A 115,343-nucleotide genomic window follows, 5' to 3' on the forward strand; every position below is an offset into this window, starting at 1 on the left:
CCGGCGGGTGAGGAACAAACTCTGCGCGATGTCCGGCGTCGACCGACCCGCCGCGACAAGCATGGCGACCCTGCGCTCGGTGGGGGTCAGCGCGTCCCAGCCGTGTCCGGCCCGTCTGCTGCGGGCACCCCGCACCCCACGCCGAACTCCTCGACTGCGCAGCCTGGCCTCGGCCCGGCGGATGTCCCAGGTAGCGCCGAACCCGCCGTACAGGTCGACCGCCTCGTTCAGGGCGGTCCGCGCCTGCGCCGTGTCGCCCCTCTCGGCCAGGACGACGGCGAGATCCTCGAGCGTCCCGGCGAGTTCCACCGGCACCCCGCCCGCCCGGTAGTGGGCCACGGCCAAACGAAGTGTCCCCGGGTCGCCGCCGTGCAGGCCGCGACACCTGTCGGCGGACGCGGCGGCTCGGGCCGGCACCTGTTCCGCCGCCGCCTCGGCCAGGCAGGCCCGCACCCCGGCCTCCGCCGCCGACCGGTCGCCGACCGCCAGAGCGAGTCGGACGAACCGGGGCAGCCACTGGTGGGTCAGGGTCATCTCGCCCGGCCGCCGGTCGAGAAGACCGCCCAGATGGTCCAGCGCCACCCGCAGGTCGCCGTCCTGCTCGGCGGCGAGGGACCGCGCCACGAGCAGGAAGTCGATGTTCTCCCGGTCGGCGACGGTCACCACCGGGCGGTCGAATCCCGCTCGAAGGTGGGCGGCGGCCCGGGCCCGCTCGCCCCGGTGGCCGGCGATGAGCGCGGACACCCCGTACCAGAGCCGCCCCGGGCTGCCTTCGCGTAGCCCACGGTACGTCGACGCGGAGGTGTCCTGCGCGACCGCGTCGAGTTCGGCCACGGCGTCGTCCCACCGGCCCAGCCAGAACAGCAACACGGCGGCGGTCACCCCGGCGGTCGTGTCGTCCGTGCGGTTGGCCGTCCGCAGAAAGTCCCGGGCATCCCGCAGCGCCGCCTCCGCGTCCGACCAGCGGCTGAGGTTCTGCAACGAGAAGATCCGCCCGTGCAGGACGAACGCCCTCAGGTCGACGTGGTCGGCGACCGGGCCCAGCGCCTCGATCGCCCGCTCGATGCTGTCCAGGGCCAGCCGGTGCTGCCGCCGCACCGAGTGACCGGCCCAGAGACCGGTCAGCGCGTACGCCGTCGCGAAGGCGTCTCCGGTCGCGGCCGCCGTCCGCAGCGCGTCCCGAGCGGTGGCGTCAGCCCCCGCCAGGTCCCCGGATCCTGCCCGCTGAAACATCGCCAGCGAGGCGAGCAGCCGGGCCCGCCAAGCGTCGGGTAGATCGACGTCGGCGAGGGCCCGGTGCAGGTCGGCCAGTGCCGCGTCGTTGTGCCCGCCACTGAACAGCGCACGGGCGAGCATCCAGTGCAGGTGTCCGCGGTCGTCCGGGTCGACGACCAGTCCCAGGGTCTGCCGTACCCGGTGCGCGGCCTCCTCGTGGTCGCCGCTGGCGATGAGGGCTCGTGCCAGGTTCATGCCGAGCGCCACTCCGTCGGCCTCGTCACCCGGGTCGTGGTCCACCTCCCGACGGAGCACCTCGGCCGCGAGGTGCGGCGCCCCACCCGCAAGTGCCGCTCCGGCCTCGGCCAGCCACCGCCGCGCCCAGCGGTCCCCGACGACGCCCGAGGTGAGGAGGTGCTGGGCCACGCGCTGCGGCTCGACGCTCGCGGCGTCCAGCGCCCGTGCCACGTCCAGGTGCAGTGCGGAGCGCAGCGCGGCCGGCATCCCGTCGTAGAGGGCCTGCCGGAGCAACGGGTGCCGGAACCGCATCCGGGGACCGGCCTCGACCAGGATGCCTGCCGTCATCGCCTCCTGGAGGTCGGCGGTGAAGTCGATCGCCGGGCGGCCGAGCAGCGCGGCGAGGTCGGTGACCGCGAACTCACCGCCGAGCAGCGCCGCCGCCCGCATCAGCTCGATGGTGTCGGCCGGAACGGAACTCAGTCTGCCCTCCAGGGTCGCGGCCAACGACCTCGGCAGCACACCGTCAGCCGATCGACGCACGTCGGCCTGTGTGCCGATGTCGACCAGGTCCTCACGCACCAGTGACTCGACAAGTTCCCGCAGGATGAGCGGATTGCCGGCCGCCTCAGCGGCGAGTCGGACGAGCCCCGCCCCGGGTGGCGCGTCCACAAGTGCGGCGAGCAGGTCGCGGACGGCTTCCGGGCCGAGGGGACCGAGCGGGATGCGGACCACGTCCGGCCGGCGTGCGACGTCGCGCAGCCGCCGCACGGCCGACCGGTGCACGCCGGGGCGGTACGCGAGGACAAGCAGTAACGGCAGGTGTGCGGCGACCGAAGCCAGCCGGCGGCACACGTCGAGGGACGCGTCGTCGGCCCACTGCACGTCGTCGACGACGAGCATCATCGGGCCGGCGGTGCACAACTCGTCGACAAGGGCGACGACCATCTCCGCGGCCGCCGCCGCGTGGGCGGCGTCGGCGAGGTCGAGGGCGGACCGTCTGTCGCGCAGAAACGCCGCTATCCGCGCCCGGCGCGGATCGCTCGACCGCGGCCCGATCCCCAGGCAGTCCAGGAGTACGCCGAGCAGGGGCGGGTGAGCGAGCTGGTCGGCGAGGCCCTCCGCGGTCTGGCAACCCTCCTGCGCGGCGAGGTGCAGGCCCGCCGCGACCACCGACGATTTGCCGATCCCCGGCTCACCCTCGACCCAGACCACGGTGCCGGTACCGTCTCGCAGCCGGTGCACGGCGTCCCGCAGCACCGCGATCTCGGACGCCCGTCCGACGAGCAGGCTCGCGGAACCGGCCGGCCTTTCGATCATCGACGGCCGGCCACATCGGCCGCGAAGGCCGCCACCCAGGTCAACGCGGAGTTCCAGTTGATGGTGATCTCGTTGACCGACCAGGCCTCGAGATTGTCCACGTAGCAGAGCTGCGGGGCGCACCCGTGCAACCAACTCGCCGAGAGCGGGTCCTGGAGGCTGGAGTTGGGCCCACCCGCGACCGACCCCACCGGCGGGTTCGGCAACCGGGCGTCGAACGATCTCGCGTACCACCGGCTGTGCTGGTTCTCCGCGTCGTTGCTGCCGTAGCCGGTGACGTACGACTGCCCGAGGGCGTTGCGGCCCAGCAGGTAGTCGAGGCCCTCGAAGACGGCGTCGGCGTACCTGGCGTTGCCGGTGAGGTCGTAGGCGGTCGCCAGGACGACCTGGTTGTTCAGCATGGACGCGTTCGAGCCCCAGTCGTAGCGACCCGTGGTGGGGGAGTACGTCTGCCCGAAACGCTCGGCCTTCTGAAACGACATCAACCGGTCCGCGGCGGCGACCACCCACCCCTTGATTTGCTCGCGGTCGCTCAGGTCGGTGCCGAAGCGCGCCAGGTCGAGTTGAGCCAACGCGGCCACCGAGCCCCAGTAGAAGCCGTTCTGGCTGAAGGCCGCACCGGCGGTGTGGAACCGGCTGACCCGGACGGCGGTCAGGTAGGTGCCGTCCCGGGTGGTCAGGTACAGCTCGGCCGCGGCCCAGTAGAACTCGTCGGAGACGTCCCCGTCGTTGTAGGGCCCCCCGCCGCTGCGGTCCTCGTACGGTGCGAAGAGCGCCGGGTTGGCCCGGGCCGCAGCGTACGCGCGTTCGGCCGCCACGCGCAGCCGGGCGGCGAAGCCGGCGTCGTACGGCTGGTAGATCCTCGCCGCCTGGGCCGCGACGGCGGCCAGGTTCAGGGTGGCCGCGGTCGACGGCCGGTGCAGTTCCCGTGGTTTCTTGTCCTGGTGCGGCAGCATCGGCGGTCCGGTCCAGGTCTCGTCGTGCACCTTGTGGTGGACCATGCCGGCCAGCGGCAGACCGTCCGGCACCTGCATCTTCAGCATGAAGTCGAGGTTCCAGCGGGCCTCGTCGAGGATGTCCGGAACGCCGTTGCCGCGTTCCGGCACGGCCAGGGTGCCGTCGCCGAGCGCTGCCGGCCGGTTGCGTTCCCACGTCGACAGGAGCTGGTACGTGGCGATGCCACCGTTGACGACGTACTTGCCGTGGTCACCGGCATCGTACCAACCGCCGGTGACGTCGAGCCGGTAGGAGCAGGTCCAGTTGTTCAGGAACGACTTTGGCCGCTGGCAGGGCACCTGGGTGTCGCCGCCGTTCGGCGAGTCCGCGACGTGCCCGGCCGGGCGGGCGTACGCCGTCCCGGCGATGCCCCCGTCGATCGCGATCCCACTGCGGTTGGTGTAGAAGAACCGCGTCGCGTCGGCGCGCAGCCGGTCGTACAGGTCCGCGCGGATGTCGAACGGGTGACTGGGCCGGTCGACCCAGCCGTCGTACACCAGCTCGAACCGGCCAGTCGTCGTGACGTGGCTGAAGTCGATGACGTGGGTGTTGGCGCTTGCCGACGCGTCGAAGCCAGTCGGGGTGGTCCGACCCGTCGCCACCGTCGCGCCGCCGCCGGCCCGGCGCAGCGTCCACGGCACGGCGTAGGACGCGCCGTACAGCAACGTCGCCCGTTTGGGCCCGTTGGGCAGGTAGCCGTGCTGGTTCACCTTGAGGTCCGGCCCGGCGTCGGCCCGGTACGCGTACTCGGCGCCGGTGAGCGTCACGTCGTCCATGCAGAACTCGTACGGTGTGCTCGACTTGCCGAGCCGGAACTGGAGCTGGGCCAACCGGTACGGCTCCGGGTAGGTCGTGGTGATGCTGTACTCGTAGTCCTTCCAGGCGGTGCCGGTGGTGAAGCCCCTGTTCAGGTACGTGACGTTCGTCGGGTTGTCGAAGGGCGCGAGGTAGATCAGCGGGTTCGCCAGCGTGTTGGTGCGGGCGCGGAACCGCAGCGTGTACGTGGCGCCGCCGGGCAGGTAGATGCTGTTGTGCCCGACCAGGACGTCCCACGGGTTGGTGGACGCGGGCGCGGTCACGCAGAAGGTCCCGACCTCCACTTTCGGCGTCATCCCCGCGTTGGTCCACCACGGCTTGTCCGTGCCGGTGAACGTGCTGTTCTGCAACAGCCGACCGTCGAGCTGCGGTCGCGGTGGCCCACCCCCGTACGCCGGCAGCGTTCCCGCCGGCAGGTCCTGCCCGCCGCCCTGGCCGGGCTGTCCCGGGCCGGGATCCGCGCTGCCGTACCGGGGCAGCAGCCAACCGTCGAGGCCGCCGGAGGCGGCGCTGACCAGGACGAAGTCGCCGATCAGGTCGGCGTTGAGGTCGGCGAACAGGCCGGTGGTGCCGGCGAACGGGCCATCGTCACGGATCGGGCCCAGTGACCGCCAGCCGGTCGTCGCGCTCCACGGTGCGCCGGTGTTCTCCCAGGCCTGCACTTTGCCGCTGGGGTAGTCGACGCGCAGCACGTCGGCCCGGCGGTCACCTGTGACATCCGTGAACGACGTCTGGTAATAGCCGTCGGCGGGGGTCGCGAAGCCGCTGACCGAGTGCCAGTCTCCCGGCACCGGCGTCCGGCCCTGGGACCGGTTCTCCCAGAGGCTGGCGTGACTCAGCCGATCCGAGTTGATCAGGTCGTCGTCTCCGTCGCCGTCGATGTCGACGAAGCGCGGGTCCTCGTAGCGCAGGTCGTTGGCCACGGTGGTGGGGGCGCCCCATCGTTTCTGCGCGCCGTCGGACTCGTTGCGGGACATCCAGATGGCCCGGGTTCCGGTGGGCGACTCGTCAGCGGTCAGCAACCGGAGGTAGTCGTCCCGGTCGTCGCCGTCGAGGTCGCCGAAGTGCACCGTGCTGGGCAGACCCCGGTCCGGCGGGCTGATGTCACCGAGGGCGGTCCAGGTGGATCGGGGGCCGTTGTTGCGCCACGCCGGTATCCGACCGTCGGGCTGAACGATGACGTGGTCGGCGTCGCCGTCGCCGTCGAGGTCGGGGAAGTGGGTCTCCGAGCCGGCCGGGGCAGCGTCCCGGAACTCCCCGATCGGGTCCCAGCGCGGGCCGATGCCGTTGCGGGGCTCCGGTCGCCACTGGTAGAAGTCCTGCGCGACCACCAGCCGCGATCCGAGAGCGTTTGCGGAGGGTTGCAGGGAGCCGCCGAGCCCGGGCGTGAAGATCTGCCCGTCCTTGAACTGCCACCGGGACACCTCTGCCTGCTCCGAGCAGAGGGTGCTGCCGGTACTCCGGGAGTTCGCGTCCCAGGACAGGCACCGCTCGGTCGCCGGGTCGGCCTGCGGCCAGGCGAGCTGGTACTGGCCTCCAGCCGTGCTGAAGCGCACCTGAAGGGCCTCGTCGAGGCTGCCGCGCGGCGTCCTGACGTGTGGTCCGATGTCGTCGCCGTCGTTCGTCTTCGACGCGATCACCGCGTTCTCCAGATGACGGGCGAAGAAGCGGTACGTGTCACCGGGGACCGGGGCGTAGCAGTCCCGCTCGGCGGTCGTCCGGGGCGCGAGGCCACCGCTGGAGCCGCAGCCGGCGTTCACGACGTAACGGACGTACCAGTGGTCAGAGGTTTGGCCGTGACGCTCGGCGTTGATGGTGTTGTTGTTCCCGTTGCTGGCATAGGCGAAGTCCAGCTCGCTGCCGCCCTCGTGGGTGGGCTGGCCCGACGCGACCATGTGGCTCTGCAACGCGGCCGGCATCCGTGCCGGGTCCTGGTTGAAGTCGGCGAGCACCATCCATTCGCCGGTGGGGCGACCGGCCATGAACTGCCGAGCCGTCTCGATGATGTCGGGGGCGTCGTTGGCACTGTTCGGACCGTTGGACTGCGCGTGGGCGGTGAAGTACCAGTCGGTGCCGATCTGGACGCCCATCATCGGCCGCGAGTCGAACCGCGAATGCACCGGCAGGATCACGGCGTCGGTCACCGTCTCCCGGGTGACGATGGCCAGGCCGTTGCGTTGCTGACCGGTGTCGGCCCAGTAGATCTGCAGCAGGTCCGGGCGGCTTTCCGAGCCGATGTTGTACAGATGCTCGGTGATGCCGGCATCGGCGAATCGCCGATCGGTCCACACCGCCCGGTCGGGCGGTCTGCTGCCCGCCTCCTGGAGCGCGGCGACCTGCACCCCTTCCTCGAGGAACATCCGCTGTATACCGGTCAACCACCGCGACGCCGACGGCCCTTCCCCCCCTTGGTGCTGGCCATGCATGTTCCAGGACGCGGTGACCCGGTCCTGCGGGGCCGCCACCGCCGGTGTCTTCGGTTCGATTGCGGACAACAGTGTCGCCGCCGCCGTCGCCGCGATGATCGTGGCCAACCGTTTGCGTGCAAAGCCCACGTCAGATCCTCCAGAACTCGGACACAGAGACCATGCGGTAGCGGGGCCCGACATCGCATCGGTAAGAATTGCCTATCCCTTGGTGCGCGGTGAACCGACCGGGGCCGGATCTCGTTGCAGATGGGTGGCGTCGTCGTCAGGAGGACCGAACGTGCGGGTTGCTGGGCTGAGCCGACGTGGTCGTGGCTGGGTTGCCGGCCTGGCCGCGGTCGGTGTCGCCGCTGCCGTGGGCGTCGGCATGATCGCCTACGCCGGTCAGGACGAGCTGGTCGGGCAACCACTCTCCGACGAGCAGATGTCGGCCGTGCTGGCGGCGGGGCACGCCTGCCCGATGCTCTCCTCGGCCCGGATCGCCGGGCAGTTGATGGCCGAGTCCAATCTGGATGTGAACGCGACCCGCACAGTGTCCGGTGGCAGCGGCCTCGCCGGACTGAACGACCGGCAGTGGCAGCGGTGGGCGCCGTGGCAGGGCGCCGAGCGGACGGACCCGGTGGCCACGGTTGCCGCGCTGTCGCACCTGATGTGCCAACTCGGCGCGGAGATCCGGCAGGCCGGCGTCAAGGGCGACCCGTGGCGGCTGGCGCTGGCCGGCTTCCAGGCCGGCGTGCCCGCGGTGACCAGGGCTGGCGGGGCACCCGACACAGCGTCGGAGTACGTGCGGCGGGCCGCCGGCTACGCGACCTACTACCAGGGTCTTCCCCACTTCGCCGCAGCCGGTGTGGCCGCGCTCGGGGTCCGAACGATTGCCGACGCCGTCCCACTTCCCGACGCGCTCGTCGCCCCGATCGCCCGTGCCGGCCGGCGTTGCCCGCAGCTCCCCGCCGCCGCGCTCGCCGGGCAGCTGATGGCGGTGTCCGGCCTGCGCACCGACGGTTCGGGGGGCATCGCTGCGGTACCCCCGAAGCTCTGGCAGAAGTACGCGCCCGCGAACGCGTCACAGGCCGACACCGAGGACGCGATCGGCGTGCTCGGTGCGGTCATGTGCCAACTGACCCGGGAGCTGGACGGACTTCCGGGTGACCCGTACCTGCTCGCGCTCGCCGCCTGGCAATCCAGCGAGGACACCGTCCGCCGGGCCGGCGGCATCCCGGACGCGATGACCCAGTCGTTCGTGGAACGGGTCCGCCGCTACACCGACTACTACCGGCTCGACACCCGCCTCGGCGCGGTTCCCGGCACCCCGTCACCGACGCCGTCGGTGTCCCGTACCCCGTCGGTTTCTCCGTCGGTCTCCCCGGCGCGGCCGACGGCTGCGCCGCCCAGTCCGTCGCGGAAGCCGTCGACACCCACGCCGACGCCGAGCCGGAAACCCTCCGGGACGATGTTCGCGCACGAACGGTCGAGGCAGTGCCTGGACGCGGGAGCGGCCACCAACCTGCTCGCCTCCCGGGTCGAGCCGTGCGACCCGGACAAGGTGTCGCAGCGGTGGAACGTGCGGTCGGACTCCACGATCCGGTCCGCTCGCAGCGGGCTCTGCCTCGACGTGAACGACAGCGGCGTCACCGACGGCACCATCGTGCAGACCGCCACCTGCAACGGCGCCGCCACCCAGCGCTGGACGGTCCGCGACAACGCCGTGATCAGCGTGGTGAACGGCGGCATGTGCCTGGACATCGGCTGGGATCTGGCGACCACGGCCATCTGGACCTGCGTCTACGACGACGACCAGACGTGGCGGCCGATCACCTGATCGACCGCCCTCCGGCGAGGTGAGGGAAATCCCCGCAGAACGGCCCGCGAGCCTTCCGGGCGGTCCCGCGCCCGCCCGCCGACTGGTTGTCTACCGGTGCCAACGATCACCGGCGCACAGGAGGCAGTCAGCATGGCGATCACCGACATCACCCCGGCCGACGTCGAGATGGCGGCCGACAACCACCAGGCCGCGGAACAGGACCTGGACGGGCAACGCAAGGGTCTCGACACCACTGTCAACGACCTCTACGCGGCCAACGCCGGCGAACTCATGGAGAAGCTGAACACCCTCCAGGACGCGTGGAGCCTGGACATGCGCGGAATCCTCGATCTGCTCGTCGACTGCGAGGTGTTCCTGCGCGACTGCAAGAAGGAGCTGGAGCGGCTCAACCAGGAGCAGGGCAGCGCCCTCGTCTGATCGTCGTCGTCCCCCGCAGACCCCGAGAAGGAGCTTCCCCCATGTCGGATTACATCAAGTACGACTACGACTCCATGGACGTCGCCTACGACGAGATGAAGCGCATCAGCGACGCCGTGATCGCCCAGTTGGACGTCCTTCAGCAGGAGGCGCAGAGGGTCCTCGCCTTCAACGGTGACTACGTCATCAACTACGACCAGAAGGCACAGAAGGTCCGCGACGGAATCACCGAGCTGAACGACGTCACGCTCAAGCGGAGCAACGATCTGGCCGAGCGGTTCGCCGACTACCAGGCGACCGACAAGAAGCTCGGCGCCCGGTAGACCGCGGGGGCGGCGGGGAGTTCCTCCGCCGCCGCCCGCACCGCGCGACGCACCCACCGGCCCGGAAAGGAGCAGTGAGCATGGCCAGCTCGGACAGCACCGAGATCGACCTCGCGGCGTTGCGCGACGCGGCGAGACAGATCGAGGATCTGATGACCGACAGCAGCATGACGATCTTCGAGACGGCGGCGGACACCAGCGCCCTGGAGGCCGGCAAGCTCGACGCCGCCCAGTGGCTCGAGGCCATGGTCGCCGACCGGGGGGCCGGCCTGCGCCAGCACGCCCTCGACCTACAGGCGTCCTTCGAGGCGCTCGGCACACGGCTGCGCACCATCGCCGACATCTTCGAGCAGCAGGACCAGGCGAACGCCGACTCGCTGCAGGGCAAGGCCGTCGACGAGATCGCAGCGTGGACCGGCTCGGTCGGCGGCCTCACCATCCCGCCCGCCGACGGCGAGGAGACCTACGACACCGGCGACAACGTCAACCGCGACGGCGCGCGCCTCGGCTTCGAGGTCGACCCGATGACCGGCGAGGCGAGGAAGGCCGACGACGGCACCATCGCGGTCACCCTGCCGGCACCCGAGGACCTGAACGTCAGCGTCTTCCCGGACACCTCCATCACCCCGGAGGTGCTCTTCACCGACACCGATGTGCTCGACTTCGACTACGAGGGCGGGTTCTTCACCGACGGCGCGAACAACCAGGCGGTGCCGCAGAGCACCAGCTTCACCACGAACGTCGCGCCCGAGGACGACGAGAAGTAGGCCATGCCCGAGGATTCGGTCGGCTCACTCCAGACGCCCGCCCCCCGTGGGCAGACGTTCGCCTCGCTGCACGTGTGGACGGACCTGCAGCCGTACGTCAGCGAACTGGTGGACAACACGGCGGAGACCGGCAACGCCTGGCACGACGCGGGTGCCGCCTTCGACAAGGCCGCCGCCGAACTCGCCCGCATCAACGACGAGTTCGACCGGATCAAGACGGCACTGGACCCGGGCTTCGTCGGCAAGGCCGGCGACGCCTTCCAGGAACGCACCACGGAACTGCTCAACCACAGCCGGGCCGTCCACGACCGGCTGGAGGGGTACGGGCAGCTGGTCGGCGACGTCGGACACGACATCAAGGTGTTCGCCACCGCCTTCTGGGAGGCGGTGGAGACGTTCCACCAGCTCACCGACCAGCAGGAGGAGCTGTTCGAGCAGGCGGTGTACAACGCGTACAACGCGGTCGAGATGTCGCCACCGGCGGACATGTTGCAGAAGGCACGCGACGCGGCGTACCAGATGGTCGAGCAGAACATCATGATGCCGCACATGCGGCAGCTGCTGATGACGCTCAGCGACAAGTACGTCATCAAGGGCGAGGCGTTGGACCCGTTGGAGATCACCCCGCCGAACGTGTTCACCAGCGCGGCGGCGGACGACTCGTCCTCGGCGAACGATGACGATTCCTCGTCGAACAACGATGACGACTCCTCGGTGTCGGACGACGATGACGATTCCTCGTCGAACGACGACGACTCCTCCTCGTCGAACGACGACTCCTCGTCGAACGACGACGACGACTCCTCGTCGAACGACGACTCCTCGTCGGACAGCGACGACGAGCGGGACACGGCCGAGTCGGTGGCGAACGACGCGATCGACGATCTGGAGGACGCCGCGCGGGACAGCGGCCTCGACGGGTCGACGGGTGGCTCGTCCGGCGGTGGCCTCGGCGACGGCGTGTTGAACAGCGACGGCTCAGGGGCGGGTGGCGGCGACGGTGCCGCCGAGCGGCAGGCTGACCTGCAGAACGCACAGAAGGCGGCGAACGACGCCATCGACAGCCTGTCGAACCCCGCCGGCGGCACGTCCGGCAGCGGTGGGGCACCGAGCGGGGAGACCTCCGGCGCCGGCGCGGGCGGCGGTATGCCAGGAATGGGCAGCGGCGGCAGCCCCGGGTCCGGCAGCTCGGGTGGCGGCAAGGGCAGCGGCAGCGGGCCCGGCAGCGGCAGCAGTCCGGGCAGCGGCGGTGGCAGTCCCGGCGGCGGCATGCCGGGCGGCGGGTCGGGCAGCCCCGGGGGCGGCAAGAGCAGCGGCGGCGGTGCCGACCAGGCCCGCCAGAAGGCGTTGGACGACGCGCAGAAGGCGGCCAACGACGCGATCGAGGGTTTGCAGTCGGCCGGCGGTGGCATGCCGGGTGGCGGCTCCCCGGGCGGCGGCCTGCCGACCGAATCCTCCGGCCCGTCGAGCGGCGGCAGCGGGCCCGGCACGGGCGGCGGGCAGCCGTCCGAGGCAGCCCGGCAGCAGGCCCTGAACGACGCGAAGAAGGCCGCCGACGACGCGATCGCCGACCTGTCGGGTAAGCCCGGCGCCGGTGCAGAGCGTCAGCAGGCGCTCGACGACGCCCGGGAAGCCGCGGACAAGGCCATCGAGGACCTGCTGGGTGAGGGCGGCGCGAGCACCCCCGGAGAGGCGGTGCGGGACGCCAGGGACGCGGCCGTTGACGCCATCGACGACCTGTTGGAGGAGAACGAGGCCAGTGACGCGGATCCGGAGTCCAAGGAACAGCGCCGCGAGGCGTTGGAGGACGCCCGGGACGCGCTCGACGACAGTCTGGAGGAGATGGCCCGCTCGGCGAGCACCGTCGACCCGGAGGACGCCCGGCACGACGACGCCGTCCGCGCGGCCCGGGAGGCGGTCGACGCCGCGATCGACGACCTGATCGAGGACGCCGAGGCGCAACCGGGCGAGAGCGCCGAGGAGAAGGCCCGGATCGAGGCGCTGGAGGATGCCCGGGACAGCGCGGGCGAGGCCCTCGACGACCTGATCGCGGAGAACGGCGTCCACACCGGGGACGGTCGGTCGACAAGCCTCGCCGACTTCCTCAGCGGGGCACGCTCCGGTGGCGGCGGCGGCTCGGGCACGTCGGGCGGGCTGGGCTCGGCCGGCGGCGGGGGCCCGTCGGGCGGGTCCGGCGGTGTGGGCACCGCCGGGAGTCCGTTCACCGACCTCCGCCCGGCGGTTCCGGCGACGGCGGTGGCCGGACCGAACGGCCCGACCGTCGACCCGTCCGCCGGGCAGGGCATGCCGATGATGCCGCCGATGGGCCAGGGCCACGGCCAACAGCCGACCCGCGACCGGGAGCGCAGCATCTGGTTGGAGGGCGACGACGAAGCCTGGCAGGAGAACGGCGACGGGGCGTCCGCCGAGGCGATCGGTCGGCCGTCGTGACCGTCATCGTGCTGGAGGAGGCGGTCGCGCGGCTGAGCCGTACCCCGCCCGCGGTGCTCTACGCCGCCGCGGACCGCTTCGAGGACCGGCGCCAGACCTTCGCGGAACTCGCCGACCGGTTCCGTCGTGCCGTGCGAGACGCCGAGGACGCCTGCCGGATGACCGGATCCTCGTCCGCCGGGGCGGTATCACCTGCGCACGTCACGGCGGTGCTCGACCAGCTCGCCGCGACGGACTTCGCGAGCGCACTGCGCCGGGCCGGTGACTCGGTGGCCGACGCCCGCGACCGGCTTGGCGAACTGGTCGCCCGCCAGGCCGCGGACCCACAGGCGCGACCCGACACGTACGACGTACAGGGTCAGGTCGTCCTCTCGTCCGCCGGGGCGGCGCTGCTGCGGGCCGGGCAGGACCTCCCGCCGCCACCTCCGGTCACCGCGACCGGGCGGGAGCTGACCGGGCCGCCGGCATCCCGCGGCGTCGAGTTGTTCGCCAGCGACCTGGACCCGGACCGGGACGCCCCGCCCGGCCCGCCCGGTGGCGGTTCTCCGGGCGCGGGAGCGCCCATGATGCCGATGATGCCGATGCACGGGATGGGCATGGGCATGGGCGCGGTCGGCACCCAACAGCGCGAACGGCGCGTGGTCGTCCCCGCGCCGGTCGACCCCGGCCCCTGGGCCGAACCGTCGGATGGCTGGGGAACCCCCGGACGCGCTCGGCCTTCGACACCCGTACGCCCCGAGAGGAGCCCGTGATGACCGACAGCCGGCAGCTTGGCGACGCGACAGCCGGCTTCGAGGCCGCCTTGCAGACGCTCGCCGAGGAACGGGAACGGCTCGGGCGCATGCACGAGCGGATGGCACAGGGTACGACGACCACGTCGAAGGACCGGACACTCTCGGTCGTCACGAACGGCCGCGGCGAGATCCTCAAGCTGACCTTCAACAACACCCGGTACCGGCAGATGGCGCCGGCCGAGCTGGCCTCGCTCGTCACCGAGACGATCGCGGCGGCCCGCACCGAGTCGCTGGCCCAGCTCGCCGACGTCGGTGACGAGGTGCTGCCCGGCATCTCGTTGAGGGATCTGGCCGGCGGTGAGGTCGACCTGGAACGAATGGTGAGCAGCTTCCTCGGTGCCTCACTGGACGTCCTGCCGCCGGGCGCGGTGTCCGCGGCCGACCAGGCGCGGCTGCGAGGGGAGAGCTGATGTCCGAGATCACCTCCGCGGACGTACCGGGCGTGCGCGGCATGGCCGACCGACTCGGGACGAGCGGCCAGCGGCTTGGTGAGGCGCTCACGGCGTTGCAGCGCGACCTCGATGCCGTGTACGGATGCTGGGGCGACGACGCGTCCGGCAAGGCCTTCGCGAACAACTACGTCGGGCCCGCCGACCAGCAGCTCGCCGACATCTCCTCCACTGTCGAGACCCTCGGCGCGGTCGCCGACAACCTGCGTTTCATCGCCGACGCGTTCCAGCAGCTCGACGCCCAGGGCGGCGGCGTGTTGGAGCTGCGGAGCGAGTAGCAGAAGGCGCGGAGGACCAGATGGCGGAGGAATCCGGGCCCGGGGTCGTCGACCTGCCCCCCGACCTGCAGCGGTTGCTGAAGGTCGTGGTCGGCATGGAGTGGCCCGAGGGCAACGAGGCGATGCTGCGGAGCATGCACGCGCTGTGGAGCGACCACGGTGAGGTCCTGCGCGCGCTGCGCGACGACATGCCCGGACTGGCCCGTTCCCTCGGCGACTCGATGACCGGGTCAGCCGCCACGACGTACACCGATCTGGTCCGCACCGACCTGCCCGCCGTCCTCGAAGCCCTGGCCAGCGTGACCGACGAACTCGCCAAGACCTCGATGAACGCCGCCGCGGACATCCAGAAGACCAAGGTGACGATCATCGTGCAGCTGGTCGTGCTGGCGGCGTCCATCGCCTGGCTGCTGGCCACCCTCTTCGGCGCCCTCTTCATCCCGATCGTGGTCGCCACCGCGCGCGGCATCCTGTACGCGATCCTCCGTACCCTGATCACGGAGCTGGCCGCCGAGGTGGTCATCGGCTTCGGCGTGGACCTCGCCACCCAGCTCGCCCAGATCGCCCGCGGCCTGCGCATCGGCGGTCTGGACACGCAGTCGTTGCTGGTCTCCGGTGTCGGAAGCGTGATCGGTGGCGTTGCGGCCGGCGCCGGTCGCCTGGTCGCCGGCGAGGCGGCCCGGCACCTGGCCAACGCGTGGACCAGCACCACCAGCAGCGTCACCAAGGACGGGATGCGCCAGATCACCGACATCCGGTTCAAGGGCGCGTACGGCGCGATATCCGCGACCGCGCAGGGCGCCGGTGGTGCCATCGCGGACGCGGGCACCGGCGCGATCTTCGGACAGGGATTCAACTGGGGTTCGGTGACCGCGGCGACGATCGGCGGCGCGTCCGAGGGTGGGCCGTCCACCGGCGGTCGCAGCGGTGGTGTGGGCGACGTGGTGGTGCCGGGCGTGGACGGCCTCCCCAGCTACGCCGAGGCGGTCGGGGACGTCGACGCGAGGCCCGGCGACCAGGGCGGGGAGGAGTCCGACGCGGGCGCTCCGGGAAAGTCGGGCGAGAGCGGTCCGGACAAGACCACTGACACCGCCGCTACCCGGTCCACCTCGGAGTCGGGGCCATCTGCGGATGCGTCAGCAGTGTCGGCCTCCGGCGCCGGACCGGCGGCGGTGAGCACATCCGGCACCCGGACGGCCGCCGCGCCGACCACCGCCGCACGCGCGGGCGGGGAATCGTCGAGCACTGCCGGTCCGGCGGCGGCATCCACCGGACCGACGTCGGCCTCTTCGCCGTCGGCGGCCTCGCCTTCCTCCGCGTCGACGGCTTCGGCGGCCTCGCCGTCGGCGGCGTCGACGCCGTCCGCTGGCGTCGCCAACGGTTCCGGCCCGTCGGCTTACGCTGCCTCAGCTTCCGGCCCGGCGGCTTCCGCTGCCTCAGCTTCCGCCCCTGCGTCGGCCTCGGTGACGGGAGGCTCTGCCGGATCGGTTTCCGGTGCCGGGGTTTCGGCGGCGCCCTCGGCCGGAACCGCTCAGGTGGCCACCGCCTTGGGCGGGGGAGCGGTGACGGCTACCGCACCTGGCACGACCGTCGGCAGCGCGCCTGTCGCGACGGTTGGTGGGGCGTCGGCGGGGCAGACCGGCGGCGGTGCCACGTCCACCGGTTCGGCCTCGACGCCCAGTTCGTCGTCGCCCGGTGGTACGCCTGCCGTGTCGGGCCAGTCGACGGGTGCGGCCGGGCCCACCGCCGCAGCGCCCACCGCTGCCGCCGCCGGCAGTCCGGCGGCGACTTCGACGGCACCTGGAACGGCTGCCGCCTCGTCCGCCGCAACTGCGAACCCGACCTCGGCCTCGTCGACCACCTCGCCGTCCACGGCGACCGCACCGACTTCAGCGTCGGCGGCACCGACTTCACCGTCGGCGGCACCGACTTCGCCGTCGGCGACGGTCGCGTCCGGCGCACCGGTAGCTGCCTCCGCGGCGACGGCAAGTCCCGCCTCGGCAACGACGGCTGCCGCGCCGCAGTCGACAGCGACCACCGCACCGTCGTCAACACCAGCAACCACGTCAACCGCACCGGCAGCGCCAGCCCCGGCCCCGTCGACCACCAGTTCTGCGTCGGCGACCGCAGCACCGACATCGGCGACAAGTCCGTCTCCGGCGACCGCGCCGCCCGCCGCCGCGATGTCGAACCCGACGCCGACCGCGCCCCCCACAGCAACGCCGCCCACGAGCTCCACCCCGGCCACGACCGCGACTCCGCCGACGACCCCGACTCCGACTGCAACGCCGACCGCGCCGACGACCCCGACTCCGACTTCGACCCCTACCCCTACCCCCACGCCGGCTCCGACCGCCACGGCGTCCCCGGCGGTCACACCGCCGAATGCGGTAGCGGACACCACGTCGGGGAAGCCGGTGCCGGTCGTCTCGACAGGGGACCCCGCGACGGGTTCCCGGCAGCACGCCCAGACCACCACCACCGGCCTGAGCCCGAACCCCCAGGTAAGCGGGCCGGTCCCGGCGGCACCCACGCGAGACAGCGGCGGTGACGTGGGTGGCGTCGTGTTCGGGTACGCGCCGTCGCGTCCGGCCGTTCGCCCGCGCTCCGACGTGGAACCGACCCCGACCCATACCCCGGCGTCGTCAGCCGAGCCGGACCAGTCGAGCGGCGCCGCACCGAGCGCCGCCGACGTCGCGGGTGCCGTGCCCGTCGATCGCAGCGGCTGGGTTGCGCTTGGTGACCGGATCACCGTGGAGCAGATGCGGGGGGACTACCCGTACCTGGACCGGGTGAACCCGGATCGGTCGCTGCTCAACTCCGTGTTCGCGGCGATCGTCACCGATCTGCTGGTGCTCTCCGACGGGCGCTACCGGTTCGAGGCTCCCGCGTCGGTCGTCAGCGAGGTGGGGGTGCTCGGCTTCTACGCGGGACGGCCCGTCCAGGAGGCCGACGGCTACCCGGCTGTGGTCGACGCGATGCGCGACGCACCGGTGGGGTCGCGCGGCGTCATGGTCGTGAACGGTGCGGCGGATTCGATGCCGCACGCCGTCAACGTGGTGCGTGGCGAGCACGGGGTGTTCTTCCTGGACGGCGAGGCCAACACACCGGCCATCGTGCCGCCCGGACCGTCGCGGGTTCGTTTCGTCGCCACCACGACCGCGCCCGCCGCACTGCCGTCGGCGCGGCGTCTCCCCGGCAAACCCGGAGCGATCGTCGGCCCCGACGTCGCCGGTAAGACCCCGTTGACGGCCGGCGAGATCGTCGGGCGGGCGCTGCCCGCTCTGGGTCGAGCCGGTGGCCGTGACCCCGGGCGGCTGCGACAGTGGGTCGCCGAGGTCGAGCCGGACCGGCCCGGCGACGAGGTGACGCTGAGCGAGACCGACTGCGTCGTCCGGGCGTACGCGGCCTTCGTCGCCCTGCACGGCCGTAGCGCGAACGCCGTCGACAACCGGGCCGCCGCCACACCGGAGTCGATGACCGTCCGGGACCTCCAGGAACTGCTGGGTGGGTCGCTGACCCCGTTGTCGGACTGGCGGGCCCTGGTCGACGGGCTGCGCACCACACCCGGCGCGCTGGCGCTCGTTCACCTGCCCGCAGACGACCTGGTGCTCGCCCCGGACGCCGGGCCGGCCCGCGGGCACGTCTTCTGGCTGTGGTCCGAGGTTCGGTCCGGCACACCGGCGCTACGGGTGATCGACACGCAGCGCGCCGGCCTGCTCGCCGATGAGGCGTTCACCGGGGTACCGAGTTCCCGGTGGGAGCGGGCGCTGACCGGGCACGGCGTCCGCGCCCTGCTGCTCGACGCGGACGGCCGTCCCCGCGCGCAGCCGACGCCGGACCGGTCCGTGGTGGACGCGGTGACGCTGGCCTCGCGCTCGCCCGCCGAGCCGGGTGTGCTGGGCCTGCCGGGTACGCGCCGCGGGACCGGCTCGGACGCGGTGGCCGCCGCGCTGACCTTGCCCGGTCGGAACACCGGCCGGAGCCCGGACCGGTTACGGGACTGGGTGCGTACGGTCGAGGCGCAGCGTCAGACGGCGTCGATCGAGCACGACGTGGCCCGCGCGTACGGCGTCTTCGTGGCGATGCACGGCCGGGCGGCGAACGTGGTGGACAGCAGCACGTCGGCGGACGCGGCCACGCTCACCCTGCCCCACCTCCAGCGGATCCTGGGCGGCACCGCACGGCCCCTGAACGACGTACCCGGCATGCTCACCGCCCTGCGCAACGCACCCGGCGCGATGGCGCTGGTGCACGTGCCCGACCGTGAGCGCGCGTTCTGGCTCTGGTCGGACGACACCGACGATGCCGGCGGCGCACCTGTCCTGCGGGTCGTCGACCCCGCGTACCCCGGGTTGCTGGACCGCCCCGCACCCGGCGCGTTGCCGGAGATGCTGCGGACGCCCGACGTCACGGTCCTCGCCCTGGACGAGGACGGCCAGCCCGCCGGCACCCCGCCGGCCGACACACTGCCGCCACCGGCCCCGGCGACTGAGGACACCACACTGCCCTGGTATCTCCAGGACGGCGCGCTCGGCCAGTTCACCGTGCTGGCCGCGGGGCGGCCGGCCACCACCCGCGCGGGCTCTCCCGCGCAGATCGCGCAGAGTCTCGTCGCCGGCCTGCCCGCCATCCCCGGCATCTCCGCCACGGACGCGACGGCGATCCGGGCCGGGGTGCGACGGGAGATCACCCGGGCGTTGACCGCACCGGAACACGGCAACGACCCGACCGACGTCGTCTACGAGCAGTACCTCGAACACTGGGACGAGCGGCTCACCAGGGGAATCCACCTGAGCGCCGGTGACCGCCTGGTGTGGATCCTGCCGGTGCCCCGGGCGGCCCGGCCCGCCCCGCCCACGCCCAAGAAGGACGCCCGGGTCTACAAGGTCAGCTTCGGCTCCACGTCCCGGGAGTGGACCAGAGACCGCGAGCGGTCGTCGGGCGGTGCCTTCAGCCCGGACACCGCGCTCTCCGACTTCAGCCGACACCTGGCCCGGATCATCTTCCAGCTGCCGGACATCAGCTTCGGTAGACACCGCGAGCAGGGCAGCTCGGAGGGGCGCAAGGTGGTCGCCGGCCGCCAGATGTTCGTGGACGCGTCCACCCCGTTCCAGGCGGGCCTGGCCTTCAAGGTGTACATCGACGGCCGGTTGTGGGCCACCACCGCGACCCGGCCCGCCTCCGACGACCTGTTGCTCATCCAGTTCCCCACGCCGTACACCCAACCCGGCAACGGGCGGCTGGACCCGGCCCGCGCCGACGTTCCGCTGGACATGCCCGCGCCGCGCACCTCGTACGCCGACCGGGTGATCAACGCCCTGTCCACCGAACAGTTGATCACCAGCTGGCACCAAGCTCTGCGCGAGAGCCTCGCCGCGGACGTGGCCGTCCCGTTCGCCGAGCAGGGGGTGGCGCAGCTGCTCAACGAGCGGACCGCGCTCAACCGCAACCGGCGCCTGCTGCACCACTCGGACCGGGTCACCGGCCTGCACCACGATGGTAGGAGCATGGCCCTGCACCTGACGCTCCGGCCGGTGAGCCTGCAACACCTCGGTGACGCGCCGGACGTGGCGGTCCGCGACGACCTCGGCGTCATCGCGGAGGAGGGCACCAGCGCCGACGGCGCCCACCACGTGGCGGTCGCCGGCGAGGTGGCCTCGTACGGCATCAGTCACCTTCCCCGACCCCGGGCAGCGCCCGGGGGCAAGGCGCCCAAGGACACGCGGTGGCAGGGCACGGTCGGTGCCGGGGTGAGCGGCAGCACGGGCCGTGACGCCGGCGTCCACCTGGGGGAGAGCGTGCTCAACCACACGGTGTTCAAGCGCAAGAGCACGCAGACGCGGTACCGCCAGCAGTTCGAGGCGATCCTGCTGACCCAGCTGAGTTCCGGCGAGGTCCGACCGGTGGTGCTGCTGGCGATGCCCGGGGAGGTCGGCGTCTGGCAGGACCAGCGCGGCGCCTACGAGCAGGCGCTGCTCGGCGCCCCCATGGACGGCCCGATCGTGGCCGTGCCCCCGACCGCCCGGCGGATCGGCCGGCTCGTCGACGAGGAGGAGGTGCGCAACCGTCTCGGGCCGCGCTCCGTCACCGTGCTCACCGGCGGCCAGGTCGTCGACCCGAAGACCCGACGACTGATGCCGACCGTCGAGACGCCGCAGATGCGCGGCCGCTACCCGGCGACGCCCGCGCCCGGCGAACCCCTGGCGCTGGCCGCCCGACGCGGCCTGGGCCCGACCGCACCGGTCTCCCTGCCGGGTGCCGAGATCGTGCTGGACACCGCCGTCGACGGGCTGCTCACGCTGTCACACCGCGACGAGTTGCCCGTCGACGTGCTCGCGGACCTGGAGATCCACATCGGGCGCGACGCCATGGAGGCGGATGTCAGCCGCTTCCAGCCTGGTGACCCGTTCCAGGTCACCATCGACGGCGTCCTGTACGACGTGCTCGTCACCGCGTACATGGAGGAACTGCGCGAGCAGACCACCTATCAGATGGACGTCAACCTGCGCGCGTTGCAGGGCAGCTCGGTCGAGGGTTCGATCGGCACCTCCAGCGGCGTGGGCGGCGGGGCCGGCGGCGGCGTGCTCGTCCCGCTGCCGCTGAGCGACTGGAAGTTCCAGCTCGGATCGGCGGAGATCCAGGGCGAGTGGGAGTGGTCCCGCTCCGACGCGTACGACGGCACGATCAAGCACTACCGGCGCACCGAGACGACGAACGGCGTCACCGAACTCGGCTACCGGATGATCTACGAGGTCGTGCTGCGCCGTGCGGTGACCCCGGACCACGCGGCAGGACCACGGGTCACCTACCTGATCGGCGACGAACCGACCAACCCGACCAACCCGGACGACACGGACGTCACCGCGCTGCGTACCGTGCTGCCCGACGAGCACCGGCTGGAGCCGCCGGTCACGCCGGGCGAGCAGGACCTGGCCGGCCGGGCGACCAACGTGACCTTCCGCGCGTGGGACCAGGCCGACCCCATCCCGTACGAGAAGGAGTCCGCCGCGGGGGTGTTCCCCTTCCTCAGCGGGCTGCCCGAGGTCGCCGCTCAGGCCGCATACATGTACGCGCAGCTCAACAACCTGGATCGCCGATGGTTCGACGAACCGCTGAACTGGCCGCGACCCCTGTGGAGCCTGGGCATCGCCAGCCAGGTCGCCGGTCATCTCGCCGAGCTGACCGACGGCTACGGCTGGCTGATCGCGTTGCCCGACGAGGGCGGGCACCACCAGGCCGTACGGGTGCAGCTGCGGGCGTTCAAGCCCGCGCAGACCCGGCCCCCCTCGAACGTCGAGATCGAGCACTACCAGCAGTTCAACGCCGGGCACAAGTGGTCACACGACGCCGGCCGCAGCGCCGATGTCAGCATGTCCGGTGGCCCGTCCATCCCCGTCGGCGGTTCGGGCAAGGGCGCCGACCGCGCCGGCCAGGACGGACCGGCCGGACCGGACCGCCCGCAGATCGGTGGCGGCGGTGGTGGACCGGTGCCGGGCGGCGACGAGGGCGGTCGTGGCCGCCTGTCCTTCGGGCCGTCGGTCGGGTACCGGCAGTCCCGCGAGGACGGCGTGTCCGACGAGTCCGGGTACATCGACATCACCCGGGCCACCTATGGCGGGCTCACTCAGCACCACCGCAGCAACCTCGTCTTCAAGATCAGCGCAGAGCGGTGGGACGGTGAGCAGGGCGAGGTCCGGCGGTTCGTCCGCTACCTCCGCATCAACCTCGGCAAGGACTTCCTCACACCGGACCGGCTCGCGGCGGCCCTCGGGCTGCCCGGCGCCACCACCGTCACGCCGGCCAGCCCGCCGACCCGTCGCCCGGTCGACCCGGAGCCGGTCCGGGCGTGGTCGCACCCGGAACGACTCACCGCCAGCACCGTGCTGCCCGCGGTGACCCATGCGCTGTCGGCCTGGGATCTGCTGCCGCGCCGCGCCAACCCGGCCGAGCTGCCGCCGAACCTCCTCGTCCGCGCCCTCACCGCCCGATTGCGGCCCGCCGCCCTCGACGGACAGTTCGCCACCCTGACCGGCTCGGGCATCCGGGTGTGGCAGCCGATCGTCGCCGACGGGAAGATCCGGTTCCTGCTCGTCCAGGTGACCGGCGACCTCCAACCGCCCACCGCCGACCTGCCCCGCGAGGACGTCAACCTGACCGAACGCAGCGAGGCGGTGACGGCGCACTCGACCGAGACCGGGCACACCGGCACGCTGCACGTGACCGGACGGGCGCGCGCCCGAGGTGACATCGGGCCCCGGGCCGACCTGGTCGGCGAGCTGCGGGCCGAGTGGCAACGCACCGCCGGCGCGGTCAGCGGCCTGACCGACGAGACCAAGGACATCATGCGGCTCGGCATGCGGCAGTCGCACGAGTTCACCCACCCCGTCACCTTCCGCGTCGACATCGGCCTCACCACCGAACTGCCGGAACTCCTGCGCTTCCTCACCACCGCCGGCACCAACCTGTACCGCGCCCTGGAAGGACTGGTGCGACGCGACGCCGGCTCGTGGAGCCGCTGGTCGGCCGACGCGCCGGTGGTGGGCCGGGCCGCATGGTGGGAGCGCACCACCACGATCACCGACATCACCGCCGACTGGCGGGTGCTCGTCCCGGCGTACCTGACGATCCCGGACAGCCCTCCCGCCGCGACCGGGCCGGCGAACGGTAGCTGGGCTCCGGCCGGCCCGTCCCGGGCGGCGGCGCGGCCCGCGATCCGGATCGAGAGGGGCCCGCACCCCGCGCGACCCGCCCTCAACGCGGCGGTGCTGGCCGACCCCACCTTCACCCCACAGTCGATGCGCGCGGTCGCGGAAGCCGCCCACGCCTGGGCGAAGCTCGTCACCGAACCGCTGCGGACCTGGCCGGATGTCTTCGACGAGGACCATCCGCCCCAGATCGCCCGCAAGGGTGACCTCAGCTCGCTGGAGCGCACGGTCGCCCACCACACCGGGGAGCGCCAGTTCAACCGGCGTTTCGACGAGCTGCTTGCGCACCGGTACCAGGTCGGGAACACCGGCATCCGGCTCGGCCTGGACGTCCGCGGCGCGGCGTTCAACGTGGACCTCGCTCCGGACGGCACCGTGCAGCCCCGCGGCTACCACCACAAGGGCCGCAGCTACCGGCAACGGGACACCAAGCCCAGTTACGAGGTGTCGGAGAGCACCAGCTCGTCGGTGGGCGTCGGGGCGGCGGTGAGCGGCACGATCGGCGACGCCCGTACCGGCCCCGGCGGCTCCGGGTTTCGTGGGTCCGGCAGCGGCCGGGGCAGCGAGGGCGAGACCAGCAACGTCGGTGAACGCAACAGCGAACGCCTGGCCAGATACCACCCCATGCGGTACGACGTGACCCTGGTGATCTATCCGCCCGGCAACCCGGACCACCGGCTGCTGATCGACCGGGACGGGGCGCTGTTCGCGGAGACGACCGTGCGGCCGGACACCACCTACCAGCCGCCGGCCCGGTTCGAGCCGACCGTCCTCGACCCTGTGCAGGGAATGGAACTGGGCCGTCGCATCGACACCACGGCGCCCGCCCGGCCTCCGCTGACGCCGGTGCGGGCCGCCCCGCCGGTCGCGCCGGTCGAGGCCGCCGCGCCGAACCGGCTGGACGAGCCGACCTTCCGCCGGACGGTCGACGAGGTGGCCGACGCCGGGCAGGTGGCGGCGGTGCGCGCCGGTCTGCTGTCCCTCGCCGAGTGTCTGGCGCTGGCCGAGCGGATGGTCACCCGGCTCTACCCGTCCGCCACGCCGGAGCTGCACGCCCTGCGCCCGAGCCGCACCCAGGAGGCTGACACCGCCCGATCCTGGCTGACCGGGCAGACCGACTGGACTCCGGTCACCGACTGGAACACCGTCGAGGCCGACCTGCGCGACCGGCCCGGCACGACGGCTGTGGTGCTGCTGCACCGACCCAACCAGACGGTGCACCACATGTTCCTCGCCCACACCCTCGCCAACGGCCGGGTGCTGTGGGCCGATCCCGGACGGGCACCCGGCGAGCGGGTGTTCGACCACCCGGGACGGTTCAGCGACGTCCGGCTCGAATCGGCGGTCGCCGCTCGTACTCTCGTCATCGGCCCGGATGCCACCGTCGCGCCCGGCAGTGCGGCCCCGGAATCCGCCTCGATCGCCCGTGCGGTGGTGGACGCGCCACTCGGCCACGACGTCCGCGGAAGCGTCCCCCACCGGGCCACCTGGCGTGCGGAGGCGCCGCCCACCAGCGCGGTGGTCGATCTCGCGGCGGTACGGGCCGCCCTCGACGACCGTGCGGCGGCCGGCGACGACCCGATCCCGTACCGGATGGGGGAGGTCCTGCCGGGCGCCGGCGCCCCCGGGCTCACGCTGACCCTGGGTACGGCCGGGGCGGTGGACCTGGCCGGGCTCTCCCCGCGGCTGGCCGACCCGGGCGCGGTGACCGCCGCGCCGGACGGTAACGGCGTGACCCTGCGGTTGTCCGACACCCGTGACGCCTGGGCGGACCTGCGGACGGTGGCCCGACACCTGCGGGCGTCCGGCGAACGGCACGTCTGGGCCACGGTCGAGGCGGCGCTCGGGCCGGGCGACCACGGGGCGCTCACCGGGCTGGTCTCCGCCTACCGGTCGGCGCTCGCCCGGATGGTCGGGATCACCGAGACGACCACCGACGCGTTGCGCGCCTCGCTGACCCGGACGAGCCTCAACCTCGGCGTCCTACAGGCCCGGATCCGGCTGGTGCACGCACTGCGCGGCGCCGGCGCGGCCGCCGCGCCGGCTTGGACGGGCAACCACCACTACTGGTGGTACGACGACGAACCGGCAGACGTGTCGGGGGAGGCACGTCAGCTCCTGGAGATCATCGCCGCGGTCCTGCCCGACCCCACCGATGTGGCCGCCCTCGCCCTGCTCGCCGAGGGCGTGAACCCGGGGGACACCGTCCTCGTTGGAGAGTCATGACCATCCGCATGATCTGGGCCGGCGGCCGTCAGGACGTGTCGGCCGAGCATCCGGCGGACCTGCTCGCCGAACTGATCCCCGGGTACACCGGGCTGTCGCCGCAGCGCCGCCGGGCGGCCCGGGTCCGGCACGCGGAGGGCTCACTCACCCGGATCCGGCAGCGGCTGGCAGCCGCGTTCGGACCGGACGGCGGAGCACCGACGGTCCTCGTCGACGCGCGGCACCCGGACGCGCCGGACGAGACCGCCTCGCCGGTGCTGTGGCTGCACACCGACGACGACGAGCGCTACCTTCGCTCGCTGGCCGTCGTCGGCGACATCTTCCTGACCCTTGACGACGGGACCCGCGGCGGCGCGACACCACAAGCGCCGGTTCCCGAACCCGTGGTGTCACGACCACCCACCACCAACCGCTGACATGGGACGGACCATGCAGGGACGGCATCCGGTCGTGGGCCGGCAGGTGGAACTCGACGCCCTGGCCACCGCCGGTCGGGACACCACGGGCAGCGGACGGTTCGCGCTGGTCCGTGGCGTCGCCGGCAGCGGGCGGACAGCGCTGTTGCGGGCCGCCGCCGATGCCTGGCGGGAGGAGGGCGTGGTGGTGCTCTGGCTGCCGCCGGCCGAGCCGGGAGAGAGCCCCGAGGGCGGCTTCGAGGCGCTGCTGCACACCGTCCGGCGACACTACGAACTGCTGGGCACGCCCGCCCTGGCCGCCCCGGTGGCCGCCCTCGGCGCGCTGTGCGCGTCGCCCGGAGACCTGTCGCCGGGCCGGACCGCCGCGCTGGTCCGCGAGGCCGCGACCCTCTTCCACCAGATCGGCCGCCACGGCCGGGCCGTCCTGGTCGCCGACGGGGCCGGCGCTGCGCCGGGACGCGCGCTCGCGCTCGACGCCGCCACCCGGCCCGGCGTCCTGGTCGTCGCCGCCACCGAACCGGACGCACCAGCCGCCGATCGCCTCGACGCGGTGGCCGAGGTGGTCGTCGATGTGCCGCCACTTCCCGCCCCGGCGGTACGGGACCTGCTCAGCCGCCGCCACGGCACACCCGTCGACGACACGCTCGTCACCGCGCTGGGGGAGGCGCTCGGCCCGCTGGCCGGGCACCCGGCGACGGTCGTGGCGACCGTCGAGGCGCTGCGTCAGGACGACCGGCTGACCGTGGCCGGTGGGCACCTGTGCCTGCGCGACCCGTACGAGGCGATTCCGTTGCCGCCCGGGCACCCGCTGACCGCCCGCCTGCACGCGTACGGCGCCGACGCCGTCCGCCTGGCCACGATGGCGTCGGTGGCCCGGTTCGGCCTGGCCGACCTGCCGCTGTTCGCGACCGCGACGCTCGGCGACCCGGACGGGTACGGCGCCATCCTGGACGAGTTGGTGTGCGCCGGGGTGCTTGTCGCCGACCGGCAGGGCGGCATCCGGCCGCAGAGCCAGGCGCTCGCCGCCCGCCTCGTCCGCGACGCCGGGCCGCAGGCGGTGGCCCGACTGCACCGGGCGTGTGCCGCCGCCCTGCTGCGCCGCACGGGCGCGGGCGAGGCCGGGGACCGGCTCCGGCTCGCCGACCACGTCACGTCGGCCGGTGCCGCGGTGCCGCCGGATCGGCGTACCGCTGTCACGTTGTTGTCCACCGCCGTGCGCGCGGCCGAGCGGGAGCCGGACCGCGCGGCACACTGGCTGAGCGCCGCGCTGCGCCACAGCGGCGGCGGGGACACGGCCGGCGACATCCAGGCACGGTTGCTGCGGCTGCTGGTCCGCACGGGTCAGTTCGCCAGGCTCGCCACCGAGGTGGACCGCATCGTCGCCCGTGGCGTTCCGGCGGCGGACCGCGCCGACCTGGCCGCCGCCGCCCTGCTCGCCGCCCTGCACACCGGCGACCCGCTGCCGCAGCGGGTGCGCACCGCGCTCGCCGGCCCGGACGCGATGGTGGCGTTCGGGGAAGCCTGGCCGGCCCGCGCTCCCCTCCCGACCGCCGAGCCGACCGCCTCGCTGCTCGGGGCGCAGGACGTCGCCGCCCTCCGGCAGACGCTCACCGGCGGCCCGGCGGCCGACCCGCTGCTGCGCGCCGGGGGCCTCGGCGACGTGGTCGAGGTGCTGCGCCTGGTGCTCGGCGACGCCCGGTACGGCCCACCGATCGACGGTGCGGCCGCCGCGTACCACCGGCTGCACGAGCACCGCTGTCGCGGTGACCTCACCGGCGTGCTGTCGGCCGCCCGGGAGGCGAATCTCGCCGCGCCGCCGGACCGGTTCGTACCGCGGCTGGCCCGGCTCTGGGCGGCGGAGGCGCTGGCGCTGCGCGGGCAGACCGAGGCCGCCGCCGAGTGGGTACGGTCGGTGCCGGCCGAGCCTCCGTACGCCGCCCTGCGCTGGTGGATCACGACGGGCCCCGGCTTCGAGCCCCGCGACGCGCCGGACGCGGCCACGCGGATCGCCGCCGGCTTGAGCGCCTACGACGACCACCGGGCGTACGGCAGCCCGATCGGGGTCGAGCAACTGCTGGTCCGGGTCGCCGACCTCGGGGCCCGGTTCGGTGTCGACACGGCCGGCGATCGACTGCGGGCCCTGCACGCGGTCGACGGCCCACAGCTCAGCACCGAGGCGACAGGCCTGATCCAGGCACTCACCGACGGGGACCCGACGGCCGCCGCGCAGAGCGTCGGCCACGTCCGGGTACGCGGTCACCGCCTCGACCTGTGGCACGCCACCCTGGCGCTGGGGCGTACCGCCGACGACGCCGGGACGTGGCTGCTGGAGGCGTACGCGGTGGCCCGGACGCTCGGCGCGTCCGCGGCCCGGTCGGCGGTCTCCACGGCCCTGCGCCAGCGGGGGATGGCGCCACCGCAGGCGCGCGGTGCCCGACCCGCCTTCAGCGAGGTCGAGGTGCAGATCATCGAGCTGCTGCGCGGCGGACGCACCAACCGGCAGATCGCCGCCCGGCTACGGCTGAGCGAGAAGACCATCGAGAACCACCTGACCCGACTGTTCGCCCGCACCGGCCTGCGTTCCCGGGTGGAGTTGGCCGCGGCGACCGTCGGCACGGACGTTCTCGGTGCGGTGTCCTGAGCGGCTGACGATGGAGGTACCACCCGGCGTGAACAGCAAGAGGATCCTCGTCTCCCGGACCGCCGCGGGGGCCTGCCGCAGCATCCGCGAGGCGTTGCAGCGGGCGGAGCCCGGCGCGCTCGTCATCGTGACGCCGGGGCACTACCCGGAGAACCTGGTGCTGGACAAGGTGGTGACCGTGACCGCCGAGGAGGGCCCGGGCACCGTCAAGATCACCGCCGCCAGTGGGCCGGCGGTCGTGCTGACCGCCGAGTCCGCGGCTCTCAACGCGTTGACCATCGAGGCACTCGACGCGGACAGCCCGGCCGTGGCCTTCGAGGCCGGTCAGCTCGCGGTGACCGAGTGCGAGCTGACCGCGGGCTCGTGGGCGGCCGTCTTCGTCCTCGGCCGCGCCGCCCTCACCATGCGGGGCAGCCGCGTCACCAACCAGACAGGTGCCGGGGTGGTGGTCACCGCCGCGACCGGCAGCGTTCTCGACGACTGCCGCCTCGTGCAACTCGGCACCTCGGGCGTGGTGGTCGGCGAGAGCGGCGTCCTGCGGATGCGGGCCAGCACCGTGCACGGCGCCGGTGGCAACGGCGTGTGCCTCAACGGGCGCGCCTCCATCGACCTGGAGGACTGCGAGATCATCGGCGCGGCCAAGCCGGCCCTCGCGGTGGAACAGCAGGCCGCCGCGGTGATCCGCCGGCTGACCGTGACCGGCGGCGACGGCATCGGAGCGTACCTGGCCACCAGCGGGGCGGTGTCCGTGGCGGACAGCACCATCGCCGGGAACGGGCACGACGGCGTGTTCGTCAGCAGTCGGTGCGCGCCCCGGCTGACCCGGGTGGCGGTGCGCTCACCGGGCCGGCACGGCCTGCGCTTCGTCGGGCAGGCAGCCGGTGTCGTCGAGCGGTGTGCGGTCGTCGGGGCGGGCGCCGCCGCGGTGAGCGTCGACGAACGCTCCACACCGGAGTTCAGTGAGCTGGAGGTGGACGGCGGCACGGACGTGGCGGTGCGGATCGAGGGCGGCGCAGACCCGTTCTTCCGCCGCCTCCAGGTGTCCGGCTGCGCCGGCACGGCGATCGTGGTCACCGGTGGCGCACGCGGCACGCTGGAGAACACCACGCTGGACCGACCGGGCGGCCACGGGCTCGCCGTCGACGACGCGGCCCGCGCCACCGTCACCGGGCTCAGCCTGCGCGGGGCCGCCGCCACCGGCCTCCAGGTCACGCACGCCCTCTTGACCTGCACCGACGTCGACATCGCCGGATCCGGCGGCCCCGGGGTCGAGGCGGGCGCCGGGTCCGAGCTGTCGCTCACCAACTGCCGGGTGCGCGAGAGCCGGGCCGACGGGTGCGTGGTGGCCCCCGGCGGCACCGGCGCGCTCGCGGATTCGGAGTTCGACGGCAACGCCGGCAACGGCGTCACCATCGCCACCGCCGAGCCGGTCCGCCTGACCGACTGCGCGGTACGCGACAACCGCGGGTCCGGGCTGCGTCAGCTGGTGCCCGGCGAGCTGACCGTCGACGCGCTGACAAGCGTCCGCAACGCCGCCCCGGACGCGTACGGGACGACCGCCGCCGGCACCGCGTACGCCCACGTCGACGCCCCGCCACCGGACCGCGCCGAGATCCGCCGTGCCGGTGACCCGCTCACCGAACTGCACGACCTGGTCGGGCTGGCCAGCGTCAAGCACGAGGTGTCGTCGCTGATCAACCTCAACAAGATGTCGCAGCGCCGTAAGGAGGCCGGCCTCAGCGCGCCGCCGATGGCCCGGCACCTCGTCTTCGCCGGCCCGCCCGGCACCGGCAAGACCACTGTCGCCCGGCTGTACGGCGCGATCCTCGCCGACCTGCGCGTGCTGCGGTCCGGGCACCTCGTCGAGGTGGCCCGTGCCGACCTCGTCGCGCAGATCATCGGCGGCACCGCGATCAAGACCACCGAGGCGTTCAACAGGGCCCTCGGCGGTGTGCTGTTCATCGACGAGGCGTACACCCTCAGCACCGGCCGGGGCGGCACCGGCCCCGACTTCGGCCGGGAGGCGATCGACACCCTGGTCAAGCTGATGGAGGACCACCGGGACGACATCGTGGTCATCGCCGCCGGCTACTCCGCCGAGATGCAGCGTTTCCTGGACACCAACCCGGGCCTCGAGTCGCGGTTCAGCCGGACCATCGAGTTCCTCAGCTACAGCGCCGCCGAGCTGGTGACGATCGTCGGGGAGCAGTGCCGCCGGCACGACTACCACCTGGACGAGGAGGCGACCGCGCTGCTGCTGGAGTACTTCGAGGTCATTCCCAAGACCGGCACGTTCGGCAACGGCCGTACCGCCCGCAAGGTCTTCGAGCGGATGGCCGACCGGCAGGCGTCCCGGCTCGCCGCGTCCGACCGACTGACAGACGCGGACATGCGCCTGCTCACCGCCGCCGACTTCAGCGCGGACGCATGACGGGTGCCGACCTGCTCGGCGGGCCGGGGCTCACAGTGGTCACCGGGGCGGCGGGTATCGGCCGCAGCCACGCGCTGCGGGCCGCCGCGGACGTCGCCGCCCGGCAGGGCACACCCGTGCTGGCGCTGCGGTTGGCGCCGGAGGATCGCGGCGAGCCGTGGTACCTGGCCGGGCGCGTCCTCGCCGCGCTCGGCCCGACCGGCGCGCCCGGCCGGGCCGTCGCGACACCGGCCGCAGCACTCGGCGGCCTGCTGCGCCGCCGGGCCGGGCTCCTGCTCGTCCTCGACGACGCCCAGTGGGCCGACACCGAGTCGGTCCAGGTGATCCAGGACGTCCTGGCCGACCCGGCGGGCTCGTCCATCCGCTGCCTGGTCGCCGTCCGGACCGGGGTCGGCCCACCGGTCCAGCGCCTGCGGCCCGGTCTCCGTGCCCGCGTCGTCCCGCTGCGTCCCCGGCGGGCCGACGACACCGACGCGTTCGTCGCCCGGCTGCTGCGCGCCACGCCGCACGAGGACCTGACCAGCGCGGTACGCCGGTACGCCGTCGGTGTTCCCGCCGCGATCGACGCGGTCGTCACCGGCTACCGGGCCGCCGGGCACCTCGTGGTCGCCGACGGTCGCGCCGGGCTGCGCGACCCGACCGCCGTCCCGGTCATCCCGTCGGGCCACCAACTCCTGCGGCCGGTGCACCGGCTCGACCGGCCGGCGCGCGCGGTGGCGCGAGCCCTCGCCGTGCTGCAACCGTTCGGCCCGGCTGCGCCCGCACTCATCGCGCGGGCCCTCGACCTGAGCGGCGAGCAGGTACGACGGCAGCTCGCCGTGGCGCGTACCGAAGGGGTGGTCCGCTCCCGGTCGAACTGCTGGGTCGTCACCTCGCCGGCCCTGGCACTCGGCCTCGCCGCCGGCCACGGCCCGTACGAACGGCGCCGGATCGCCCGGGTCGCGGTCGAGGCGCTGCGCGGTACCCCGTCCGCGGTGCCCGACCCGCACTACCTCCCCGAGCGTCTCGTCGAGGCCGGCGGGTCGGTCGACCCGGAGTTGGCGGTCACGCGGCTACGGGAGGCCGCGAGCGCTGAGGCGGGGCGTTCACCGGCCGACGCGGCCCGCTGGTGGGCCGCCGCGGCCGACCTCAGCGGTTCGGCGACCGACCACGTGGAGGCCGCCCTGTGCGAGGCAGCGGCCGCGCTGCGCCGAGGTCTCCGCGACGAGGTGACCCCGGTCCTGTACACCCTGCTGACCGCCCACGCCGACGACCTCACCCCGGCCCAGCACGCCGAGGTCGAGGCCCTGCGCACCGGAACCACACTGCGGAGGGACGCCGAGGTCCGCGACAGCGAGCGGAGGTGGGCGGCCCGGGCCCGCGTCCGGGACGAGGACCCGGCATCGGTACGGCTGCCCCTGCCCGACCGCTGCCACCTCGACTTCCGGGCCGGCCGGTGGACGGCGGCCCTCGACGGGGCCGTCCTCGCCGAGGCCGCCGGACAGGCCGGGACCGGCCCGCCGGTCGCCGGCGTCGCCGCCCAGGTGCTGCTGGCACAGGGCCGACCGAACCGCGCCCGAGCGGTGCTGGACGCCGCCGACCAACCGTGGCACGTGCTCGCGCCGGCCCGCGCCGACCTGCACCGCGCCCTCGGTGACCCCCGAGCGGCCGCCCGGACGGTGCACGCCGCGCTCGAGGTGTCCGCCCCCGCGGAGCTGTGGGTGCTCGCCGCCGAGCTGGCAGTCGAACAGGAGGACACCGCCACCGAGCGGGCCGCGCGTGCGGCGGTGCTGCCCGCGTTACCGGCCGCTGTCGTCCGCATGATCGTCGACCGGGACGTGGCCGCGGCCGCCGAGGCGGTGGAGCGGGCGCGGACCCTCGGCCAGCCGTACGAGCTGGCGCGCACCCTGGAACGCGCGGTGCGCTGGGCGGGGCAGGACCCGGTGGCGCTCGCCGAGGCGTACGCCATCCTCGACGGCCTCGGGGCGCTGTTGCACAGGTCACGGCTCCGGCAACTCGCCCGGGAACACGGTGCCCCGGTCGCCGGCCGAGCGGAGACCGTCGCCGAAGGCGACCGGCTGCTCGCCGTGCTCGTCGCCGACGGACTGTCCAACCGGGAGCTGGCCGCCGCGACGCAGAACAGCGAGAAGAGCGTGGAGGGTCGACTGAGCCGGCTGTTCGCCCGCAGCGGTTACCGGTCCCGGGTCGAGCTGGCCACCGCGGTGCTGGCCGGGACGTTCGACGCCGACGTCTCCGCCGTCAGCGCCGGTCCGGCGCGATGAGGCTGGACAGCGGCAACGCGATGCCCTTGGCCCGGTGCCGCCACCGGCCGTTCTCGGCGTGCAGTACCCGGTCCACGATCGTCCGGTCGTAGTAACGGCTGGGCAGCAGCATCGTCACCCCGTCCGCGACCAGCTCGGGCAACCGCGACCGCACCGACGTCAGCCCGGCCAGCACGGCCGCGCTGGCCGGCACGTCCACCGCGCGGTTCGCGGCGACCTGGAGCCGGACCAGCCGGTGACCGTCCCGGACGGCGGGTCGCCGGGCCAGCAGCACCAGCAGGTCGGCGGCCGGACCCGTGGTGTCCGGCCGGTCCGGCACCACCGCCCACAGCCGTCCGCCACGCGGCGCGAACACCACCTCGTTCGGCAGGCCGTCAGCGCCGTGCCGGGCGCCCTTGCAGCGCAGCGTCAGCGGGTGCGCGGGCAACTCGACCGGATCGCGCGGCTGCCCGGTCTCGTCCACCCGGTAGCCCACCTGGAGACGAGCCAGGTCCAGCCAGCCCGCCGGTAGCAGGAACGTGCCCTCGGTGGCCTGATGGCGCAGGTCCGCGGGCAGATCCGCGCCCACCCGGCCCAGGTCCACCGCGCCGCCCGCCTCCACCCGCAGGCACAGCAGGTGCCGCTGCGGCGCGTTGCGCGCCAACGGGCCGCCGGCGAGGTGGCCGACCAGATAGAGATTCGCCGACGGCACCCCCTCGACCGCGACCCGCTGCGCCGGCCACGGCGACGACAGCCACAGTCGTACCGGTGCCGCGTTGACCTCCGGCCGCTCGGTCAGCCACCGGACGCCGTGCGGTCGGCTGCCCCGGGCGGACACCGTCAGCGGCGGGCGCGGGCTTGGCGGCGGCAGCGGCCCGGTGGTCTCCGGGGCCATCGCCGCCGGCTCCGCCACCACGGCGGCGTCGAGCGACGGCCCGGTGGCCGGCTGCCGCAGCGGAACGAGCCAGCCGTCCTCGTTGCGCCAGCGGCTCCCCTCCGGGTCGGCGCCCGCCCCCGCCGCCCGCTGCCAGCGCGCCGGAAGCCGCTGCTCGTCCACCGCACGCGGCAGACCATCCTGGACGGACACCACGGCGCCGGGCGCGAGCGTCCACACCTGGACACCCAACTCGTCCTCGAGCACCCGCAGGTGCTCGTGCAGGCCGTCGACCCGCTCCGACGGCACCGGGGTGAGCAGTATCAGGTCACCACCGCGCCAGCCGGACATCTCCAGCAGCCTGCGCAGCTGTGCGGTGCCCGCGGCCAGCACACTGCCGTCGCCGTGCCGCAGCCCCAGCCGCCCGTCCTCAAGGATCGTCAGGTCGACGAGGGTGCTGCCCGGTTCGGCGGTCAGCTCCCGGTAGCGGTCCCGCATCGTCGCCTCGCGCCGCTGCGACACGCTCATCAGCGCGACCTCGCCGGCCGAGGCGATGGTGACACCGTCCGCCGGGGTGAGCCGCCCGTCCAGGTCGGTGTCGAAGACCGACGTACCGGACGCGTGCGGGGGACGGACCGGCCGCCACGGCACCGCCTGGCCCGACCGCTCCCGCGCGGCCAGGTCCTGGCAGCCGCGCAGCAGCACCGCCTCCGCGCCGACAGGTGGCGTCCACACCGTCGCGCCGGTCGCCTCGGCCAGCGCGCGCACCTGGGCGTCCAGCAACCGCTGCTCCGCCGGGTCCAGCGGCCAGCGCAGCCACAGCCGCAGGTCACCACCGTAGAGCGGAATCGAGGACAGCGCCGCGGCGACCTCGTCGGCGCCGTGCACGCCGCTGCGCCCCCGGTAGGTGGAGAGCACGAAGCCTCCACCACGGGTGGCGAGCGCCACGGTGACCAGATCCGGGTGCGCGGCGGCCAGCCGGGCCGCCGCCGCCCGCCGCACCACGTAGCCCTCGCGGTCGGCGAACTCCAGACCGTCGAGCAGCGGCAGGGTGACCAGGCCGCCGCGGTGCAGGACCAGGCCACCCGCCAGGTCGTACCAGCCCGGCAGCCCGGTACGCAGCGCCGCCGGCTGGACCAGCACCCAGTCGACCACCGCGCCGCTCGCCCGGTTCACCGGCACGGCCTCGGTTCGACCCCCGGCCGCCGGCGTCGGCTGCACCGTCGCCCCCGCCGGGGTCACCAGCACGTCGCGTCCCAGCGCGTCGGCGAGCCGGCCGAACAGCGCCTCCTGCCGGGCACCGTCGTCCATCAGCACCCGCAGGTCCTGCTCCCCGGCACCGGCGGCGCGGGCGAGATCGGCCAGGGCGTCGACGGTGAGCGCCGCACCCGGATCGTCCGGCCGGGCCAGCCCGCCCTCGTCGCAGCGGACCAGGACCAGGTCGGCGAGGCCGGGAACCGGCGAGGGACGGTCGTCCACGTCCCGGGTCAGCACGTCCGCCGGAGACTCCGGGGTACGGGGCTGTCGCATCAACTCGCCGGCCCTTCTGCCATCGCGCGTACCGACCATCGAGCCGGCGGCGCCTCGCCGACAAGCACCGGAACGGTGCGCTGCCCGGACGAGCCGAGCAGTCGGCGCTCCCGCCACAGAAGGCCCGCCGAGGCTCCCGGGCAGAAGACCACCCGCAACGCTGCCGGCTCCAGCCCCGCCAACTCTCCCACGGAACCCAGGCGACGGCACCGCTGCGGCAGCGACTGCGCGCCGAGGGCGTCGGCGACCACGACGACGTCCACCGTCGGGCCGAGCTGGTCGAGCAGCCGTACGCCCAGCCGTCGACAGGCATCCTCGTCACCGCCGAGGGCGAGGACGTCGGGGGCGGCGGCCAGGTCGACCCAGAGGCGCCGGCCGTCGTGCTCGCCGAGCACCACCGGGATGCTCGACGGTGGCGGACGCCAGCCCTCCTCCAGCCACCCGTACGCCGACCCCCAGCGCGCCGGCCGCGCGCCGACCAGCCGTACGGTCGTCGGCGTCGCGTCGGAGTCCAACTCGGTGACCAGGGGAGGGAACCAGCCCGGTGCCGTCGCCGCAAGCGAGCCGATGCCGGCGACGCGTTGCAGGTCGCCGGCGGGCAGCGCGATGGCCCGCCGCAGCCCGGTGACCACCGGCGCGGGCGTTCCCGCTGACGCGTCGGTGGGGTCCCGGTCATCGCCCGGCGCGGGTTCGGTGGGCGACTCCGGCGACTCGACCGGGACCAGCCGGGCGGTGGAGGGCGGGAGGTCGTCCGCCGCCGGCCGGGGCGCGGGAACCGGCGTGGGCCGGGCCGACGCGAGTGGCGCGGACACGAGTTTCGGCGCGGTGCTCGGCGCCAGCGGCGTGACGGGCAGCGGCGCGGCGGCAGGTGGTGGACCGACCGGTTGCGGGGAGGCGAGCGGCGTCGCGGAGTACGGCGGCGGCGCGGGTCGCGTCGGGGCGGGCTCGGGGCGTACACCGGATTGCGGTGCGGTGGGCTCGGGCCGCATGCCGGGTCGCGGCGCGGGCGGCTGCGGCGCGGCGGGTTGTGGCGCGGGCGACGGCGGCGTAGCCGGTGGCGGCGTGGCCGGTGGCGGCGTCGGCGGTGGCTGGAGGGCTGGCCCGGTCGGAGGCTGACGGACCGGCTTGGACGCGACGGGAGTCGAGGCCGGCGCAGCGACCCCTGGCCCACCGCTTGTGGCGTCGGCCTGAGTCGTGGCCGGCGGCCCGTCGCTGGTGTTGTTCGCCGGAGTGCCGGCCGGCGGCGTGCCGTTGGGCCGAGGGTCGGTGGACGTCGTGTCGATGGTGTCGACGGGCGGGGGAGCGGCGGGTGATCGCGGCGGAGGGTCGGGTGGGCCGGCCGAGGTGAGCCGGGCCGGGCTGGACGGTGGGGTGGCCGGACCCGCGAGGGACGGCGACGCGATGGTCGGGGAGGTGGAGCCCCGTGGCTTGGAGATGGGGGACGTGGAGGCCACCGGCGCGGCCGAGGGGCGGGTGGTGACCGACGGCTCGGGGTCCGGGTCAGGTCGGGGCAGCCCGCGCACGAGCGGCAGCTTGACGGTGCCGGTCGCGGTGGGTGGGGTGAGAGTGGCGGCGGTGTCCGTCCGGGTCTCGGGCTGGTGCGATGTCGGGACGGGATCGGGGGACGGATCGGCCGACGCCGGGACGCGCCGACTGCGGCGCAGCAGGAGCGGCACGGCCAACGCGGCCAGCAGCAGACCGGCCACCGTGGCGAGCAGACTCGGGGACACGCCACCCTCGTCGGCCTCCGGCTCGGCCTCGACGGGTGCGGCCGGGGTGGCAGCGGACGGGAGGCCGGTCGGCGGCGGCACGGACGGCAGCGGGCCGGTACGGACACCAGGGCCCCGCGCGTCGTCCGGTAGGAGCAGGATCCAGCCGGGTTCGACGACTGTCGGGTCGTTCATGACCTGACCGTCGGGCTGTGGACGGCCCCGGTTGAGGTCGAAGATCTCGCGGTAGCGCTTGCCGTCACCGAGGGTCTGGGCGGCGATGGCGAAGAGAAACTCGCGCTGGCCGTCGACAGGCGCACCGACCACGTAGAACTTGTCCGGGGCGGCCGAGGGCGCCGGCGCCGCGTACGCCTGGGAGCGGGAGGCCGGACCCAGGATCAGGAGCACCGCGACCACCACCCCGGCCAGGACCGCCGAAGTGTTCCCGCGATCCGTGGCTCGGATCGTGAACAGCCGAGCCCTGCCGTCCGTTTCCATGGTGAGCTCCTGATTGTGGAGGCATTATGAGCGGAATTACACCGTATTCGTCCGGCGAGGGCAATGTTGCCGACCGATGCCGTGCCGCCGTCGTGGAGATCGGTGAACAGGTCGACCGGCTGCGAGTCCAGCTTGGACGGCTCGACCCCGAGCGACTGCGGATGTCCCCCCTACGGTTCCAGGCGTTGCTCGTCGGATTCGACATCTACGCCCGGATGCTCGACGACGCGCTGAACGACATCATCGCCGATCTCCGCGCGTCCGCCACGGCGTCGACGCGCGACCTGGAGTCGGCTGCGGGTGAGCGACGATGACCGGCACACCCTACGAAGCCGATCCGGGCCCCGCCATCGGTGAGCTGGCGGCGGGTCTGGCCGACCAGTTGGCCACCCTGCGGCGGATGGTGGAGCCGCTCACCGCGGCCGCCCCGAGCACCGAGCAGGCCGCGCTGCGGCCCTCGCACGAGTGCGCCATCGCCGTGGACGGTCTGCTCGGCAGCGCCGGCATCCTCACCCTGATCGGCGGCGCGCTGCGGGTGAGCTGGCCGGTCGGTGGCGACGCCGGCTGGGACGCCGACGACGTGCCGGGCCGGGGTGACTGAGATGCACTGCGAGGACGCCATCATGCGGGCCAGGGTGGGTCTGCTGACCATTGGCCGGGTGAGCGACACCGAACGCTCGGAGGTGGCCCGCCACCTGGCCGACTGCCCGTCCTGCCGGTCCGAACGCGACGACATCGCCCAGGTCGTCGACCTGCTCGACGTGCTGCGGTCCGCGCCGGGCACCCTGCTGCGCGAGCTGCCCGCCCCCGCCTCGACCGCCGTCGCCCCACTCCTGCTCCGCCCGCCGGCACAGCAGTTCGGTGTGCCGGGCGCCGCGCCGCGGGTGTCGTCGTACCCGCTCGCCATCGCGGCGCTCCCGGCGGCGCAGACGGCGCGACCGGGCCAGCCACCCGCTCCGGCCCGGCCGGCGCTGTCCCCGGTCGTCCTCAGGTCGCGCCAGGCGTCGCTCACCCACCTGCCACCGCGCCCCGCCACCGGCCCGCTCTCCGTCGGTCCGCACTCGCACCGCCGCCCGCGCCGCTGGTCACCTGGGCTCACCGTCTCGTCGGCCCTGCTCGCCCTGGCGGTGGCCGCCGGTACCACAGCCCTCTACCGGGCATCCCAGGCGAACCCGCCGGGCCCGATCGTGGCGACCGCCGCATCCAGCGACGCGGCCGGGCTCGACCTGCGCGCGGTCGTTCGAGGCGAGAGGGGCGGCCTGGGCGTGGAGCTGACCGTCGGTGGCCTGGTCCAGGGTTCCTCCTACCAGGTCTACGCGACCACGGTGGACGACAGGCTCAGCCTGCTCGGCGAGCTGACCGGTGGTGTCGGTCAGGTCCGCTGGTCAGGGACGGCGGGTATGCCGGTGGATGACCTGGCCTACCTGAGCGTCTCGCAGGCGGGTGGCGGGACGGTGGCGACGGCGAGGGTCGTCCGCGACCCATCGGTGCCACTGTGACCTATGCCACATCCTGGTGTCGAGGAGGGTTTACGCAGGTCCCGGTCCCCAGTGGACCAGTCGTCCTTCAGTAGGGTGTCGCCGTCCGTGAACCCGGCATTCGGCGGCATCGTTATGGTTTCCGTGGATCAGGTCACCGCGCAGGCGGCGTCCGGCGAGTTGGCGCGCCCTCCGGCGAACGACGAGGCGCTCGGCGTCGCGTACCGGACTCATGGCCCGGTCGTGCTCAATTACCTGTCGCGCATGTTGCTGGGCAACCGGGCGCTGGCCGAGGACATCCTCCAGGAGACACTCGTCCGCGCGTGGAACCATCCGGAGGCGCGCACGGCCGACGGGCAGTGGAGCCGGGGCTGGTTGATGACCGTCGCCCGGCGCATCGCCATCGACCACATGCGGTCGGCGCAGGGGCGGACGACCGAGGTGCTCGACGAGCGCGTCGCCGACCGCGAGGTGGCCGAGGACGAGGTCGACAGGCTGCTGAACGCGCGGACCGTCCGGGAGGCTGTCGCGTCGCTGCCGGAGCGGCTACGCAGCGCTCTGATCGAGATCTACTTCCGGGAGAGTTCGGTCGCCGAGGCCGCCCGAAACCTGTCCGTTCCCGAGGGGACGGTGAAGTCCCGGACGTTCTACGCGCTCCGGGCGCTGCACGAGGAACTGGTGAAACGTGACTTCGCGCGCTAGGAGGCCGTGGTGACGGTCCGATCGACGCGCCGGTGGGCGGTGGCCGCCCTGGTGGTCGCGCTGCTCGCCGTGCTGGCACCGGCCGCCCCGGCCTCGGCCGCGGTCGACGAGTACGTGCTGTACGCCACGGTCACGGCGAGCAGCTCGGGCCAGGGGCAGACCCTCACCGACATCGCCGGGCGCTACCTGGGTGACGCCGGGCGGGCCGACGAGCTGTTCAACCTCAACAGTGGACGTCGACAGCCGGACGGCAAGGCGCTCACCGATGCGGACAAGCTGACTCCGGGGTGGTACGTCGTGCTGCCCTGGGACGCCGTGGGACCCGGCGTGCAGTACGGCGTGCTGCCGACCCGGCCAGGAGACCCGTCGGCTACCGCGGTGCCCCCGTCCACCCCCACCGGACCGGGAGCTCCACCCTCGGGGCCCGACCCGCTGCCGACGTCCCGGCCGGGCGGCGCATGCGTCGCCGCCACGGTCGCGAGCGACCGCTCCACCTGGGCCACCACCCGACTGGCCGCCGACCGGGTGTGGCCCCGGACCAGGGGCGCCGGGCAGTTGGTGGCAGTCGTCGACTCCGGAGTCGACGGGCGGCTGCCGCAGTTGGCCGGCCGGGTCGCGCAGGGCGCGGACATGGTCACCGGTGGCCGGCGCGGCGACACCGACTGCCTCGGCACCGGCACCGCGATGGCCGGCCTGATCGCCGCGAGCGCACCGACGGGTGGTGGCTTCGCCGGTGTCGCGCCCGACGCGGTCGTACTGCCCATCCGGATCGCCACCGACGGCAAGCCGGTGGGCCCGGCCGACCAGGCCGCCGCCATCGAGGTGGCCGCCTCCGCCGGCGCCACCGTGATCGCCCTGGGCGACCACGTCACGGTCACCGACGAGAACGTGCGACGGGCGATCGAGCAGGCGCTGTCCCGCGACATCGTGGTGATCGCGGGCGCCCCCGCCGGTGCCAGGAACGCCGGAGCGGCCGACCTGCTGCCGGAGTACCTGCTGCTTGTCGGCGGGGTGAGCGCGGACGGCAAGGCGGCCGAGGAGTACGCGACCGACACCGTGGACGTCGTCGCGCCCGGCGTCAACGTCTCCAGCCTCGGCATCACCGGCACCACCGGGTTCGTCGGCAGCGGCACCCGGTACGCGGTGGCGCTCGTCGCCGGAGAGGCGGCGCTGGTGCGGGCCGCGCATCCGCGGCTGTCGGCGGTCCAGGTCGCCCGTCGGATCGTGCTGACCGCTGACGAGATGGGTGGAGCGCCGCCCGGCAGTCCCTACGGGCACGGCATGATCGACCCGGAGGCCGCGGTCGTCGAGGACCTGCCGGACGAGACCGAGTCGGTGCCGCCGGAGTCGGCCGGCACCAGCGGCGGGGTGGCCGGCACCGGCACGGTGGCGCAGATCGCCGTCCTGCTCACCATGGTGGCCGCCCTGGTGGCCGGCGCGTTGCTGGTGATCCGGCTGCGCCGCTCCACCCGCCGCCGCCCCGACGGCCCCGGCGAGCAACCCGTCGCCGCCGAGCCCACCGCCGCGTCCGAGCCGGAAACCTCGGCACCGAGCGGTGGACGATGAAATCTTCCACTGCTGAACCGGCGCACCGTCGCACTCGTTCTCCAGGTGGCAGGGGGATGTGTGGACGGGGGGCGACCAGGGACATGAGGATTTGATGCCCAGTGGGCGACATCGGATGTGACGAGCCGGAGCTGCGCGGAAAGATCGCGCTCTACGTCGCCGGCCGGATCTCGGGCAGCGAGCAGTGGGAGGTGGAGGAGCACCTCGCCCACTGTGCCGACTGTCTGCAGGAGAGCCAGGTCCTCGGCGACGCCGTGCTCGCGCTCGCCGTCCTCGGGGAGGGGGACCGGCGGGAACTCGTCGCCGACTTCGGCGTGCCGATCGCCGCGACGGCCATGCGCGGGGGCGCGCGTCCGGTGACGGGGTCCGCCCCGCCGTCGCGTGCCGACGCGGAGCGACGCCCGGCGTCCCGGCCGTCCGGCCCGGCCCGTCCCGGGTCGCGCTCCGGCCGGCAGTTACGCCGCAAGCCACTGTTGGCCGCGGGCGGCCTGGTGCTTGTCGTCCTGCTGGCCATCGGCGGCGTGCTCGGCCAGTCCCTCCTGAATGAGTCGCCGCCGCCGGTCGCGCTGGTCGCGGACTCCGGAGGAAGCGCCAGCGGCGCCGTCCTGTCGGTGACGGTGTCGCCAAACGGTGGTGACGCTGCCGTGCGGGCCACCGTGTCCGGCCTGGAAGCGGGTCGCAACTACCGTTTCTACGTCACCGACGTCGCCGGCAACAGCTACGACATCGCCGGGCTGACCGGAACGGGGCAGACCCAGGACCTCACCGGCGCGTGCCCGGTGCCGATGGACCGGCTGGAGCGATTCAGCGTGACGGCTGCGGACGGCGCGCTCGTCGTCGCCGCGACGGTCCGCCGCACCACGACGCCGGCCCCGACCGATTAGCCATTCAACAAACTCTCAGTCGCCGATTCCCCACAAGAAACATCGAACGCTTACGATCGCGGGATGCCCTCCCCTCGCGGCGTGCGTCACGCCGGTTCGAGGTCGTCGTCTGCATGACGCCCGACCAGTCCCAGTTGACCAATCCACCGGCGGCCCACCCCTGATGGCACCTCCCGCAGCCACCCAACCCGGGCCGCGTCGACAATCCCCCGGTGCCCTGCGCTGGCTGGCCGACGGTGTGGCAGTGGTCGGCCCGGACCCGGGCGGCGTCGTCGCCGTCGCGGCCGCCCGGTTGCCCAGCGCACCCGGCGTGGTCACCGTCGTCGGCGAGGTCGCCGGTCCGGAGGACTGGGCGGCGATCACCGAGGCACTACCGGCGCTGGTCCAGCCCGGCACAGCGGTCCGGCTGGCCATCTCCGGCGCCGGTACCGCCCTCGGGCCGGGCGCCACGCCGGACCTCGACGCGTCCCCGGCCGCCGCCCTGTCCCGACAGGTGCAGGCCGACGTGTACGCCCCGGACGGGCCGGTGCTGCTCGTACCCGGTGGCTCCCTGTACGCGGACGCGGGCTGGCGGCGGTCCACCGGTTCCGGGCCGTCGACGCCGGCCGGTCTGCGCCACCCCCGCCCGCACTGGGAACCGGAGATCGACACGGTCGCTCGGCACACCGGGGGCGCTCTGCGGGCGCGGTCGGTTCCGGCCGGGCTGTGGGTGTACCGGCAGACCACGGACCGGACGCCGGTCTCCTCCGACGACCCGGTGTACGCCATCCCGGCGGACAGCGAGCGGGCCGTGATGGTGATCGGCCGTCCCGGCCTCGATCCGCCGGACCCGCGGGCGGTCCGTACCGTCGTGGACGCGCTCGACCCGTCGGTGCTGCTGACGCCGTACGGCGTACCGCTGTCGCTGGTGGTGGACCTCGCCAGCGATCTCGCCGGGCGGTGGGGGAGGCCGGTGGAGGTGGCGACGGGTCTGCCCACCCTGGACGACGAACAACGCCTGGTGTCCGCCGCGGTGGACCCCGACGGTGGGGGTTGGTGGACTCCTCCGGTGACCCGGCTGAGGTGCGTGCCGGGCCGGCCGCCAGCTCCGGTGACGCCGCCGGCGGTCGTCGCGGGGTTGCCCAGGGACGGCGATGCCTACCGGCTCGCCGACGGGTGGACAGTGGAGCCGACCGCATGGGGGCTGTGGGTCCGCCGACCGCACCTGCGCGCGGACCGGGACGACCCACGCCACCGCCCGACCGATGGCACCCGGCTCACCATCCAGGTCGGTCTGCCGGGTGAACCACCGCCACCCGAGGTCCGGTCGGTGCTGTCCGGTCTCGTCGCCCGGCTCACCCCGCAGCAGCGGGCGCGCACCACGATCACGCCGGACGAGGTCGACGTCCTGGTCCACGCTTCGGCCGGGGCGGGGCCGGCCGGGGCGGACGGTGGGCGCATCAGCGGCCCCAGGTCCGACCGGTGAGCGCGGCGTCCCGGTCGAGCGCCGGCCCACTGGGCAACATGGCGAGGAACTCCCGGGGCACGTCCGTGGGCGATACCCCGGCGTAGCCGAGCGAGTCGGTCGCCGTGTCGTCAGGTAGCGGAAACTTGACCCCGAACTCGGACACCAGGTAGACGCCGGTGGGCACCGCGCCGGGCGCTGGGCGGTCGCGCAGCAGCAACCCACTGCCGGTGCGCAGGACCACCTCGTCCGCCAGCCCGGCCGCCCTCGGGTCGGCGGGCACCGCGACGGCCCGGTCGAGCGCGGCGTCGGCGACCGCGAGCGTCTCGGACCGCACGCTGCCGGAGGCGACGCTGTGCCGTACGCAGGGCACGGCCCCGCCCAGGTCGTTGACGAGTGGCGGGGGCTCCGCGGGGAAGCCGGTGACGTACTCACCGCCGCCGAGCATGGGCGCGGCCTGCATCGCGTCGGCGTCCACCGGGATCGGGCGAGGGGCCGAACCGGGGTAGGAGCGCCGGCTGGCGGGGTCACCGAGCAGCAGCGCGCCGACCGTACGGCTGACCGGCGCGAACCCGTCCGTCCGGGCCAGGTACAGCTCACGCGTGGCGAGCGCCGGGTTCGCCACCTCGAAGATCTGCCCGACCACCGACGGGATGCCACCGACCACCGGCCCGGCCTGCCCGCGCCCGGTGATCACCGGTACGACCAGGTCACGCCCGGAGTCGATCGGGTTGAGCCACGCCTCGGTGACCCGTACCGGGGGCACGCCGCCGTAACCCAGCGCGACCCGGGTCTGGTCACCGGCGAGGCGATACCGACGGCTCTGCCACACCAGGTGCAGCCCGTTGTCCGGCGTGGAGACCAGGAGCGCGCCCGGGTCCCGGCCCGGCACGTCGTCGAGGACCAGGGTGGTGCGCTCCGCCCTGGTGCGGTCCAGGGGGCGCCGGGTGCACACCGTCCACGCGCCCCGGTAGAGCTGTTTGCCGGTCGGCACCGCGTCCGGCGCGTCCGGGATCCCCACCGGCGCACCGATCGGCACCCCGGTGAGCGAGTTGCGCGACACCGACTGCACCGGGGCGGCGCTCTGCAGGATCAGCGCCGCCGACGCGTAGTTGAGCACCGGCCGCAGCTCGCCGCCGAGCAGCAGGTACCGCGCCCCGGTCTCCTTCACGACGATGATCGAGCCGGGCTTGCGCCACTTGTCGCTGCCACCGGGGCGGAGCAGCCCGTAGATGCCGAAGCCGGCCGCGATGAGCACGGTGAGCAGCAGTCCCACGGCCGTCCCGATGGTGAACCGCCGGTGCGGCGGGTCGTCGCCCTCCGGGCGGCCCTTCATCAACGCACCGATCAGCCGCCCGGCCTCGAACAGGTACGCCTGGACCTGGTCCCTCCGCGAGCGCACCTCAGCCGGCCCAGGCCCGGATCGCGGCATAAACGCCGAGCACGGCGCCGAGCACCGGCAGGACCGCCAGGGCGACGACAAGTTCGAGGATGTCGGCGGCCCGCGCCCAGTACGGCCGGAGCCGCCGCCCGGGCAGGACCGTGCTCGCAGCGAGGAAAGCCAGGCCGATCGTGGCGAGCAGCGGCAGCGCCACCACACGCAGGTAGAACTGTTGCTCGCCGCCCCAGCCCAGCAGCACCAGGACGACGAGAGCCGTCGCCGGAGCCAGCACCGTCCAGCGCTGGACGGCGCTGGTCAGGTGGCGCGCGCGCAGCAGGAGCAGCGCGGCCGTGACCAGGCCGAGGACCCGTGGCCAGGTGCCGCCGGGCAGCACCAGGAGGGTGGCCAGCGGCAACTGCGCCGCCCCGACCCCGATCAGCAGCGCGGACTGGTGCCCGACGGCGGCGTTGCCGCGCTCCACCACCAACCGGTACGGGATGGGGTCGATGTCGTCGGAGAGCTGCTCCGGCCGGCGCGGCATCATCGGCAGCAGCAGCCCGCCGAGGCGGAACGCCAGCAGCGGCAGCGCCATCATCACGATCAGCGTGACGACAAGTGTGGTCCCGGCGACGCGCTGGGTGTCGTACCCGCCGGCGGCGGCGACCACGGCTGGGGTGCCGGTCAGCAGCAGGGCGGTGATCGCGCCGGTGAACAGCAGCGCGCCGTCGGCGACCGCGGCGAAGCCGGCGCAGGCCGCGGCGAGTGCGCAGAGACAGACCGCCGAGACGGTGACCGTCCAGGAGGTGCCGGGCGCCGCCCACTGGGTTGCCGTCCACCCGGCCGCTGCGGCGTACGCGGCGGCGCAGCCGGCCAGCAGGGTGCCCGCCACGGGGTCGGTCGCGGCCCGGCTGGCCAGGCCCGCCGCGCCGACGAGCAGCAGCGCCGCCGTCGCGGCGGCGAGCGCCCGGTACGCCGGCGGCCCGCCCAGCGCCAGCACCGGCAACCCGGTCAGGACGGCCAGCCCGCCGAACGCCAGCAGCATCGCCCTCAGCCGGCCCGGCGTCCAGGTGCCCTGGTGCCGTTCGACCTGCTCGGCGAGCCCGTCGATGAGGTCGTCGTAGCCGATCGGAGGGAGCGCGCCGGCCCGTGGCCGTACGTGCACGGTGTCGCCGTCGAGCAGGTCGAGGTCGGCAGGGGTGCGCTCCTCGTCGAGCGGCGCCTCGCCGAGCCGTTGCAGGACCCAGCCGTCGTGGCCGGCGCCGTGGTCGCCGGCCTGTGGGTCGAGGGTGGACAGGACCACGGGGAGGACGTCGATGAGCGGTGTCTCGACCGGCACCGCCATGTCAGCAACCGCATCTTTCAGGACAAAACGTAGCCTTACCGGCGCTGCCGTGCGATGCTGAACCAGTTCGTCCATCGTTCGAACCCGATTCCCTCCTGTCGCGGAACGCCGACCAGATCTCGCCAGATCAGGGCCGCCACGCTAGTGGCGGCGGCATACCACCGGTCCCGTCGACGCGGGGCCGGCCCCAGGTCGGGGGGAAACCTCCACGAACGACGGGAGTACGCGGGTGGGCACCACGCCTTTCGTCCGCCGCCCACGCACCGCCGGTCCGGTGGCGCCGCCGGGAGAGATCGAACTCCAGCCCCCACCACCGGTGCCGGAGCCGGCCGCGGGTGGGATGGGGCAGATCTGGCTCTACATACCGATGGGCCTCGGGTCGATGGCGATGATGCTCGTCTTCGTCCGGCGCGACGCCGGCGTGCTCGCGTACATCGGTATGGGTCTGATGGCGGTGTCGGTGGTCGCCGGTGTCGTCGTGCCGTTCTTCCGGTCGGCGAGCGAGCACAAGGAACGCATGCACGGTGACCGCCGCGACTACCACCGCTACCTCACCCAGATCCGCCGGCGGGCCCGCACCGCGCTGATCGACCAGTACCGTGCGGCACGCTGGCAGCACCCCGACCCCCGGGCGCTCTGGTCGCACGCGCTGAGCCGCCGACTGTGGGAACGCCGCACCGCGCACGAGGACTTCGGCGAGGTGCGCGTCGGAGTCGGCGTCCGGAAGTCGACGACAGCACTCGTCGCGCCGCAGAGCAAACCTGTCGAGGAGCTGGAGCCGATGGCCGCGCACGCGTTGCGCCGCTTCATCCGCGCCTACTCGACCCTGCGCGACGCGCCGGTCGCCGTCTACCTGCGGGGGTTCGCCCGCGTCCAACTCACCGGCGACCCGGTCGCCGCGCGCGGCCTCGCCCGCGCGGTGCTCGCCCAACTCGCCGTCGCGCACGCCCCCGGTGACCTGGTCGTCGTGTGCCTGGCCGCACCCGGCCAGCAGCGGGAGTGGGACTGGCTGAAGTGGCTGCCGCACGCGCAACACGACGACGAGCCCGACGGTGCCGGCGCCCGCCGCCTCGTCGCCGCGGACCTGCCCGGGCTCGACGCGCTGCTCGCCAGGCTCGGCGTCGCCGACCGCCCGGCGTTCGAGCCGGACACCCCGATCACCGCGTCCGAACCGTTCACCGTCATCGTGCTCGACGGGCCGACGATCCACGCCGAGCACCGGCTCGCGGTGGAGGGCTACCGCAACACGGTCGTCCTGGACACCGCCGGCGCCCTCGACGTGCAGGCCCGAGCGCAGACCCTGGTCGCCGAGGTGACCCCGGAGGACCTGCACCTGGTCACCTTCGACCACCTCGGCAAGCCGTCCCACGACCGGCTGTGCCGCCCGGACACCCTCGGCCTGCCGATGGTGGACGCCCTGGCCCGCAGCATCTCCCGCTACCGCATCGGCCAGGCCGTCGACACCGAGGAACCGCTGGCCACCGACTACGACCTGGCCGGCCTGCTCGGGATCACCGACCTGCACACCTTCGACCCGGACGCCTACCGGGCGAACCGACCGGCCGCGCAGCGGCTGCGCGTCCCGATCGGCATCTCCACCTCCGGCGCCCCGATCGAACTCGACCTCAAGGAGTCGGCCGAGAACGGCATGGGCCCGCACGGCGTGCTGATCGGCGCGACCGGCTCCGGCAAGAGCGAGCTGCTGCGGACGCTCGTGCTCGCGCTCGCCACCCGGCACACCTCGGCCGAGCTCAACCTCGTCCTCGTCGACTTCAAGGGCGGCGCCGCGTTCCTCGGCTTCGACCGGCTACCCCACACCGCGGCGGTGATCACCAACCTGGCCGACGAGCTGGAACTCGTCGACCGGATGCGCGACGCGCTCACCGGCGAACTGGTCCGCCGCCAGGAACACCTGAGGGCCACCGGCAACCACGCCTCCCGGCGCGACTACGAACGGGCACGCGCCGAGGGCGCCCCGCTGGAACCGATGCCGGCCCTGCTCATCGTGGTCGACGAGTTCAGCGAGATGTTGACGAGCAAGCCGCAGTTCATCGAGGTCTTCGCGATGATCGGCCGGCTCGGGCGTTCTCTCGGCGTGCACCTGCTGCTGGCCAGCCAACGGCTCGACGAGGGACGCATCCACCAGATCGAGTCGCACCTGTCGTACCGGATCGGGTTGCGCACCTTCTCCGCCATGGAGAGCCGCAGCGTGCTAGGCGTCGCCGACGCGTACGAGCTGCCTAACGTGCCGGGCAACGGATTCCTGCGCTCGGACATCCAGACCCTGACCCGGTTCAAGGCCGCCTACTCCTCCGGCCCGTACCGGCGGACTGGGCGGACCCGGCGGGGCGCCGCGCAGACCGGCCTGGTCCCCTTCGGCACCGGTCACGTCGAGCCGGTCGCGCCGCCCCCGGACGTCCCCGACGACGTGGACGGCGAGAAGCCGCCGATGCTCGCCGAGGTGCTGCTCCAGCGTCTGCAGGGTCTCGGCCCCGCCGCGCACCAGGTGTGGTTGCCGCCGCTGCGGGAACCGGCCACCCTGGACCGGCTGCTGCCACCCCTCACCGAGGACCCGGCTCGGGGCCTGTGCCCGATCGGTGGTTACCAACCGCTCACCGTCCCGGTCGGGCTGCTCGACCTGCCCGCCCAGCAACGTCGTGAGCTGCTCGTCGCCGACCTGTCCGGCGGGCGCGGCAACGTCGGTGTGGTGGGTGGGCCGCAGAGCGGCAAGAGCACCCTGCTGCGGACGCTGGTGTGCGCGCTCGCGCTCACCCACGGCCCGGACGACGTGCAGTTCTACTGCCTCGACTTCGGCGGCGGCAGCCTCGCCTCGCTCGCCGGTTTGCCGCACGTCGGCTCGGTGGCGAACCGGCTCGACCGGGACCGCGTCACCCGGACCGTGCTGGAGCTGTCGAACGTGCTTGCCGCCCGGGAGAACCTGTTCAGCAGGCACAACATCGACTCGATGGCGAGCTACCGCCGGATCCGCGCCGCCGGTGGCCTGCGCGACCAGGACCCGTACGGCGACGTGTTCCTCGTCGTGGACGGCTGGTTCTCCGTACGCCAGGACTTCGACGAGTTGGAGCCGCGGCTCACCGACATCGCCGCCCGCGGCCTGGGCTTCGGCGTGCACCTCGTCGTCGCCGCACGTCGCTGGGCGGAGATGCGGCCCTGGCTGCGTGACGTCCTCGGCACCCGGTTCGAGCTGCGCCTCGGTGACCCCGTCGACTCCGAGATCAACAGCAAGTTCGCGGCCACGGTGCCGGCCATCCCCGGACGCGGCATCGTGCCCGAGCGCCTGCACTTCCTCGGCGCGCTGCCCCGCGTCGACGGCGACAGCGGCACCGAGGACCTGGCCGACGGGGTCGCCGACCTGGTCGACGCGGTCGCCGCCGGCACACTGCCGCGCGCGCCGGAGGTCCGGCTCCTGCCGAACCGGCTGCCCGCCACCGCGCTGCCCGCACCGACCGCGGCCCGGCCGAGCGCCGACGTCCAACTCGCCCTCGGCCTCGACGACGTCAAGCTGGAACCGTTGTGGCACGACTTCGACACCAACCCGCACCTGTTGATCTTCGGCGACGCCGAGACCGGCAAGACGACGCTGCTGCGCCACCTGGCCCGCTCGATCGCCGCGCACCACCCCGCCGACCAGGCGCGGATCATCTTCGGTGACTTCGGCCGCGAGTTGTACGACGCGGTGCCGCAGGACCACCAGATCGGCTACTCAGTCAGCGGGGGCTCACTCTCCACGGCCCTTCAGGAGGCGGCCGGGCTGCTCAAGGACCGGGTGCCGGGCCCGGACATCATCCCGAGTCGGCTGCCGTCGCGGGACTGGTGGACCGGGGGACGGATCTTCGTCCTCGTCGACGACTTCGAGCTGGCCGAGGCCGAGAAACCCCTCCAGCATCTCCTACCGTTGCTTCCGCACGGCGCGGACATCGGGCTGCACCTGATCGTGGCACGACGGACGGCGGGCGCCTCCCGCGCCATGATGGACCAGGTCGTCCGGCGCACCTGGGAGCTGGGCAACGCGGCGGTCCTCTTCTCCTGCCCGCGCGAGGAGGGATCCTTCCTCGGTGGGGTGCGCCCCCGCACGCTGCCGGTCGGTCGGGCTCAGTACATCGACCGCAGGCGTACCCTACGTCTGGTGCAGACCCCCGTCCTCGAGTGACCCGGCGGAGCATCGCCCCGCCGGTCGCGGTCAGCGCACCGGCGGGGCAGGCTCCACGTCCGGCGCGGCAGAGCCCGGCGCGGCTGAGCCCGGCGCGGCAGGGTCCGGCAGGGCAGGGGCCGGCCGGTACGGGTGCACCGCCCGCGCCGGTCGCCAGCGGCGGCGGTGACCGACGGGACCGAGAACGGCCAGGACCGCACCACCAGCCGCGGCCAACAGCACAAGTGCCACCCCGGCGGCCAGGAACGGGCCCACCTCGGCGGACTTCTCCAGGTCCGGGGCTGCCGCGCGCCTCGCCGCACCCGACACCGTGCCCGCCCTGCCCTCCTCGGGCAGCACCGTCGCCACGGCGGCCATCGGGTTGACGACGCCCCAGCCGAACAGCGCGTCCGGCAGCTCCGCGGCGGGCAGGTCGGCGGTCGCCTGGAGGCGGTGCCGGATCTGCGCCGCGCTCAGCCCCGGCCGGTAGGCCCGGACCAGCGCTGCGGTCCCGGCGACGAACGGCGTGGCGTAGCTGGTGCCGCTTCCCTGCCAGTGGCCGGGGCCGCGCGGACCGATGCTGACCACGTCCTCACCCGGGGCGACCAGCGAGACAGGTGCGCTCTGCGCGGCGGCGTCGGAACGCCGCCCGCTGGTGCCCATCGCCCCGACGGCGAGGACGCCGGGGAACGCCGCCGGGTACGTGCGGACGCCGGTCCCCTCGGCGCGGTTGCCCACCGCGGCGACCACCACCACGTCGCGCTGCTCGGCGTAGCGGACCGCGCTCTCCATGGCCGAGCTCCGCACGGTGGTGCCGGCCGAGACGTTGATGACGTCCGCACCCCGGTCCACCGCGGTACGGATACCCGTGGCGATCGCCTCGGGTGCTCCCTCCGGCCGGTCGGTGATGCGGATCGGCAGGATCCGTACCTTCGGCGCGACGCCGACGAAACCGGTGCCCGCCGCGGGCGCCGCCGCGATGATGCCCGCCACGAACGTCCCGTGCCCCAGACAGTCGGAGTCGGCCCGTCCGCCGCCGGCACGCGTCAGGTCGACACCCGACAACACCCGTCGGGAGAGCTGCGGGCTGCGACCGTCCACCCCGGAGTCCAGGACGGCGACGATCACGCCCGCGCCCTCGGTGAGGGTCCACGCCCGCTCCGGCGTCAGGTGCCGCTGCGGCCACGGGATGTCCCGGTTCGAGCTGCTCGGCGCCGGCAGACACTGCCCGGTCCGCAGCGGGGGAGCGACGGGTGCCGCCCACACCGGGCCGGTGCCGAGGACCACGGCGCAGAGCCCGGCCGTGGCGGTGGAGACGAACCGTCGGAGGCGCATCCGAGGTCACCTTTCACGAGGTCAGTGAGGCGTTCGTGGTCAGCGTCTGGTCGACGAAACCCAACGGTGGCCCGGCCAGGCGCCCGGCGGTGCGGGCGTCGGTGACCAGCCGGGGGACGCTGGACCGCCGCCGGTCCAACGCCCGATCCAGCCGCCGGAGAGCTGCCCGGTCGTCGTCGAGAGCGCGATCGCTCTCGGTGTCGCTCGGCAGCAGCTCACGCAACAGGACCACGGTGGCGGGCAGCGCGGTCCGGTCGGCGTTCGGCTCGTCGCGAATCGCCAGCACCTTGAATCGGGAACCGGCGAGAAACACCGCCTCGTCCAGGTCGCTGTGCTCGGCGAACGCACCGAGTTGCCGGGCTGTGCGCGACCACACCAGGAAGTCCACATCCGCCTCCTCGGTCGCCACGTCGGTCCGGGCGCTGACGCTGCGGAACGCCGGTTCGACGAGCGTGGTGCCCTCCGCGTACAGCCGGCGGGCCGGTACGCCGAGCCGGCCCTGCCCGACCACCGCCCGGCGGCACGGCGGCAGCCGGCGCAGTCCGGAAACCAGGCAGGGCAGATAGCCGGGGGTGGTGGGCATCCGACCCGCTCGTACCGCGGCGTTGACCTCGTCGGCCGACGCGCCGCTCTGGCCGAGGAACGCCCGGACCGCGACCAGATCCGACTTCTCCGCCGCCGCGATGTCCTGCCGCAGAGCAGGCCAGGCGGCGAGGGCGGCGTTCACCGTGGTGATCGAGTCGTCGAAGGCGGCTCCCATCGCCGCGGCCAGCGCGGACTGCTCCTCCAGGGTGCTGGGCCGGTCGGGCACGGGCACGGCCGACGCCCGCACCCAGCGCTGCTCCTCGTCCACAACAGGCGCGTCGGCGACATCCGGGCCGGAAATGGTCCGCATGGCCGGGATCGGCCCGATGCCGGCCAGGCGCAGCGGTGGCGCGGGTTCGTCCAGCACGGGCTCAACGTTGCTGGCTTGCGTGCGGTTGGGCGGTGGCGCGGGTTCGTCCGACCGGGGCCGCTCGGGGTCGACCGGAGTGCGAGTGAGCGGCGGATCGGGTGCGAGCGGGTCGGCGGCCGGTGACCCGGCAGCGACCTGCGGGGCGTCCGGTTCGATGACCGGCGGGGCGACCGGACGCGGTGGCAGTGGAAGGGTCAGCGCGACCGAGCCCGCGCGTGCCCAGGTGGGACGCGCGGGCGGCGGCTCGGCCACCATCGGCTCGGCCACCATCGGCGCGACCGGCGGGTCGTCGGGGATCGCCCGCTCCGTCGAGCCGCCCGCCTGGCGGACCGCCGCAAGCATCGCCGGAGACGTCTCCGGCCGCCACACGAGTTGCCCCGCCACCGGGTCGACGAACGCCAGGTCCGGCGACCCGTACCCACCCTCGCGGCGCAGCAGCACCCCGGACGGCACCACTTCCGCGAGCAGCCCCGGCACCGTCTGATGTCGGTAGAGCCGGTCCCCGACGCGACACCAGCCGTCCCTGATCACCGGCACCGTCTCCCAGGCCGGCTCGATCGGTGTCGGTTCCGGCAGCCGGTCGCCGCCGAGCAGGGCGGCAAGCGCGTCGAACCACGCCGGCTCGGGCGTGACGTCCGACGGGTCCAGCAACGCCGTCTCCACCCGTACCGGAAAGTGTGCCGGCAGCCCGGCGAAGAGCGCCGCGACATCCGCCGGCGGAACCGGCGGCAGGCCGGCGTTGCGGAGCGCGAGCACCGGCCCGCGCGGGTCGACCGGGATACGGTACGCCGGGTCCCCCGCGGCGGCCGGTGCCGAGGTGGCCGCGCGCAGCAGCATGCCGGCCGGCACCGGGTCCGCGACCAGCCGCCCGAGCGTTGCCGGCCGGTCAGGGAGGGCTGGCTCCCACGCCGGGGTGGGGCAGCGGTTGGCGCTGACCGGGCAGCCGCCGTTGCCCCGGAATGATCGCCAGCCCCAGGCGCCGGTGCCGCCCGCGGCGTACCGGGTCCCGCCGGGAACCGCGACGACCGGGCCGTCCGGGGCGAGCAGTTCCAGTCCGGTACGTGCCGCGAGGTCGGTCAGCCACGGGGCGTACGCCTCGTCGGGCCGCCCCACCCGGTCGGCCGCCAACCACACCCGCCCGGTCCCGCCGATCCCCGCGGCCTCCTGCACGACGGCCCGCAGGAGCGTGGCGCAGCCCGGTTCGCGCAGCGCACGGTCCGACGGCACGACCAGGATGTCGGGGGGCGCCTCGGCGCGCAGCAACCGCCACAGGTCCAGCGGCTGATCAAGGGGGTGTGAGATGACGGCCGTCGCGCCGTGCCACTCACTGTGCAGTGGGGCGCCTCGTCGGCGGATCCTCAGCCCGATCGCAGTCACGTTCACTGAACGGGCGCGGTACCCCGCTCGGTTCACGCGCTTAGACGCCGGGCAAAATCCTCCCCGTCGATGTCTATTCGAATGAACGAGCGCGCTCCCGTCCACGTTGATAAGACGTGGCTGCTACCGGGAAAGGGTGGAACACGGTGCGGGGCTTCGGGCTACGGACGCTCATCGGGACCGACCGCGGCATGCGCGCCGGGGTGGCGGCACTGATCGTGCTGGTGCTGGTGGTCGGCCTCGGATGGGGCTTCGCCTACGCCGACAAGGACGCCGTGGTCGGCCGCGCGCTCTCCGGGGAACAGCTCACCGCGGTGTACCGGGCGGGTCACGCCTGTCCCGCCCTGACCTCCGCCCGCCTCGCCGGTCAGCTCATGAAAGAGTCCGATCTGAACCCTGCGGCGGCGCGGACCACCTCGGGTGGTCGAGGCATCGCCGGGCTCACCGACGAGCAGTGGAAGCAGTGGGCGCCGTGGCCCGGCGCTCAACGCGAGGACACCGGGGCGAGCGTTCTGGCGCTTGCGCACCTGATGTGCAACCTCGTCGGTCAGGTCCGCGCGAGCGGTGTCGACGGCGACTCGTGGCGACTGGCGCTCGCGGCGTTCCGGTCGGGTCTCGCCGAGGTGCGCCAGGCCGGCCGGGTGCCCGGCAAGGCCAACGACTACGTCGGCCAGACCGGGAAGTACGCGGCCTACTACGAGAGCCTGCCGCAGTTCGCCTCCCCTGGTTCGACCCAGTACACGGCGAACGGGCTGGCGCCGGAGGCGGTGCCGCTCCCCGACGAGCTGGTCGGCGCGGTCGTCGCGGCGGGGAGCCGGTGTCCTGAGGTGAGTCCGGCGGCGATCGCCGGTCAGCTGATGGCGCTGTCCGGCTTCAACGCCGAGCAGCGGGGCACGTCCGGGCAGTTGGGCATCGCCGGGTTCTCCGACGACCTGTGGCAGGAGAACGCCCCGAAGGGCGCCTCGGTGTGGAATCCGCAGGAGGCGGTGCCGGTGTTGGGAAACGCGATGTGCCGTCTGGTCCGTGAGCTCACCGCGCTGCCCGGAGATCCGTACCTCCTGGCCGCGGCCGCCTGGCAGGCGGGTGTCGACACGGTACGCCGTGCCGGGGGCGTGCCCGACGTGATGACGCGGGCCTACCTGGAGAACGCCGCCGCGTACACCGACTACTACCAACTCGACAGTCGACTGGCCGCGTCGTCAGTCCCGTCCGCTGCGTCGCCCTCGCCGTCGTCGGTCACCGCGTCGCCGTCCGTGCGGCCGTCAGCTCCGACGAAGGGCACGCCGGCAACCACCCGAGGCGCCACCACCAAGCCGGCCGCACCGCCGGCTACGACGGCGAAGGCACCCGCGACGACGCCGGCCCCGACGTCCGTGTCGACGGCACCGGGTGGCCCGCGAGGGCCGGGCGGTGGAGGCTACCCGTGCCGGCGTCGCTGCCGCTGGTGACCACCGCTCTGCATGCCGTTGGTCGAGCGACGAGCGGGAGCACCGCGTGCTGCGGTCTATGACGCAGCCCGCGCGGACATGCAATCGGCGGTGACCACCCTGGTGGTGGCCACCGCCGATTGCGTGGTCGAACCGGTCAGGCGGCGGGGCAGGCGGTGTCCAGCTCCTTGATTGCGGTTTCCAGGGCCTTCTTGCTGGGCTTGGCGTCGGCGGACTTGCTGTACGCGTCGCTCAGGCTCATCATCTCGTTCTGGATCTTCTCGGAGGCGGCGGTGACCGCCTCGTTGGCGCCCATCGCGTGCGCCAGGATCGCGACCGACCCGGCGGCCCACTGGGCACTGACCGCGAAGTGCCCGGCAGGCGGGCCGATCTTCTCGGCCTTGGTGATCTTGGCGGCGTTGTCCTTGATGTCCTTCTTGATGTCGGCGCAGGCCTTCACCGTCGCCGCGTCGTTGGCTGCGGCGCTGGGCGTGGTGGTGGCCGCACCGCCGGTCGGGGCGGCGCTCGAAGCCGCCGGGGACGGCGAGGTCGCGGTGGCCTCGGATTCGGGCTGCGGATCGCAGCCGGACATCGCGATCGCCGCCGCAACGGCGAGGCCGGTCAGGACGAGTCGAGAGCGGCTCATCGATGTTTCCCCCATGATCTTCATGGTCGGCGACGCTACCAGTCGCGCTCGAACGGGTGGGACCAGTTATCGGGCCGGGACCCAGCTCTGCAGCCGGATGCGAGGCAGCCTCCGGCCTGCGGTGAGTCAGCGCAGTGCTGCTGCGAGGTCGGCGGCGTTGTCGAACGCGGGTGCCGCCCGTTCGGCTTCGTCGTCGGTGAGCGTGACGGACCGGGCGCGGGCCAGCATCTCGGCCGCCGTCTGCGGATCACTGAGCACCATCGCGAGTTCGGCGCGGTAGACCAGGACCTCCACCTGCTCGACCGGGTCGTCGTCGTGGTGTGGACGGGCCAACGCGCTGTCGAGGATCCGAACTGCCTGTCCGACGCTCCCCCTGGAATCGGCCTGCACGACAGCATTCGCGAGGGCCTTGGCCAGCCGCCCGCCAGGCGCGGTGGCCGGCACGGGTGCGGTGGCGGCGTCCCGAAAGACGCGGATCCAGTTGCCGCCCGGGTCGATGACGCTGAATCCGCCCAACCCGTCGGCGTTCTTCCGAGCCCTCGGTCGGGTCATCCGTGGCGTTCCGGACACCAGTACCTTGCCGTACGCGGCGCGCATGCCGGCGACGAAGGCCCGGTGCAGCCCCTCGATGTCCGCGGTGAGCACGAGACACGAGCCGTAGGACTGCTCCGGGTCGAATCCTGCGATCTCGAAGAACTGCAGGTGCAGGTCTTCCCGCTGCACCCCCACACACGCGTAGGGCTTGCGTTGCTTGTACGTGGTGTGGAAACCGAGAACTCCGTAGAAGCTCTCGATGTCGTCGATGGATGGGCACGGCAGCAGGGGAACGGTCCGCTCGTTCGTCATGCCTCCTTCCTAAGCGTCGCGAGGCGTTCATCGCCCATGGAAATAGCCGATCATCGCCCTCGCCTACCGGAACGGCTGATGACCCAGAACGCGACGTCGCCCCTCAGCGCTCGGCACGATGACAGAAATGGGTAGCCGCGCCAGCCCGTCCCGTCCTACCGTGTCTTTTCGCGACTCACTCACGAGAGGACCGCACCCCGCGTGACACCGCCCGCTCTGTAGCCCTGACACCTTTCCGTGCATCGGTCGCCGACGTCACCGTCGGCTCTCTTTCCATGCCTTCCGTCAGGTCTTCAGAGGGATCATGTCTACGCGTCCTCATATCGTCTTGTCCTGGGCCCTGCGCACGCGCCTGCCGCTGCTCGCGTTCAGCTGCGCCCGCTGCCACTCCGGCCTCGCCAGCACCGGCGACGGCACGTTTCGCGGCAATGCCAACCGCCAACTCCTCGACATCCGGGTCCCGGCCGCCCGCGTTCCCCGCGACCGCACCAGCACGATCACGGTTCGCGGTCGCGTGAAGGTCCACTCAGGCAACTCCTCCCGCCGTGGGCCCGGGCTGGGGCGAGAGGCACGGTGGCCCTGCCCTGGGCTGCATCGCGCGGCGGTCCGCGCGCGGTCGCTCATGACCGGGCGCGAACGAAGCTCAGGGCCGGCCCGATACCGGCGACGACGGTGAACGGCCGGGGGTCAGCGGACACCGTCGCGGAGCCGTCCGTCCTGGCGACGCGGGATCACGAGTGGACCACGACGTCCCAGCGTCCACACGCTGAGCGCGAGACAGCAGAGTGCTGCTCCCATGATCGTGACCGCTGCCCAACCGCCCACGGACCAGAGCGTGGTCGCGGCGGCGGAGCCGATCGCGCCGCCGATGAAGTTGGCGGTGGCCAGCGCCGTGTTGAGCCGGCTGCGGGCTTCGTCGGAGAGGGCGAACAGTCGCGCCCGGTTGAGGAGAGCCTGCGTCTGGAGTGCGACATCGATCATGACGATCGCGATGATGATCAGTGCTACGGACCGGCCGGCGAAGGCCGCGACTGCGAAGGCACCGAGGGCCAGTACCCACGCCGCGCCGGTGGCCGGAAGCGACCAACCCCGGTCGTGCAGACGACCGCCGTGCAGGCCGGAGAGGACACCAGCGAGACCGGCCATACCGAACAACCCGATCACCGCTACCGGGTACCCGAACGGCGGGCTGCTGAGTAGGAACGTCAGCGCCGTCCAGAACAGCGAGAACGCGGCGAACCCGGTGGCGGCGAGGACGAGCGTCCACCGGGCCGCCCGCTCGCGCATGACCATTGCGCCGACCGAGACGATGAGCTGCGGGTACGACACGCGCGTCCGTGGTGGCAGCGGCGGAATCGCGCGGTAGAGCAGGGCCGCGAGCAGCACGGCGACGACCGAGGCCAGGACGTAGACCGTCCGCCAACCGGCGGCGCTGGCGACGAACCCGCTGATCGTGCGGGAGGCCAGGATGCCGGTGAGAGTGCCGGACCCGACAACGCCGACGACCCGACCGCGGTGGGTGTCGCCGGCCAGGTCCCCGGCGAGCGGCGTGAGGATCTGCCCGGAGATCGTCGTGACACCGAGCAGGCCCAGCGCGAGCAGGAGGACGCCGATCGTCGGAGCCAGCGCGCACAACAGCAGCGCAGCGGCCGAGGCCAGCAGCATCACCGGCACGAACCGGCTGCGGTCGAGGACATCGCCGAGCGGCACGAGCAGCAGTACGCCGACGGCGTAACCGACCTGCGTGGCGGTGACCAGCCATCCAGCCGTCGCGGGCGCAGCGTGTAGATCACCAGCGATGAAGCCGAGCAGAGGTTGCGCCCAGTACAGGTTGCCGATTGCCACTCCCGCCGACACCGCGAACAGGAACGTCAGCTGACCGCCCATCGTTGACGGCGCCATGCGGGGTGCTGCCATTCCGCCACGCTATGGCGCGGATTCAAGGCGCCGGGCCAAGCCCTAGGGGCCGGTCAGGGGTTGATCAGTCTCCATTCGCCTTCGGAGACGACGTCGACACTGCCATCGACCACCTTGATGGCGGTGCTGTCGTCGATGGCGTAGGTCGGGACCGGGATTCCGGACGCCCACTTCTGGATGTGGGACAGCTCGACGTCCTCCATGTCCGGATGATCGAGGTGGGGGTACAGCGTGAAGTCCACGAGCCCCAGCGCCCGGTCGGCGTCCTGCGCCCTGTCGCTGCCGTCGGGAACGAATCCGAGGTCGAATTCGGCGTCGCAGTTGTAGGGGGTGACCGCGATGCTCCCGGCGCTGACGCCCACATAGACCGTGTCACGCAGCGACGGCAGGAGGGCAGCCAGGCCCGACTTGCGCAGCCAGTAGGTCAGGTACAGCACGTCGCCTCCCCAGACGAGAAGAGCGTCGGCCTCCCGGACCGCCGGGACCCAGTTCTCCTCCCGGATGCTCGGCAGGGCGGTGAGCTCCAGCAACCCCAGGGATTTCCAACCCAACTGGCACAGCGGGATCGTGGCGTGCCCGTGAACCGCCTTCCACGCCCTCTCGGCTCCGCCGGGAAAGGGATAGACGCCGGTGGGGACGAACAGGGCCGTGGACTCGGCGATCGGCTTGCCCAGCAGGTCGACGAGCGCGTCGGTGATGCTCGGGTTAGAGATGCCCGACGACGTGAGAAGGAACTTCATGCAATCCGCTCTCCTGAAGCCACCGCATGGCGGCGATCATTCTTCCGCGTCGGTGTGATTCATCGGCGACTGAGTGCCCTGCTGTGGCATTGCAGATGCCGCGACACGTCCCCGAGCGGGGACGCCGACCCATACGGTAGCCATCGATGGAAACCACGCCATGGGAGCCCGCCACGCCCGCGCCTCGTGCCGCCTTGCCGCTGAAGGGCGCGCGAGGGTGGGATCATCGCGGCCTGATGCCTACGTCCCGATCCATCGCAACGACCACATCGTTGCCGCGACGCTGCGCGCGGATCGGCAGCGCATGCGGCAGACCGGCCGGTGGTTGGTGCGGCACAGCAACGGCCGCAACGCCGCCACGGTAGACCTCGCCATGCTCCAGCAGCCGGATCGGTGCAGCGCGGTCCAAACAGGCCTCGAACCGACAGCGAGTCTTCGCCTGGTTCGTCGACCACATTGCGGCGCGGGCTGCATCTTGGCGGGCTCAGCTCTGTCAGCCAGGGCCCGTTCGACGGCGGATCCGAGAGTGTCGACCACGGTGCTTCCGGTCGTCGGTCGGGCAGCATCCGCAGTTGGGACAGCGGAGCGACTGGCCCGGCCGCTAGCATCGCGCTGATTCCCAACCCCCATTACGGAGACCTTCATGCGCAAACTTGCCGCTGCCGCCCTCGTGGGTGTGCTCGTGGCCGTCCTTCCGGCAACGGCCGCCCTGGCCGCCGACCCGAAGCCGGATATCGCGGTGACCTCCGCCGCCGACAAGGCCAACTACGCCGAGGGCGAGACCTTCACCATCACGGTCACGGTGAAGAACAAGAGTTCCGTCGACGCCAAGCGCGTGCACTACACCGGCGGCGACAGCGAGGGCGTCGACGGTGTCACCTACGGCGAGCTGTCGACCGGCTTCGACCTCGCCGCCGGTGCCACCAAGACCGTTGAGCTCACCGGTAAGACCAACCATGTGGCGTGGCAGACCGGTCGCGGATATGTCGCCTTCGAACTCACTGCCGACAACGGTGAGGCCAACGACGCCGACAACACCACCATCGCACGGCTTCCGGTGGCGGGCGCCTTCGGCGATCTCGGCGGCTACGTCTACCAAGGTGAGTCTTTCGACGCCGAGTGGACGCCCCAGACGCCCGGCGTCCCGGGTGTCAAGGTCGTCGCCAGCAGTGCCGACGGCAAGACGACGTACGCCGACGCCGTCACGGACACCAAGGGCCTCTTCCGTCTCGCTCATCTCCCGGCCGGCGACGTTCTGCTGACGTTCAACGCCCCGGCGGGCTGGAAGATCATGGCCGGCGAGAACGGTGAGGACGACCACACTCCGTCGCAGGTCAGCGGCGACGACAGCGACGAGCCGCGCGTCTTCGTGCCGGCGAAGAAGGTCGCCGTGGGCTCGCCGTCGGCGTCCCCGTCATCGCCGTCCCCGTCCTCGCCGTCAGCGCCGTCGCCGTCGTCGAGCGCCGGTCCGGGCCTGCCGATCACCGGTGACAACACCATGCTTCTCGTCGGCGCGGCTGCGGCCGCCGTCGCGCTCGGCACCGTGCTGGTGCTCGCCGTACGGCGCCGCCGCGTACACCTGCAGGCCTGATCGACCGAGATTCACCCCATCGGCCGAACACCCGCAGGTCGTAGCGTTCCCCGCTATGCCGAGTAAGGCGAAGGGCGCCGAGGCCCAGCATCACGCTGGAGCCTCGGCGCCGCGAATACGCCCTCAACGCGGATCTCCGGCGCCCAGGCGACGATCAACCCGGTGAGCAGGACCAGTCATACTTCACGCATGCCGCAGGATGCTTCATCTACTGCCGCTGTTCGGCGGTACGCCGCTGAGCTGGGCGATATCCGCAGTCGGCTACTTGCCGACTTGCTGCCCATCACGGACATCGCGGATCTTCTGGCAGCGGTTCGCTCGCGCCGAGAACTGCCCCGGGAGGGCGTCACCCGCAGCGGGATCGAGTACACCGTCCACGGCGCGGGGTGCCGCATGGTCAGCTCTGACGGCAGGGCAGTCGACGTCGACCTGGTCACCGATCCTGTCCTCGGGCGCGCGGTCGAAGCATTCGACGCCTGGCGCATTCGCTGGTTCCTCGACGAGGCCGCCGATGATGGCTACGACCATGAGGAGATCGTCGAGGCGTGTATCCACCTTGCCCGGGAGGGTCACCTACGCGAGGTGGTCGAGGGCCGTTGGTTCGCGTTGCCTGATGCTCCAGGTGGTTCAGGCTGAGTCATGGCCGCTCTGGCAACGGCCTCGCTCCTGGTCACGCTCTGAACGCGTCGGATGACGTCGCCAGCAGCCCCCGATGATGCGCCCTCCAACGACGCCCGTGCCGGCTGGTGATGGTCGCACGGTGCAACAGCACCGAGGGCGTCCGAAGGAGCCACGTCACTGCATCGCGGTGGCCGGGGGGTGGTCGAATGATTCGGGGCAGCGGAAGACGTACAGCGAGTACCCGCGTCCAATCTGTACCCCAACAACGTCCGGGGACGCGCTCGGGTCCTCCTCGGACGGGCGCCAGCTGCAATGCACGCCGTTCCACTCGCCCGAATCCACAGCGAAGACCAGGACCATCGTGGTGCCGCAGGAAGCACAATCCATCGGGTACGGATCGGTCAGTGACCAGTTCGCGTACCCGCCGACCTTCCATCCCGGTGCGAGCGACAGGTCGGTCCGATAGTGGGGACGGCTCTCGTCCTGGTGGTCATCCCACTGGTCGAGCCGTGCGCGTAGGTCATCGGGGAGCAGCGCGGCGTACTGGTATTCGCGGACCTGCTCGGGGTGCACCACACAGGGAACCGGCAGGTACCTGTCGCTGATCACCGACGGTTCGGGAAGGGCTTCGAGCAACGGACCGACGGCGGAACTGTCGCGCCAGTGGAGGAAGGCGCGAGGGCTGTAGTGCCGGTCCGAGTGGTCCACCGGGCACCACAGCACCTGGAGCAGGTCGGTGCCGTCCGGGCCGGCGTAGTCCGGGATGTCCCGTCGGTACAGCTGCGCGACCGGGACCAACGGGATGGGATCGTCGATCAGGTCGTCCAGGTCCAGAGCATCGGCCGCATCGAGTTCGGCCCGCTCCTCCGCGGTCAAGAAATCCCCACCCGGCAACTGTTTCCGGGCTTCCGCGGTCGCGAGGATCTCCCGCCTGCGGCGCAGAGCGGCAGGTGTCGTCAGGTCCCACGGCTCGTGCGCCTCGGCGTCGCCGCAGACCGGCCATTCCTCGTCGGCCGGCCACAGCAGCGGTCCGCCGACCGAGCTGTCCGTGACGGTCGGCTCGCCCGGTCGGGGATGCAGGCGGGTAGCGGTGAGGGAGTGTTCCCGCAGCTCGGGGAAGAGTGCGGAGATGTCCAGGGGACGCGGAGGTGTGGTGCGGACCATGGACGCGGATCATATGGCCCGCGCTGGGCCGGATGTCCTCACCGTGCATCCGGTCGGCGACTCGCCTCGTACGCTTCGCTGGGTGCTGGCCCCCATGACGAGCGGTACCGTCCGGCATGGGCCGACTGCGCCGAGCGGTACCCGCGTGCGGCAGTCGACGACGTGGCGACCAGCTGCGGACGGGCGGGCAACCAGACGGTCTGAGTGCCGAGTTGCTCGTTCATCGCTGCGAGCTGGCACTCGTAGCGAAGGTCCGCAGCAGTGCGCACCCCACGGACGATGACCGTGGCACCCCGGCGCGAGCAGTAGTCAGTGGTCAATCCGGTCCACGTGTCCACCTCGACATTGCCCCAGGCCGCCGGCAGGGACTCGCGCACGCGAACGGCCCTGGCCGTGGCGTCGGCAGTGGGGTTCTTGTCGGCGTTCACCGCGAGCAAGACGATGACTTGGTCGAACATCACCCGAGCGCGGGCCACCAGATCGCGGTGCCCCGGCGTGAACGGATCGAACGTACCGGGGTAGACCGCCAACGATTCACGTACCGGCGACGTGGCCGTCACCGCGACTCCCTCCACATGGCCGCAATCATCCCAGCGGTACGGCTGACGACGCAGATCCCGTACCGATGAGGTTTCCGCGCCGCGCCCGTCTGTACCTGTGTCATCGACGTACAGGAGGCTGGCAGGATGCGGAAACTGACCTTTGGCATGAATGTGACCCTGGACGGCTACATCGCCGCGCCCGGCGACGACCTCGGCTGGAGTGGGGGTGACGGACCGGACGGGTCGTCGAGCGACGAGTTGTTCAGGTGGTGGTCCGACCGGGTGGGGGCGACCGACCTGGCGCTGTACGGGCGCAAGCTGTGGGAGACGATGAGTTCCCACTGGCCGACCGCCGACCAGCGGCCCGGCGCCACACCGGCGGAGATCGAGTTCGCCCGCCGCTGGCGGGACATGCCGAAGGTGGTGTTCTCCTCGACGACGCGCACTGTCGACTGGAACGCGCGCCTGGTCACCGGAGACGCGGTCACCGAGATCACCCGGCTCAGGGCCGAGGACGGCGGGCCGATGGACATCCTCGGCGCGACCCTTGCCGGAGCGGCCATGCGGGCCGGGCTGATCGACGAGTACGCCCTGGTCACCCACCCGGTCCTGGTGGGCGGCGGCACGCCGTTCTTCACCGCGCTCGACACCTGGGTGAACCTGAACCTCGTCGAGACGCGAGCCTTCCCCGGCGGCCAGGTGCTGACCCGATACGAGACGAGGCGATGACGCCGGCCCGTGCGCTGGGCTCGCCGACGGTGGGGACGTGTGCGATCACAGCGTCGCGGGCAGGCCCAGCCATGGTTTGTCGCTGGCGTCGAACCCGGTGAGTTCGGCGATCTTCCCGTCGACGACGTGCAGGACCGCCATGGTGAACAACCGGTACGTCGGGTCGTTGGGGCTGCGGAGGTACAGCGCGGCGGCGGGCATGCGGTTGACTGTCGTGGTGGTGCAGCGCCAGTCGTCGTAGCCGTGCTGGAAGAGCCCGTGGGAGACCCAGCCGTCGACCGCGTCCCTGGCCGTGACGATCGGGCTGGCCTGCCCGGGGAGCATCACGAAGCGCAGGTCGTCGCGGAGCAGGGCCCTCAGCCCGTCGAGGTCGTTGCGCTCATGGGCGTCGATGTACGACTTCACCACGGCGCGCTCGTCGGTCGACAGCTCGTGCGTTGCCGGGATCCGCCAGTCGAGGCGGCGGCCGGGCAGTTGCTCGCGCATCGTCACGCGCGCCCGCTGCAGGGCACTTGTCACCGATGCGACGGTCAGGTCGAGGGCGTCGGCGGCCGTCGACGCCGGCCAGCCGAGGACGTCGCGCAGGATGAACACCGCCCGCTGCCGTGGCGGCAGGTGCTGGACGGCGACGATGAACGCCAGCTCGATGGTCTCCCGCGCCACCACCGACTCCTGCGGGTCCTCCGGGAGCATCCGGTCCGGGTAGGGCTGGAGGTACTGCACTTCCACGCCCGCGCCCGGCAGTTCGGCGGTCACGAGTGTGCGGTCGGTGCGCTTCTTGAGGAAGTCGAGGCAGGCGTTCGTCGCGATCCGGTACAGCCAGGTCCGCAGGGCCGCGTTCCCCTTGAACGACTCTCGCTTGTGCCACGCCCGCAGGAACGTCTCCTGCGTCATGTCCTGCGCGTCCTCGTAGTTCGCGAGCATCCGGTAACAGTGCACCTGCAACTCACGCCGATGTCGTTCCGTGAATCGTGCGAACCGCGCCGCGTCGCCTGAGCGGGCCGCCGCGATGAACGTGGCCTCGTCGGTGCGCAGCGGTCCAGCATCGGTCATGGTCAGCGATCCTTCCATCGGTACGAGGGGAGCCACCAGAACTGACGACGTGGCGGAGCATTTCCAATCGGTGAAGGGTGGCTGCGAAAACCGCTGTCCGACCACCGGAGCGCGGTGGTAGACAACCGGCGTGGAAGCGAATCTTGAGTTCCCGGACCTGCTGCGACTGATTGACGAGCGGTCGACAGCCTTCCGCGCCGCAGTCGCCGCCGCGCCCAGTCTCGACGCACAGGTGCCGACCTGCCCCGAGTGGACGCTGTCCGACCTGATCAAGCACCTGGGCGGGGGAGACCGCTTCTGGGCCGCCATCGTCGGTGCGGGGCCTGCCGACGCTCCGCCGGCCGAGGCCGCCGCTGCGCGCGCCGCTCTGGAGGTGCCGCGGGAGCGGGCGGCCCTGCTGGCCTGGCTGGCCGCGTCGACGCAGCTCTTGCTGAGCGCCCTGCGCGAGGCAGGGCCGGGACGCGGTTGCTGGACGTGGTGGCCCGCGTCGCAGTCACCGCAGACCTCCGGCGGTGTGGCCCGGCACCGGGCCCAGGAGAGCGCGGTGCACACGTACGACGTCCAGCTCACCGGAGGCGCCCCGCAGCCGCTGCCGGCCGAGGTGGCACTCGACGGTGTGGAGGAGTTCCTGTTCACCGTCTGCGCCACGTCGAGTGCGTGGCCGCACCAGCCCACCGCCTTCGACCTCCACACCGCCGAGGGCCGCTCCTGGCGCCTCACCGTCGATGGTGACGGCGCACGCGCCACCCGCATTGGCGCCACCGAAGAGGGCCTGGACGCGGCCGGCGTCGCCGTCCGTGGCGCAGCCAGCGAGCTGGTCCTCTACCTGTACGACCGGATCCCGGCCGAGTCCCTGCACGTCGACGGGGACGCCGGGCTGCTGGACCTGCTCCGTGCCTGGGAGCCGGAGGCGTAACACGCGGGGGCGGCAGGCGTGGTGCGGTCGGCCGTAGGATCCGGGAGTGGCCGACGTGATTGACGCTGATCACCAGAGTCCGGCACCGGGGGGCCTGTGGACGGCGTTGCCCGTCAGCTACTGCCAGTACGAGGTGTCGGCCGTGCCGGGCGCGTCCGGCATGGGGATCTACGTCCTCGGTGACGACCTCATACACGTCGGCGGGCCCTATCAGTTCACGGGCTTCTGCGGCACACACACCGGCGTGGTCGACGCACGCGTCCGTGTCCTGCCCGGGCCACCGGAAGAGGTCGACAGCGGCTGGGACGCGATAAGTGAGGCACCCCTGTGGAGCCCCAGTGGCAGGCTGTCGGTCGTCGGCCTGATGGGTGGCGCCGCGGAAGCCCTCACCGACATCGCTGTCCCGCGCGGGCTGATCCGGGTGCGGGTGCACGCGCGCCACCGCCTGCACGAGAGCGTACGCACCGACGACGACCCGCCCGAGCAGCACGAGCTGCACATCTGGGCGGTCACCGAGGAGAGGCCGTGGCGCACGGTGCTGGCCGACCCGGCTGGCCGCGCCTTCGAGCAGAAGCCGACGAAGGCCGCCGAGTGGGCGATGCTGTCACTGGTACCGCGCCCGTCTGGTCGCCCGGCGACCCTGCCACCTGACCCGTACGAGGACGACACGGGCCTGTCCCGGGTGGCGGTGGTCCGTCACCGGCCCGCGCCTGTCGACGTCCCGGCGGGAGTGCTGCCCGCCGGCGACCTCGAGGTCCGGCTCGATCGGGTCGACGACGAGACCCTGCGGTGGTCGTGGTCCACCGCCGACGAACCGATCTTCCCGCACCCGCTGGCAACGCTGCTGGACGACGAGCAGACCACCGTACGGCTGACGTCCGGCCCCGACGGCTTCACCCTGCGGCACGAGGGAGTGCTGGGCCGGCACGCCTTCGCCCTCGGCCTGATCTGGGACCAGCTGCTCGACGGTGGCGGGTCGTACCCGTGGATGACGACGTTGCAGCGGCAGGCGGCCGAGGCGACCGCGTTGGCCGAGAGGTACCGCCGCCAGCAGGCCGAACGCGATGCCACGCGGTGGGGAGGTGCTCCACCGTCGGATCGTGTCCGCGCCCTCCTCGGCCAGGCGAAGTCCCTGGCCCGCATCGACCGTCGGCTGCTCGACCGCATCGACGCGCTGCCCGCCACCCGCCAGCGGGAGGCAGCCTGTTGGGCGGCCCGACGCGCGATGCGGGTGGCAGGGCTCGAGCACATCGGGTGGGTCGCCGACGCGCTCGCCGACGCCGAGGCCGACCGTCCGCTGCCCCGGTCCTTCACCGAGCAGGGCGGCGCCGCCGCGTTTCAGCGGCTCCTGTCCGATCCCGAGGTGCCCCGGACCACGGTGACGCTCAGCCCGGATCCACGAGTCTTCAGCACACTCGCCGCCTCCGAGATGCTCCAGCAGGCCGCCGCGTTCCCCGCCCTGCTCGCCCTGGCGAACGACGATCCGCTGGCCGCGGCGGTCGACGCTGTCTACAACGCGGCGATCGCCCACGGTGACGAGACCAACCGCTTCCTCACCGACGCCCACCTCGCCCTGCGCTGAGCCCTCGTGGTCCCGGCGCTGTCGACCGCGGGAGTCGTGGACCACCAGACGCACGGGAGGGGGCCGGGCCGCAGCGGCCCGGCCCCCTCCGGCTGCTCCGCCGGCCTTAGACGGCGGCGGGTCGCTCAGGTCACCCGCAGCGTTGACCGTTGAGGGTGAAGGCGGTCGGCGCCGGGTTGGTGTCACTCCACGTGCCGTTGAAGCCGATGCTCGTGGATGCGCCGGCGGCGAGTCTGCCGTTCCAGCTCATGCTGTCGGCGGTGACGCTCGTGCCGCTCTGCCTCCAGGTGGCCGACCAGCCCTGGCTGACCTTCTGGCCGGCCGTGGGGAAGTCGAAGCCGAGTTTCCAGCCGTCGATCACGGTGCTGCCGGTGTTCTTGACCGTCACGGTCGCGGTGAAGCCGCCCGGCCAACTGTTCGCCGCATAGGCGACCGTGCAGCGGCCGGTCGGGGCGGTGGGCGCGGTCCGCACGGCCAGGCCGGGCGAGGCCGCCGACACGTTGCCCGCCGCGTCGCGGGCGGTCACCACGAAGGTGTACGGGGTGTCCGGCGTCAACCCGGTCACGGTGTACGTGGTGCCGGTGGTGCTGCCCACCTTCACCGGGCCGGTGCTGTCGACCCGGTGCACGTCGTAGCCGGTGACGGCGGTGTCGTCGGTGGACGGCGTCCAGGCCAGCGCGACGCTGTCGCCGGTGATCGTGGCGGCGGTCGGCTGGCCCGGGGCGGTCGGCGCCTGGGTGTCACCGGGCGTGGTGTCGCGCGGCAGCACCAGATGGGTGATCGAGTTGGCCGGGAAGGTGGTCGTGAGACCGCCGGCGGTGACCGGCTGGTCGGCCTCCCGGACGACGCCGGTGAGGTCCGACCCGCTGTACCGGTAGACCTGGGCGGTGCGGGCGGATGCGCCGGTGAGGGCGACCTGGCTGGTCAGGTCGTCGCCGGTCTTGTTGACGACGACGACTGTGAGCGCCTTGTCGGCGCTGCGCTCGGCGGCGTACACGGCCAGCTTGCCCTGGTCGGCGCTCGTCGCCCGGACGGAGGTCTCGCCGAACGCGCCGCCCCTGCCGTCGTAGTTGCGGTAGACGCGGAAGGCGTTGGCCACCGGCTGGTCCGCCGTGGGTGCGGTCCAGAGGGTGGCCAGGTCGAGCCCTTCGCGGCCGAAGATGCCGAGGACGTCGGCCTGGGCGAGCGCGCCGTTCAGCGACCCGAAGCCACCCCAGTTGTACTCGGTCATCGCGACCTTCGTGCCCGGATAGTGCTGGTCGACCAGCTCGCGCAGGCGCGGGATGAACCGGACCGGGCTGTTGATCCAGCTCTCGTCCACGTAGGTCGGATCCCAGAGCTGGCGGGTGGAGCGCAACCGCAGCGCCTGGGTGGTGGCGTCGCCGGCCGCGTCGCCGAGCACGCCGGACTGCTGCGGGTAGAGGTGGACGTCGAAGTAGTCGAGGATGCGGGTGCCGTGCTGCTGTTCGTACTCGCGCATCCGGTCCAGGTACCACGGGCCGAGGTCCTGGCCCCCGTGCGCGGCCTTGTCCGGCGGGTTCGACCAGCAGCCGGTGCGCGAGCAGGTGTCCTGGTCGAGGCCCGAGAAGATGATCGAGTTGAGGCCCCAGCCGACCGGTCCGAGCGTCTTCGCGCCGGGGTCGGCAGCCTTGATCGCGGCGGCGTACTCGTAGGTGCGGTCGCGCAGCTCGTCGTAGCCCAGCCCGGTCGGGCGGACGTCGCGGTGGGTGGAGTGCCACAGGTCCGGCTCGTTGTCGAGGTTGTAGAACTGGACTCCGCCGTCGGCGGCGGCGCCGAACTGCCCCTTGAGGTGGTTGACGAAGTCGGTGGCGTACTCCGGTCCGACGGCGATGCTGGTGTCCGTGGGATCGTTGCCGGTGACAGGCGACCCGTCTGGCTTCTTGCCGTTGCCGCAGTCAGGTGCCCACTGGTCGGTGGACTCCTGCGGGCCGTACCTGGCGACGCTGAAGCCACACGCCCGTGACCGGTCCTTGGCGATCCAGCCGAGCATCGGCATCGTCATGACCGTGGCGGCGCCGATGGCCTTGTTCTGCTGTACGAAACGGTCGCTCTCCGAGCCGGCCGGGAGGTCGCCCGGGTTCGGGTTGTCGTTGGGGATGTTCTCGAAGAACCAGTCCGCCGCGCGGTTGGTGGTGTCGGCACGGAAGTTGTAGCGGGTGGTGGCGTTGCCGCCGTAGCGGTGCACGGGCAGCCGCAGGTCGCGGGCGAGCGCCTCGTCGGCGAAGTTCATGCCGTAGACGTACGGGCTGATCTGGTGTCGGGCGGCGGTGGTGTCCACGGCCAGCGCCGGGCCGGTCGCGGCCTGGGCGGGCTGCGGCAGGGCCAGGCCGCCGAGGGCCGTGGCGAGCACGACCGGGAGTAGAGCGGTGGTGGGTCGCACGAGCATTCCTTTCGGATAGAAGCTCGACGATGGGAGCGCTTCCACAGGATTGCGCTTTCCTGGCAACGAGTCAACGCCGGAGGCCCCCTCGCGGTTGTGGCAGGTATCCCCGAACGCCTGCCGTCCGGCGGCCCAGGGGGCCACAGACGGTCAGGCGGCTTGCCGGCGGCGGCCGAGCGACAGGAGCAGGCCGGCGGCGGCCAGGGCGATTCCGGCGGCGGCGGCGTATGCGGGGAGTTGGGCGGGAACGCCGAGGTGGACGGTGATGCCGAGGATGCGGGACAGGCCCCAGGGCAGCAACGCGAGCTGGTCGTTCCACACCGTCAGCGCGTTCCAGGCCCACCGCCGCGACCACTGCGGACAGCACGCCGAGGGGCACGCCCGCGGCGGTGAGGGTCAGCCCGACGGCGCTGCGCCGGCGCAGGCCGTACCGGTCCCGCAGGACCACGGCGACGGCCACGAACAGCCAGCCGAACGCCGCGAACGCGACGGTGACGTACGCCGCCCGCAGACCCGGCGCCGTCCAGAAGACGAACCAGTACCCGCCCGGTCCGCGTCCGGCGAGCGCCGCCAGCAACAGCACGCTGCGCAGCAGCGCGACCCCGCCGACCACGGCCCACAGGTGGAACGGGTCCCGGCGGCCGACGACGAGGCGTACGACGAGGGCGAACAGCGCCCACCCACCGAGGGTGACCAGCAGGTGCGCCGGTGCGGCGAACCAGGTCAACACGAGCCGGCTCGCCACCAGCGCCACGGCCGGGACCAGCCATACCAACACCCGGTCCGCCCGCGTCCTGGGCGTCGGCAGTGCGGCGACCCGCCACGGCCGCGACGCGCCGAGCAGCAACCCGCGCGCGGCAGCCGCCCCGAACCCGCGCCCGTACAGCCCGAGCAGCACCACCAGCAGGATCGCGCCGAGCATCGCGCGGGCCGCCCACGCCATCGCCGGGTCCCGGTCGGCGCGCTGTGCGCCGAGGTCGGCGGCGGTGAAGTTGTACGCGGGCAGATCCAGGTCGGCGCCGTAGCGCTGCAGGTGCGCGTCGCGCGCGTCCTGGTACGCCCTGGCGGCAAGCCGCCAGTCGTGACGGGCCGCCGGGGCACCCGTGTCCAACCACTGCGCGTGTCGCAGCACCATGGTCCGGTACGCGCTCAGCGCCTCGAACAGGTCGACCTGATAGTCCAGCGTCGCGGTGAGGCGTTCGCGCAGTTCGCTGTTCCGCCAGGTCGCCGGTTCGCTCGCGGCGACCACGTCGCGCATGCGCCGGGCCAGCACCACGGCCTGCGTACCCTCGTCGATAGCGTCGTCGACGCGCCCGCCGGTCACCGCGTAGATGCTGTTCAGCGCGGCGGAGTCACCGGTCGGGATGTCCCACTCGAAGATCCACATCATGGGCGGCGGTTCCAGCCCGAGCGCCCGCACCGACCGGTCGGCGTACGGGCCGATGTAGAGGCCCTTGGTGACCGCCTGCCGGGACAGCGCCATGGCCTGCCCGATCGCCGCGACGGTGGCCGGGTCACCGGAGAAGGTGCGGTACGCCCAGTCCGCCGTGACCTGCGCCGGGTCGGCGTCCGGGTCCCAGGCCAGACGGCCGACGGCGTACGTGTTCAGGTCGTAGAGCTGCCAGAAACCCGCGCGCAGGTACAGCGACATGGGCCCGGCGTGCAGGGGCCCACCGTCCTGGGTCCAGTTCCAGACACCCTCGACGTGCGGGTTGGCGGCGAGGACCGTGCGCAGCGCCTGGCGGTGCAGCGGGCCGAGGTCGTTGGGCAGCGAGCCGAACCCCTCGAACTCGCGCCGGGCCTGGAACTCCACGATGCGGCGGTGGCCGCCACCGAGCAGCGTGGTGTTCAGCGGTAGGTGGCTGTAGAAGTCGCCGAGGGCGTACTTGGTGGACACGATCAGGTGCGGGTCGTCGAGGCCGCCGAGCACCTGGGCGTACGACTCCGGGTTGGTGTGCAGGTCGCCGACCGCACCGACGCCCACGGTCCAGGTGCGGAAGATGATCTCTTTCCCGGCGGTGCCCGCGGTGTCCAGCAGCGCCCGCAGCATCGCCCGTACGGACGCTTCGGTGGTGACGGCGAGCTTCGACGAGTAGTCCCATCCGGTTGCGGCGTACACCTCGCCACCCTCACCGACGCGGACCATCAGACCGTCGACGAACGGCATGGTCTCGAACAGTTCGGCAAGCCCGGCCTGGTAGACCGCCCACAGTCGAGCGTCGGCGACGTCGAGGCCGCCGACGGTCCGGGTCAGGTACGCCTCCAACGGCGGCGACACCGCGAGCATGTCGGTCAGCAGGAAGACCCGCACCCCCATGTCCTCGGCGTACCGGAAGACGGGGCCGAACGCCGCGACCATAGCCCGTGCCCGGTCGACGTGCGGATCGCCCGGCGGGTAGACCGCGCGCCCGTCGCCGACCTTCGCGAAGGTGACGTACTCCAGGAAGCCGGGCACGACGACTCCGTTGAACCCCTGCGCCACGGAGTGGTCGACGAACTGCCGAAACTGGGTGTCGATGCGGGCCACCGCGTCGGTGTCCACCCACGGCGCGTCGGGCAGCACCGCCGACCTGACCACATCCGTGTTCAGACCGTAGTCGTCGCCGGCGCCGAAGACGGCCGGGTCAGGCTCCCGCCCCACCGAACCCGCGTCGGTCAACCGCAGGCCGAGCCGGGGAATGACCACCCGACCCGCATCCGCCGCGGGAAGCACGTCGACACCGGAGCGGATCCGGTCGGCCAGCCGGTACATCCCGGCCGCCACGCCCGCGACATCGACGCCCTGGACGGTCAACTCGGCGCCGCGCACGTCGAGCCGGTACGACTCGGGGGTTCCGCTGAGGGTGGTCAGCACGCTCGTTCGCAGCGTGGTCACCGCCGACAGGTTCCGAACCGCCCCGGTGCCCGACGCGGCCGTCGCGGACCCGGCCGGCTTCGGCGCGGCCGGGGCGAGCACCGGCCGGGGCAGACCGCGGGAGGCGACCGCGTCGGCGACGGCGGCGGCCGCCTTCCTGACGCGCGGTTCGTCGGGTACGACGAGGGACGCCAACGACGGGACCGGCGCGGGCGTCCGCGCTGGCGCGGCGACAGCCTCCTCGCGCGGCACCGCGGCGGGGGAGTGGCTCAGCCCCAGCGTGTCACCGACGCCCCAGGCCGTGGCGGCACCGAGCGCCACCAGGACCGCCACGGCGACGAGCAGCGGGTACGTTCTGCGAACCGGGGCAACGTGAGCCACGCTCGCATGGTAGTGGCCCCACCGGCCTCCGTCTCCGACGTGCGAAGGCGGGCGTGCTGGCTGTTCGTCGCTCGGGTTCGGTGGCGGCGTCGTGCGCTAGCGGGCGAGCTCGTCCTCGACGAACGCGGGCCTGGCAAGCGTGATCGCCGGGATGGTCGCCACGAGGGCGACAGCGAGCAGGAACAGCAGCGGGAGGCTCCACCCGCCGCTGACGTCGTGCAGCAGCCCGACGAGCAGCGGACCGAGCGCGCCGAGCGCGTACGCGACCCCCTGGGCGAAGCCACTCAGCGCGACGGTGCCGCCGGGGGATCGGGTGCGAACGTTGATGAGCACGAGGCAGACCGGGAACAGGATCGACCCCGAGCCGATGAGCAGCACCCAGAGCAGTGTGAGTGTCGCGGGCGCGAGCAGCAGGCCGAGGTAGCCGAACACGAAGCTCGCGACACCGGCGGCGATCAGCCAGCCGGCATTGCGCAGCCGCGCGACGAGGAGGGGCGCGATGAGTGCCCAGGGCACGCTGATGATGCCGGTGACGGCGAGCAGCACCCCGGCCTCGGTCGGCGTCGCGCCGGCGATGTCGCCGAGGATCTCGGGCAGCCACGCGAAGGCCGCGTAGGTGCAGATCGTGCTCGTCGAGAATACGACGGTGATCGACAGGGCCACGCGTGACCGCCACAGTCGCGTGACGGCGGCGGGAGGCGAGGACTCGACAGCAACGTCATCCGAGAGTCGCTGGCGGCGCTCCCGCGCGATGACGACGAGCCACGGAACGAGCGCGACCACCGAGGTCACCGACCAGATGCCGAGCGAGAACCGCCAGCCGATCTGCTCGGCGACCGGAGCGGCGACCGCAGCCGGCACGGCAGTGCTCACGCCCACGATGCAGACGTAGACGGCGGTCAACAGCGCTACCCGGTCGGGGAAGTAGCGCCGCACGACCGGCGGCAACAGCACATTGCCGATGCCCGTACCGGCGAGCGCGACGACACTGCCGACGAGCAGCACCGCGAAGCCCGGGGCGAACGCGCGCACGAGATGGCCGAGGGTCATGAGCAGCAGCGCGAGCATGATGCCGCCGTCCAGACCGAGGCCGCGAGCGACGCGCGGCGCGATGAACCCGGATGCCGCCAACAGGATCGGAGGCAACGTGCCGAGCAGCCCGACGCCGATGTCCGATATCGGGATGTCCACCCGGATGTCGTCGAGGATCGGCGATATCGCCGCAACAGCCTGGCGCAGGGTGAGTGCGACGAGCACGATGCCCAGCAGCGCGGCTGTGCGTCCCGCCCACAGCGGAAAGGGGCGGTGGTCGGACATCAGCCGAGCGTAGTACTCCAGCAGGGGATCGTGATCATGGCCTGGTGGCTGTTCATCGCTCGGGCTTAGTGGGGCGCCGGGACGGATCTGAGTAGCGCCGTACGCTGGGGTGGTGATCGACTTTCGTGCGGCGGTCGAAGCAGGCGACGCCGATGCTCTCGAGGCGACCCTGGCCGACAACGTGCTGTTTCGTAGTCCGGTGGCGTTCAAGCCCTATCCAGGCAAGGCAATCACCGCGGCGATCCTGCGGGGTGTGCTGCGGGTGTTCGAGGACTTCCGGTACGTCCGTGAGCTGAGCGGCGAGGGCGGTCGTGATCACGCGCTGGTCTTCGAGGCGCGGATCGGCGACGTCGCCGTCGAGGGTTGTGACTTCCTGCACCTGGATGAGAGCGGCTTGATCGACGAGTTCACGGTGATGGTTCGTCCGCTGTCCGCCGCGCAGGCCCTGGCCGCCGCGATGGCCGCACAGTTCGAGCAGATCCAGCGTGAGGCGACCGGCGGCTAGACCTCGGCGAGGAGACCTACGGACCCGTGATGGCGAGGAAGCCGGTGCCGGGTCGGTACATCAGGAGCCGGTCCGGGCGACCCGAGTGGTCCATGTCGTAGCTGATCATCTGGTCCGAGGTGCTCCCCAGGTCGAACCCTGCCACGCCCTGACGTGCCCGGAACACGGCCGCGAAGGTGTCGTCGGGTCGGTGCTGGACGACGAACAGGATGCCGGTGCCGGGTCGGTAGAGCGCCAGGTGGTCGGGGTTGCCGGTGTGCTGGTGGTCGAAGGCGACGATCCGGTCCTGCGGTGTGCTCAGGTTGAAGCCGCCGATGCCGCCGGAGGTGCTGCGGTGTACGGGCCACATGGTGCCGTCGGATGCGCGGGTGACGATGAAGACCGCGCCCTGTCCGGGCCGGTAGAGCACGAGCGTGTCCAGCTTGCCGGTGTGGTAGTAGTCGTAGGCGATCACCTGGTCGTGTTGTTCCCTGAGGTCGAAGCCCCCGATGCCGGTCGTGGAGGTGAACACGGGCGCGAAGGTCCCGTCGGGTCGGTGTTCGACGATCCACACGATGCCGGTGCCCGGCCGGTAGATCAGCAGGTGATCGAGTTTCCCCCGGTGCATGAAGTCGAAGGCGACGATCCGGTCCTTCGACGTGGTCAGATTGAAGCCGCCGATGCCCGAACCCGCAGAGGTGAACGAGGGCCGCCAGTCCGGGTAGGTCAGCGTGTCCGACACCGCGTCGTAGAGTTCCTGGTCCTTCGGGACGTACTCCTCGTCGACGATGCCGTACTCGCACGCCGGATCATCGGGACACCCCGACACGTCGCTGAACGTGAACAGGAACAGCGGCCCGGTGTACGGCAATGAGCGCCAGAGCTTGATTCCGTTGACCATCCAGTTTCGGAACTGTGCGGCGGGTTGGTTGAGATCGCCTCGCTTGCCGATGTTGTAGCCCCACTCGGTGGCCCAGATCTTCCGCGTCGTGTCGCCATGTCGGACCATGACGTCGTGAAGCCGGGCAAGCTCGCCGCAGAGCCGGCCCTGCGCGTCGGGGTATGGCGGGCCGAACGCGTTGAGCCACGGCTGGGCGCAGTTCGGTTCGTCGGCGGCGTGGAAGTCCGAGTAGGGATGGTGGGCCACCGCGTCGAACGAGTTGCCGAACCCGTTCTCGTACGCCCAGTCGAGCCAGGCCGAAGACGTCCGGTCCGGGTGCCCCGTCATCTCAGCGAGCCCGCCGGACCCGCCGGCCAGCACGACACAGCTCGCGCATCGCGCGTGCACGGCCCGGTAGGCGACATCGACCAGCTGCCAGTAGCGCAACCGGGTGGCGTCGTAGTCGGCGCCGTCGAACGTGCCGTCGCCGTTGCCGTCCCACTTGCCGAAGGCAGTCAGGTTCGGCTCGTTCCACACCTCGAAGGCGTCGATAAGTGACGTTCCGTCCGGCGCGGTCAGGCGCGCCATGGTCCGGTCGATGATGCTCCGCCAGTCCTCGTCACGGAGTGGGAACCACAGCTCGGGCTGCTTCTCGTCGTTGCGGTGGCCGTTGGCCCAGGGTGCGGAGAGGCCGAACATCAGCATCACCCGCATCCCTCGGGCCCGCGCCAGCGCCACCTGCCGCTCGACACGGTCCCACCGTGGCGGGTCACCGGGGATCCCTTCGACGTACCACCAGTCGAACCACACCCGCACGATCGGCGACCGCCCGGGCACGAACTCGGCCATCTTGTCGAGGTGCCGTGCGACCTCCTCGTCGCTGTCCAGTTGGGGCATCAGGCTGGACTCGGCGAACCCGACGTCCTGGTTGGTGAAGGTGTCGGGGGTAGCCGCCGCGGCGGCCGGAGCCGACGCCGCCTGCGGCGCGACGACGAGACCGCACGCGATCAGGGACGTGGTGAGGACGGCGATCAGCCGTGCAGAACGCCGTGCCATGAGTTGATCGTTCCCCCGGTCCCTCGTGCTCCCGCCCCACGCTTGCGGATCGTTGACGATAGGCTGGCGGGCCAGCCAGCGGTGGGGTCGGTCAGTCGGTCCGGGTCGGTGGCGACGACTCCCAGCATCCGCCTTCACCGAACCCGTTGGGCGAGCCTCAGCTCCGTCAGGTAGCGCTTGACGACCTGGCCCCCGTAGTCGACGTCGATGAGCCGGGCGATGGAGTTCAGCAACGCACTCTGCTGCGCATCCGGCAAGGCACGGTGACCGGAGTAGGTCAACAGCAGATCCAGGTAGGCCGCTGTCGAATACGGCGACTCCCACTCGTACCGGTAGAAGCTCGCAGGACCGAACCGCTCCGACGAGATCAGCTCCCGATCGTCCTGGGGAATGTCTCGAGCGGCTTCAAGACGCAGGCCCGGTGGGGTCGACGGATCGAAGCGCTCATAAAGCTTCTGAATCTCCACGAAGAACGCCTCAGTCCAGGTGCCACCGGCGATGTGGTGGGTGCCCACGGTGGCCAGCAGACCACCGAGACGCAGGGCGTCGGCAGACTTCGACACCCGCACGGCCGGATCAACCCAGTGGAACGCAGTCGCGGAGAACACCACGTCGAACGGCTCCTTGGGCAGGGGCCAATCCTCGAACGCCGCCGTCACGACCTCCACCGAGTCGAAGCCGGCAAGACTTCGCCGAGCGACATCGGCCATGTCCGCGCCCAACTCGACGGCCACGACCCGGTAACCCCGTTCCGCCAGCGGCACGGTCGCCTGCCCCGTACCACAGCCGATCTCCAACACCCGCGCGCCGGGCCCTACTCCGGCCGCGACGAGATCATCGAACATCGGTGCCGGGTACCGAGGTCGGGCACGGTCATACCGATCGGCGTCCTCATTGAATGTCTCTCGCAACCGCATGTAGTCATCGCTACCGCTCACTCCGAGAGAGTACGAGGGTCGTCTCGACCGCAGGTACTCCGCTTGAAAGCCCGGGGAAGTCGCAACGACGTGCCCGTACCAGGACCTCGTCCACCGGTCCCGCGAACCAGTGGACGAGGCGACGGGCTCACGCCAGGTGGAAGTCCGCGAAGTCGAAGCCCGGACTCACCACGCAACTGACCAGGACGTGCTCGTCACCCGCCGGCGTCGCGGACTGCCACTCGCCCGCCGGCACCAGGACCTGCGGGCACCGGGCGCTCAGGATCGTCGGCGGACTGTCCCGGCCGACCGTCAGCGCCAACGGCCCACCGGAGTGCCAGAACCAGATCTCGTCCGACCGCACGGTGTGCCAGGCCGACGAGTCGCCAGGTTCGAGGAGGAAGAGGATGGCCGTCGCGGCGGCACGGCTGCCCGGGTACCCGTCGGGTTCGAACTCGACGGCGGACCGGTAGGTCTCCCTGAACCACCCGCCTTCGGGATGCGGCTGGAGATCGAACTGTTCGGCCAGGGGCGGACGTGCGGTCATGAGGCCACTGTAGTGACGTCACAGCGGCGCGGGTCGGGACGTGTCAGGCCCGGTCCCCGGTCCAGGCCGCTTCGAGGATCGCGGTCAGGCTGGCGGTGTCGGTCGGACCCGGGTGGTTCTGGATCAGACGGGTGACGCCGCTGGCCATCTCCGCGAAGCGGGGGAGGTCGGCGCGTGCCACGCCGATGTCCGCAAGGGTGGGCGGGATGCCGATGTCGGCGAGGAGCCCGTCGAGCCAGGTGAGGAACGCATCCGCGGCCTCGTCGTCCGAGGCGTCGGCCACGTCGAGCCCACACACCCGGGCGAGGGCGGCCAACCGGTCGTCGACGGCGTCGCTGGCCGCGCGCAGCGCGTAGGGCAGGAGCAGCCCGACGCCCAGGCCGTGCGGAGTGTGCGTGGCCGCGCCGATGGGGTACTGGAGAGCGTGCGGAGCCGCGTTGCCCGCGTGGGAGAAGGCGAGTCCGGCGAGCATGGACCCGTAGGACATGTCCGCGCGAGCTTCGGTGTCGCCGCCGTCCCTGACCGCGCGACGCAGGCTCCGGGCGATCCGCTCCGCGGCCAGCAACGCGTAGTGGTCGGTGATCGGGTTGCGACCGAGGAACACCTGCTCCACCGGGTCGCGCGGGCCGTGCGGCCGGGGCCGCGCGGTGTAGCTCTCCACGGCGTGACAGAACGCGTCGATGCCGGAGTGCGCGGTGACGGTGGCCGGGCAGGAGTAGGTGAGTTCGGGGTCGACGATGGCGAAGTCCGGCACGATGTGGACGCTTGAGACGCCGACCTTCAGCGCGCGGTCCGGGTCGGTCAACACCGAGACGGGAGTGAGCTCGGAGCCGGTGCCGGACGTCGTCGGGACCGCGACGAGAGGGATCGTCGGCCCCGGCACCTTCGACTCGCCGTAGAAGTCGCGCGGTGTTCCGCCGTGCCGCCGGATGACGCCAACGATCTTGGCGAGGTCGATCACCGTGCCACCCCCGATGGCGAGGATGACGTCGGCGTCCACCTCGGCGGCGGCCGAGACGGCCAGGGCGACATCCGTCAGGGGCACGTCCGGGGTCGCGTCGGAGAACACCTCGACGGCCTCGACCTTCTCCCGCACGGCGGCCACGATCTCGGCCACGCCAGGTTGCCCCAGGAGGACCCGGTCGGTCACGACGAGGACCCGCGAACCACTCTCGGCCACCACTCGCGGGATGTTCTGCGCGACCCCTTCGCCCACTATCAGCTGGCGCGGTCCGCGGACGGTCTCAAGCATGTCGGTGCCTCTCTCGGAACGTCGGCGACGATGTGCGGGGCGTGCGCTCAGAGCAGGAGGCCGGTCACGGCAGGTCGATCGCCGCGTAGGTGACATCGAGGTACTCGAGGATGCCCTCGTGCGACCCCTCCTTGCCGATCCCGGACTGCTTCACGCCTCCGAACGGAGCCGACGGGTCCGAGATCAGACCACGGTTGACGCCGACCATCCCCGTCTCCAGCCCTTCGACGAACCGCAGTGCCCGTTGGAGGTCGCGGGTGAAGACGTATCCGACCAGGCCGTGCTCGGTGTCGTTGGCCTTCGCCAGCACCTCGTCGTCGGACGTGAACGAGATGATCGGCGCCACCGGGCCGAAGATCTCGGTCTTGAGCATCCGCGCATCGTCGGGCACGTCGACGAGGACTGTGGGCGGGTAGAAGTGGCCCGGCCCATCCGGACGCTCGCCACCCACCAGGACCCGGGCGCCGCGATCGACCGCGTCGGCGACCAGCTCGCCGATCGTGGCGACCGAGGCCTCGTCGATCAACGCTCCGACGTCCACGCCGTCGTCGAGACCATGGCCCACCGACAGCGCGCCCATCCGCGCCGCGAAGCGCGCCGTGAACTCCTCGCGCACCGGCTCCTCGACGTAGATCCGGTTGGCCGCGATGCAGGACTCCCCGATGTTGCGCATCTTGGCCACCATGGCGCCGTCGACCGCGACGTCCAGGTCGGCGTCGGCACACACGATCAGGGCCGCGTTGCCGCCCAACTCCATCGAGGTGCGCAGGACGTTGTCCGCCGCCTGTCGGAGCAGCACGCGCCCGACCTCGGTCGACCCGGTGAACGAGAGCTTGCGGGTCCGCGCGTCGGCGAGCAGTGCGGAGACCACCGCGCCGGAACGCTTGGTGGTCACCACGTTGACGACGCCCGGGGGAACGCCTACCTCCTGCATGATGCGGGCCAGCAACAGCATGGTGAGGGGCGTCTGGCCCGCCGGCTTGGTGATCGTCGTGCAGCCCGCGGCCAACGCAGGAGCGATCTTGCGGGCACCCATGGCCAACGGGAAGTTCCAGGGCGTCACGAAGACACACGGTCCGACCGGCTTCGGCACGGTGAGGACGCGGTACCCACCGGCGGGAGCGGTGCTGTAGCGCCCCTCGACGCGTACCGCCTCCTCGGCGAACCACCGGAAGAACTCGGCGCCGTAGGCGACCTCCGCCCGAGCCTCGGCGAGCGGCTTGCCCATTTCGAGCGTTATCAGCCGGGCGACCTCCTCGGATCGCTCGGTCAGTGCCCGGTACGTCGCGGTCAACAACTCCGACCGTTTCCGCGGCGGGGTCGCCGACCACTGCGCCATCGCCGCGCTCGCCGCGTCCAACGCGGCGAGCCCGTCGGCGACGTCGGCGTCCGCCACCTCGGCGATGGTCTTGCCGGTGGCCGGGTCCTCGACGGCGAATGTTGCTCCGCTCGCGGCGTCGCGCCAGGCATCGCCGATCCGGAGCCGCCGGTGCTCGGGGGCCAGGACGTTCATCGGGTCACTCACTTCGCCGCCTCCTGTGATCTTCTTGCTGATGTCGGGCGTGCCTGCACCCTCGCCCGGTGCGCGTAGACGGACGGGTCACCCACCCTCGGGCGGGCTGAGAGGTCGCCGGGCGGTGACGGTGCGCCGAGCCTTCACCACCGAAGGCGGACGCATGGTTCCGTCGCCGCCCGGTGCGGTTACCGCCCCGCCTCGGACAGCGACAGCCCGGTGTCCGCGTCGAACAGGTGCGCACGGTCCAGGTCGACCGTGACGTGCAGCCGCTCGCCCGGCGTACCGGTGACGGTGGGTCGTGCCTTCACCTTGAGGATCTCCGTCCCCACTCGGACGTCGACCACCGTCCGGTCACCGAGCGGTTCAAGCCCGTAGAGCTCTCCCGACAGTGACGCGTGCCCGCGCTGTTCGACGGACAGGTCCTCCGCGCGAAGGCCCAGCAGCAGCGCACGACCCTCCTCGGCCGTCGTCCAGCGGGGCCGAGGCAGCGTCCAGCCGTCCGCACCGACCAGCTGATCTCCCTCGGCGCGGCAGGCGAGCAGGCTGATCGGCGGGCTCCCCACGAACCCGGCGACCCACTTGTTGGCGGGGCGCTCGTACACCTCGGTCGGTGTGCCGACCTGTTGCACGGTCCCCTCCTTGAGGACCGCGACCTGGTCGGCCATGGACAGGGCCTCGACCTGGTCGTTGGTCACGTAGACGAAGGTCGCGCCGAGGCTGCGGTGGATGCGGGTGAGCTCGGTGCGCATCTCGACGCGGAGCTTGAGGTCGAGGTTCGTCAGCGGCTCGTCCATGAGGAACGCGCGCGGGCTGCGGACCAGTGCCCGGGCCAGGGCGACCCGTTGCATCTCACCGCCCGACAACTGCGCGGGACGACGCTGCAGCAGACGTTCGATGTGCAGCAGGTTCGACATCCGTTCGACGGCGGCGGCGATGTCGCTCGACGAACAGCGGCGTGCCCGCAGCGGCGACGCGATGTTCTCGTACACCGTGTGACGCGGGTAGAGGGCGTAGTTCTGGAAGACCATCGCCAGGTCGCGTGCGGCCGGGGTGTCACCTGTCGCGTCCCTCCCGTCGAGGTGCACCGACCCGGCGTCGAGCTTCTCGAGGCCCGCGATCGCTCGCAGGGTCGTCGTCTTGCCCGCCCCGGAGGGCCCGAGCACGACGAAGAACGAGCCGTCCGGTACGTCGAGCGTCACCCCGTCCAGGGCCTGGACCTTGCCGAAGGACTTGCGCAGCCCCTGCGCTGCCACGGTTCCCATCAGGCCACCAGCTCTTCCGTGCTCACGTCGTAGACCGCCGGGGTCCCGCCGGTGTGCCGCAGCCCGACCGTTGCGTCAGCGGCGAAACGGACGGTCGGTGGCATCCGAACCCGTACGTCGTGCCCGCCGCCGTGGTCGACCACATAGATGATCTCGTCGCCCAGCCACTCCGCCGAGACCACGCGGGCCGCGACCGAGCGGTCCGCCCCTGGTGCGGTGACCTCCAGCGCCTCCGGCCGGACGCCTGCGACCAGGCGACTGTCGCGCGAGAGGCCCGGTGGTGGCGTGAGGACCAGCCCGCCCTGACCGCGCAGCTTCCCGTCGGCCACCTCCACCTCGATGAGGTTCATCGGCGGGGAGCCGATGAATGCGGCGCAGAAGAGACTCGCCGGGCGGTCGTAGACCTCCAGCGGCGTGCCGATCTGCTCGACGCGGCCCTTGTTGAGGATGGCGATCCGGTGACCGAGCGACATCGCCTCGATCTGGTCGTGAGTGACGTAGACCATCGTCGCCCCCAGCTCTCCCTGCAGGTGCTTGATCTCCGTGCGCATGTCCGCCCTCAGCTCCGCGTCCAGGTTGGTGAGGGGTTCGTCCATCAGGAATGCGCGGGGTCGTCGCACCAGGGCACGCGCAAGCGCGACGCGCTGCTGCTCCCCGCCGGACAGTTGGCGCGGTCGCCGGTCCAGGAGCGCATCGAGGCGCATCAGCCGGGCGGCCTCGGCGACCCGCTCCTGCACCTCCGACTTGGGCAGGCCCTCGGCCCGCAGTGGGAACGCCAGGTTGTCGCGGGTTTTCAGGTGCGGGTAGAGAGCGTAGAACTGGAACACCATGGCGATGTCGCGCTCGGCCGGCGGCAGGTCGTTGACAAGCGTGTCACCGATGCGGATGTCGCCCGACGTCTGCCTCTCCAGGCCGGCGATGGCCCGCAGCGTGGTCGTCTTGCCGCAACCCGAAGGGCCGAGCATCACGAACAGCTCGCCGTCGCCGATGGACAGGTCCACGTGGTCGACCGCGACCGTCCCGTCCGGGTAGCGCTTGTGCAGCGCGGTCACCTCGATGCCCGCCATCAGCGTCGCACCGCCCCGAGCGTCACACCGGCGATGAGGTGTTTGCGGACCAGATAGGCGAAGACGAGCACCGGCAGGGCGAACACCACGGAGGCGGCGGCCACGAGACCCCAGTCCGTGGTGGTGCCACCGATGAGCCCGGCGATGGCGGGTGGGGCCGTCCGCACGCCGTCGCTTGAGGTGAGGAAGATGGCGAACACGAACTCGTTCCACGAGAAGATGAGTGCGAACACCGCCGTCGCGGCGATGCCGGGCACGAGCAGGGGAAGGGTGAACCGCCAGAACGCCTGGAGGCGGGTGTAGCCGTCGAGCATGGCGGCGTCCTCGTACTCTGCGGGCACCTCGTCGACGAAGCCCTTCATCATCCAGATCGTGAACGGGACGTTGAACGCGGCGTAGATGAGGATCAGGCCGAGCTTGCTGTCGATGAGCCCGACCTGGCGGTACATGAGGAAGATCGGGATCACGACCACCACGGGCGGCATGAAGCGGGTGGACAGGATGAAGAACAGCTGGTCCTTCTTGGCCTTCACGGCGAAGCGTGAGTAGGCCCAGGCCGCCGGCACCCCCAGGACGGTGGCCAACAGCGTGGAGACCCCGGCGACCACGGCGGAGTTGAGGAACGAGACGGACAGGGCCGAGCGACCGCCGCCGGGAGCGACGAACACGTCCTTGAAATGCTCCAGGGTCACCGTGAAGCCGAAGAACTTGGCCGGGATGGCGTAGACGTCCCGGTTCTCCTTGATTGACGTCTCGATCATCCACAGCACCGGAAAGAGCATCACGACGGCCAGCACGACCAGCAGCGCGACCTCCAGCCCGGAGCGGCCCCGGCCGCCCAGGCGGCGCGCGGGGGGCGTGTGGTCCCGGGTAGGACCTGTGGACACGGCCTCGTCGACGGAGACGGCCATCAGCCCTCCTTGAGCTTGTTCAGGTAGCGCAGGTAGAGCTGCGTGAGGACGATGACGACGAGGATCATGAGGATTCCGTACGCCGAGGCGGTTCCGGTGTTGAAGCCCAGGAACGCGACCTTGTAGACGTGGAACGACAACGTCTCGGTGGAGACACCCGGGCCTCCGTTGGTCAGGATGTAGACGAGGTCGAACAGCCGGAAGGCCTCGATGCCCCGGAACATCACGGCGATGAGGAGCAGCGGCCACACCAGCGGAAAGGTGATCGTGCGGAACTTGAACCACTCGGACGCCCGGTCGATCGAGGCGGCCTCGTAGAGGTACTTGGGGACCGCGCTGAGGCCCGCGAGTGCGATGAGCATGATGAACGGCGTCCACTGCCAGGTGTCGACCACGATCAGGGACACCAGTGCCGTCCGCTGCCGGGTGAGCCACTCCACCTGCCCCAGGCCGAGCGAGCCGAGCATGCTGTTGACCACGCCGAACTGCGCGTCGAGCATGAATCGCCAGAACAACCCGACCACGACCGGCGACAGCATCATCGGAATGAGGAAGACAGTGGTCAGCAGGCCTCGCCCGTGCGTACGCCGTGAGATCAGGTAGGCGATGGTGAAGCCGAGTACGGTCTGCAGGCCGACCGCGCCGATCACGTAGATCACCGTCGTCAGGGCCCGCTGGTGGACCTGCGCCGACGTCAGGATGGCGGTGTAGTTGCCGAACCCGATGAAGTCGGCGGGCCCCCCACGGGTGGCCGAGTAGTCGGTGAAGGACAGGACCAACGACCACAGCAACGGGAACACCGACATGGCGAGCAACAGCAGCAGCGCGGGGGAGATGAAGGCCACGGCGAGCCAGCGGTCGCTCAGCCGGAAGGACCGACCCGGTGCGGGCGACGTCACAGACGCCACCCGCCCGAGCTGATCGGTCTTCAGAGGTACGGGGTCTTTCACAGCCCGCCGCCGCCCTTGCGGCTGATCGAGTCGAGCACGGCCTGCTGCTCCTTGGCGATGTCGTCGAGCGCGTCCTTCGGCTTCTTCGCGCCGTTGAGAGCCGCGTTGACGTTGGTGTTCTCGATGTCGACGAGCCGCGCGTACTCGGGCACGTTCCACATGTCCCGCATCCGCGGGACCGAGTCGGCGTACACCTTGTTGAACGGCCCGGCGTTGAGGAACTCGGGTGACTGGATCGCGTCCGTACGCGACGGCACGCCACCGGCCGCGGCCCACTTCTTCTGGACGTCAGCCTGCTCGAACCACTTCATGAAGTTCAGGGCCTCCGCCTGGTTCGCGCTGGAGGAGTAGGCCGACACGTGCATCCCCATACCGCCGAGAGGCACCAGGTTCGTCTTCTGGCTCGGCAGGGTGGCGAAGCCCAGCTTGTCGAGAATCTGCTCGCGTGTGGTGCCGAGCGTCGATTGCTTCGGATCGAGCAGACCGCCACTCGCGGCGATCCAGTTGAACGCGATGCACGCCTTGCCCTGGGCGACCGCGGCGTTCACCTCGTCGATGAACCAGTTGCCGGAGCCCTTGGCGGTCAGCGGCTTCATCTTGTTGACCAGGACGTCCATCGCCTCCTGGCCCGCAGCGTCGTTGAGGACGCCGTTGATCTTGCGCGCCTTGGCGTCCCAGAGGTTGCCGCCGTAGACGCCGTTGACCGTGTTGTAGGTGACGGCCGCGGCGTCGGAGCCGTTGGCCTGGTGGAAAGCCAGCCCGCTGACGCCGGGGTTGTCCGCCTGGCACTTCGCGGCGGCTGAGATCATTTCGTCCCAGGTCTGCGGTGGCTTGTCGCCGATCAGGTCCTTACGGTAGATCATCGTCCAGGTGTCGCCGAGCAGCGGCAGGCCGTACAGGCTGGCGTTCTCGTCGCGCTTGCCGGTCTCCGCCTGGGGGAACTGGCCGTAGGCCGCCAGGAGGTACGGGTCGTAGGCGGCGACCTCGATGTTGCTCTTGACGAAGTCGGTGAGGTCGAGGATGTTGCCGTTCGTCACGGCCTCGCCGATGTGCTGCGAGTCCAGGATCGCGATGTCGAAGTCGGTCTTGCGCGCGGCGAACTGGGTGAACATCGCGTCGTGCCAGTTCGCGTTCGGCACGGTGTTGACCTTGATGGTCGCGTTCGGCCGCTCTTTCTTGTACTCCGCGTTCGCGAAGGCTTCCAGCGCCTTGGCGGGAGGCCAGTCGAACCAGATGAAGCTGAGGGTCAGCGGGTCCTTGGTGAGTTCCGGGATGGTGGCTGGTGCCTTGGGGGCGCTGGCCTTCCCGCCGTCGTCCTTGCTGTCGCCGCAAGCCGTCACGGTCGTGGCCAGCAACAGCATGGCCGCCGCCGCCAGCTGCACCCTTCGTCCGGGACCGGACAATCGCCCTGTTCGCTGGGGATACCGCATATTCTCGCCTGCTTTCTGGGTAGGAACTTCTAAGCCTCGCTATGTGCTTCGCCGAGCAGTTGCTGGGTGTTCAGGCGTGTCGCCGGGCTGTCGCGGGGGGCCGACCCCCGGACCGGCGTCACGAGTGCGCCGCGGTGTACCGGGTCTTCGTACCGTCGAGCTTGCTCACGGACGCTCCAGGTGATCGGAGTAGAGCGATGGCGGCGGTTCCGCGGCGGTGCAGGATGGCGGTCGGCCGTCACTTTTCCTATACGATCGTGTGGGGGCGTCAGCATGTCGCAGTGTGGTGACTGATGTCAACAGGTTCCCGAAGGCGTAAGAGAGGACCTCACGTCACAATGGACGACGAAGCGATGACCTCGCGGGGCCGGAGGGCCGTGACGGGCGGAACGTCGCCGGGAAGGGCCGGCGGCCGACTTGCCGACGAGGTGTACGACACGCTGCTCGGACAGCTGATGTCGCTACGGATCGAGCCTGGCTCCCGCGTCACGATCGACGTCCTGGCGCGGGAGTTGGGGGTCTCGCAGACGCCGATCCGGGACGCTCTCAACCGGATGGAGGCCGAGGGTCTGGTCGTGCGTGTGCCGCATGCCGGCTACCGCATTCCTCCGCAGATCACCCGCCACCGGTTCGAGGACATGCTCGAGGTCCGCCTGCTCCTCGAGCCGGCGGCGGCGCGCAGGTCCGCCGAACGCGCGTCCGCTGATCAGGTGGCCGGTCTGCGGCGAATGCTCGAGGAGATGGCGGAGTTGGAGGGGGGCGACGGGCCCACGGCCTATGGCGCCTTCGGGCTCCGCGACGCCGCCTTCCACGACCTCGTCGCCCTGAGCGCGGAGAACCAGGTCATCCGTGAGGTGCTCGCTCGCCTGCACAGCCACGTGCACCTCTTCCGGCTTCACCACGACACCCAGGTCACCCACCTGGCCATGGCCGAGCACGAGGACGTGGTGGCCGCGATCGCCGCGCGCGACCCGGATGCCGCCGCCTACGCGATGCGTCGACACATCCTGCGCTCCGGCGAGCGTTTCCGTCGATTGTTCGACGAGGTCGAGGGCGCGGACGCAATGGCGGTAGAGGCTTGACGGGCGGGCTGGGTCGAGTAATGCTATCGCCACCGAATCGGATCGGATTGGATCCACCACCCCAGCCCCCACATGCGAGGAGAAGCAGGTGCCCAGAGCGCTGCTCCTGACCGGCGACGCCGCCGAGGAACTCGACACCATGTATCCCTACTACCGCGTGCAGGAGGGCGGCTGGGACGTCGACGTCTCGTCACGGACGATGCGTGACGTGCAACTGGTCATCCACGAGTTCGACCCCAACTCCGACGCCTACGTGGAGAAGAACGGCCGGAAGCTGCCGGTCGACGTGCCGTGGGCCGAGGTCGACGTCGAGCGCTACGACGCCCTCATCATCCCCGGCGGACGTGCTCCCGAGTGGATCCGGGTCGACGCCGAGGTCAGGCGCATCACCGAGCACTTCTTCGCGCGCAACCTCCCCATCGCGCTGGTGTGCCACGGCGCGCAGGTGCCGGCGGTGTACGGGCTCCTGAAGGGTCGCAAGACGGCGTGCTTCCCGCCCATCACCGGCGACATGGAGAACGCGGGCGCGACGGTCATCGACGCTCCCGACGTGGTGGACGGCAACCTCGTCTCCTGCCGGGGATGGCCCGACATGCCGCAGTTCGGCAAGGCGATGATGGAGGTCTTCTCGAAGTCCGTCGACCCCGCATCGGCATGAGCACGTCCGGCCTGCCCCGGTGACAGCGCTTCGGACCGTCACCGTCGACGGCTGTCCCGTCCATGCCCTGGAGAGCGGTGACGGGCCCGCGGTACTGATGCTGCACGGCTCCGGACCCGGCACGACCGGGTCCGGAGCCTGGGCGGCGACGGCGCAGGCGCTGGGCGCGTCCTGGCACGTGGTGGCTCCTGACCAGGCCGGGTTCGGCCGAACACCCGTCCCGGCGGGCTCCCGCGGCGGGCTTCGACTGTGGACGCGGCAGGCCGCGGGTCTGATGGACGCGCTCGGTGTCGAGAACTACGCCGTGGTGGGTCACTCCATGGGTGGTGCCGTGGCGCTGGCACTGGCGGCCGCGCGCCCCGAGCGGGTCACCCGTGTCGTGGCCGTCGCGACGATGGGCGCCCCCGGGGCGCCGCTGTCCGCCGATCTCGACGCGCTCTGGGCAGCCCCCGCCGGGGCGCTCGGGGCACGAGACATGCTGAGTCGCCTCGTCCTCGACCAGGCGCTCGTGACCGAGGCGGCCGTCGACGCCCGCGCGACCGCGATGCGAGCCGGAGCGACAGCGTTCGCGTCGCTGTTCCCTCCACCCAGGGCACGATGGGTCGACGATCTGACCCTCTCGGCGCAGCAACTGGCGGCGATCCGCGCGCCCGTGCTGCTCGTGCACGGCAATGAGGACCGCGTCACCCCGCTCGGGACGGCAACCGCGCCCCTGCTCGAACACCTCGCCGACGTCCGTCTGCACGTGCTCGCCCGATGCGGGCACGTGCCGGCGGTCGAGCACCCGCACGAGTTCCGGCAACTGCTGTCGGGCTTCCTCCGCCAGGACCGGGGTCACTGACACCGCCTCGTCCTCGCTTCGCCGGCCATGTCGTGGGCGTCACTGGTAGCGGACTTCCGAGTCCGGTACCGTCGACGCTATCCGGACTCGGGGGTTCGGATAGCCGAGAGGAAGCCCATGACACCCGTACGCATCAGCGACGCCATCCGCGACGTGGCCTTCGAGCCCCGCCTTGGCCTGGAGGAGGCGCTGGACAAGTACTACGCCCCTGACCTGATCCACACCGGCGACGGTCGGACCCGTGACCGCGCCGCGTTCGCGGAGATGGTCGCCGGCATCCGCAGCAAGGTCGTCGAGGGCACGGTGACCGTGCTCGACGAGCTGTACGACGGTCTCACCTACGCCGAGCGGCACCGCTACACGATGACCATGACCGACGGAACCGTCGTTAACCGGGAGATGTACTACTTCGCCACGCTTGCCGAGGACGGTCGGTTCCAGCGGGTGCACGAGAGCGGCTTCGACGTCGACCAGGAGCCGGGGCTGCCGCTTGCCGACGCCTACCGACGGTGAGCGTGCCCCGGCGCGCGGACGCCCTGCGCAACCACGAGCGGGTGGTCGCGGCGGCCCGTGAACTGTTCGCCGAGCGCGGCCTGGACGTCACCGTGCCTGAGGTGGCGGCGCGCGCCGGGGTCGGACGGGCCACCGTCTACCGCAGCTACCCGACCAAGGACGAGCTGGTGCTGGCGGTCGCACAGGAGAGCTTCCGGTCGCTGCGGGTGCGTACGCTTGCCGCCCTTGCCGCCGACGACGCCTACCGCGCGTTGCTCGACTACGTGCCGGACCTGCTCGACCATCTCGCCCGCGACCGCGGCCTCGCGGCGGTGTTCTTCGAAGGTCGGCTGCTGCCCGCCGCGGACCTCGTCGACCTGATCGGTCGGCTGCTCGAGGCGGCGACAGTGTCCGGGATGCTCCGCCCGGACGTCGGAGCCATCGACGTCCGCGTCGTGCTGTGCGGCGTGGTCCGCCAGCTCATCGTGCTCGACGAACGCGACCCGGCCGTGTGGCGTCGCTACGCGAGTCTGATCCTCGCCGCCTTCCGCCAGGGGTGACACGCGCGACGGGTCATACGCGGGCCCGCGTCGCCTGACCGGGTACGAGGCGAAGGTCCGCCTCGATGCGGGAGGCTGCGGCCACGAGTGCCGGCACCAGATCGCGCCGGATGGAGTCGATGGAGTTACGGCTGGCGTGGACCGGGATGTTGACCGCGGCGACGACCCCGCCGTTGCCGTCCCGGATGGGGGCCGCGACCGACCGCAACCCCTCCTCCAACTCCTGGTCGACGATCGCGTAGCCCTGGTCGCGTATCCGGTGCAGCTCGGTCCGGAGCACCGCGCTGGACGCGATGGTGCGTGCGGTGGGTCGCGTGAGCGGCACCCGCTTCAGGTACAGCTCGACCTCCTGCTCGGGCAGGTGAGCCAGGAGGACCCGGCCGACCGATGTCAGGTAGGCCGGGAAGCGGGTGCCGACGGTTATCGACACGGTCATGATCCGGCTGGTGGGTACGCGGGCGACGTACACGATGTCGTCACCGTCGAGCACGCAGACCGAGGACGATTCGTGCACCTCGTGGACCAGCCGTTCCAGGTGGGGCTGGGCGATGTCCGGCAGGCCGATGCTGGAGAGGTACGCGTAGCCCAACTCCAGGATGCGCGGGCCCAACCGGAACATCCGGCCGTCGCTCTGCACGTAGCCAAGGTCGACGAGCGTCAGCAGGAAGCGTCGGGCCGCGGCTCGGGTGATGTCGCAGGCGCGGGCCACCTCGCTGAGGGTCAACTCGGGATGAGCGGCGTCGAAGACCCGGATGACCGCCAGCCCACGTTCCAGGGACTGCACGAAGTGTGGCTCGCGTGCCGGGTCGGCCATCGTGGTCCTCCATGGTGTCTTACCGCCTGGATCAGCCTAGTCACGCCCGAGACCTGCCCGGCCGGGCGGCGCGCGCCGGCGAAACGGGCCGTCCGGTCGCGCTAGCCGGTGCCCGCCCCGATCGTGGCCTGCAGTGTCCGCAGCGCCGCCAGTTCGGTGGGCGTGGGTGCCGTGCTGGTCGTGGGCGCGGTGGCCACCCGCAGCGGCCAACCGGTTGCGGCACACACCCGGTCGATGTCCACGCCCTCGTGGACCTGGGTCAGAGTCAGCTCGCAGCTGGTCGGGTCGGGCTCCAGGACGCCGAGGTTGGTGATCACGCGAGCCGGCCCGCGACCCCTGAGGTTGAGCCGTGCACGGTCGCCTGGACCGCGGCCATATCCCACCGAGGTGACGAAGTCGACGCGGTCGACGAAGGTGCGCGGGTCGTGCCGGGCGATCACGAACACCTCGCGGCACGACGCGGCGATCTCGGGCGCGCCACCAGCTCCGGGCAGTCGTACGGTGGGGTTGCGGTAGTCCGCGCCGATGACCGTGGTGTTGATGTTGCCGTAGCGGTCGATCTGCGCGGCTCCGAGGAACCCGACGTCGATCCGCCCGGGTTGGAGCCAGTAGTTGAACAGCTCCGGAACGGAGACCACCGCGTCGGCTGTCTCCGCGAGAATGCCGTCCCCGATGGACAGCGGTAGGTGCGTGGGTTTGGCGCCGATGGTGCCGGACTCGTACACGAGGACCAGGTTGGGGGCGTGGGTGCCGCGTGCCAGGTTGGCCGCGACGCTCGGTCGGCCGATGCCGACGAAGCACCGTGTGCCGTCGCGCAGCGCTCGCGCCGCAGCGATGATCATCATCTCCTCGTCGGTCCAGGTCGGCGCGGCCTGAGCGCTCCCGTCCACGGTCACGGTGTGGCGCCTCCGTCCGCTGCGGTCGCCGCGAACACGACCTCGTCCAACCACCGCTGGAACGTCGTACGGCTGCGGCTGATCGAATCCCACGTCACGTAGAAGTCGTTGTCCCGGTCGCTGTGGCCGTGTGCGTACGACGGGTGCGCGCCGCCCGGGACCTCGGCCACCATCGTGACCGTCCAGTGCGGCAGCACCACCGCCCCCGGGCGCTCCTGCAACCGGTCCACGATCTTCTCGACGGTGACGAGGGAGCGCCTGGAGGCGAGGACAACCTCCTTGTGCACGCCGGTGATGCCCCAGAACTGGACGTTGCCCGCGCGGTCCGCGCGCTGGGCGTGGACGATGCCGACGTCCGGGTTCAATGCCGGCACGGCGGTCAGCGTCTCCCCGGTGAAGGGGCACGTGATCGGCTTGATGGTGTCGGTCAGCCCGGTCAGATCGGTGCCGGCGTAACCCCGCAGCACCGCGAACGGGAGCCCCGAGGCGCCGGCAACGTACCGGTTCGCCATGCCGGCGTGGCTGTGCTCCTCGATCTCGAGCGGCACGGGCCAGGCGTTCTGGACGGCGTCGCGAAACCGCGGCAGTGAACCGACTCCAGGGTTCCCGGCCCACGAGAACACCAGTTTCCGGGCGCACCCGGCGCCGATCATCTGGTCGTAGACGATGTCCGGCGTCATCCGGACCAGGGTGAGGTTCCGACGCCGCTGGCGAATGATCTCCTGACCGGCCGCGACCGGGATGAGATGGGTGAACCCTTCCAGCGCCACCGTGTCGCCGTCGTGCACCAGGGCGGCGATGGCAGCGCGCAGGCTTGCGACTTCCCCCATCGGCACTCCTCTGTGCGCTAGGTGAACATCTGTGCGCTACGGCGACAGTACGGGTGGGCCCGGTACCCGTCAAACGTCCCTTGTGGTCCCGCGTGACCGCCGACCTGGCGGGTCGTCGAGACGTCGACGTGATCGTTGACCAAACTAGCGGGGACCCGTACGTTCCCTGTGAGAACGATCGTGCGCATGAGCCACGATGAGCCTGATTCCCTCTAGGAGGGTTCATGCGCCTGCGGCTGCCCTCGTATCAGCGGACCGAGGGGTTGCACCCGCCCCTGCACAGCCCGGAGTACCGCAGCACGCTGCTCCGCGCGCCGAGCCGACAGTTGGTGCTCCTGCCCCAGAACCTGACGGAGGTGACCGGCCCACTGCTCGGTCCGGGCCGGGTGAGTGACACCGACGCCGACCTGACCGCCGCGCCAGGCGGCGAGCCGCAGGGCCAACGGATCATCGTGCACGGCCGTGTCCTCGACGGTGACGGCCGACCGATCCCGCACACCCTCGTCGAGATCTGGCAGGCCAACGCCGCCGGCCGCTACCGACACGCCCTGGACACCTGGCCGGCCCCGCTGGACCCCCACTTCACCGGCGTGGGTCGCGTGCTCACCGACGAGGCGGGCAGGTACCGGTTCGTGACGATCCGTCCGGGCGCCTATCCCTGGGGCAACCACGACAACGCCTGGCGGCCGGCGCACATCCACTTCTCGCTCTTCGGCCGGGCATTCACCCAGCGGCTGGTCACCCAGATGTACTTCGCCGACGATCCGCTCTTCCCGTACGACCCCGTCCTCAACTCGATCCCGGACGAGAGGGCCCGCCAACGGTTGGTCGCGCGCTTCGACCTCGACGCCACAGTCCCGCACTTCGCCCTGGGTTACGAGTTCGACATCGTGCTGCGCGGCAGCGCGGCGACACCGATGGAGGAGCCGCATGAGGAGTGAGCTGACTCCGTCCCAGACCGTGGGTCCCTTCCTGCACATCGGGCTGCCCTGGCCGGACGGGCCCGACGTGGTGCCGCCGGACACGCCGGGCGCGATCCTGATCAGCGGCAGGGTCACCGACGGCGCCGGCGAGCCGGTCACCGACGCGTTGATCGAGACCTGGCAGGCGGACCCGGACGGCCGGTTTCCCCACCCCGACGACCCACGGGGCCCGGTCGGTGGTTTCCGAGGCTTCGGCCGCTGCCCGACCGACGCGGATGGTATCTACCGGATCCGCACCGTCAAGCCCGGAGCCCTGCCCACTCCGGACGGCTCGACCGAGGCACCACACATCAACGTCTCCATCTTCGGTCGTGGGCTGCTCGACCGCCTCGTCACCCGGCTGTACTTCCCCGACGAAGCGGCCAACTCCACCGACCCGGTGCTCGCCACCCTGCCCGACCCGGATCGACGGAGGACGTTGGTCGCCGTCGCCACGCCCGACGGATACCTGTTCGACATCCGGCTGCGCGGCGGTTCCGAGACCGTCTTCTTCGATGTTTGACGCGATGTTCTCCACACCGGCGGTCCTTGCGGCCACCGACGCCGATGCCTGGTTGCGGGAGATGCTGCGGGTGGAGGCGGCGCTGGCGCGGGCCGGGGCGACCGTCGGGCTCATCCCGGCAGACGACGCCGCGAGGATCGAGTCCGCCTGTGTACCGGAGTTGTTCGACGCCGCGGAGCTGAGCGCCCGCGCCGTCGCCTCGGCCAGCCCGGTCGTGCCGTTGCTGCTGGATCTGCGGGCGCGGGTGCCCCAGGCGACGGCCCGCTTCGTCCATCTCGGCGCGACCAGCCAGGACGTCATGGACACCGCCCTGGTGCTCATCGCCCGGCGCTGCGCGGATCTGATCCTCGGCGACCTGCGGGCGGTCGGTGACCTGTTGGCCGACCTCGCCGACCGGCACCGGGACACCCCCCAGATCGGGCGCACGCTCCTACGGCAGGCGGTACCGACAAGCTTCGGAGTGGTCTGCGCGGGATGGCTGGCCGGGGTGGACGAGGCGGCCGCGGGACTCGTCCGCGCCCGTGGACGACTGCCCCTGCAGTACGGCGGACCGGTCGGCGTCCACGACACACTCGGTGCGGCGGGACCGCAGTTGGCCGAGGCGCTCGGGGAACGTCTCGGGCTGCCCGTTCCCGCCCTGCCGTGGCACACCCGCCGGGGTCCTCTCGCCGACCTGGGCGCGGCGCTCGCCGCCGTCAGCGGTGCGCTCGCGACCATCGCGACGGCGATCGTCCTGCTGTCTCAGGACGAGGTCGCCGAAGTGGCCGAGGGAGCGGCCGGCGTGTCGTCGGCCATGCCCCACAAGCGGAACCCGGCCCGGTCCGCCCTGGTCATCGCCTGCACCCACCAGGTACCCGGCCTGGTTGCCACGGTCCTGGCAAGTCAAACGTCCGAGCTGCAGCGTTCGGCCGGCCGTTGGCAGGCCGAGTGGCCGACACTCACCACGCTGCTGCGGCTGACCGCCGCCGCTGCCGGGCACGCCCGTGCCGCGCTGGGCTCGCTGAGCGTGGACGCGGAGCGGATGACCGCCACCGCCGGACGGCCGGTCCTGCCGGAGGCGGCGGGCCTGCTCGTCGACCGCATACTCAAGGAGCACCGTGCTGCTCGCCCATGAGGTGACCGGGCCGCCGGACGCCCCGGTGCTCGTGCTGGGCAGCTCGCTCGGCACGACCCGCGCCATGTGGCGACCGCAGGTGACCGCGTTGTCCCGGTGGATGCGTGTCGTCGTGTACGACCACCGAGGCCACGGCCGCTCACCGGCCCCGGCGGGCCCGTACGACATCGCCGACCTCGGCCACGATCTGGTCGGCCTCCTCGACCACCTCGGGCTCGACCGCGTCCACTACGGCGGCCTGTCCCTCGGCGGCATGGTGGGGATGTGGCTGGCCGCCCATCGACCCGAGCGGGTGGACCGGTTGGCGCTGCTCTGCACCGCCGCGTACCTGCCACCGCCCGAGGTGTGGCTCGCCCGCGCCACCCACGTCCGCGCGCACGGCCCGGGGAGCCTGGCCGAGACGTTGGTGGACCGCTGGTTCACCGCCGACTTCGTCCGCAGTCGCCGCGCCGACGTGATCGCGCCGCTCGTCGCGGATCTGACGTCCACGCCGGGGGAGGGCTATGCGGCCTGTTGCGAGGCGATAGCGGCCATGGACCTACGCCCGGTCCTGCCGGCGATCACCGCGCCGACGCTGGTGGTCGCCGGGGCGGACGACCCGGCGACGCCACCAGTGCACGCCAGGGTCGTCAGCGAGGCGGTGGCCGGGGCCCGACTGGAGATCCTGGGGCGGGCGGCGCACCTCGCCAACGTGCAACGGCCGGCGGCGGTGACCGCACTCCTGCGCGAACACTGTCTGGGAGCATGATGAGCGAGCAGCACACGCGGGGGATGGCTGTGCGACGGGCGGTCCTCGGTGACGCGCACGTGGACCGGGCGGTGGCCGACACCGACGCGTTCACCGCCGACTTCCAGGACCTGATCACGCGGTACGCCTGGGGCGAGGTCTGGACCCGTCCGGGGTTGGACCACCGCATGCGCAGCTGCATCACGCTTACCGCCCTGGTGGCCCAGGGGCACCTGGCGGAGCTGGCGATGCACGTCCGGGCGGCGCTCCGCAACGGCCTCACCCCGGCCGAGATCAGCGAAGTGCTCCTGCAGTGCGCGATCTACTGCGGGGTGCCGGCCGCCAACGCCGCCTTTGCCGTCGCCGCCGGGGTGCTGCGGGAGGAAGCCGCCGCGGAGCAGCCGAAACGCGGGTAACTGAAGAACCGAGACGAGGAGTGGATGTGCGTACCCAGGTCGCGATCGTGGGCGCGGGCCCCGCCGGGCTACTGCTGTCCCACCTGCTGTACCTCGACGGCATCGACTCGGTCGTCGTCGAACGCCGTAGTCGGGACCACGTGGAGAAGCGGGTGCGCGCAGGTGTCCTGGAGCAGGGCACCGTCGACCTGCTCCGGGAGATCGGCCTCGCCGACCGGCTGGACCGGGAGGGGCTGGTGCACCGTGGCATCGAGCTGCTGTTCGAAGGGGAGACACACCGGATCGCGATGAGTGACCTGACCGGAGGTCGGGCCATCACCATCTACGGCCAGCAGCACGTGGTCCGGGATCTGACCGAGGCGCGGTTGGCCACCGGCGGCCAGGTCTTCTTCGAGGCGGACGACGTGGCGGTCGACGACGTCGGGACGGCGACCCCGCGGATCCGGTTCACCGTCGAGGGTCAGCAGACCGAGCTGGACTGCGACTTCGTCGCCGGCTGCGACGGCTTCCACGGCGTGTCCCGTGGCGTGCTGCCCGCGTCGAGCCGTCAACTCCTGGAACGTGACTACCCGTTCGCCTGGCTCGGCATTCTCGCCGAGGTCCCGCCCTCCTCCGACGAATTGATCTACGCATACCACGACCGGGGCTTCGCGCTGCACAGCCTCCGCTCACCGACAATCAGTCGCCTCTATCTCCAGGTCGACCCGGACGAGGACCTCGCCAATTGGCCGGATCACCGTATCTGGGACGAACTCGGTACCAGGCTGGCACACGGCGGGTGGTCGCTCAATGAGGGACCGGTCCTGGAGAAGGGCATCACGCCGATGCGCAGTTTCGTCTGTGAGCCGATGCGATTCGGTCGGTTGTTCCTCGCCGGGGATGCCGCCCACATCGTGCCGCCCACCGGCGCCAAGGGCCTCAACCTCGCGGTCCACGACGTACACGTGCTGGCCGGCGCGCTCGCCGAGCACTACCGGACCGGGAGCGAGGCGTCGCTCGACGCCTACTCGGCGACCTGTCTCCGCCGAGTGTGGAGGGTGCAGCAATTTTCCTGGTGGATGACCTCGATGCTGCACCGTTTCCCCGAGCACGACGCGTTCGAGCAGAACCTGCAGCTCTCGCAGTTGAAGTATCTGGTCGGCTCACCGGCGGCGGCGACGAGCCTCGCCGAGAACTACGTCGGCCTGCCCTGGACCTGACGACGCGTACGTACCGATCATCGTCGGCCGGAAGCAGTCACGTACCGCTTCGTGGGAGCGCTGAATTCACGCTTCACATTGGTCGGGTGACGGTGCAATCACCCTGTAAGGTCATCGAGTCCCGTCACCCGATCGATCTGCCTTAGGCATGGGGAGGCTCAGCTATGGTCACATCTCCTGTGACCCCCCTGACGGTGTCCGCCGAACGAGGGCTGGCACGCAAGACACTGCGGACGAGTTCGCTTGTGACATTCGGGGCGACAGCATCGTCCCCAATGGCCGTTCTCGTCGGCGGTATCGTCGCCACCTATGCGACCACCGGCAATACCGCAGTAGCCGCCAGTTTCCTGCTCCTGGCCACGGTGATGCTCCTCTGGGCACCGGGATACATCGCCATCGCGAGGTACGTGCAGCCCAGCGGGATCTTCTACACCGCCCTCGCCGCCGGGTTGTCCCGGCTCGTCGGTGTCGCGGGCGCGCCGGTCGTGCTACTGGCCTACAACACCATCCAGATCTCGCTCTACGGTCTGCTCGGTTCGGTGGTCAGCGGCCTGGTCGGTGGGCCGTGGTGGATCGGGGCTCTTGTCGCGTGGGCCATCGTGGCGGCATTCGGCCTGCAGCGTACGGGCATCAGCACCGCCATGTTCGGGACCATCCTGGTCGTCGAGGTCGCGCTGCTGATCGTCTTCGTGCTGGTGGGCCTGGCTCACCCGGCCGGTGACAACCTGACGTTCGAGGCGCTGAACCCGACGCAGTTGTTCAGCACCGGGGTGGTGGCCGGGCTCGCGGTGCTTCCCCTCGGCTTCGCCGCGTTCTTCGGCACCGAGACCATCGCCGCCTACGGTGCCGAGGCGCGCTCTCCGCGGGCGGTCTCGCGCAGCATCATCTACGTGATCGTCGGCCTGGGCCTGCTCTACGCCCTGTGCGCCTGGGCGATGGTGGCCACGGTGGGTGCCGACCGGGTCGTCGACTTGGCCCGCGACCCGGCGGCACCGCTTCCGTTCGAGGTCTTCTCCGGCTCCCGCGCTGGCAGCGCCGGAGTGCTGCTGATGGCTCTGGGTGGCCTGTTGCTGGTCAGCAGCGTCCTCGCGGCGATGATCAGTTTCCACAACAGCGTGGCGAGGTACCTGTTCGCTCTGGGCAAGGACCGGCTGCTGCCCGCTCGCCTCGCGACGATCCGTGAGGGCGGGTCCGGCGCGCCCCAGGGTGGATCGATCGCCCAGTCGGTCACCGCTCTGGTCGTCATTCTGCTCTTCGTGGTGAGCGGCGCTGAAGCGCTGACCATGTTCACCTGGCTCTCCAACATCGCCGCGGTCAGTCTGATGCTGTTGATGGCGGTGAGCTCACTCGCCACCGTCCGCTTCTTCGCTCGGGGCGGTGGACGCAGTGAGTCGCTGTGGGCGCGGGCGATCGCACCCACGCTCGGCGGTGTCGCCATCGCGGTGATCCTCCTGCTCACCCTGATCAACATCAGCGCCGCGCTCGGCACTCCGCCGGGATCCCATCGCGCATGGCTGGTACCCGGTACGGTCGGCGCCTTCGTCCTCATCGGGGTGCTGTGGGCCATCAGCCTGCGGACCCGCCACCCGGACCTGCTCGCCGGCGTCGGGGAGCGCGAGACGAACCCCACCCGGCAGGTCGACGAGGATCTGGGCCACCTCACGCTCTGAGTGGCCACCCAGCACAGCAGACAGGCGGAGCCGATCAGCGGCTCCGCCTGCTTGCTGTCGTAGCGCCTACGCCTTCGCGCCCCGGGCCTGCCCGAGCCGCTGCGCGCCGTGGTGGACCAGCGTCGCCAACTGGGCGATCCCGGTCCAGATCGGCGTGTCCGACGGGTGGCTCTGCAACGATCGCCACGCCTCGTACGTCGGCGTCGTGGACTGGATCAGCGGCTTGTCCCACGGGTCGGCCGGCCGGTCGACGACAATCCGCGTCTCTTCGGGATCCATCAACTGGATGTAGAACCGGCCTGGAATCCGGTCCTCGCCCTCCACCCGGCGCATCGTCTGCTCCCAGGTGCCAAGCGGACCATCGAGCGAGCTGACCGCGATGCCGATGAACGTCGAGTCCGCGTTGACCCGCTCGTCGACGCGGTTGCACATCTGCGGTGGCTGGCGAGGATCCAGCCCTCCGTTGTCGAGGTAGTACCGTGCTGTCTCGGCGAGGTCGTAGAGCATCTTGGGCAGGTGCGACACATCCTCGCCGGCCTTGTCCAGACGCGTCGCCGCTCCCACCTCGAAGACCGGCCGCTCCAGCGTCGAGCCGACGATCGGCACCGCGTAGAGGAACGCGAAGCCGTAGGGGCACAACGGGTTGCGCCGACGCTGCGTCCACGCGTGGCGGCCGTGCATCGTGTTCATCAGGCCGACCCGACTCAGCGCGGAGGATCGCAACGAGGCCCAGATCCGCCGCGTCTCCGGATCGCTGATCGGCGGCGCGGGCGGCGACTCGTGCACAGCCGGCGGTGGATCGGGTTGGGGCGGTGGCTGTGCGGCGGGCGCCGAGTGCCAGGAGGCCGGCGGGTACTGCTCGAATGCCGGCGCAGGCACCGCGGCCGTGGGTGCGACCCAACCATGCCGTCCGTCCGGCGCCGGTGGGGGTTGGGGTGGCGAGGTGTGGCTGCCCGGCTGCTGGTCCCAGGGCGTCGGCGCTGCTCTTTGACTGCTCGCCGCCGCTCTCCAGTCCTCAGGGGCCCTCTCGCGAGGACCCAGGTGGGTCGCTGGCCTGTCGTACGCCACAGTGTGTCCTCCCCGAAGACGTCGCCATAGCCTCTCATCGAACACACACTGCGATCAACTGCGCACCACGAGTCGGCTCGATTCGATGCGGAGGGCGGTTGCCTGGGCGTCGCGGTCATGGTCCACTCTTCGCTTAGTTGCCTATCGACGGAGTGCCCGTGACCATCCCCTGCCATCGGCGATACCGCCTGCTGGTGTGTGATGCCGAGGACGCCACAGTGGACCGTCCACGATGACCTCTCCCACGAGCGTTCACGACGACCTGTCACTCGCCGCTCAGATCGAGCAGCTGCGCGCCACCCTGGCGGCGCACAGGTCGATCGGTTTCCCGGCCGCACTGGACATCGACTACGGGCCGGTCACGCCACTGTTCGGCATGCTGATCAACAACGTCGGCGACCCGGACACCGACCCCGACACCGGCCACACGAAGGCCTACGAGCGGGAAGTCATCGACTGGCACGCGAACCTCTTCGGCGCCCCCGCCGACGATCGGTGGGGATACCTGACCAGCGGCGGCACCGAGGCGAACCAGGCGGCCGTCCTGCTCGCCCGCGACAGGTTCGCGGGTGCGAACCCCGTGCTCTACTACAGCCAGGCCACCCACGACTGGGTCCGCAAGACGGCAAGCACGCTCGGCCTTCCCGAGGTCGTCATCCGCACCGACGCCAGCGGCGAGATCGACTACGACGATCTACGGGGCGAGTTGGCACGGCGAAGAGACCGGCCAGCCATCGTCGTGGCCAACGCCGGCACGACCGTGACGGAGGCGGTGGACAATCCCGCCCGGGTTCGCCGCGCCATGTCCGACCTGGCGATCCGCAACTCCCACCTGCACGTCGACGGCGCGCTCGCCGGCGTACCGTTGGCACTGCTGCCGGACCGGCCGGTGGCCATCGACCTCGGTGGCGTGGTCGACTCGGTGGCCATCTCGTGCCACAAGTTCTACGGCACCACCATCCCCGGTGGTCTGGTGGTGACCCGCCGCTCGCTGCAACGGGCGGCACGGCGAATCTCGTACACCGCCACGACCGACAGCACCGTCAGCGGCTCCCGCTGCGGCCAGCTCGCCGTGCAGATGTGGTACGCGCTGCGACTGCTCGGCGAGGACGGGCACCGCGAGCGGGCCGAACGTGCCCGGGAGACGGCCCGCTTCGCCCACTCCCTACTGGCAAGTGTCGGCTGGCCCGCCTGGCGAAACGTCCACGCCTTCACGGTCTACTTCACGACCCCACCGGCGGCGATCGCCCGCCGCCACGGCCTCTCCAACGCCGACGGCGGCATCAGCCACCTGATCTGCATGCCGGGTGTCACCCGCCAGCAGATCGAGGCGCTCGCGGCCGACATCGCGACAGTCAAGGGCACCGAGCAGCCAAGTCCGAGCCGCGGTGTCCGGCGACTCGTGCCGGTCGCACAGCTACCTCTCACCGCCGACCGAACCTGACCGCCCCGCAAACGCCCGAGCGGTGGTCGTACCTCCGTACCTAGACCTCGCCGCCGCCCGCCGGCGCCAACGGGACGGCCGGGGCGGCAAGCTTGACCCGTGGGCGGTCGGCGTCCGGATGGCGCAGCTCGTCGAAGATCGTCAGCGCCTCTCGCCACGCCCGCCGTGCGGCGTCGAGGTCACCGGCGGCCCGCAGAGTGTCGCCCAGGTTGTCAAGTACCTCTGCCTCGTCGTACCGGTCGCCGAGTTCCCGGTGCAGCGCCAGCGCCCGCCGGTAGCAGTCCGCAGCCCGGTCGTGGTCGCCCAGGCCGTGCCGGACGTAGCCGAGGCTGTCCCAGGTCAGCGCCGCGCCGTGCCGGTCGCCGGTCTCCTCGTGCAGCCGCAGGGCCGCCTGGCAGCAGTGCAGCGCCGGCTCCGGCTCGCCGAGTCGGGCGTGCATCCAGCCCAGGTTGTTGAGCGCCTTGGCCTGCCCGACCCGGTAGCCGGCGGCCCGGTACAGGTCGAGGGCCACCCGGGTCTCGTCGAGAGCCGCCCGCAGTCGACCCTGCCGCGCGAGCACCCAGCTCACCCCGATGTGCGTGTGCGCCCGTCCGGTGTCGTCGCCCAACTCGCCGTACAGCTCGAGGTCACGTCGGTAGTGCCGGTGCGCCGCCTCGTGGTCGCCCGACCAGGTGCAGGCGATGGCCAGGCCGCGGTGCGCCAGGGCCTGACCGGCCAGGTCACCCCGGCGCCGCGCCGCCGCAAGTGCGCTGCGCTGCGCGGCGGCCAGCTCCGGCCAGTGCCCGCTGCGATCGAGGTACGTGGTGAGGGCCGCCGCCAACGTCCACGCGTGCCGGTCCAGGCCGGTGCCCGCCGCCTGCTCCACACATGCCAGCAGGACGTGGTGCTCGGCGGCGAACCAGGCGCTCGCCCAGGCGTGCTCCGGGCGGTCGCCCACCGTCACCCCGGGGTCGGGTGGCGGCAGCGCGGCCGGCCGCGCCAACCGGTACGGGTCGAGCAGGTGGTCCGCCGCGTGCGTGGCGTGCAGGTAGTGGTCGAACAGGCGACGTCGGGCGGCCTTCCGCTCGGCCTCGGGGTCGGTGCCGTGACACAGCTCCGAGGCGTACGCGCGGAGCAGGTCGTGCATCGCGTACCGGCCGGGAGCGCGCTCGGTGAGCAGGCTCGCCCGGGTGAGGTCGGCCAGCAGCGGGCCGACCCGAGCCGGCGGCAGGCCGGCGAGACTTGCCACTGCCACCCGCCCGGCGTCGGGGCCCGGGTGCAGCCCGAGCAGCCGGAACAGCCGGGCCGAGTCGGGCTCCAACGCCCGGTACGACCAGGAGAAGACCCCCCTGACGTCGGTGGTGGGGTCGCCGGTGGCCAAGGCGCTGAGCCGGTCCGGGTCGGTGTCGCGCAGCTCGGCGGCGAGCGCCGCAAGCGGTATGTCGGGTTGCCCGACCGCGCGGGCCGCGACGACGGCCAGGGCCAGTGGCAGGCCGGCGCAGCGGCGCACGATCTCGTCAAACGCCGCCGTCTCGCGCGCGGCGCGCCGGCGACCGAGCCGGCCGGTCAGCAGCTCCCGGGCCTCGGCCGGCGGAAGCACGTCAAGCGTCACCGGGTGGGCCCCGGCGTTGACCACCAGGCCGGTGAGCCGGTTGCGGCTGGTCACGACGACCAGGCTGGCCGAGGATCCCGGCAGCAGAGGCCGCACCTGCTCCTCGTCGCGGGCGTTGTCGACCAGCACCAGCACGCGACGGTCGGCGAGCAGGGTCCGGAACAGGGCGGCCTGCCCGGGCAGGTCGGCGGGCACCCGTTGCGGCGGCACGTGCAGCGCCTCCAGGAAGCCGCGCAGCGCGACGCCCGGCGACACGGCCCGGCCGTCGAGGTCGAACCCGCGCAGGTTGACGTAGAGCTGCCCATCCGGGTAGCGGTGCGCGACCCGGTGGGCCCAGTGCACCGCGAGGGTGGTCTTGCCGACTCCGGCGGTGCCGGCGATGGCGGAGATGACCACCGCTCGACCGGGGCCGCCGTCGTGCTGGTCGGTTCCCGCCGGTCCGGTGGGCAGCAGCGCGTCCAGTTGCCGGAGCGCCACCGTGCGGCCGGTGAACCAGGCGGGGTCGCCGGGAAGCTGCGCCGGGGGAGGATTCGCGGGCTCCGCCGGTGCGGGTTCGGCCGGTGTCTGCCCCCGCAGCACCCGCAGGTGGGCACCGCTCAACTCGGGGCCGGGCTCCACGCCCAACTCGTCGACGAGGTGGCGGCGGGTCTCGGCGTAGAGCCGCAGCGCGGCGGCCTGCTGGCCGCAGCCGGCCAGGGCGAGCAGGTACCCGGCCACCAGTTGCTCCCGCAACGGATGCTCGGCCACCAGAGGGCGCAGGGCATTCACGGTCGCGGCGAACCGGCCGAGACCGAGCTCCACGGCGGCGAGCCGCTCGTACGCGAGCAACCGCTGCTCGTCCAGGCCGGCGGCGGCAGCGTCGACGAAGGCTCCGGCCGCGCCGGCCAGCGCCGGACCCCGCCACAGCGCCAGGCCCTCGCGCAGCAGCCGCGCCGCCTCTGCCTGCTGGCCCGCCGCCTCCTCGGCGCGGGCGTGCTCGACCGCCATGGTGAACTCGGCGAGGTCCAGCTCACCCCCGCGTACGGTGAGCCGGTAGCCGCCGCCCTGGGTGGTCAGCAGCTCGCCCGCGCCCGCCTCTCGCAGGGCCGCCCGGATCCGGGAGACGCAGACCTGAACCTGGGTCCGGGCGCTGGCCGGAGGGTCGTCGGCCCAGAGCGCCGACACGAGCTGCCGGAGGGGCACCAACCGGTCGGCGTTGAGGAGCAGCAGCGCGAGCACCGCGCGTTGCTGAGGGCGGTCGATGGGGAGGACCCGCCCCCCGGCGGTCACCTGGACGGGGCCGAGGACTGACCACCGCATGGTTTTCCTCGTCAGTCGTGATGGGACGACCACAGTCTATGGACGGCGCGGCCGGCACGGCCGGCGACAAGCGGTCGGATAGCGGACGACAAGCGGCCCCGCCCAGGCTCGTCTCAGCCGCCAGACCTGAGGGTCCGGGGGGAGGCGGGCCGGCACGACGCCGGCCACTGTGGACAGGAGAGTGACATGCGCGTAACCAAGGGACGGAGCGTGCTGACCGTCGTCGTGTCGGCGGCCGCGGTGGTGGCCGGCCTGGGCTGGGCGGCACCGGCCTCGGCGGTTCCGGCCGGGTTGGAGACGGTCACCCAGTCGGCGGCCGAGAGCAGCGCGGACAAGTCGGCGTTCGCGTCCTGCCCGGCCGGCAAGGTGGTCACCGGGGGCGGCGGCTTCCTCCCCGCCGGCTCGTCGGCCGCCGGCCGGGTCGGGCTGGACCGGCTGGAGCCGCTGGCGAACGGCAGCGGGTTCTTCGTGACCCTGCGGGAGGCGGGCCCGGTCAACTTCGCCGGCGACTGGGGGCTGCAGGCCGTCGCCCAGTGCGCCACCGCGCCGGCCGGGTACCAGGTCGTGGCCGCGACCGGGGCGGTCGGGACGGAGTTCGTCACGGCGAGCTGCGGCACGAAGAAGGTCATCGGCATGGGCGGGCGGATCAACAGCGGTCTGGGCGATGTCCTGCTCGACCAGGTGGTGCCGTCGTTCGACCTGACGTCGGTGACCGTGCGGGCGGTGGCGGTGCAGGGCGCCACGGCGGCCGGCTGGAGCGCCACCTCCATCGCGGTCTGCGCCAACGGGCCCGCCGGGCTGGAGCGGGTCGTGTCGACCGGAACGAGCGCGAGCAATTCGTCGGACAACGCGGTCAAGGCGTGCCCGGCCGGCAAGGGCCTCTACAGCGCGGGCGCGGACATCAACGCCGGCAACGGTCAGGTGCTGCTGACCGCGATCAACATCACCGGGGGGAACACCGTGCGGCTGCGGGCGGACGAGGACGCCGACGGCTTCGGGGGCTCGTGGAGCCTCAACGGATACGGCATCTGCGGGAGCTGACCCAGGGCCGGGGCCGCCACCGGCGGCCCCGGCCCTCTGGCACACGCCGCGAGCGCTGTGGTAGCGACGCAAGTCGATATTGCTGGAACGGCCGCGGGTGTGCTGGAATGGCTCACATCGCCGCAGCACGGGGGCAACCGTGCTGGAAACGGTCAGCACGGGAGCAGCGCAGTGTCGGCGTGACGCCACGTCGGCGGACCTGCCGCATCGCCGGGCCATCTCCACGACGACGGGCAGGTGCCTGTCGTACGTGTTCCAGCCGGTATCCCCACGGCACCGAGACGCCCGCTCTTCACCAGGGTCGACGCGCCGCGATCGACGGCGAGCCGAGCAGCGGTAGTGGTGTCCGGGGGAGGTATGACGGCCCCACCCACGCGGTAGGGGCCCCACCTCATGGAGGATGACCATGCGCCGTTTCCTCGCGGTGTGCACCGCCGCCCTGATCCTCGGCACCACAGCCGGCAGCATTCCGGCCGCCGCGTCCGGTGCCTCCTCGCGTTCGTGCACCCGTGGCCTGCTCTTCTGCGAAGACTTCGAGCGGTTGCCGCGCGGCGGTGCCAGCACACTCGACTGGGGCGTCGACACCCGCAACGGCACGCTCACCGTCGAGCGGGCCCGCCACGGCAACCAGGTGTTGCACATCCACACTGTCGACAACGGGCGCGCCTTCCTGCGCGTCGACGACTTCGCCGCGCCGGGCAACCGTTTCTACGGCCGGATGCGGCTGCGTGTCGACGCCTTCCCGACCGCCCCCGACTGGGCGCACTTCACCCTGGTGGAGGCGACCGGCACCGGCAGTTCGGAGGTCGTCCGTCCGGTCGGTGGTCAGTACGCGCCCACCGTCCCGGGCATCTTCTGGGGTGTGGGCGCGGACGGCGGCCCGACCGGCGACTGGACCAACTGGCGGGAGTCCGCCCCGGTCACGGAGGACACCTGGCAGTGCGTCGAGTGGAAGCTCGACCCGACGGACAACCGCATCACGACGTGGATCGACGGGGTGGCGAACCCGGACCTGAGCGCCTCCACGACCGAGCACGGCGGCAACGACGTGCCCTTCGTCCTTCCGACGGTCAACACGGTCAAGGTCGGCTGGCAGCTCTACCAGGGCGGCACCACGCCGGGCGAGTTCGACCTCTGGATCGACGACATCGCCCTCTCCACCCGGCGGCTCGGCTGCTGAGGCCGTACCCAGGTGTCACGGCGGTCTGCTATCCGGGCCGCCGTGACCTGCCCGTCCGGCGCACGAAGTGGCCGCCGGCACGAACGCGGACCAACTCTGGCGCAGCACTTGACGCGCACGTCACGATGACACCATGAAGCCAACCCGTCACGTGGTGCTGTTGGTCTCGGGCCTGCTGGTCTCCGTGCTGGCTACCACCTTCGTCGTCCTGGAGTGGGAGTCGGCCGACAGGATCGCGACCGGGGTGTCCGCGTTGGCAGGGCTCGCCGGTGTCGGGGTTGCCCTGTGGGCTGCGCTGCCGACGACCCGGTCCGGAGCCCGCGTCCGGGAGACGGGGACGACGCGGGCCCGGGGCACCGGGTACGCCAACTCGGGCATCGACGCCCCGGCCAGCGACGCCACGCCGATGGAGGTCCACCGCACCGGGGACGCCACGGCCGGCGACGGTGGACAGGCGATCAGCGGAATCGTTCGTCGCCCCCGATGACGAGCGATCACTCCGACGTACCCGCCCCGCGCGGGTACGCCCTCACCAACACCGGCGACGCCTGGGCGGAGGCCCCGGGCAGCATCGCCATCTCCGGGTTCGTCGACGGCGACGTCACCCTCGGGCTGCCGCGCTATCGACTGTCCGCTCTGGCCGACGACGCGCCACGCCCGGCGGAGACCCTGCGCCTCGCCGAGTTGCTCGACGCACGACACCGGGTGGTCCCGTTCCTCGGCCGCGACCAGGAGCAGCGGCGGCTACAGGCGTGGTTGACCCCCAATCGCACCCAGACGGACCAGGCGGTGCAGCTGATCCATGCCCCGGGTGGCCAGGGTAAGACGCGCCTGGCCGACCAGTTCGCGGACACCGCCCGCGCGGCCGGCTGGAAGGTACTACGGGGCAACCGTGATCCAGGCGAGCCGAACCGTTCCGCGCCAGGCGGTGCGACCCCTTCCCCCGCCGGTCTCCTGGTGCTCGTCGACTACGGCGACTGGTGGCCCGCCGGCGACCTGCGGGCGCTGTTCACCGACCCGCAACTGCACCGCGAGGGCCCGGTCCGGGTGGTGGTGCTGGCCCGATCGGTGGGGTACTGGTGGCAGGCGTTGCGGTACTGGCTGCGGGTCACCATGCGGATGGCCGTCGACGAGTTCGAGCTGGCCCCGTTGGCGCCCGACCCGGTTGCGAGGGAACAGCTCTTCCGCACCGCCGCCACCCGATTCGCCGCGCTCGTCCCGCACGCCCGACTCGATGCGGTGCGCGTACCGGACCTGACCGACCCGGCCTACGGGGCGGCGCTGAGTCTTCAGCTGGCTGCGCTGGTCGCGGTGGCGGTCAGCCACGATCGGACTCTTCGGGTGCCATCCACCATGGTGGACATGTACGGATACCTGCTGGACCGGGAGGTCGGGCACTGGCAGCAGGTGCTGGCCGGGGCCGTCGGCGGCAGCAGCGCACCGGAGCGGCTCGACCGCGCCGTTCTCGCCGCGGTGCTGGCCGGTCCCGTCCCGTACGGCCTGGGTCAGGCGGTCCTGGACTGCGCCGGGGTGGGCGGCGATCCGGGCAGGGTGTCGGAACTCCTGGCCAACCACTCGACCTGCTACCCACCCCGGGAGCCCGACTGGGTGCTGGAGCCGTTGCAGCCCGACCGACTCAGGGAGGCGTACCTGGCGCTGGCGCTTCCCGGTCACGCGTGGTCGTCGTACGCTCCGAGGCCCTGGGCGGTCGGGGTCGTCCGCGCACTGCTGCGCGGTGCCGGCATGTCCCCCGCGCAGGCGGCCCGGGTCCGGGCCGCCGCGCTCACGGTGCTCGTCGAGGTCGCGGCCGGCTGGCCGCACGTGGCCACCACGGTGCTCCTCCCGGCGCTCCGGGACGACCCGGCGCTCGCCACCGCCGCCGGCGGGGCGGTGCTCACGAAGATCGTCGACCTGCCGGACGTCGAGGTCGGGCTGCTGGCCCGGATCGAGCCCCTTCTGCCACCCCGGCGTCATGTCGACTTCGACAACGTGGCGCTCGAGGTGGTGGCCCGCCTCACCGTGGCGGGCCTGGCCCGGGACCCGGACCCGGTCGAGCGGGCCCGGTTGCACATCGCGTATGGGCGGCGGCTGGCCAATACCGGCGACCGCGAGGGCGCGCTGGAGCAGACAGATCTTGCCGTCGCGGCCGGCGAGGCCGCGGTTGCCGCCACCGCCTCGTCCGAGAGGGCCGCGCTCCTCGCCCTGGCGCTGCACCTGCGGGCTCACCGACTCGCCGCCCTGAGCCGCTTCTCCTCAGCGTTGGCAAGTGCGCGGCGGGCCGTGGGTCTGCTCACCCCCCTCGCCGAGGGGCCGGGCGACGAGGCCGAGTCGTACCGGTGGGCGCTGGCGGAGGCACTGGACAACCTCGCCCTCCGGTTGTCGCACGTCAAGCAGCACGAGAAGGCCGAGGTGACGGGCCGACGGGCGGTCGAGTGGTTCGCCGGTGGTCCCCGGTCGGCCCGACGTGAGAGGGGTCTCGCCGGGGCGCTCACCAACCTGGCGGTGATCGAGGCGCACCGGGGCCACGGTGCGCAGGCGCTGGCGACCGTCCGTGACGCGGAGCGGATCTGGCGCCGGCTCAGCCACGACGAGCCGTCGGTGTACCGGCCCGAACTGGCGCTCACGTTGAACACGGTGAGCCTGCGCCACGCCGAGCTGGGGCAGATGGACGCCGCGGTGACGGCTGCCGAGGAGGCGGTGGGCATCTTCCGCGACCTCGTCCGGGCCAACGCGGTGGCTTTCGAGCTCGACCTCGCCGCCGTGCTGGCGAACCTGAGCGGATACCTCTGGCAGTTGGGTCGGCGCACCGAGGCGTTCCAGTACAACGCCGAGGCCGAGGAGGTCTTCGGCCGCTGGGGCGGGGCGAACCCGCAGGCGTTCTCTTCGCACCTGCGCCACCTCCGGCAGAACATCGCGGCGATGCGGGCCAAGCAGTCGGCGGTCGACCTGCGCCGCTGGGAGTTGGGCGCGCAGTCGTTCAACAGCTGACCAGGCTCGTACCCGATCGTCTTGCCGACCGCGTTCTATGTGGCTTTCTGTGGGCCGTCTCTTGACTTGCCCTATAACCGGGCGTAAACAAAGTAGAAGCAAAATGAAACGGCGGTGAAACAACATGTACGCCGAAGAGCGGCAGCAGGAGATTCTTCGCCTCGCCCGGGACGTGGGCCGGGTCGAGGTGGCCGGCCTGGCCGACGGGTTCAACGTCACGTCGGAGACCATCCGCCGCGATCTCACCATCCTGGAGCGGGCCGGGGTGCTGCGCAGGGTCCACGGTGGAGCGATTCCGGTCGAGCGGCTCGGCTTCGAGCCCGCGCTGGCGGCGCGGGACGCGGTGCTCATCGAGGAGAAGGAGCGCATCGCCAAGCTCGCCCTGAACGAGGTGCCGGAGGAGGGCGCGATCATCCTCGACGCCGGCACCACCACCGCCCGGCTGGCCCAGCTGCTGCCGGTCGACCGAGAGTTGACTGTCGTGGTCAACTCGCCGGTCATCGCCACGACCCTCGGCACCTGTGCCAACCTCAACGTCCTGCTGTTGGGTGGGCGGGTCCGCGGGAAGACCCTCGCGACCGTCGACGACTGGGCGCTGTCGCCGCTGGCGAACCTCTACGTCGACGTTGCCTTCCTCGGCACCAACGGCATCTCCGTCGAGCGCGGGCTGACCACCCCGGACCCGGCCGAGGCGGCGGTGAAGAGGGCGATGGTCCGGGCGGCCCGCCGCACGGTGGTGGTCGCCGACCACACCAAGCTCGGCAACGACTACCTGGCCCGCTTCGCCGAGCTGGCCGACGTCGACCTGCTCATCACCGACAGCCGTGCCGACCCCGACCTCGTCGGTGATCTGGACTCCGCGGGCGTCCGGGTGGCACGCGCATGAGAGCGGGCCGGGCATGATCGTCACCGTCACCCTCAACCCCAGCCTCGACCGGGCCGTGGAGGTCGACTCGCTCACCCGGGGCGAGGTCATCCGGGCCGCCGCAGCCCACCTCGACCCCGGCGGCAAGGGCGTCAACGTGTCCCGTGCCCTGCTGGCCAACGGCGTGCCGTCGGTGGCGGTGGTGCCCTCCGGCGGTGACGAGGGCAACCAGCTCATCCGCCTCCTCGAGGCCGAGGGTGTGGAGGTCGTCGCCGTGTCGATCTCCGGAAGGACCCGTTCCAACATCACCCTGGCCGAGCCCGACGGCACGGTCACCAAGATCAACGAGCCTGGCCCGGCCATGTGCCGCGCCGAGTTCGACGGGGTGATCGACCGGGTGCTCGCCCGCGCAAGCGGTGCCGACTGGGTCGTGCTCTGCGGCAGCGTCCCGCCCGGCCTGCCCGCCGACGCCTACGCCCAGTTGTGCCGGAAGCTGCGCGCCGCCGGCGTCAGGGTCGCCGTCGACACCAGCGGTCCCGCCCTGCGCGAGGCGGCCCTGGCCGGGGCGACCCTGCTCAAGCCCAACCGCGAGGAACTGGCCGACGTGGTCGGCACCCCGCTGACCGACCTCGACGATGTGGTCGATGCCGCGCAGCGCCTGCGGGCGTGGGGCGCGGGCACCGTCGTGGCCAGCCTCGGCGCTGACGGCGCTGTGCTGGTCGACGCCGACGGCGTCCACAGCGGCACCTGTCCCGTTTCCCGGCCCCGTAGCAGCGTCGGGGCCGGCGACGCGCTACTCGCCGGGTTCCTCGCTGCCGGCGCACAGGGTGCCGCCGCCCTGGCTGAAGGCCTCGCCTGGGGCGCCGCCGCGGTGAGCCTGCCCGGCAGCCGGATGCCCGGCCCCGCGGACCTGTTCCGCCACGACGTCACCATCCACACCTGACCGACGAGCTTCTTCCCCCTGCGGCCGTCTGGACCGCCCCTCAAGAAGGAGATACCCCCGTGACCTCCTCCTCCTACACACCAGAGGTAAAGGGCCAGGGCCTCAGAGCCACAGTGCAGCGCCTCGGCGGCTACCTGGCCGCGATGGTCATGCCCAACATCGGCGCGTTCATCGCCTGGGGCCTGATCACCGCGCTGTTCATCCCGACCGGCTGGACCCCCAACGCGACCCTTGCCGAACTGGTCGGCCCGATGATCAGCATCCTGCTACCGGTGCTCATCGGCTACACCGGCGGCCGGCTGGTCCACGGCCAGCGCGGTGCCGTCGTGGGCGCGGTGGCCACCATGGGCCTCGTCGTCGGCGCGGACGTGCCGATGATCCTCGGCGCGATGATCATCGGGCCGCTCACGGCCTATGTCCTCAAGCTGTTCGACGGCCTGGTCGAAGACAAGATCCGTCCTGGCTTCGAGATGCTCGTCGACAACTTCAGTGCCGGCATCATCGGCGCGGCGATGGCCATCGGCGGTGTCTACGGCATCGGCCCGGTGGTCGAATGGCTCACCAAGCAGGCCGGCTCGGGCGTCGACTGGCTGGTCGGCAAGGACCTGCTGCCGCTGACCTCGGTGCTCGTCGAACCCGCCAAGGTGCTCTTCCTCAACAACGCCATCAACCACGGCGTGTTCGGCCCGCTGGGCATCGCCGAGGCGGCCGACAAGGGCAAGTCCATCCTCTTCATGATCGAGTCGAACCCCGGCCCGGGCCTCGGTCTGCTGCTCGCCTTCATGGTCTTCGGCCCCCGCGCACTGCGCCCCAGCGCCCCGGCCGCGATCATCGTGCAGTTCCTCGGCGGCATCCACGAGATCTACTTCCCGTACGTGTTGATGAAGCCGAAGCTGATCCTCGCCATGATCGCCGGGGGCGCGGCCGGCGTCGGCACCTTCGTGATCACCGGCGCGGGCCTGGTTGCCACCCCTTCACCGGGAAGCATCTTCGCCTACCTCGCGGTCACCCCCAAGGGCAGCCACGTCGGGGTCGTTCTCGGCGTCGTGATCGCCGCCGCCGTCACCTTCGCCGTCGCGTCCGCCCTGCTCGGCTTCGGGCGCGGCGAACCCGCCGCCGACGCTGTCGGCCCGGACGAGGAGACGGCTGCCCGCCCAGCTGAGGAGAGGTCTGTCGACCCCGACACCGCTGTCGACCCCGACACCACCCCGAGCACGTCGGCGAAGCAGGAGGTCTGACCATATGTCCACAATCAACGGCACCGAGATCAAGAAGGTGGTCGTCGCGTGCGACGCCGGCATGGGCAGCAGCGTGATGCTGGCCAGCCAACTTCGGCGGCAACTGGCGAAGAACGCGGTCACCGTCGAGCACACGCCGGTCAACTCGATCCCGGCGGACGCGGACGTGGTCATCTGCCACCAGGGCCTCGCCGCGCGGGCCCGGGTCAGCGCGCCCGACACGGTGATCGTGCCGATCCAGGTGTTCATCGGCGACCCGGCCGTCACCAGGGTCGTGAACGCGGTACAGCGCGGTGGTGAGCTGAGTGGCTGAGCTGCTGGCCCGTGACGCGATCCGGCTCGACGAGCGGGCCGGATCGCGGGACGAGGCGATCAGCCGCTGCGGCGCGGTACTCGTCGAGGTCGGCGCGGTCGCCCCGGCGTACGTCGACGCGATGCTGGCCCGCGAGCAGAGCGTCTCCACGTACATGGGGGAGGGCGTCGCCATCCCGCACGGCACGCTTGCGAGCAAGGAGTCGGTCCAGCGCGACGCCCTCGCGGTGCTGCGCTTCCCCGACGGCGTCGACTGGGACGGCTTCGACGTGCGGGTCTGCGTCGCCATCGCCGCTGCCGGTGACGGGCACCTGGACATCCTGGCCCAGCTCGCCTCGGTGCTGGTGGACCCGGCGCAGGCGCAGCGGCTCCGAGAGGCGACGAGCGCCGATGACGTGATCACCATCCTCGAAGGGAAGTCCTCGTGAAGGTTGTCCGATTCCACGCACCCGGTGACGTCCGCTTCGAGGACGCGCCCGAGCCGACGCCGGGCCCCGCCGAGGTGAAGATCCGCGTCCGGGCCTGCTCCACCTGCGGCACCGACGTGAAGATCTCCCGCTTCGGCCACCACCACATCGATCCGCCGCGGGTGATGGGCCACGAGATCGCCGGCGAGATCACCGAGGTCGGTGGCGACGTCACGGGCTGGCGGGCGGGGGACCGGGTCCAGGTCATCGCCGCCATCCCCTGCGGTGAGTGCGCCGAGTGCCGGCGCGGCCGGATGACGGTGTGCCCCAATCAGGTGTCGATGGGTTACCACTTCGACGGCGGGTTCGCCGAGCACCTGGTCGTGCCGCACAACGTCCTCGCCGTCGACGGGCTCAACCGGATCCCCGAGGGACTCAGCTTCGCCGAGGCGTCCGTCGCCGAGCCCCTCGCCTGTGTCCTGAACGGCCAGAACCTCGCCGGTGTGGGGGAGGGTGACGACGTGGTCGTCGTGGGGTCCGGCCCGATCGGCTGCCTGCACGTCCGGCTGGCCCGGGCGCGCGGCGCGGCCCGGGTGTTCCTCGTCGACCTCAACCGGGAACGCCTCGACCTGGCCGCCAACCTGGTGCAGCCGGACGCGGCGATCTGTGGCGCCGAGACCGACGTCGTCGACGCGGTCCTCAAGCTCACCGAGGGCCGGGGTGCCGACGTCGTCATCACCGCCACGGCCGCCGGTGTCGCCCAGGAGCAGGCGGTGCAGATGTCCGCACGGCAGGGCCGGATCAGCTTCTTCGGCGGCCTGCCGAAGGACAAGCCGGTCATCTCCCTGGACTCCAACCTCGTGCACTACCGGGAGCTGACCATCGTCGGCGCCAACGGTTCCAGCCCGCAGCACAACAAGGAAGCGCTGCGACTCATCGCCGACGGCTCCGTGCCGGTCGCCGACCTCATCACCCACCGCCTGCCG

The 115,343-nt window shown here is 72.1% G+C and carries 86 protein-coding genes and 1 pseudogene (1 of these 87 running past the window's edge); 52 read left to right on the top strand and 35 right to left on the bottom strand.

Annotation, left to right across the window (positions count from 1 at the left end):
* Window positions 1-2,772: ATP-binding protein (locus ACWER9_RS04350; protein ID WP_452300426.1), on the bottom strand; the 2,772-nt coding region annotated here is incomplete at its 3' end.
* Window positions 2,769-6,944 (bottom strand): glycoside hydrolase family 9 protein, encoded by a 4,176-nt coding sequence (locus ACWER9_RS04355; protein ID WP_452300427.1) that lies wholly within the window; start codon window positions 6,942-6,944, stop codon window positions 2,769-2,771. The genes ACWER9_RS04350 and ACWER9_RS04355, both read right to left, overlap by 4 nt.
* Window positions 6,945-7,290: 346 nt before the next feature.
* On the opposite strand from ACWER9_RS04355, the gene ACWER9_RS04360 reads away from it, so the two are divergent.
* The 9 genes and pseudogenes from ACWER9_RS04360 to ACWER9_RS04400 form a co-directional block, all read left to right on the top strand.
* The gene (locus ACWER9_RS04360; RefSeq protein ID WP_452300428.1) at window positions 7,291-8,829 is read left to right on the top strand and encodes a ricin-type beta-trefoil lectin domain protein; all 1,539 of its coding nucleotides are present in this window, start codon (window positions 7,291-7,293) and stop codon (window positions 8,827-8,829) included.
* A 132-nt stretch (window positions 8,830-8,961) separates the two neighbouring features.
* Window positions 8,962-9,249, top strand: coding sequence for a hypothetical protein (locus tag ACWER9_RS04365; protein WP_452300429.1), 288 nt, complete (start codon window positions 8,962-8,964; stop codon window positions 9,247-9,249).
* Between the two features lie 41 nt (window positions 9,250-9,290).
* Window positions 9,291-9,572, top strand: coding sequence for a hypothetical protein (locus ACWER9_RS04370; protein WP_452300430.1), 282 nt, complete (start codon window positions 9,291-9,293; stop codon window positions 9,570-9,572).
* Window positions 9,573-9,652: 80 nt separating this feature from the next.
* Window positions 9,653-10,339: a hypothetical protein gene (locus ACWER9_RS04375; protein ID WP_452300431.1), complete on the top strand. Its 687-nt coding sequence runs from the start codon at window positions 9,653-9,655 to the stop codon at window positions 10,337-10,339.
* A gap of 3 nt (window positions 10,340-10,342) precedes the next feature.
* Window positions 10,343-12,790 carry a hypothetical protein gene (locus ACWER9_RS04380; protein ID WP_452300432.1) on the top strand — a complete coding sequence of 816 codons (2,448 nt, stop codon included), beginning with the start codon at window positions 10,343-10,345 and terminating at the stop codon, window positions 12,788-12,790.
* Entirely contained in the window at window positions 12,787-13,542 is a 756-nt protein-coding gene (locus tag ACWER9_RS04385) for a hypothetical protein (protein ID WP_452300433.1), read from the top strand. The genes ACWER9_RS04380 and ACWER9_RS04385 overlap by 4 nt, the downstream gene beginning before the upstream one ends.
* A complete protein-coding gene (locus ACWER9_RS04390; protein ID WP_452300434.1) occupies window positions 13,542-13,994 on the top strand; it encodes a YbaB/EbfC family nucleoid-associated protein in 453 nt (150 codons plus the stop codon). Before ACWER9_RS04385 ends, ACWER9_RS04390 begins: the two co-directional genes overlap by 1 nt.
* Window positions 13,994-14,311, top strand: coding sequence for a WXG100 family type VII secretion target (locus ACWER9_RS04395; RefSeq protein WP_452300435.1), 318 nt, complete (start codon window positions 13,994-13,996; stop codon window positions 14,309-14,311). Before ACWER9_RS04390 ends, ACWER9_RS04395 begins: the two co-directional genes overlap by 1 nt.
* 122 nt (window positions 14,312-14,433) lie before the next feature.
* Window positions 14,434-14,688, top strand: a pseudogene (locus ACWER9_RS04400) (WXG100-like domain-containing protein); the annotation flags it as partial.
* 596 nt (window positions 14,689-15,284) lie between these two features.
* Here ACWER9_RS04400 and ACWER9_RS04405 read toward each other — a convergent pair.
* Window positions 15,285-15,689 (bottom strand): hypothetical protein, encoded by a 405-nt coding sequence (locus ACWER9_RS04405; protein WP_452300535.1) that lies wholly within the window; start codon window positions 15,687-15,689, stop codon window positions 15,285-15,287.
* A 153-nt stretch (window positions 15,690-15,842) separates the two neighbouring features.
* Complete coding sequence (locus ACWER9_RS04410; protein ID WP_452300536.1) at window positions 15,843-16,541, bottom strand: hypothetical protein; 699 nt, start codon at window positions 16,539-16,541, stop codon at window positions 15,843-15,845.
* A gap of 334 nt (window positions 16,542-16,875) precedes the next feature.
* Here ACWER9_RS04410 and ACWER9_RS04415 point away from each other — a divergent pair, with 334 nt between their 5' ends.
* The 5 genes from ACWER9_RS04415 to ACWER9_RS04435 are packed head-to-tail and all read left to right on the top strand — an operon-like array spanning window position 16,876 to window position 32,994.
* Entirely contained in the window at window positions 16,876-25,245 is an 8,370-nt protein-coding gene (locus tag ACWER9_RS04415) for a hypothetical protein (protein WP_452300537.1), read from the top strand.
* Window positions 25,242-25,661 (top strand): hypothetical protein, encoded by a 420-nt coding sequence (locus ACWER9_RS04420; protein WP_452300436.1) that lies wholly within the window; start codon window positions 25,242-25,244, stop codon window positions 25,659-25,661. Before ACWER9_RS04415 ends, ACWER9_RS04420 begins: the two co-directional genes overlap by 4 nt.
* Before the next feature lie 13 nt (window positions 25,662-25,674).
* Window positions 25,675-28,302, top strand: coding sequence for a LuxR C-terminal-related transcriptional regulator (locus tag ACWER9_RS04425; protein WP_452300437.1), 2,628 nt, complete (start codon window positions 25,675-25,677; stop codon window positions 28,300-28,302).
* Between the two features lie 28 nt (window positions 28,303-28,330).
* On the top strand, window positions 28,331-30,733 hold the full coding sequence (locus tag ACWER9_RS04430; protein WP_452300438.1) for a right-handed parallel beta-helix repeat-containing protein: 2,403 nt from the start codon (window positions 28,331-28,333) through the stop codon (window positions 30,731-30,733).
* A complete protein-coding gene (locus tag ACWER9_RS04435) occupies window positions 30,730-32,994 on the top strand; it encodes a hypothetical protein (protein ID WP_452300439.1) in 2,265 nt (754 codons plus the stop codon). Before ACWER9_RS04430 ends, ACWER9_RS04435 begins: the two co-directional genes overlap by 4 nt.
* Here ACWER9_RS04435 and ACWER9_RS04440 read toward each other — a convergent pair.
* Window positions 32,972-35,377 (bottom strand): hypothetical protein, encoded by a 2,406-nt coding sequence (locus ACWER9_RS04440; protein ID WP_452300440.1) that lies wholly within the window; start codon window positions 35,375-35,377, stop codon window positions 32,972-32,974. The two genes, ACWER9_RS04435 and ACWER9_RS04440, sit on opposite strands and share 23 nt — an antisense overlap.
* On the bottom strand, window positions 35,377-37,584 hold the full coding sequence (locus ACWER9_RS04445; RefSeq protein ID WP_452300441.1) for a hypothetical protein: 2,208 nt from the start codon (window positions 37,582-37,584) through the stop codon (window positions 35,377-35,379). The genes ACWER9_RS04440 and ACWER9_RS04445 overlap by 1 nt, the downstream gene beginning before the upstream one ends.
* Before the next feature lie 26 nt (window positions 37,585-37,610).
* On the opposite strand from ACWER9_RS04445, the gene ACWER9_RS04450 reads away from it, so the two are divergent.
* The 7 genes from ACWER9_RS04450 to ACWER9_RS04480 all read left to right on the top strand — a co-directional run bounded on the left by ACWER9_RS04450 (window position 37,611) and on the right by ACWER9_RS04480 (window position 43,679).
* Window positions 37,611-37,898 (top strand): hypothetical protein, encoded by a 288-nt coding sequence (locus tag ACWER9_RS04450; RefSeq protein ID WP_452300442.1) that lies wholly within the window; start codon window positions 37,611-37,613, stop codon window positions 37,896-37,898.
* Window positions 37,895-38,185 (top strand): hypothetical protein, encoded by a 291-nt coding sequence (locus ACWER9_RS04455; RefSeq protein WP_452300443.1) that lies wholly within the window; start codon window positions 37,895-37,897, stop codon window positions 38,183-38,185. The genes ACWER9_RS04450 and ACWER9_RS04455 overlap by 4 nt, the downstream gene beginning before the upstream one ends.
* Window position 38,186: 1 nt before the next feature.
* Window positions 38,187-39,083 carry an anti-sigma factor family protein gene (locus tag ACWER9_RS04460; protein WP_452300444.1) on the top strand — a complete coding sequence of 299 codons (897 nt, stop codon included), beginning with the start codon at window positions 38,187-38,189 and terminating at the stop codon, window positions 39,081-39,083.
* 123 nt (window positions 39,084-39,206) lie between these two features.
* Window positions 39,207-39,764 carry a sigma-70 family RNA polymerase sigma factor gene (locus ACWER9_RS04465; protein ID WP_452300445.1) on the top strand — a complete coding sequence of 186 codons (558 nt, stop codon included), beginning with the start codon at window positions 39,207-39,209 and terminating at the stop codon, window positions 39,762-39,764.
* 9 nt (window positions 39,765-39,773) lie between these two features.
* The gene (locus ACWER9_RS04470) at window positions 39,774-41,330 is read left to right on the top strand and encodes a S8 family serine peptidase (RefSeq protein WP_452300446.1); all 1,557 of its coding nucleotides are present in this window, start codon (window positions 39,774-39,776) and stop codon (window positions 41,328-41,330) included.
* Between the two features lie 101 nt (window positions 41,331-41,431).
* Window positions 41,432-42,214, top strand: a complete 783-nt coding sequence (locus ACWER9_RS04475) for a zf-HC2 domain-containing protein (protein ID WP_452300447.1) — start codon at window positions 41,432-41,434, stop codon at window positions 42,212-42,214.
* A 163-nt stretch (window positions 42,215-42,377) separates the two neighbouring features.
* On the top strand, window positions 42,378-43,679 hold the full coding sequence (locus tag ACWER9_RS04480) for a hypothetical protein (RefSeq protein WP_452300448.1): 1,302 nt from the start codon (window positions 42,378-42,380) through the stop codon (window positions 43,677-43,679).
* Here the strand turns inward: ACWER9_RS04480 and eccB are convergent.
* The gene (eccB, locus tag ACWER9_RS04485; protein WP_452300449.1) at window positions 43,654-45,060 is read right to left on the bottom strand and encodes a type VII secretion protein EccB; all 1,407 of its coding nucleotides are present in this window, start codon (window positions 45,058-45,060) and stop codon (window positions 43,654-43,656) included. The genes ACWER9_RS04480 and eccB overlap by 26 nt on opposite strands.
* 1 nt (window position 45,061) lies before the next feature.
* Window positions 45,062-46,456: a type VII secretion integral membrane protein EccD gene (gene eccD / locus ACWER9_RS04490; protein WP_452300450.1), complete on the bottom strand. Its 1,395-nt coding sequence runs from the start codon at window positions 46,454-46,456 to the stop codon at window positions 45,062-45,064.
* 154 nt (window positions 46,457-46,610) lie between these two features.
* Here eccD and eccCa point away from each other — a divergent pair, with 154 nt between their 5' ends.
* On the top strand, window positions 46,611-50,552 hold the full coding sequence (gene eccCa, locus ACWER9_RS04495) for a type VII secretion protein EccCa (RefSeq protein WP_452300451.1): 3,942 nt from the start codon (window positions 46,611-46,613) through the stop codon (window positions 50,550-50,552).
* Window positions 50,553-50,582: 30 nt separating this feature from the next.
* Here eccCa and mycP read toward each other — a convergent pair whose 3' ends face one another.
* Entirely contained in the window at window positions 50,583-51,866 is a 1,284-nt protein-coding gene (mycP, locus tag ACWER9_RS04500; protein WP_452300452.1) for a type VII secretion-associated serine protease mycosin, read from the bottom strand.
* A 13-nt stretch (window positions 51,867-51,879) separates the two neighbouring features.
* Window positions 51,880-54,204, bottom strand: coding sequence for a hypothetical protein (locus ACWER9_RS04505; RefSeq protein WP_452300453.1), 2,325 nt, complete (start codon window positions 54,202-54,204; stop codon window positions 51,880-51,882).
* Window positions 54,205-54,314: 110 nt separating this feature from the next.
* On the opposite strand from ACWER9_RS04505, the gene ACWER9_RS04510 reads away from it, so the two are divergent.
* Entirely contained in the window at window positions 54,315-55,646 is a 1,332-nt protein-coding gene (locus ACWER9_RS04510; RefSeq protein WP_452300454.1) for a ricin-type beta-trefoil lectin domain protein, read from the top strand.
* 136 nt (window positions 55,647-55,782) lie between these two features.
* Here the strand turns inward: ACWER9_RS04510 and ACWER9_RS04515 are convergent, their stop codons facing one another.
* The 4 genes from ACWER9_RS04515 to ACWER9_RS04530 all read right to left on the bottom strand — a co-directional run bounded on the left by ACWER9_RS04515 (window position 55,783) and on the right by ACWER9_RS04530 (window position 59,774).
* Window positions 55,783-56,271, bottom strand: coding sequence for a hypothetical protein (locus ACWER9_RS04515; RefSeq protein WP_452300455.1), 489 nt, complete (start codon window positions 56,269-56,271; stop codon window positions 55,783-55,785).
* 126 nt (window positions 56,272-56,397) lie between these two features.
* Window positions 56,398-57,117: a VOC family protein gene (locus ACWER9_RS04520; RefSeq protein WP_452300456.1), complete on the bottom strand. Its 720-nt coding sequence runs from the start codon at window positions 57,115-57,117 to the stop codon at window positions 56,398-56,400.
* A 687-nt stretch (window positions 57,118-57,804) separates the two neighbouring features.
* Entirely contained in the window at window positions 57,805-59,034 is a 1,230-nt protein-coding gene (locus ACWER9_RS04525) for an MFS transporter (protein ID WP_452300457.1), read from the bottom strand.
* A gap of 53 nt (window positions 59,035-59,087) precedes the next feature.
* Window positions 59,088-59,774, bottom strand: coding sequence for a Type 1 glutamine amidotransferase-like domain-containing protein (locus tag ACWER9_RS04530; RefSeq protein ID WP_452300458.1), 687 nt, complete (start codon window positions 59,772-59,774; stop codon window positions 59,088-59,090).
* A 643-nt stretch (window positions 59,775-60,417) separates the two neighbouring features.
* Here ACWER9_RS04530 and ACWER9_RS04535 point away from each other — a divergent pair.
* Entirely contained in the window at window positions 60,418-61,365 is a 948-nt protein-coding gene (locus ACWER9_RS04535) for an SdrD B-like domain-containing protein (RefSeq protein ID WP_452300459.1), read from the top strand.
* Between the two features lie 189 nt (window positions 61,366-61,554).
* Entirely contained in the window at window positions 61,555-62,001 is a 447-nt protein-coding gene (locus ACWER9_RS04540) for a DUF6896 domain-containing protein (protein ID WP_452300460.1), read from the top strand.
* A 159-nt stretch (window positions 62,002-62,160) separates the two neighbouring features.
* Here ACWER9_RS04540 and ACWER9_RS04545 read toward each other — a convergent pair whose 3' ends face one another.
* Together ACWER9_RS04545 and coaD are read right to left on the bottom strand one after the other, a co-directional pair.
* A complete protein-coding gene (locus ACWER9_RS04545) occupies window positions 62,161-63,150 on the bottom strand; it encodes a hypothetical protein (RefSeq protein WP_452300461.1) in 990 nt (329 codons plus the stop codon).
* Between the two features lie 38 nt (window positions 63,151-63,188).
* Window positions 63,189-63,710 carry a pantetheine-phosphate adenylyltransferase gene (coaD, locus tag ACWER9_RS04550; RefSeq protein WP_452300462.1) on the bottom strand — a complete coding sequence of 174 codons (522 nt, stop codon included), beginning with the start codon at window positions 63,708-63,710 and terminating at the stop codon, window positions 63,189-63,191.
* Between the two features lie 126 nt (window positions 63,711-63,836).
* Here coaD and ACWER9_RS04555 point away from each other — a divergent pair, with 126 nt between their 5' ends.
* The gene (locus ACWER9_RS04555; protein WP_452300463.1) at window positions 63,837-64,421 is read left to right on the top strand and encodes a dihydrofolate reductase family protein; all 585 of its coding nucleotides are present in this window, start codon (window positions 63,837-63,839) and stop codon (window positions 64,419-64,421) included.
* Between the two features lie 45 nt (window positions 64,422-64,466).
* Here ACWER9_RS04555 and ACWER9_RS04560 read toward each other — a convergent pair whose 3' ends face one another.
* The gene (locus ACWER9_RS04560) at window positions 64,467-65,474 is read right to left on the bottom strand and encodes an RNA polymerase subunit sigma-70 (RefSeq protein WP_452300464.1); all 1,008 of its coding nucleotides are present in this window, start codon (window positions 65,472-65,474) and stop codon (window positions 64,467-64,469) included.
* A 130-nt stretch (window positions 65,475-65,604) separates the two neighbouring features.
* On the opposite strand from ACWER9_RS04560, the gene ACWER9_RS04565 reads away from it, so the two are divergent.
* Complete coding sequence (locus tag ACWER9_RS04565; RefSeq protein WP_452300465.1) at window positions 65,605-66,390, top strand: maleylpyruvate isomerase family mycothiol-dependent enzyme; 786 nt, start codon at window positions 65,605-65,607, stop codon at window positions 66,388-66,390.
* A gap of 46 nt (window positions 66,391-66,436) precedes the next feature.
* Entirely contained in the window at window positions 66,437-67,972 is a 1,536-nt protein-coding gene (locus tag ACWER9_RS04570) for a hypothetical protein (RefSeq protein WP_452300466.1), read from the top strand.
* Between the two features lie 130 nt (window positions 67,973-68,102).
* On the opposite strand, the gene ACWER9_RS04575 is transcribed toward ACWER9_RS04570, so the two are convergent.
* The 3 genes from ACWER9_RS04575 to ACWER9_RS04585 form a co-directional block, all read right to left on the bottom strand.
* Window positions 68,103-70,373 carry a glycoside hydrolase family 44 protein gene (locus tag ACWER9_RS04575; RefSeq protein WP_452300467.1) on the bottom strand — a complete coding sequence of 757 codons (2,271 nt, stop codon included), beginning with the start codon at window positions 70,371-70,373 and terminating at the stop codon, window positions 68,103-68,105.
* Window positions 70,374-70,443: 70 nt separating this feature from the next.
* Window positions 70,444-73,608, bottom strand: a complete 3,165-nt coding sequence (locus ACWER9_RS04580) for a hypothetical protein (RefSeq protein ID WP_452300468.1) — start codon at window positions 73,606-73,608, stop codon at window positions 70,444-70,446.
* 96 nt (window positions 73,609-73,704) lie between these two features.
* A complete protein-coding gene (locus ACWER9_RS04585) occupies window positions 73,705-74,925 on the bottom strand; it encodes an MFS transporter (protein ID WP_452300469.1) in 1,221 nt (406 codons plus the stop codon).
* A 112-nt stretch (window positions 74,926-75,037) separates the two neighbouring features.
* Here ACWER9_RS04585 and ACWER9_RS04590 point away from each other — a divergent pair, with 112 nt between their 5' ends.
* On the top strand, window positions 75,038-75,430 hold the full coding sequence (locus ACWER9_RS04590) for a nuclear transport factor 2 family protein (protein WP_452300470.1): 393 nt from the start codon (window positions 75,038-75,040) through the stop codon (window positions 75,428-75,430).
* A 16-nt stretch (window positions 75,431-75,446) separates the two neighbouring features.
* Here ACWER9_RS04590 and ACWER9_RS04595 read toward each other — a convergent pair whose 3' ends face one another.
* From ACWER9_RS04595 to ACWER9_RS04640, 10 genes are all read right to left on the bottom strand, one after another.
* Complete coding sequence (locus tag ACWER9_RS04595; protein WP_452300471.1) at window positions 75,447-77,345, bottom strand: hypothetical protein; 1,899 nt, start codon at window positions 77,343-77,345, stop codon at window positions 75,447-75,449.
* Window positions 77,346-77,479: 134 nt separating this feature from the next.
* The gene (locus ACWER9_RS04600; protein ID WP_452300534.1) at window positions 77,480-78,262 is read right to left on the bottom strand and encodes a class I SAM-dependent methyltransferase; all 783 of its coding nucleotides are present in this window, start codon (window positions 78,260-78,262) and stop codon (window positions 77,480-77,482) included.
* 148 nt (window positions 78,263-78,410) lie between these two features.
* On the bottom strand, window positions 78,411-78,809 hold the full coding sequence (locus ACWER9_RS04605) for a cupin domain-containing protein (RefSeq protein ID WP_452300472.1): 399 nt from the start codon (window positions 78,807-78,809) through the stop codon (window positions 78,411-78,413).
* Between the two features lie 43 nt (window positions 78,810-78,852).
* On the bottom strand, window positions 78,853-80,061 hold the full coding sequence (locus tag ACWER9_RS04610; protein WP_452300473.1) for an iron-containing alcohol dehydrogenase: 1,209 nt from the start codon (window positions 80,059-80,061) through the stop codon (window positions 78,853-78,855).
* A gap of 64 nt (window positions 80,062-80,125) precedes the next feature.
* Window positions 80,126-81,586 (bottom strand): NAD-dependent succinate-semialdehyde dehydrogenase, encoded by a 1,461-nt coding sequence (locus tag ACWER9_RS04615; protein WP_452300474.1) that lies wholly within the window; start codon window positions 81,584-81,586, stop codon window positions 80,126-80,128.
* Between the two features lie 176 nt (window positions 81,587-81,762).
* Window positions 81,763-82,839, bottom strand: a complete 1,077-nt coding sequence (locus ACWER9_RS04620; protein ID WP_452300475.1) for an ABC transporter ATP-binding protein — start codon at window positions 82,837-82,839, stop codon at window positions 81,763-81,765.
* Window positions 82,839-83,906, bottom strand: a complete 1,068-nt coding sequence (locus ACWER9_RS04625; RefSeq protein ID WP_452300476.1) for an ABC transporter ATP-binding protein — start codon at window positions 83,904-83,906, stop codon at window positions 82,839-82,841. Before ACWER9_RS04625 ends, ACWER9_RS04620 begins: the two co-directional genes overlap by 1 nt.
* Complete coding sequence (locus ACWER9_RS04630) at window positions 83,906-84,817, bottom strand: carbohydrate ABC transporter permease (protein ID WP_452300477.1); 912 nt, start codon at window positions 84,815-84,817, stop codon at window positions 83,906-83,908. The genes ACWER9_RS04625 and ACWER9_RS04630 overlap by 1 nt, the downstream gene beginning before the upstream one ends.
* Window positions 84,817-85,716 carry a carbohydrate ABC transporter permease gene (locus tag ACWER9_RS04635; RefSeq protein ID WP_452300478.1) on the bottom strand — a complete coding sequence of 300 codons (900 nt, stop codon included), beginning with the start codon at window positions 85,714-85,716 and terminating at the stop codon, window positions 84,817-84,819. Before ACWER9_RS04635 ends, ACWER9_RS04630 begins: the two co-directional genes overlap by 1 nt.
* 47 nt (window positions 85,717-85,763) lie before the next feature.
* A complete protein-coding gene (locus tag ACWER9_RS04640; protein WP_452300479.1) occupies window positions 85,764-87,149 on the bottom strand; it encodes an extracellular solute-binding protein in 1,386 nt (461 codons plus the stop codon).
* Between the two features lie 425 nt (window positions 87,150-87,574).
* Here ACWER9_RS04640 and ACWER9_RS04645 point away from each other — a divergent pair, with 425 nt between their 5' ends.
* The 5 genes from ACWER9_RS04645 (at window position 87,575) to ACWER9_RS04665 (ending at window position 90,830) form a co-directional block, all read left to right on the top strand.
* Complete coding sequence (locus ACWER9_RS04645; protein ID WP_452300480.1) at window positions 87,575-88,279, top strand: GntR family transcriptional regulator; 705 nt, start codon at window positions 87,575-87,577, stop codon at window positions 88,277-88,279.
* An 88-nt stretch (window positions 88,280-88,367) separates the two neighbouring features.
* Window positions 88,368-88,937: a DJ-1/PfpI family protein gene (locus tag ACWER9_RS04650; protein ID WP_452300481.1), complete on the top strand. Its 570-nt coding sequence runs from the start codon at window positions 88,368-88,370 to the stop codon at window positions 88,935-88,937.
* Window positions 88,938-88,956: 19 nt separating this feature from the next.
* Window positions 88,957-89,778 carry an alpha/beta fold hydrolase gene (locus ACWER9_RS04655; RefSeq protein WP_452300482.1) on the top strand — a complete coding sequence of 274 codons (822 nt, stop codon included), beginning with the start codon at window positions 88,957-88,959 and terminating at the stop codon, window positions 89,776-89,778.
* A gap of 117 nt (window positions 89,779-89,895) precedes the next feature.
* Complete coding sequence (locus ACWER9_RS04660; RefSeq protein ID WP_452300483.1) at window positions 89,896-90,291, top strand: hypothetical protein; 396 nt, start codon at window positions 89,896-89,898, stop codon at window positions 90,289-90,291.
* Window positions 90,288-90,830, top strand: a complete 543-nt coding sequence (locus ACWER9_RS04665) for a TetR/AcrR family transcriptional regulator (protein ID WP_452300484.1) — start codon at window positions 90,288-90,290, stop codon at window positions 90,828-90,830. Before ACWER9_RS04660 ends, ACWER9_RS04665 begins: the two co-directional genes overlap by 4 nt.
* Window positions 90,831-90,843: 13 nt before the next feature.
* On the opposite strand, the gene ACWER9_RS04670 is transcribed toward ACWER9_RS04665, so the two are convergent.
* The 3 genes from ACWER9_RS04670 to ACWER9_RS04680 all read right to left on the bottom strand — a co-directional run bounded on the left by ACWER9_RS04670 (window position 90,844) and on the right by ACWER9_RS04680 (window position 93,370).
* The gene (locus ACWER9_RS04670) at window positions 90,844-91,644 is read right to left on the bottom strand and encodes an IclR family transcriptional regulator domain-containing protein (RefSeq protein WP_452300485.1); all 801 of its coding nucleotides are present in this window, start codon (window positions 91,642-91,644) and stop codon (window positions 90,844-90,846) included.
* 101 nt (window positions 91,645-91,745) lie between these two features.
* Window positions 91,746-92,540: a CoA-transferase subunit beta gene (locus tag ACWER9_RS04675; protein WP_452300486.1), complete on the bottom strand. Its 795-nt coding sequence runs from the start codon at window positions 92,538-92,540 to the stop codon at window positions 91,746-91,748.
* Window positions 92,537-93,370 carry a CoA transferase subunit A gene (locus ACWER9_RS04680; RefSeq protein ID WP_452300487.1) on the bottom strand — a complete coding sequence of 278 codons (834 nt, stop codon included), beginning with the start codon at window positions 93,368-93,370 and terminating at the stop codon, window positions 92,537-92,539. Before ACWER9_RS04680 ends, ACWER9_RS04675 begins: the two co-directional genes overlap by 4 nt.
* A 224-nt stretch (window positions 93,371-93,594) precedes the next feature.
* Between ACWER9_RS04680 and pcaH the strand changes: the two genes are divergently transcribed.
* The 7 genes from pcaH (at window position 93,595) to ACWER9_RS04715 (ending at window position 99,981) form a co-directional block, all read left to right on the top strand.
* Window positions 93,595-94,311, top strand: a complete 717-nt coding sequence (gene pcaH, locus ACWER9_RS04685; RefSeq protein WP_452300488.1) for a protocatechuate 3,4-dioxygenase subunit beta — start codon at window positions 93,595-93,597, stop codon at window positions 94,309-94,311.
* Window positions 94,301-94,855, top strand: a complete 555-nt coding sequence (gene pcaG, locus ACWER9_RS04690; RefSeq protein WP_452300489.1) for a protocatechuate 3,4-dioxygenase subunit alpha — start codon at window positions 94,301-94,303, stop codon at window positions 94,853-94,855. Before pcaH ends, pcaG begins: the two co-directional genes overlap by 11 nt.
* Window positions 94,848-95,969, top strand: coding sequence for a lyase family protein (locus tag ACWER9_RS04695; RefSeq protein WP_452300490.1), 1,122 nt, complete (start codon window positions 94,848-94,850; stop codon window positions 95,967-95,969). Before pcaG ends, ACWER9_RS04695 begins: the two co-directional genes overlap by 8 nt.
* Window positions 95,953-96,717, top strand: coding sequence for a 3-oxoadipate enol-lactonase (pcaD, locus tag ACWER9_RS04700; RefSeq protein ID WP_452300491.1), 765 nt, complete (start codon window positions 95,953-95,955; stop codon window positions 96,715-96,717). The genes ACWER9_RS04695 and pcaD overlap by 17 nt, the downstream gene beginning before the upstream one ends.
* 23 nt (window positions 96,718-96,740) lie before the next feature.
* Complete coding sequence (pcaC, locus tag ACWER9_RS04705) at window positions 96,741-97,112, top strand: 4-carboxymuconolactone decarboxylase (protein WP_452300492.1); 372 nt, start codon at window positions 96,741-96,743, stop codon at window positions 97,110-97,112.
* Between the two features lie 26 nt (window positions 97,113-97,138).
* Window positions 97,139-98,311: a 4-hydroxybenzoate 3-monooxygenase gene (gene pobA / locus ACWER9_RS04710; RefSeq protein ID WP_452300493.1), complete on the top strand. Its 1,173-nt coding sequence runs from the start codon at window positions 97,139-97,141 to the stop codon at window positions 98,309-98,311.
* 164 nt (window positions 98,312-98,475) lie between these two features.
* Window positions 98,476-99,981 carry an APC family permease gene (locus ACWER9_RS04715; protein ID WP_452300494.1) on the top strand — a complete coding sequence of 502 codons (1,506 nt, stop codon included), beginning with the start codon at window positions 98,476-98,478 and terminating at the stop codon, window positions 99,979-99,981.
* Between the two features lie 66 nt (window positions 99,982-100,047).
* On the opposite strand, the gene ACWER9_RS04720 is transcribed toward ACWER9_RS04715, so the two are convergent.
* The gene (locus ACWER9_RS04720; protein WP_452300495.1) at window positions 100,048-100,860 is read right to left on the bottom strand and encodes a hypothetical protein; all 813 of its coding nucleotides are present in this window, start codon (window positions 100,858-100,860) and stop codon (window positions 100,048-100,050) included.
* Between the two features lie 421 nt (window positions 100,861-101,281).
* On the opposite strand from ACWER9_RS04720, the gene ACWER9_RS04725 reads away from it, so the two are divergent.
* The gene (locus tag ACWER9_RS04725; protein WP_452300496.1) at window positions 101,282-102,493 is read left to right on the top strand and encodes a histidine decarboxylase; all 1,212 of its coding nucleotides are present in this window, start codon (window positions 101,282-101,284) and stop codon (window positions 102,491-102,493) included.
* A 40-nt stretch (window positions 102,494-102,533) separates the two neighbouring features.
* On the opposite strand, the gene ACWER9_RS04730 is transcribed toward ACWER9_RS04725, so the two are convergent.
* The gene (locus tag ACWER9_RS04730) at window positions 102,534-105,383 is read right to left on the bottom strand and encodes an AfsR/SARP family transcriptional regulator (protein ID WP_452300497.1); all 2,850 of its coding nucleotides are present in this window, start codon (window positions 105,381-105,383) and stop codon (window positions 102,534-102,536) included.
* Between the two features lie 186 nt (window positions 105,384-105,569).
* Here ACWER9_RS04730 and ACWER9_RS04735 point away from each other — a divergent pair, with 186 nt between their 5' ends.
* The 10 genes from ACWER9_RS04735 to ACWER9_RS04780 all read left to right on the top strand — a co-directional run.
* Window positions 105,570-106,424, top strand: a complete 855-nt coding sequence (locus tag ACWER9_RS04735) for a hypothetical protein (RefSeq protein ID WP_452300498.1) — start codon at window positions 105,570-105,572, stop codon at window positions 106,422-106,424.
* Window positions 106,425-106,830: 406 nt separating this feature from the next.
* On the top strand, window positions 106,831-107,604 hold the full coding sequence (locus ACWER9_RS04740) for a hypothetical protein (protein WP_452300499.1): 774 nt from the start codon (window positions 106,831-106,833) through the stop codon (window positions 107,602-107,604).
* Window positions 107,605-107,737: 133 nt separating this feature from the next.
* Entirely contained in the window at window positions 107,738-108,091 is a 354-nt protein-coding gene (locus tag ACWER9_RS04745) for a hypothetical protein (RefSeq protein WP_452300500.1), read from the top strand.
* Window positions 108,088-110,592, top strand: a complete 2,505-nt coding sequence (locus tag ACWER9_RS04750; RefSeq protein ID WP_452300502.1) for a hypothetical protein — start codon at window positions 108,088-108,090, stop codon at window positions 110,590-110,592. Before ACWER9_RS04745 ends, ACWER9_RS04750 begins: the two co-directional genes overlap by 4 nt.
* A 124-nt stretch (window positions 110,593-110,716) precedes the next feature.
* Window positions 110,717-111,478, top strand: a complete 762-nt coding sequence (locus ACWER9_RS04755; protein ID WP_452300503.1) for a DeoR/GlpR family DNA-binding transcription regulator — start codon at window positions 110,717-110,719, stop codon at window positions 111,476-111,478.
* A gap of 13 nt (window positions 111,479-111,491) precedes the next feature.
* On the top strand, window positions 111,492-112,400 hold the full coding sequence (pfkB, locus tag ACWER9_RS04760) for a 1-phosphofructokinase (RefSeq protein ID WP_452300504.1): 909 nt from the start codon (window positions 111,492-111,494) through the stop codon (window positions 112,398-112,400).
* A 59-nt stretch (window positions 112,401-112,459) separates the two neighbouring features.
* On the top strand, window positions 112,460-113,638 hold the full coding sequence (mtlA, locus tag ACWER9_RS04765) for a mannitol-specific PTS transporter subunit IIC (protein ID WP_452300505.1): 1,179 nt from the start codon (window positions 112,460-112,462) through the stop codon (window positions 113,636-113,638).
* 4 nt (window positions 113,639-113,642) lie between these two features.
* Entirely contained in the window at window positions 113,643-113,951 is a 309-nt protein-coding gene (locus tag ACWER9_RS04770) for a PTS lactose transporter subunit IIB (protein ID WP_179779917.1), read from the top strand.
* Window positions 113,944-114,378 carry a PTS sugar transporter subunit IIA gene (locus ACWER9_RS04775; protein WP_452300506.1) on the top strand — a complete coding sequence of 145 codons (435 nt, stop codon included), beginning with the start codon at window positions 113,944-113,946 and terminating at the stop codon, window positions 114,376-114,378. The genes ACWER9_RS04770 and ACWER9_RS04775 overlap by 8 nt, the downstream gene beginning before the upstream one ends.
* On the top strand, window positions 114,375-115,343 hold the 5' portion of the coding sequence (locus ACWER9_RS04780; RefSeq protein WP_452300507.1) for a zinc-dependent dehydrogenase. The gene runs 72 nt beyond the window's last position; only the first 969 of its 1,041 coding nucleotides appear in the window; it begins with the start codon at window positions 114,375-114,377; its stop codon lies off the right edge, out of view. Before ACWER9_RS04775 ends, ACWER9_RS04780 begins: the two co-directional genes overlap by 4 nt.

It is taken from the genome of Micromonospora sp. NPDC003944 (genome assembly GCF_053605225.1).

What these genes read in the sequence shown, in the direction of transcription:
- ACWER9_RS04695 (WP_452300490.1), top strand. Translation starts at nt 94,848, where the DNA reads ATGTTTGACGCGATGTTCTCCACACCGGCGGTCCTTGCGGCCACCGAC.
- ACWER9_RS04585 (WP_452300469.1), bottom strand. Translation starts at nt 74,925, where the DNA reads ATGTCCGACCACCGCCCCTTTCCGCTGTGGGCGGGACGCACAGCCGCG.
- ACWER9_RS04740 (WP_452300499.1), top strand. Translation starts at nt 106,831, where the DNA reads ATGCGCCGTTTCCTCGCGGTGTGCACCGCCGCCCTGATCCTCGGCACC.
- ACWER9_RS04440 (WP_452300440.1), bottom strand. Translation starts at nt 35,377, where the DNA reads ATGCGACAGCCCCGTACCCCGGAGTCTCCGGCGGACGTGCTGACCCGG.
- ACWER9_RS04605 (WP_452300472.1), bottom strand. Translation starts at nt 78,809, where the DNA reads ATGACCGCACGTCCGCCCCTGGCCGAACAGTTCGATCTCCAGCCGCAT.
- ACWER9_RS04380 (WP_452300432.1), top strand. Translation starts at nt 10,343, where the DNA reads ATGCCCGAGGATTCGGTCGGCTCACTCCAGACGCCCGCCCCCCGTGGG.
- ACWER9_RS04730 (WP_452300497.1), bottom strand. Translation starts at nt 105,383, where the DNA reads ATGCGGTGGTCAGTCCTCGGCCCCGTCCAGGTGACCGCCGGGGGGCGG.
- ACWER9_RS04600 (WP_452300534.1), bottom strand. Translation starts at nt 78,262, where the DNA reads ATGCGGTTGCGAGAGACATTCAATGAGGACGCCGATCGGTATGACCGT.
- ACWER9_RS04480 (WP_452300448.1), top strand. Translation starts at nt 42,378, where the DNA reads ATGGCACCTCCCGCAGCCACCCAACCCGGGCCGCGTCGACAATCCCCC.
- ACWER9_RS04535 (WP_452300459.1), top strand. Translation starts at nt 60,418, where the DNA reads ATGCGCAAACTTGCCGCTGCCGCCCTCGTGGGTGTGCTCGTGGCCGTC.
- ACWER9_RS04435 (WP_452300439.1), top strand. Translation starts at nt 30,730, where the DNA reads ATGACGGGTGCCGACCTGCTCGGCGGGCCGGGGCTCACAGTGGTCACC.
- ACWER9_RS04420 (WP_452300436.1), top strand. Translation starts at nt 25,242, where the DNA reads ATGACCATCCGCATGATCTGGGCCGGCGGCCGTCAGGACGTGTCGGCC.
- ACWER9_RS04395 (WP_452300435.1), top strand. Translation starts at nt 13,994, where the DNA reads ATGTCCGAGATCACCTCCGCGGACGTACCGGGCGTGCGCGGCATGGCC.
- ACWER9_RS04770 (WP_179779917.1), top strand. Translation starts at nt 113,643, where the DNA reads ATGTCCACAATCAACGGCACCGAGATCAAGAAGGTGGTCGTCGCGTGC.
- ACWER9_RS04460 (WP_452300444.1), top strand. Translation starts at nt 38,187, where the DNA reads ATGCACTGCGAGGACGCCATCATGCGGGCCAGGGTGGGTCTGCTGACC.
- ACWER9_RS04375 (WP_452300431.1), top strand. Translation starts at nt 9,653, where the DNA reads ATGGCCAGCTCGGACAGCACCGAGATCGACCTCGCGGCGTTGCGCGAC.
- ACWER9_RS04735 (WP_452300498.1), top strand. Translation starts at nt 105,570, where the DNA reads ATGCGCGTAACCAAGGGACGGAGCGTGCTGACCGTCGTCGTGTCGGCG.
- ACWER9_RS04425 (WP_452300437.1), top strand. Translation starts at nt 25,675, where the DNA reads ATGCAGGGACGGCATCCGGTCGTGGGCCGGCAGGTGGAACTCGACGCC.
- ACWER9_RS04750 (WP_452300502.1), top strand. Translation starts at nt 108,088, where the DNA reads ATGACGAGCGATCACTCCGACGTACCCGCCCCGCGCGGGTACGCCCTC.
- ACWER9_RS04530 (WP_452300458.1), bottom strand. Translation starts at nt 59,774, where the DNA reads ATGAAGTTCCTTCTCACGTCGTCGGGCATCTCTAACCCGAGCATCACC.
- pcaG (WP_452300489.1), top strand. Translation starts at nt 94,301, where the DNA reads ATGAGGAGTGAGCTGACTCCGTCCCAGACCGTGGGTCCCTTCCTGCAC.
- ACWER9_RS04455 (WP_452300443.1), top strand. Translation starts at nt 37,895, where the DNA reads ATGACCGGCACACCCTACGAAGCCGATCCGGGCCCCGCCATCGGTGAG.
- ACWER9_RS04745 (WP_452300500.1), top strand. Translation starts at nt 107,738, where the DNA reads ATGAAGCCAACCCGTCACGTGGTGCTGTTGGTCTCGGGCCTGCTGGTC.
- pcaH (WP_452300488.1), top strand. Translation starts at nt 93,595, where the DNA reads ATGCGCCTGCGGCTGCCCTCGTATCAGCGGACCGAGGGGTTGCACCCG.
- ACWER9_RS04540 (WP_452300460.1), top strand. Translation starts at nt 61,555, where the DNA reads ATGCCGCAGGATGCTTCATCTACTGCCGCTGTTCGGCGGTACGCCGCT.
- ACWER9_RS04365 (WP_452300429.1), top strand. Translation starts at nt 8,962, where the DNA reads ATGGCGATCACCGACATCACCCCGGCCGACGTCGAGATGGCGGCCGAC.
- ACWER9_RS04755 (WP_452300503.1), top strand. Translation starts at nt 110,717, where the DNA reads ATGTACGCCGAAGAGCGGCAGCAGGAGATTCTTCGCCTCGCCCGGGAC.
- ACWER9_RS04560 (WP_452300464.1), bottom strand. Translation starts at nt 65,474, where the DNA reads ATGACCGATGCTGGACCGCTGCGCACCGACGAGGCCACGTTCATCGCG.
- eccD (WP_452300450.1), bottom strand. Translation starts at nt 46,456, where the DNA reads ATGGACGAACTGGTTCAGCATCGCACGGCAGCGCCGGTAAGGCTACGT.
- ACWER9_RS04715 (WP_452300494.1), top strand. Translation starts at nt 98,476, where the DNA reads ATGGTCACATCTCCTGTGACCCCCCTGACGGTGTCCGCCGAACGAGGG.
- ACWER9_RS04525 (WP_452300457.1), bottom strand. Translation starts at nt 59,034, where the DNA reads ATGGCAGCACCCCGCATGGCGCCGTCAACGATGGGCGGTCAGCTGACG.
- ACWER9_RS04625 (WP_452300476.1), bottom strand. Translation starts at nt 83,906, where the DNA reads ATGGCGGGCATCGAGGTGACCGCGCTGCACAAGCGCTACCCGGACGGG.
- ACWER9_RS04370 (WP_452300430.1), top strand. Translation starts at nt 9,291, where the DNA reads ATGTCGGATTACATCAAGTACGACTACGACTCCATGGACGTCGCCTAC.
- pfkB (WP_452300504.1), top strand. Translation starts at nt 111,492, where the DNA reads ATGATCGTCACCGTCACCCTCAACCCCAGCCTCGACCGGGCCGTGGAG.
- ACWER9_RS04620 (WP_452300475.1), bottom strand. Translation starts at nt 82,839, where the DNA reads ATGGGAACCGTGGCAGCGCAGGGGCTGCGCAAGTCCTTCGGCAAGGTC.
- ACWER9_RS04630 (WP_452300477.1), bottom strand. Translation starts at nt 84,817, where the DNA reads ATGGCCGTCTCCGTCGACGAGGCCGTGTCCACAGGTCCTACCCGGGAC.
- mycP (WP_452300452.1), bottom strand. Translation starts at nt 51,866, where the DNA reads ATGCGCCTCCGACGGTTCGTCTCCACCGCCACGGCCGGGCTCTGCGCC.
- ACWER9_RS04520 (WP_452300456.1), bottom strand. Translation starts at nt 57,117, where the DNA reads ATGACGAACGAGCGGACCGTTCCCCTGCTGCCGTGCCCATCCATCGAC.
- pcaC (WP_452300492.1), top strand. Translation starts at nt 96,741, where the DNA reads ATGGCTGTGCGACGGGCGGTCCTCGGTGACGCGCACGTGGACCGGGCG.
- ACWER9_RS04545 (WP_452300461.1), bottom strand. Translation starts at nt 63,150, where the DNA reads ATGGTCCGCACCACACCTCCGCGTCCCCTGGACATCTCCGCACTCTTC.
- ACWER9_RS04660 (WP_452300483.1), top strand. Translation starts at nt 89,896, where the DNA reads ATGACACCCGTACGCATCAGCGACGCCATCCGCGACGTGGCCTTCGAG.
- ACWER9_RS04610 (WP_452300473.1), bottom strand. Translation starts at nt 80,061, where the DNA reads ATGCTTGAGACCGTCCGCGGACCGCGCCAGCTGATAGTGGGCGAAGGG.
- ACWER9_RS04555 (WP_452300463.1), top strand. Translation starts at nt 63,837, where the DNA reads ATGCGGAAACTGACCTTTGGCATGAATGTGACCCTGGACGGCTACATC.
- ACWER9_RS04390 (WP_452300434.1), top strand. Translation starts at nt 13,542, where the DNA reads ATGACCGACAGCCGGCAGCTTGGCGACGCGACAGCCGGCTTCGAGGCC.
- ACWER9_RS04595 (WP_452300471.1), bottom strand. Translation starts at nt 77,345, where the DNA reads ATGGCACGGCGTTCTGCACGGCTGATCGCCGTCCTCACCACGTCCCTG.
- ACWER9_RS04670 (WP_452300485.1), bottom strand. Translation starts at nt 91,644, where the DNA reads ATGGCCGACCCGGCACGCGAGCCACACTTCGTGCAGTCCCTGGAACGT.
- ACWER9_RS04355 (WP_452300427.1), bottom strand. Translation starts at nt 6,944, where the DNA reads ATGTTCCTCGAGGAAGGGGTGCAGGTCGCCGCGCTCCAGGAGGCGGGC.
- ACWER9_RS04445 (WP_452300441.1), bottom strand. Translation starts at nt 37,584, where the DNA reads ATGGAAACGGACGGCAGGGCTCGGCTGTTCACGATCCGAGCCACGGAT.
- ACWER9_RS04725 (WP_452300496.1), top strand. Translation starts at nt 101,282, where the DNA reads ATGACCTCTCCCACGAGCGTTCACGACGACCTGTCACTCGCCGCTCAG.
- ACWER9_RS04450 (WP_452300442.1), top strand. Translation starts at nt 37,611, where the DNA reads ATGAGCGGAATTACACCGTATTCGTCCGGCGAGGGCAATGTTGCCGAC.
- ACWER9_RS04680 (WP_452300487.1), bottom strand. Translation starts at nt 93,370, where the DNA reads ATGGGGGAAGTCGCAAGCCTGCGCGCTGCCATCGCCGCCCTGGTGCAC.
- ACWER9_RS04515 (WP_452300455.1), bottom strand. Translation starts at nt 56,271, where the DNA reads ATGAGCCGCTCTCGACTCGTCCTGACCGGCCTCGCCGTTGCGGCGGCG.